The organism is Corynebacterium variabile (assembly GCF_006539825.1).
Lineage (GTDB): Bacteria > Actinomycetota > Actinomycetes > Mycobacteriales > Mycobacteriaceae > Corynebacterium > Corynebacterium variabile.
This window is the reverse complement of sequence record NZ_BJNT01000004.1, coordinates 1-115,343: the sequence shown is the minus strand read 5'-3', so window position 1 is coordinate 115,343 and position 115,343 is coordinate 1. Positions and strand designations below refer to the sequence as shown.

98 protein-coding genes (1 of these 98 running past the window's edge) are annotated in these 115,343 nt (G+C 67.6%); 47 read left to right on the top strand and 51 right to left on the bottom strand.

Going from position 1 to position 115,343, the window contains the following annotated elements:
* A protein-coding gene (locus tag CVA01_RS02240; RefSeq protein ID WP_141328294.1) for an amino acid synthesis family protein crosses the window boundary here: on the bottom strand, positions 1 to 474 show its 5' portion. Its footprint begins 168 nt before the window's first position; the window shows 474 of its 642 coding nt (coding positions 1-474); its start codon is at positions 472 to 474; the stop codon falls past the left edge of the window.
* Positions 471 to 1,181, bottom strand: a complete 711-nt coding sequence (locus tag CVA01_RS02235; RefSeq protein ID WP_141328292.1) for a GntR family transcriptional regulator — start codon at positions 1,179 to 1,181, stop codon at positions 471 to 473. Before CVA01_RS02235 ends, CVA01_RS02240 begins: the two co-directional genes overlap by 4 nt.
* 328 nt (positions 1,182 to 1,509) lie before the next feature.
* On the opposite strand from CVA01_RS02235, the gene CVA01_RS02230 reads away from it, so the two are divergent.
* Positions 1,510 to 2,472 (top strand): flavin reductase, encoded by a 963-nt coding sequence (locus CVA01_RS02230; RefSeq protein WP_141328290.1) that lies wholly within the window; start codon positions 1,510 to 1,512, stop codon positions 2,470 to 2,472.
* Between the two features lie 40 nt (positions 2,473 to 2,512).
* On the top strand, positions 2,513 to 4,408 hold the full coding sequence (locus CVA01_RS02225; protein ID WP_141328288.1) for a BCCT family transporter: 1,896 nt from the start codon (positions 2,513 to 2,515) through the stop codon (positions 4,406 to 4,408).
* A gap of 45 nt (positions 4,409 to 4,453) precedes the next feature.
* Here CVA01_RS02225 and CVA01_RS02220 read toward each other — a convergent pair whose 3' ends face one another.
* Entirely contained in the window at positions 4,454 to 5,866 is a 1,413-nt protein-coding gene (locus tag CVA01_RS02220) for an MFS transporter (RefSeq protein ID WP_141328286.1), read from the bottom strand.
* Positions 5,867 to 6,200: 334 nt separating this feature from the next.
* Between CVA01_RS02220 and CVA01_RS02215 the strand changes: the two genes are divergently transcribed.
* Positions 6,201 to 6,407: a hypothetical protein gene (locus tag CVA01_RS02215; protein WP_041630211.1), complete on the top strand. Its 207-nt coding sequence runs from the start codon at positions 6,201 to 6,203 to the stop codon at positions 6,405 to 6,407.
* Between the two features lie 118 nt (positions 6,408 to 6,525).
* Here the strand turns inward: CVA01_RS02215 and CVA01_RS02210 are convergent, their stop codons facing one another.
* Genes CVA01_RS02210 through CVA01_RS02185 form a run of 6 tightly spaced genes read right to left on the bottom strand, consistent with a single transcriptional unit; the run spans position 6,526 to position 13,872 of the window.
* Positions 6,526 to 7,944 carry an NAD(P)/FAD-dependent oxidoreductase gene (locus CVA01_RS02210; RefSeq protein WP_141328284.1) on the bottom strand — a complete coding sequence of 473 codons (1,419 nt, stop codon included), beginning with the start codon at positions 7,942 to 7,944 and terminating at the stop codon, positions 6,526 to 6,528.
* Positions 7,914 to 8,819, bottom strand: a complete 906-nt coding sequence (locus CVA01_RS02205) for an ABC transporter permease (protein ID WP_141328282.1) — start codon at positions 8,817 to 8,819, stop codon at positions 7,914 to 7,916. The genes CVA01_RS02210 and CVA01_RS02205 overlap by 31 nt, the downstream gene beginning before the upstream one ends.
* A 3-nt stretch (positions 8,820 to 8,822) precedes the next feature.
* Positions 8,823 to 9,740 (bottom strand): ABC transporter permease, encoded by a 918-nt coding sequence (locus CVA01_RS02200; protein WP_141328280.1) that lies wholly within the window; start codon positions 9,738 to 9,740, stop codon positions 8,823 to 8,825.
* Positions 9,741 to 9,765: 25 nt separating this feature from the next.
* Entirely contained in the window at positions 9,766 to 10,923 is a 1,158-nt protein-coding gene (locus CVA01_RS02195) for a polyamine ABC transporter substrate-binding protein (protein ID WP_141328278.1), read from the bottom strand.
* Position 10,924: 1 nt separating this feature from the next.
* Entirely contained in the window at positions 10,925 to 12,103 is a 1,179-nt protein-coding gene (locus tag CVA01_RS02190; protein ID WP_307723352.1) for an ABC transporter ATP-binding protein, read from the bottom strand.
* Entirely contained in the window at positions 12,100 to 13,872 is a 1,773-nt protein-coding gene (locus tag CVA01_RS02185) for an amidohydrolase (RefSeq protein ID WP_244938095.1), read from the bottom strand. Before CVA01_RS02185 ends, CVA01_RS02190 begins: the two co-directional genes overlap by 4 nt.
* A gap of 209 nt (positions 13,873 to 14,081) precedes the next feature.
* Here CVA01_RS02185 and CVA01_RS02180 point away from each other — a divergent pair, with 209 nt between their 5' ends.
* Together CVA01_RS02180 and CVA01_RS02175 are read left to right on the top strand one after the other, a co-directional pair.
* Positions 14,082 to 14,528: an Lrp/AsnC family transcriptional regulator gene (locus tag CVA01_RS02180; protein WP_014011166.1), complete on the top strand. Its 447-nt coding sequence runs from the start codon at positions 14,082 to 14,084 to the stop codon at positions 14,526 to 14,528.
* Positions 14,525 to 15,910: an aspartate aminotransferase family protein gene (locus CVA01_RS02175; RefSeq protein WP_014011167.1), complete on the top strand. Its 1,386-nt coding sequence runs from the start codon at positions 14,525 to 14,527 to the stop codon at positions 15,908 to 15,910. The genes CVA01_RS02180 and CVA01_RS02175 overlap by 4 nt, the downstream gene beginning before the upstream one ends.
* A 159-nt stretch (positions 15,911 to 16,069) precedes the next feature.
* On the opposite strand, the gene CVA01_RS02170 is transcribed toward CVA01_RS02175, so the two are convergent.
* The 6 genes from CVA01_RS02170 to CVA01_RS02145 form a co-directional block, all read right to left on the bottom strand.
* Positions 16,070 to 16,939: a hypothetical protein gene (locus CVA01_RS02170; RefSeq protein WP_244938094.1), complete on the bottom strand. Its 870-nt coding sequence runs from the start codon at positions 16,937 to 16,939 to the stop codon at positions 16,070 to 16,072.
* A gap of 158 nt (positions 16,940 to 17,097) precedes the next feature.
* On the bottom strand, positions 17,098 to 18,252 hold the full coding sequence (locus CVA01_RS02165) for a putative endonuclease domain-containing protein (RefSeq protein ID WP_141328274.1): 1,155 nt from the start codon (positions 18,250 to 18,252) through the stop codon (positions 17,098 to 17,100).
* A gap of 225 nt (positions 18,253 to 18,477) precedes the next feature.
* On the bottom strand, positions 18,478 to 19,650 hold the full coding sequence (locus CVA01_RS02160) for a M20 family metallopeptidase (protein WP_218024552.1): 1,173 nt from the start codon (positions 19,648 to 19,650) through the stop codon (positions 18,478 to 18,480).
* Positions 19,643 to 20,332: a DUF1028 domain-containing protein gene (locus CVA01_RS02155; RefSeq protein WP_014011171.1), complete on the bottom strand. Its 690-nt coding sequence runs from the start codon at positions 20,330 to 20,332 to the stop codon at positions 19,643 to 19,645. The genes CVA01_RS02160 and CVA01_RS02155 overlap by 8 nt, the downstream gene beginning before the upstream one ends.
* Positions 20,333 to 20,737: a RidA family protein gene (locus CVA01_RS02150; protein ID WP_073884571.1), complete on the bottom strand. Its 405-nt coding sequence runs from the start codon at positions 20,735 to 20,737 to the stop codon at positions 20,333 to 20,335.
* 1 nt (position 20,738) lies between these two features.
* Positions 20,739 to 22,088, bottom strand: a complete 1,350-nt coding sequence (locus tag CVA01_RS02145) for a flavin-containing monooxygenase (protein ID WP_141328272.1) — start codon at positions 22,086 to 22,088, stop codon at positions 20,739 to 20,741.
* Between the two features lie 138 nt (positions 22,089 to 22,226).
* Between CVA01_RS02145 and CVA01_RS02140 the strand changes: the two genes are divergently transcribed.
* From CVA01_RS02140 to CVA01_RS02130, 3 genes are all read left to right on the top strand, one after another.
* A complete protein-coding gene (locus CVA01_RS02140; RefSeq protein WP_244938093.1) occupies positions 22,227 to 23,159 on the top strand; it encodes a LysR family transcriptional regulator in 933 nt (310 codons plus the stop codon).
* Positions 23,160 to 23,311: 152 nt separating this feature from the next.
* Positions 23,312 to 24,700 carry an MFS transporter gene (locus CVA01_RS02135; RefSeq protein ID WP_073884574.1) on the top strand — a complete coding sequence of 463 codons (1,389 nt, stop codon included), beginning with the start codon at positions 23,312 to 23,314 and terminating at the stop codon, positions 24,698 to 24,700.
* Positions 24,701 to 24,704: 4 nt separating this feature from the next.
* Positions 24,705 to 25,646 carry a LysR family transcriptional regulator gene (locus CVA01_RS02130; RefSeq protein WP_141328270.1) on the top strand — a complete coding sequence of 314 codons (942 nt, stop codon included), beginning with the start codon at positions 24,705 to 24,707 and terminating at the stop codon, positions 25,644 to 25,646.
* Positions 25,647 to 25,754: 108 nt separating this feature from the next.
* On the opposite strand, the gene CVA01_RS02125 is transcribed toward CVA01_RS02130, so the two are convergent.
* Positions 25,755 to 27,104, bottom strand: a complete 1,350-nt coding sequence (locus CVA01_RS02125) for a TIGR01777 family oxidoreductase (protein WP_244938092.1) — start codon at positions 27,102 to 27,104, stop codon at positions 25,755 to 25,757.
* Positions 27,105 to 27,176: 72 nt separating this feature from the next.
* Between CVA01_RS02125 and CVA01_RS02120 the strand changes: the two genes are divergently transcribed.
* Positions 27,177 to 27,896: a DUF1707 domain-containing protein gene (locus CVA01_RS02120; RefSeq protein WP_141328265.1), complete on the top strand. Its 720-nt coding sequence runs from the start codon at positions 27,177 to 27,179 to the stop codon at positions 27,894 to 27,896.
* Positions 27,897 to 27,905: 9 nt separating this feature from the next.
* Here CVA01_RS02120 and CVA01_RS02115 read toward each other — a convergent pair whose 3' ends face one another.
* On the bottom strand, positions 27,906 to 28,316 hold the full coding sequence (locus CVA01_RS02115) for an amidase family protein (RefSeq protein WP_280528056.1): 411 nt from the start codon (positions 28,314 to 28,316) through the stop codon (positions 27,906 to 27,908).
* A 130-nt stretch (positions 28,317 to 28,446) separates the two neighbouring features.
* Here CVA01_RS02115 and CVA01_RS02110 point away from each other — a divergent pair, with 130 nt between their 5' ends.
* Entirely contained in the window at positions 28,447 to 28,647 is a 201-nt protein-coding gene (locus CVA01_RS02110; RefSeq protein WP_141328261.1) for a hypothetical protein, read from the top strand.
* 15 nt (positions 28,648 to 28,662) lie between these two features.
* On the opposite strand, the gene CVA01_RS15530 is transcribed toward CVA01_RS02110, so the two are convergent.
* The 5 genes from CVA01_RS15530 to CVA01_RS02090 are packed head-to-tail and all read right to left on the bottom strand — an operon-like array spanning position 28,663 to position 36,087.
* Positions 28,663 to 29,580 (bottom strand): DUF3427 domain-containing protein, encoded by a 918-nt coding sequence (locus CVA01_RS15530; protein ID WP_307723351.1) that lies wholly within the window; start codon positions 29,578 to 29,580, stop codon positions 28,663 to 28,665.
* Positions 29,577 to 31,532, bottom strand: coding sequence for a DEAD/DEAH box helicase family protein (locus CVA01_RS02105; protein ID WP_307723350.1), 1,956 nt, complete (start codon positions 31,530 to 31,532; stop codon positions 29,577 to 29,579). Before CVA01_RS02105 ends, CVA01_RS15530 begins: the two co-directional genes overlap by 4 nt.
* Complete coding sequence (locus CVA01_RS02100) at positions 31,529 to 31,927, bottom strand: (deoxy)nucleoside triphosphate pyrophosphohydrolase (protein WP_141328259.1); 399 nt, start codon at positions 31,925 to 31,927, stop codon at positions 31,529 to 31,531. Before CVA01_RS02100 ends, CVA01_RS02105 begins: the two co-directional genes overlap by 4 nt.
* 10 nt (positions 31,928 to 31,937) lie before the next feature.
* Complete coding sequence (locus CVA01_RS02095; protein ID WP_141328257.1) at positions 31,938 to 33,131, bottom strand: McrC family protein; 1,194 nt, start codon at positions 33,129 to 33,131, stop codon at positions 31,938 to 31,940.
* Positions 33,115 to 36,087: an AAA family ATPase gene (locus tag CVA01_RS02090; protein ID WP_141328255.1), complete on the bottom strand. Its 2,973-nt coding sequence runs from the start codon at positions 36,085 to 36,087 to the stop codon at positions 33,115 to 33,117. Before CVA01_RS02090 ends, CVA01_RS02095 begins: the two co-directional genes overlap by 17 nt.
* Before the next feature lie 661 nt (positions 36,088 to 36,748).
* Here CVA01_RS02090 and CVA01_RS02085 point away from each other — a divergent pair.
* Positions 36,749 to 37,063: a YbjQ family protein gene (locus tag CVA01_RS02085; RefSeq protein WP_073884593.1), complete on the top strand. Its 315-nt coding sequence runs from the start codon at positions 36,749 to 36,751 to the stop codon at positions 37,061 to 37,063.
* 8 nt (positions 37,064 to 37,071) lie between these two features.
* Entirely contained in the window at positions 37,072 to 37,560 is a 489-nt protein-coding gene (locus CVA01_RS02080; protein WP_141328253.1) for a hypothetical protein, read from the top strand.
* Between the two features lie 25 nt (positions 37,561 to 37,585).
* Here CVA01_RS02080 and CVA01_RS02075 read toward each other — a convergent pair whose 3' ends face one another.
* Together CVA01_RS02075 and CVA01_RS02070 are read right to left on the bottom strand one after the other, a co-directional pair.
* The gene (locus CVA01_RS02075; protein ID WP_141328251.1) at positions 37,586 to 39,025 is read right to left on the bottom strand and encodes an MFS transporter; all 1,440 of its coding nucleotides are present in this window, start codon (positions 39,023 to 39,025) and stop codon (positions 37,586 to 37,588) included.
* Between the two features lie 61 nt (positions 39,026 to 39,086).
* Positions 39,087 to 40,085 (bottom strand): alpha/beta hydrolase-fold protein, encoded by a 999-nt coding sequence (locus tag CVA01_RS02070; RefSeq protein WP_014008738.1) that lies wholly within the window; start codon positions 40,083 to 40,085, stop codon positions 39,087 to 39,089.
* 179 nt (positions 40,086 to 40,264) lie between these two features.
* On the opposite strand from CVA01_RS02070, the gene CVA01_RS02065 reads away from it, so the two are divergent.
* Genes CVA01_RS02065 through CVA01_RS14815 form a run of 3 tightly spaced genes read left to right on the top strand, consistent with a single transcriptional unit; the run spans position 40,265 to position 42,154 of the window.
* The gene (locus CVA01_RS02065; protein WP_244938091.1) at positions 40,265 to 40,918 is read left to right on the top strand and encodes a VOC family protein; all 654 of its coding nucleotides are present in this window, start codon (positions 40,265 to 40,267) and stop codon (positions 40,916 to 40,918) included.
* Positions 40,919 to 40,976: 58 nt separating this feature from the next.
* On the top strand, positions 40,977 to 41,639 hold the full coding sequence (locus CVA01_RS14820; RefSeq protein ID WP_170209662.1) for a lipase family protein: 663 nt from the start codon (positions 40,977 to 40,979) through the stop codon (positions 41,637 to 41,639).
* Positions 41,621 to 42,154, top strand: a complete 534-nt coding sequence (locus CVA01_RS14815; RefSeq protein WP_170209661.1) for a lipase family protein — start codon at positions 41,621 to 41,623, stop codon at positions 42,152 to 42,154. Before CVA01_RS14820 ends, CVA01_RS14815 begins: the two co-directional genes overlap by 19 nt.
* A 258-nt stretch (positions 42,155 to 42,412) precedes the next feature.
* Here CVA01_RS14815 and ctaD read toward each other — a convergent pair whose 3' ends face one another.
* The 4 genes from ctaD to CVA01_RS02040 form a co-directional block, all read right to left on the bottom strand.
* Positions 42,413 to 44,119 carry an aa3-type cytochrome oxidase subunit I gene (gene ctaD, locus CVA01_RS02055; RefSeq protein WP_141328247.1) on the bottom strand — a complete coding sequence of 569 codons (1,707 nt, stop codon included), beginning with the start codon at positions 44,117 to 44,119 and terminating at the stop codon, positions 42,413 to 42,415.
* Between the two features lie 153 nt (positions 44,120 to 44,272).
* Positions 44,273 to 45,259, bottom strand: coding sequence for a LysR family transcriptional regulator (locus CVA01_RS02050; RefSeq protein ID WP_141328245.1), 987 nt, complete (start codon positions 45,257 to 45,259; stop codon positions 44,273 to 44,275).
* 80 nt (positions 45,260 to 45,339) lie between these two features.
* The gene (locus CVA01_RS02045; protein ID WP_141328243.1) at positions 45,340 to 45,768 is read right to left on the bottom strand and encodes a DUF302 domain-containing protein; all 429 of its coding nucleotides are present in this window, start codon (positions 45,766 to 45,768) and stop codon (positions 45,340 to 45,342) included.
* A gap of 41 nt (positions 45,769 to 45,809) precedes the next feature.
* A complete protein-coding gene (locus tag CVA01_RS02040; RefSeq protein ID WP_141328241.1) occupies positions 45,810 to 48,023 on the bottom strand; it encodes an MMPL family transporter in 2,214 nt (737 codons plus the stop codon).
* An 81-nt stretch (positions 48,024 to 48,104) separates the two neighbouring features.
* On the opposite strand from CVA01_RS02040, the gene CVA01_RS02035 reads away from it, so the two are divergent.
* The 5 genes from CVA01_RS02035 (at position 48,105) to cydC (ending at position 54,584) form a co-directional block, all read left to right on the top strand.
* Positions 48,105 to 48,374: a metal-sensitive transcriptional regulator gene (locus tag CVA01_RS02035; protein WP_141328239.1), complete on the top strand. Its 270-nt coding sequence runs from the start codon at positions 48,105 to 48,107 to the stop codon at positions 48,372 to 48,374.
* Positions 48,375 to 48,621: 247 nt separating this feature from the next.
* Positions 48,622 to 50,235: a cytochrome ubiquinol oxidase subunit I gene (locus tag CVA01_RS02030; RefSeq protein WP_141328237.1), complete on the top strand. Its 1,614-nt coding sequence runs from the start codon at positions 48,622 to 48,624 to the stop codon at positions 50,233 to 50,235.
* 1 nt (position 50,236) lies between these two features.
* Complete coding sequence (gene cydB / locus CVA01_RS02025) at positions 50,237 to 51,361, top strand: cytochrome d ubiquinol oxidase subunit II (protein ID WP_014008728.1); 1,125 nt, start codon at positions 50,237 to 50,239, stop codon at positions 51,359 to 51,361.
* Positions 51,358 to 52,947, top strand: a complete 1,590-nt coding sequence (locus CVA01_RS02020) for an ABC transporter ATP-binding protein/permease (RefSeq protein WP_218024551.1) — start codon at positions 51,358 to 51,360, stop codon at positions 52,945 to 52,947. Before cydB ends, CVA01_RS02020 begins: the two co-directional genes overlap by 4 nt.
* 32 nt (positions 52,948 to 52,979) lie before the next feature.
* On the top strand, positions 52,980 to 54,584 hold the full coding sequence (gene cydC, locus CVA01_RS02015) for a thiol reductant ABC exporter subunit CydC (RefSeq protein ID WP_141328561.1): 1,605 nt from the start codon (positions 52,980 to 52,982) through the stop codon (positions 54,582 to 54,584).
* A gap of 161 nt (positions 54,585 to 54,745) precedes the next feature.
* On the opposite strand, the gene CVA01_RS02010 is transcribed toward cydC, so the two are convergent.
* Positions 54,746 to 56,281, bottom strand: a complete 1,536-nt coding sequence (locus CVA01_RS02010) for a GntR family transcriptional regulator (RefSeq protein WP_141328235.1) — start codon at positions 56,279 to 56,281, stop codon at positions 54,746 to 54,748.
* Positions 56,282 to 56,374: 93 nt separating this feature from the next.
* Here CVA01_RS02010 and CVA01_RS02005 point away from each other — a divergent pair, with 93 nt between their 5' ends.
* The gene (locus CVA01_RS02005) at positions 56,375 to 59,992 is read left to right on the top strand and encodes a proline dehydrogenase family protein (protein WP_141328233.1); all 3,618 of its coding nucleotides are present in this window, start codon (positions 56,375 to 56,377) and stop codon (positions 59,990 to 59,992) included.
* Between the two features lie 181 nt (positions 59,993 to 60,173).
* Here the strand turns inward: CVA01_RS02005 and CVA01_RS02000 are convergent, their stop codons facing one another.
* Complete coding sequence (locus CVA01_RS02000; protein ID WP_014008723.1) at positions 60,174 to 60,950, bottom strand: SDR family oxidoreductase; 777 nt, start codon at positions 60,948 to 60,950, stop codon at positions 60,174 to 60,176.
* A 49-nt stretch (positions 60,951 to 60,999) separates the two neighbouring features.
* Between CVA01_RS02000 and CVA01_RS01995 the strand changes: the two genes are divergently transcribed.
* Positions 61,000 to 61,305: a hypothetical protein gene (locus CVA01_RS01995; protein WP_141328231.1), complete on the top strand. Its 306-nt coding sequence runs from the start codon at positions 61,000 to 61,002 to the stop codon at positions 61,303 to 61,305.
* A 173-nt stretch (positions 61,306 to 61,478) separates the two neighbouring features.
* Here CVA01_RS01995 and CVA01_RS01990 read toward each other — a convergent pair whose 3' ends face one another.
* Entirely contained in the window at positions 61,479 to 62,456 is a 978-nt protein-coding gene (locus CVA01_RS01990; RefSeq protein WP_141328229.1) for a diacylglycerol kinase, read from the bottom strand.
* Positions 62,453 to 64,111, bottom strand: a complete 1,659-nt coding sequence (locus tag CVA01_RS01985) for an FAD-binding oxidoreductase (RefSeq protein ID WP_141328559.1) — start codon at positions 64,109 to 64,111, stop codon at positions 62,453 to 62,455. Before CVA01_RS01985 ends, CVA01_RS01990 begins: the two co-directional genes overlap by 4 nt.
* 138 nt (positions 64,112 to 64,249) lie before the next feature.
* On the opposite strand from CVA01_RS01985, the gene CVA01_RS01980 reads away from it, so the two are divergent.
* From CVA01_RS01980 to CVA01_RS01965, 4 genes are all read left to right on the top strand, one after another.
* The gene (locus tag CVA01_RS01980) at positions 64,250 to 65,929 is read left to right on the top strand and encodes a glycerol-3-phosphate dehydrogenase/oxidase (RefSeq protein WP_141328227.1); all 1,680 of its coding nucleotides are present in this window, start codon (positions 64,250 to 64,252) and stop codon (positions 65,927 to 65,929) included.
* A 33-nt stretch (positions 65,930 to 65,962) separates the two neighbouring features.
* Positions 65,963 to 66,601, top strand: a complete 639-nt coding sequence (locus CVA01_RS01975; protein WP_141328225.1) for a class I SAM-dependent methyltransferase — start codon at positions 65,963 to 65,965, stop codon at positions 66,599 to 66,601.
* Positions 66,594 to 67,271, top strand: a complete 678-nt coding sequence (locus tag CVA01_RS01970) for a hypothetical protein (RefSeq protein WP_244938090.1) — start codon at positions 66,594 to 66,596, stop codon at positions 67,269 to 67,271. The genes CVA01_RS01975 and CVA01_RS01970 overlap by 8 nt, the downstream gene beginning before the upstream one ends.
* A 91-nt stretch (positions 67,272 to 67,362) precedes the next feature.
* Entirely contained in the window at positions 67,363 to 67,839 is a 477-nt protein-coding gene (locus CVA01_RS01965; protein ID WP_141328223.1) for a hypothetical protein, read from the top strand.
* Positions 67,840 to 67,948: 109 nt separating this feature from the next.
* Here the strand turns inward: CVA01_RS01965 and CVA01_RS01960 are convergent, their stop codons facing one another.
* Both CVA01_RS01960 and CVA01_RS01955 read right to left on the bottom strand, forming a co-directional pair.
* Positions 67,949 to 70,528, bottom strand: a complete 2,580-nt coding sequence (locus CVA01_RS01960) for an acyltransferase family protein (protein WP_141328221.1) — start codon at positions 70,526 to 70,528, stop codon at positions 67,949 to 67,951.
* 107 nt (positions 70,529 to 70,635) lie between these two features.
* The gene (locus tag CVA01_RS01955; protein WP_141328219.1) at positions 70,636 to 73,218 is read right to left on the bottom strand and encodes an acyltransferase family protein; all 2,583 of its coding nucleotides are present in this window, start codon (positions 73,216 to 73,218) and stop codon (positions 70,636 to 70,638) included.
* Positions 73,219 to 73,619: 401 nt separating this feature from the next.
* On the opposite strand from CVA01_RS01955, the gene CVA01_RS01950 reads away from it, so the two are divergent.
* Positions 73,620 to 74,795 (top strand): putative endonuclease domain-containing protein, encoded by a 1,176-nt coding sequence (locus tag CVA01_RS01950; protein ID WP_244938089.1) that lies wholly within the window; start codon positions 73,620 to 73,622, stop codon positions 74,793 to 74,795.
* A gap of 171 nt (positions 74,796 to 74,966) precedes the next feature.
* On the opposite strand, the gene CVA01_RS01945 is transcribed toward CVA01_RS01950, so the two are convergent.
* A complete protein-coding gene (locus tag CVA01_RS01945; RefSeq protein ID WP_170209660.1) occupies positions 74,967 to 75,908 on the bottom strand; it encodes an aldo/keto reductase in 942 nt (313 codons plus the stop codon).
* 752 nt (positions 75,909 to 76,660) lie between these two features.
* Positions 76,661 to 78,094 (bottom strand): alkylhydroperoxidase domain protein, encoded by a 1,434-nt coding sequence (locus tag CVA01_RS01940; RefSeq protein ID WP_141328215.1) that lies wholly within the window; start codon positions 78,092 to 78,094, stop codon positions 76,661 to 76,663.
* A 123-nt stretch (positions 78,095 to 78,217) separates the two neighbouring features.
* Between CVA01_RS01940 and CVA01_RS01935 the strand changes: the two genes are divergently transcribed.
* The 3 genes from CVA01_RS01935 to CVA01_RS01925 all read left to right on the top strand — a co-directional run bounded on the left by CVA01_RS01935 (position 78,218) and on the right by CVA01_RS01925 (position 80,528).
* Entirely contained in the window at positions 78,218 to 78,631 is a 414-nt protein-coding gene (locus CVA01_RS01935; RefSeq protein ID WP_141328213.1) for a hypothetical protein, read from the top strand.
* An 86-nt stretch (positions 78,632 to 78,717) separates the two neighbouring features.
* Complete coding sequence (locus CVA01_RS01930; RefSeq protein ID WP_141328211.1) at positions 78,718 to 79,839, top strand: sensor histidine kinase; 1,122 nt, start codon at positions 78,718 to 78,720, stop codon at positions 79,837 to 79,839.
* Positions 79,836 to 80,528: a response regulator gene (locus CVA01_RS01925; protein ID WP_141328209.1), complete on the top strand. Its 693-nt coding sequence runs from the start codon at positions 79,836 to 79,838 to the stop codon at positions 80,526 to 80,528. The genes CVA01_RS01930 and CVA01_RS01925 overlap by 4 nt, the downstream gene beginning before the upstream one ends.
* On the opposite strand, the gene CVA01_RS01920 is transcribed toward CVA01_RS01925, so the two are convergent.
* Genes CVA01_RS01920 through CVA01_RS01905 form a run of 4 tightly spaced genes read right to left on the bottom strand, consistent with a single transcriptional unit; the run spans position 80,495 to position 85,793 of the window.
* A complete protein-coding gene (locus tag CVA01_RS01920) occupies positions 80,495 to 82,285 on the bottom strand; it encodes a dipeptide ABC transporter ATP-binding protein (protein WP_141328553.1) in 1,791 nt (596 codons plus the stop codon). The genes CVA01_RS01925 and CVA01_RS01920 overlap by 34 nt on opposite strands.
* Positions 82,286 to 82,299: 14 nt before the next feature.
* Complete coding sequence (locus CVA01_RS01915; RefSeq protein WP_141328207.1) at positions 82,300 to 83,130, bottom strand: ABC transporter permease; 831 nt, start codon at positions 83,128 to 83,130, stop codon at positions 82,300 to 82,302.
* Positions 83,127 to 84,119 (bottom strand): ABC transporter permease, encoded by a 993-nt coding sequence (locus CVA01_RS01910; protein ID WP_141328205.1) that lies wholly within the window; start codon positions 84,117 to 84,119, stop codon positions 83,127 to 83,129. The genes CVA01_RS01915 and CVA01_RS01910 overlap by 4 nt, the downstream gene beginning before the upstream one ends.
* On the bottom strand, positions 84,120 to 85,793 hold the full coding sequence (locus CVA01_RS01905) for a TIGR04028 family ABC transporter substrate-binding protein (RefSeq protein ID WP_141328203.1): 1,674 nt from the start codon (positions 85,791 to 85,793) through the stop codon (positions 84,120 to 84,122).
* Between the two features lie 71 nt (positions 85,794 to 85,864).
* Here CVA01_RS01905 and CVA01_RS01900 point away from each other — a divergent pair, with 71 nt between their 5' ends.
* From CVA01_RS01900 to adhP, 4 genes are all read left to right on the top strand, one after another.
* Positions 85,865 to 87,898: an FAD/NAD(P)-binding protein gene (locus tag CVA01_RS01900; protein ID WP_141328201.1), complete on the top strand. Its 2,034-nt coding sequence runs from the start codon at positions 85,865 to 85,867 to the stop codon at positions 87,896 to 87,898.
* A 2-nt stretch (positions 87,899 to 87,900) separates the two neighbouring features.
* Positions 87,901 to 88,578, top strand: coding sequence for a DNA-3-methyladenine glycosylase (locus tag CVA01_RS01895; protein WP_141328199.1), 678 nt, complete (start codon positions 87,901 to 87,903; stop codon positions 88,576 to 88,578).
* Between the two features lie 58 nt (positions 88,579 to 88,636).
* The gene (locus tag CVA01_RS01890) at positions 88,637 to 89,110 is read left to right on the top strand and encodes a cupin domain-containing protein (protein WP_141328197.1); all 474 of its coding nucleotides are present in this window, start codon (positions 88,637 to 88,639) and stop codon (positions 89,108 to 89,110) included.
* Positions 89,111 to 89,374: 264 nt separating this feature from the next.
* Positions 89,375 to 90,400, top strand: a complete 1,026-nt coding sequence (adhP, locus tag CVA01_RS01885) for an alcohol dehydrogenase AdhP (RefSeq protein WP_141328195.1) — start codon at positions 89,375 to 89,377, stop codon at positions 90,398 to 90,400.
* 666 nt (positions 90,401 to 91,066) lie between these two features.
* On the opposite strand, the gene CVA01_RS01880 is transcribed toward adhP, so the two are convergent.
* Both CVA01_RS01880 and CVA01_RS01875 read right to left on the bottom strand, forming a co-directional pair.
* Positions 91,067 to 91,900, bottom strand: coding sequence for a hypothetical protein (locus CVA01_RS01880; RefSeq protein WP_141328193.1), 834 nt, complete (start codon positions 91,898 to 91,900; stop codon positions 91,067 to 91,069).
* Positions 91,897 to 93,165, bottom strand: coding sequence for a cystathionine gamma-synthase (locus CVA01_RS01875; protein WP_141328191.1), 1,269 nt, complete (start codon positions 93,163 to 93,165; stop codon positions 91,897 to 91,899). Before CVA01_RS01875 ends, CVA01_RS01880 begins: the two co-directional genes overlap by 4 nt.
* Before the next feature lie 118 nt (positions 93,166 to 93,283).
* On the opposite strand from CVA01_RS01875, the gene CVA01_RS01870 reads away from it, so the two are divergent.
* Both CVA01_RS01870 and CVA01_RS01865 read left to right on the top strand, forming a co-directional pair.
* On the top strand, positions 93,284 to 93,904 hold the full coding sequence (locus CVA01_RS01870; RefSeq protein ID WP_014008692.1) for a sugar O-acetyltransferase: 621 nt from the start codon (positions 93,284 to 93,286) through the stop codon (positions 93,902 to 93,904).
* A 139-nt stretch (positions 93,905 to 94,043) separates the two neighbouring features.
* Positions 94,044 to 96,377, top strand: a complete 2,334-nt coding sequence (locus CVA01_RS01865) for a hypothetical protein (protein WP_141328189.1) — start codon at positions 94,044 to 94,046, stop codon at positions 96,375 to 96,377.
* Between the two features lie 104 nt (positions 96,378 to 96,481).
* Here the strand turns inward: CVA01_RS01865 and CVA01_RS01860 are convergent, their stop codons facing one another.
* Entirely contained in the window at positions 96,482 to 96,793 is a 312-nt protein-coding gene (locus tag CVA01_RS01860) for a hypothetical protein (protein WP_014008690.1), read from the bottom strand.
* 97 nt (positions 96,794 to 96,890) lie between these two features.
* Here CVA01_RS01860 and phoA point away from each other — a divergent pair, with 97 nt between their 5' ends.
* Together phoA and CVA01_RS01850 are read left to right on the top strand one after the other, a co-directional pair.
* The gene (gene phoA, locus CVA01_RS01855) at positions 96,891 to 98,429 is read left to right on the top strand and encodes an alkaline phosphatase (RefSeq protein ID WP_141328187.1); all 1,539 of its coding nucleotides are present in this window, start codon (positions 96,891 to 96,893) and stop codon (positions 98,427 to 98,429) included.
* 109 nt (positions 98,430 to 98,538) lie between these two features.
* Positions 98,539 to 99,777: a dicarboxylate/amino acid:cation symporter gene (locus tag CVA01_RS01850; RefSeq protein ID WP_073884054.1), complete on the top strand. Its 1,239-nt coding sequence runs from the start codon at positions 98,539 to 98,541 to the stop codon at positions 99,775 to 99,777.
* A gap of 22 nt (positions 99,778 to 99,799) precedes the next feature.
* Here CVA01_RS01850 and CVA01_RS01845 read toward each other — a convergent pair whose 3' ends face one another.
* Both CVA01_RS01845 and CVA01_RS01840 read right to left on the bottom strand, forming a co-directional pair.
* The gene (locus tag CVA01_RS01845) at positions 99,800 to 100,426 is read right to left on the bottom strand and encodes an ABC transporter ATP-binding protein (protein WP_141328185.1); all 627 of its coding nucleotides are present in this window, start codon (positions 100,424 to 100,426) and stop codon (positions 99,800 to 99,802) included.
* Positions 100,426 to 101,490 carry an ABC transporter permease gene (locus CVA01_RS01840; RefSeq protein ID WP_170209659.1) on the bottom strand — a complete coding sequence of 355 codons (1,065 nt, stop codon included), beginning with the start codon at positions 101,488 to 101,490 and terminating at the stop codon, positions 100,426 to 100,428. The genes CVA01_RS01845 and CVA01_RS01840 overlap by 1 nt, the downstream gene beginning before the upstream one ends.
* Before the next feature lie 132 nt (positions 101,491 to 101,622).
* On the opposite strand from CVA01_RS01840, the gene CVA01_RS01835 reads away from it, so the two are divergent.
* A complete protein-coding gene (locus CVA01_RS01835) occupies positions 101,623 to 102,891 on the top strand; it encodes a sensor histidine kinase (protein WP_141328181.1) in 1,269 nt (422 codons plus the stop codon).
* A gap of 17 nt (positions 102,892 to 102,908) precedes the next feature.
* Positions 102,909 to 103,505, top strand: a complete 597-nt coding sequence (locus CVA01_RS01830; protein ID WP_141328551.1) for a response regulator — start codon at positions 102,909 to 102,911, stop codon at positions 103,503 to 103,505.
* On the opposite strand, the gene lepB is transcribed toward CVA01_RS01830, so the two are convergent.
* From lepB to CVA01_RS01805, 5 genes are all read right to left on the bottom strand, one after another.
* Positions 103,502 to 104,260 (bottom strand): signal peptidase I, encoded by a 759-nt coding sequence (gene lepB / locus CVA01_RS01825; RefSeq protein WP_141328179.1) that lies wholly within the window; start codon positions 104,258 to 104,260, stop codon positions 103,502 to 103,504. The two genes, CVA01_RS01830 and lepB, sit on opposite strands and share 4 nt — an antisense overlap.
* 10 nt (positions 104,261 to 104,270) lie before the next feature.
* Positions 104,271 to 105,104, bottom strand: a complete 834-nt coding sequence (locus CVA01_RS01820) for an ABC transporter ATP-binding protein (RefSeq protein WP_073884049.1) — start codon at positions 105,102 to 105,104, stop codon at positions 104,271 to 104,273.
* Between the two features lie 240 nt (positions 105,105 to 105,344).
* Entirely contained in the window at positions 105,345 to 107,483 is a 2,139-nt protein-coding gene (locus tag CVA01_RS01815; protein ID WP_141328177.1) for a hypothetical protein, read from the bottom strand.
* Between the two features lie 170 nt (positions 107,484 to 107,653).
* Positions 107,654 to 108,016 (bottom strand): hypothetical protein, encoded by a 363-nt coding sequence (locus tag CVA01_RS01810; protein WP_073884047.1) that lies wholly within the window; start codon positions 108,014 to 108,016, stop codon positions 107,654 to 107,656.
* 5 nt (positions 108,017 to 108,021) lie between these two features.
* Entirely contained in the window at positions 108,022 to 108,495 is a 474-nt protein-coding gene (locus CVA01_RS01805; RefSeq protein ID WP_141328175.1) for a hypothetical protein, read from the bottom strand.
* A 440-nt stretch (positions 108,496 to 108,935) separates the two neighbouring features.
* On the opposite strand from CVA01_RS01805, the gene CVA01_RS01800 reads away from it, so the two are divergent.
* Genes CVA01_RS01800 through CVA01_RS01780 form a run of 5 tightly spaced genes read left to right on the top strand, consistent with a single transcriptional unit; the run spans position 108,936 to position 112,265 of the window.
* Positions 108,936 to 110,216: an alkane 1-monooxygenase gene (locus CVA01_RS01800; protein WP_141328173.1), complete on the top strand. Its 1,281-nt coding sequence runs from the start codon at positions 108,936 to 108,938 to the stop codon at positions 110,214 to 110,216.
* 4 nt (positions 110,217 to 110,220) lie between these two features.
* Complete coding sequence (locus tag CVA01_RS01795; protein WP_141328171.1) at positions 110,221 to 110,610, top strand: hypothetical protein; 390 nt, start codon at positions 110,221 to 110,223, stop codon at positions 110,608 to 110,610.
* A 51-nt stretch (positions 110,611 to 110,661) separates the two neighbouring features.
* A complete protein-coding gene (locus CVA01_RS01790) occupies positions 110,662 to 110,829 on the top strand; it encodes a rubredoxin (RefSeq protein ID WP_141328169.1) in 168 nt (55 codons plus the stop codon).
* Positions 110,830 to 110,877: 48 nt separating this feature from the next.
* Complete coding sequence (locus CVA01_RS01785) at positions 110,878 to 111,069, top strand: rubredoxin (protein WP_141328167.1); 192 nt, start codon at positions 110,878 to 110,880, stop codon at positions 111,067 to 111,069.
* A 14-nt stretch (positions 111,070 to 111,083) separates the two neighbouring features.
* A complete protein-coding gene (locus CVA01_RS01780) occupies positions 111,084 to 112,265 on the top strand; it encodes an FAD-dependent oxidoreductase (protein ID WP_141328165.1) in 1,182 nt (393 codons plus the stop codon).
* 102 nt (positions 112,266 to 112,367) lie between these two features.
* Here CVA01_RS01780 and CVA01_RS01775 read toward each other — a convergent pair whose 3' ends face one another.
* Positions 112,368 to 113,207 (bottom strand): MTB12 C-terminal domain-containing protein, encoded by an 840-nt coding sequence (locus tag CVA01_RS01775; RefSeq protein WP_141328163.1) that lies wholly within the window; start codon positions 113,205 to 113,207, stop codon positions 112,368 to 112,370.
* A gap of 144 nt (positions 113,208 to 113,351) precedes the next feature.
* Between CVA01_RS01775 and CVA01_RS01770 the strand changes: the two genes are divergently transcribed.
* Positions 113,352 to 114,917 carry a carboxylesterase/lipase family protein gene (locus CVA01_RS01770; protein ID WP_141328161.1) on the top strand — a complete coding sequence of 522 codons (1,566 nt, stop codon included), beginning with the start codon at positions 113,352 to 113,354 and terminating at the stop codon, positions 114,915 to 114,917.
* A 73-nt stretch (positions 114,918 to 114,990) separates the two neighbouring features.
* Positions 114,991 to 115,343: Fic/DOC family N-terminal domain-containing protein (locus CVA01_RS01765; RefSeq protein WP_280528049.1), on the top strand; the 353-nt coding region annotated here is incomplete at its 3' end.

Sequence of the window (115,343 nt, the reverse complement as noted above, 5' to 3'; positions counted from 1 at the left end):
GGCAGCGTGGGTCTTGTGCCACATCGGGACGTGGACGTCCGTGCCGGGTTCGGTACGGCCGTCGGTGAAGCAGATGATCGAGGTGCCCTCGAGCATCTCGCGGAGGAGGTTGCCGAAGTACGGGGTGTGGATCAGCGCGCCGGCGTGCTCCAGCTCGCCGTCCGTGCCGACCAGCGCCGCCTTGCCGAAGGCCTCGATGTTGCCGGCGCCGCCGAGAGTCTCGACGAGTCGGTCGGCGAGCAGCTTGGCGATCACCGGGGCGATCTCCTGGGTCGCGTCATTGAGGTCGGCGTCGGTGCCGGTGGAGACCCCGTCGACGATCCACGGGTTCTTCACCACGGCGATCGCCGCGGCCTTGTGGACCGGGGTCTCCAGGGTCGCGCCGGCCTCGGCGATGACCTCCTCGGTCACGAGGGTGACCCGGCGGACGCCGAGGGCGGCACCGAGTTCCTCGAAGGTGGTGGGTGTGCTCACTGCTGCTCCTCTGTGTCTGCTGTGTGTGCTGTGTCTGTTGTGTCGGTATTCCCGAAGGTCCGGTGCAGTGCCGCCCGGCTGGACGCGTGGACGTGGTCCCGCATCGCCATCTCTGCCCCGAAGGGGTCCTTCTGCCGGATCGCCTCCAGCACCTTGTGGTGCTCCCGGTCCGACTCGGTGAGCCGCTTCGGATCGGCGACGGTGCTGCTCACGAGACGTTCATAGGCCAGCTGGTTCATCAACCAGCTGTAGGTCTCGGTGAGTTTCGAGTTGTCCGCACCACGCACGAGCGTCCAGTGGAACTCGCCGACCAGTTCGGCGTACCGGGCCGAATCCCCGGCGGACGCGGCGGCGTCTGAATCCTCGACGTTGCGCTGCAGCGCCTCCAGCTCCGGGATATCCCCGCGGCGGGCCATGAGGGATGCCGCGAGCCCCTCCAGGCTCTCCTTGATCTGGAACATCTCGACGATCTCCCGGCGTGAGGGCTCGTGGACGAAAGTGCCGACGCGGGGGCGGATGTGGACCAGGCCCTCCATCTGCAGGACCTTGAAGGCCTCGCGGACCGGGGTGCGGCTGACGTTGAACTCCTCGGCCAGCGCGGTCTCGGGGATGAGCTCCCCGGGGGCGAGCTCACCGGAGATGATGCGGGACCTGATCTGTTCGATCAGAGGAGTGCCCGGAGTGTTCTCAGTGGCTGTCTGTTGCATGCAAGCGACTGTGCCACGGAATACCGACGCACGCAAGGGGTCGGACGCATGTTTTTCACCGGGGGTAACCATCTCTCGACCCCCTCCCTGTTTCCGGGAGATGACATGAATTGTTACATCTACATGCAGAATTACCGTATTCAGGAGACTTTCACCGGTACGCGGAAGTGCTCCGTCCATGGTCCGCGACCGGGAGGTGGCGTCCTTCGGAAAAAGTTTTGTCCTCCCCATTGACGTGACCATGCTCACTGTCTACCGTGTCTTGAATACAAGAGCCGACGGCCTGTTGCATGCAACGTCAACAGGCAGCCAACCGAAAGAGGTGCATATGACCAACAACCTGAAGACGTCCATCACGAACGCCTGGGACGCCGCCTGGAACAAGGGCGACGTCACCGTCTTCGACCAGCTCACCGCGCAGAACTACCAGCGTCGCAGCACCCGCTCCACGACCACCACCGGACTCGACGCCATCAAGCGCGACATCCTCGCCATCCGCGACGCCTTCCCGGACCTCACCACCACCGTCGACCACATCGTCATCGACGGCGACGAGCGCGACTGCAAGGCCGCGGTCTACTGGCACTCCACCGGCACTTTCACCGAACCCTTCGGCGACGTGCCGCCGACCGGGACGAAGGTCGTCACCCACGGTTCCAACCTGCTCACCTTCGACGCCGGTCGGATCGCCCTCGAGGAAGCCACCTGGGACACCTCCGCACTGCTCGCCGACCTCGGCCTGAAGTCGCTCAGTTCCGCCTTCGACCAGGACACCGAAGCCGTCTGGGACAACCTCGACGGCGCGCCGACCAAGGAAGCGCTCAAGGCCTTCAACCGGCAGTTCATCACCGGCGTCACCGTCGTCACCACCATGGACGACGAGGGCAAGCCCCGTGGCCTGGCCGTGAACTCCTACAACTCGGTCTCCCTGGAGCCGCCGCTGGTGATGGTCTGCGTCCAGAAGACGTCCTCGACCTACGCCTCCCTGTTCGGTGCCTCCCACATGGGCATCAACATTCTCGGCTGTAACCAGCGGGACACCCTGCGTACCTTTGCGTCCAAGGGCGCCGACAAGTTCGCCGACCTCGAGTGGCACCAGGGCCCGAACGGCTCGCCGCTGCTCGACGGCTCCTCCGCCTCTGTCGAGGTCGAGATCAAGGAGCGGTTCCAGGCACTGACCCACACCATCTTCGTGGGTCGCGTCCGCGCTTCGGAGTCCACCGACAATGACCCGATCATCTACAAGGCCGGCCAGTTCTTCGAGAGCCATGAGCTGACCCCGCTCGACTGACCCGCTTCCCCCTCTCCCCGCACAGAAACCGGAGAACCCCGTGAGCACACCCACGGATCCCACCACGCACAATGCGTCCCACCCCCGGAAAGAGGGCCTGCCGGGCCGCGGTCTCGACCCGGTCCAGGGCAGTTCCCCCGCCCTGGAGGACGCCTACGCCCGACGCCACCGCCCCGGAGCCGTCTTCTGGGTGTCCCTGGCCATCGTCGCCGCACTCGTCATCTGGGCGGCGATCACCCCGGACGGGCTGAACAGCGCCCTGACGAACTCGATGAACTGGATCGCCGAGAGCTTCGGCTGGACCTACCTCGCCGTCGCCCTCGGCTGTATCTGCCTGATGGTCTGGCTCGCCTTCAGCCGCTTCGGCACGGTCGTCCTTGGCCGGCCCGACGAGAAGCCCGAGTTCAGCACGCTGTCCTGGCTCGCCATGATCATCTCGGCGGTCATGGGCATCGGCCTGATCAGTTACGGCGTGGCCGAGCCGATCAGCCACTTCGCCTCCCCGCCGCACGGCCTCGCCGAAGCAGGTACGGAGGACGCCGCAGTCCGCGCCCTGCAGTACTCCTTCCTCGACTGGGGTCCCCACGCCTGGGCGATCTTCGGGGTCTTCGGGCTTGGAGTGGCCTATTCGACCCACGTCCGGGGCAACACCGGCCTGGTCTCCCCCATCCTCAAGCCATTGTTCGGTGAGGCGATGAACCGCTGGCAGGGCAAGGTCATCGACATCTTCGCCGTCATCGCGACCCTGTTCGGCACCTGCACCTCCCTGGGCCTCGGCGCGTCCACCATCGCCGAAGGCGCGGGACGCCTGTTCCATGTCTCCGACTCCACCTTCGTCGAGGTCGTCATCATCGCCGGTGTGACCGTGATGTTCACCCTCTCGGCGCTGACCGGCGTGAACAAGGGCATCAAGTTCCTCAGCCAGACCACCTCGATCCTGTCGATCTTCCTGGTGATCTTCGTCTTCGTCTTCGGTCCGACCGGCTTCCTGGGCAATGTCTTCTTCCGTTCGGTCGGCCAGTACGCCTCCGATTTCTTCGCCATGTCACTGCGCACCCCGCTCAACGCCGAGGACGGCCAGTGGTACCAGTGGTGGACCTACTTCATGATGGCCTGGTGGCTGAGCTGGGGAGCCTTCGTCGGTGTGTTCCTGGCGAAGATCTCCCGGGGCCGCACCATCCGGCAGTTCGTCGCCGGTGTCATGGGCGTTCCGTCACTGATCTTCTTCGGCTGGTTCACCATCTTCGGCGGCACCGCCATCAAGTTCGACATGGACAACGGCGATGGCGCGATCGGCAAGGCCGCGTTGGAGAACGTGAACAACGCCTTCTTCGACACCCTCGAGAACATGCCGATCGCCACCATCACCTCGTTCATCACGATCGTGCTCGTGGTGCTGTTCTTCGTCTCCGGTGCGGACGCCAACACCTACGTCCTGTCCATGCTGACCTCCCGGGGGACGCTGGAACCGACCCGACCGGTGCTCGTGATCTGGGGTGCGGTCACCGGCCTGAGTGCGGCGGTGCTGCTGCTGGTCGGTGGTCTCGATGCCCTGCAGCAGGCGTCGATGCTGTCCGCCTTCCCCTTCGCGTTCATCATCGCGTTGCTGGCGGTCAGTCTGGTGAAGTCGTTGCGTGAGGACCACGACCTCGACTACGCCCGGGTGGTGCGGCAGAAGGACCTGCTGGCCCGCGGGTGGACGGTCCCGGCCCTGGCCGGTCAACCCGGCTATGCCACCGCACCGACCGCGGCGGCCGAACTCGATGAGGCAGGACTGTCGGACGCTGAGTCCGAGGACGAGTCCATCGGCTCCTCCGGTCGGAAGTGGACCGAGTACGAGGCCGATCCACGGAAGCCCTCGTCGGAGTGGCCGCACGTTCCTGAAGGTGATGACGGTGCTGACGCATCTGCGGATGACGCAGGACCCACGCAGTAACAGGCACCCGACCCACCACAACCCGGCACGGATCGGCTGAACCCGTCAGTTCAGTGGATCTGTGCCGGGTTTGTGTGTGGCGTCCGCGTGATCCCCGCCCGTGACCCCGCCCGTGACCTCGGTGCGCAGCAACCGGTACTGCGGGGTGCACAGTGCCGCCAGTGACAGCAGCACACACAGCACGCCACCGGCGACGAAGACCAGGGCGATACCGCGCGATTCACCGGTGCCGACCAGCCAGGACCAGGCGTCCCGCCCGGCGTCGGTCTCCATGTACGGGATCACCCACAGTTCCGCGAGCGGCGCGGCGAGCAGACCGGTCACCGGTGCCGTCGCCGCCTCGAAGGTGTTCGCGAAGCCGAAGACGCGCCCCTGCTTCCGGTACGGGACGACCTGCTGGATGACAGTCTGTTCGGCCGCCTCGACCGCGGGGATCAGTCCCATCATCAGCCACGAGCCGAGCAGGAAGAGCCAGCCGGCGTCTCGGATCGTGAACAGTGCACCGACCACACCGACCGCCGCGGCGCACAACAGCATGGTGCGCACCGGATTGCGTCCCAGCCCCTTCGCGGCGACCAGGCCGCCACCGACGAAGAGCCCGGTGGCGGCCAGGGCGAAGCCGATGCCCCAGCCCTGCACCCCGAACAGCTCGATGCCGTAAGGGTCCATCAGCGTCATCGTCAGCCCACCGAAAAGGTTGTTCAGGGTGGTGAAGAGGATGAGGGCCAGCAGCCCGGGCACGGCGAGAACGGCGGCCCAGCCGCCGCGCAGGTCGACGAGTCCGGTGGGGGACGCGGCGCTCTCGGCGTCTGCGGAATCAGCGGCGTCCCTGGTGGCGTCCTCAGCGGCGTCCCCGGTGGCGTCCTCAGTGGCGTCCTCCCGGATCGTGAGGGACGCCAGGTGGAGCAGCACCGGGACGAGGATCCCGGTACCGATGACCATGGTCCAGCCCATGCCGAGATAGCCGACGGACAGGCCACTGAAGATACTGGTGACCAGCATCGACAGTCCCTGGACGGTGCCGACCATGCCGTTGGCGTTGGCGCGTCGTTCCTCCGGGACAAGAAGGGTGACCGTGGTGGACAGCGCGATGCCGCGGAGCTGCTCGACGACCGCGCCGGCGAGCATGATCGCCGTGAACAACCAGAACCACAGCTGGGTGATGTCGGACAGGCGGTCGGCCCCGGCGACGGCGAAGAACGCCAGGTCAATGAGGAACATGCCGAGAGCGAAGACCGTCGCCCAGACCATCACGGCCTTCTTGTCGAACCGGTCGACGAGCGTACCGAAGAGCATGCTGCACACCGAGACGAACAGCATGTAGGCGGCACCGACGGCACCTGAGGCGATGACATTGCGGGTCTCGGCGTAGATCCAGAAGGTCAGGCCGAACCAGAGGAAGCTCGTGGCGAGGTTGGCCACGGCGGTGTTGACGAGGATGTGGACGAAGGTACGCATATCGTGACCAGGGGTTGTGCGCGCTGGGTTGTACGGGGCATTCTGCTCTCCGGTGGAGTGCGGGGGCAGGCCAGCGCTGAGGGCAGGGTCAAGAGCTACCCGACGACCCGCAGATGTGCGGTGGGCCGTCGGACAGCGGAGGGAACGGGAGTGGACTCGACCGTTCTCCGCTGTCAGCGGAGGGTGCGGAGCTTCAGGAAAGCGGTGCCGGTGTACATGGGTGGAGACACTAGCAGGACGCGGACCCCCGGCACACCCCCTGTCCGGAGGTAGTGATTACGCCACACATACCGTTTCTGCACTGGAGAGCCTTGCCTTTGCTAGGCTGCCCTTCATGCACAACCTCTCCGAATCCGAACGCGCCCAGCACATCACCGCTGCCGTCGAGGCACTGAAGGCACGGATGACCCGTCGGTTCATCGACGTCGACGAGGCATTCGCCCAGCTCGCCTCCGAACTCCACTGGCAGACCGAGCAGGCGTCCTGGGGGCTGCGCCGCGCCCGTCGCCAGTTGCACAGCCAGCTCCGCGCAGCACGCTAGAGGACGCTAGAAGCAGGTGTCCGCAACACGCAGCCTGAGGCTGTTCTGACCCCTTGCAGAACAACCTCAGACTGCGTGATGCGGACATAGCCCGGCAGGATGCGGGGTAGGACGCCGCCTAGCTGTCGAAGCCCATCTTCAGGGCATCCATCACCTTGAGGAAGGGCCCCCGGCGTCCCTCATTCTCGTCGGCCTTGATCAGGGCCTTCGTCATCATCTGGACACCCAGCCACGTGGCCGGCTCCGGCGGGAAGGGCTTCGGCATCTTCCGCACCATCTCCAGCTCCGTGAGCTCGGTCTTCCCACCACTGAGCAGGTCCAGCATCACCCGCCCGGCGAAGCGTGAGGCGCCCACACCCAGCCCGGTGAACCCGGCGGTGTACGCCACCTTCCCGCCGTAGCCGGTGGTGAAGAAGGGGAAGAAACGCGAGCAGGTGTCGATCACACCGCCCCACTTGTGGCTGAAGACCACTCCCCCGTCGACGCCTTCCGGCGCATCGCCGTCGAGCTGCGGGAACATGGCGTAGAACTGCCCCGCCAGGGTCTCGAACGTGGCCGGACGCTGGTCGTACTTCGGGAGCACCTTCTTGCCGAAGTGGTAGACGGCGTCCCACCCGCCCCAGAGGATGCGGTTGTCGTCGGTGAGCCGGAAGTAGTGGAACCGGTTGGTCACGTCATCCAGGCCTTCACGGTGACGCCAGCCCACCGCGTCCGGCTGCGCCTCCGTCAGCGGCTCGGTCATCAGGGCGTAGTCGTACACCGGCACGGTGTGCAGCACGGTCTTCTTCAGCAGCGTCGGGAAGACGTTCGTCGCCAGCGCCACCTTCGGTGTGGTGACCGAGCCCTGGTCGGTGTCCACGACCATGCCGGCGAGTTCTTCGCGCAGGTCACTCACCATGGAGTGTTCGTGGATGACCACGCCTTTCTCCAGCAGAACCCGCTTGAGCTCCCAGCACAGCTTTGCGGGGTGGATCATCGCGTTGTTCCGCTCATCGAGCAGTCCACCGAGGACGCCCGCAGCGTGCACGTGATCCCGGATCTCCCCGGCGTCCAGCCAGCGGAAACCGTTCTCCGGGTCGTGGGCGGCCTTGAGGTGCTCGACCTGCCAGGGCTCGAAGGCCAGCGAGAGTTCACCGGTGCGCTCGAACTCGCAGTGCAGGCCGAGCCGCTCCACGGTCGCCTCGATGGCGTCAAGGTTCTCCAGGCCGAGCTCGGTGAGTCGTCCATTCTCGGCGGGCAGGTGGTGGTCGCCGTTCTCCTCACCGTGGGTGAGGCTGGCGGAGCAGAATCCGCCGTTGCGTCCGGACGCCGCCCAGCCGATCTCGGTGCCCTCGAGGAGCACGATGCGGCTGGTAGGGGCGTCTTCAATGGTCTGCAGCGCGGTCCACAGTCCGGTGAACCCGCCGCCGACGATGACGAGGTCGGCGTCCTCATGGCCGCGCAGCGCGGGCTCTGGAGCAGGCCGGTCGGTGGTGTCCAGCCAGAACGGGGTGGTCGAGGCGTCCTTCAGGGCGCCGGTGATGTTGAGGGATCCCATGGGTCCGTGTACCTCTGGCTTCCTGCCATTGTCTTGACGATGCCGGATGCGGATTCGCCGGTCTTCTTGAGTACCAGTCCGACCAGCCCCAGGGCGACGAGCGTCAGGACCAGCATAATCGTCGACATTGCGGCGACCTCCGGACGCAGCGCCACGCGCACCGCGGCGAAGATGTACACCGGCCACGGCGTGTAGCCGGGCTGCTGGACGAAACTGGAGAGGATGGTGTTGTCGAGGCTGAGGGTGAAGGCCATCAGCGCGCCCGCCATCACGCCGGGGGCGGCGATCGGCAGGGTGATGTCCTTGAACCGGTGCCAGGCGTTCGCCCCGAGGTCCGCAGCGGCCTCCTCCAGCGACTTGTCGACGGTGCCCATCCGGGCGCGGATGATGAAGGTCACCACGGCCAGCGAGAACATCGCGTGGCTGATGACCAGGCGGACCATACCGTTGTTCACCGGGGAGAAGCCCCAGTCCACACCGAGGGTGACGAACCACGGGAGGAAGGAGATACCGTCGACGAGTTCCGGGGTGGTCAGCGTCAGCGCCAGCAGGCCGGTCAGCCCTATCGCCCACCAGGCACCCTTGCGGGCACGTGCCAGGGCGATACCGCCGAGCGTGCCGAGGACCGTGGCGAGCAGCGCGGAGAGGAACGCGGCCTTGAGGCTGGTGATCACCGAGTTCACGATGATCTCGTTGTTGATCGCGCTGGTGTAGGCCTCGAAGCCGAAGCCCTTCCAGTTCGAGAGGATGCGGCCGGTGTTGAAGGAGTAGACGACGATCACGAGGATCGGCGTGAAGAGGAAGAGGAAGACGAGCACTCCCCAGAGGTGGAACAGGGCATTGCTCAGGCGGGATCGTTTGCGTCCGGTGGCCATGGCTCAGGCCTCCTTCACGGTGGCGGGAACGGGGAGCTCGATGCGGGCGTAGTGCGCGGTGATCTTCCGGACGCCCCACAGCACCAGGGCGGTGACCGCCACGACGAGCAGCGTGGCGAGGATCAGCACGACCGCCATCGCAGAGCCGAGCGCCCAGTTCTGGGCGGTGTTGAACTGGCTGGCGATGAGCTGGCCGATCATCGAGCCGGACGCCCCGCCCAGGACGGACGCCGTGACGTAGTCGCCGGTCAGCGGCACGAAGACGAGCAGGCAGCCGGAGACGATACCCGGCATGGCCAGTGGCAGCGTCACCGTGAAAAAGGTGGTGAAGCGGCCGGCGCCGAGGTCGCGGGACGCCTCACGGAGCTTCTCACCGGCGGTGTCGATCGCCACGAACAGCGGCATGATCATCAGCGGCAGGTAGTTGTAGACCACACCGATCTGGACGGCGGTGCGGGTGTAGAGGATGTCCAGCGGCGAACCCGTCAGCCCGAGGTCCATGAGCAGGTCGGACATGAACCCGTCCGGGGAGAGGATGATCTGCCAGCCCAGGGTGCGGACCAGGAAGTTGGTCCAGAACGGCACCATCACCAGGGCCAGCAGGATGCCCCGCCACTTCGCGGAGACCTTCACCGCCAACCAGTAGGCGAAGGGCACGGAGATGAGCAGGCAGAGGATCGTACCGAGGACCGAGATGCGCAGCGTGGCGCCGAAGGTGGTGAGGAAGGTCCCGGAGAGGGCCTCACCGAAGCGGTCGAAGGACGGGTCGCCCATGGTGACGGTGGTGAACTCATCCGGCTTCGAGCCGAAACTGTAGGCCAGCACCATGACGACGGGGATGACGAAGAAGAAGACGGCGTAGGCCCAGGTCGGGAACGACAGGGCGCCGGGGCCGAGGATCTTGGCGGCGAGTTTTTTCATGGGATGTGTCTCCTGGGAACTCGCTCTAGACGCCACTGCGGGCCTGGGCGTCGGTGAGGATGTTCGTGCGGGCCTCCATGCCCTTGAACTCGGAGGCGGTGAGGCGGTCGAGGACCTCCTGGGTCGGGAAGATCAGTTCCGGCAGGTCGAACTCCTCCTCCACCGAGGTGTCGAGGAAGACCTTCGAGCCGGTGGGGTAGCCGATGTAGTCGCACTCGACGAGCGCCTGGTCCTCAGCGATGATCCAGTCGATGAACTTGTGGGCGGCGTCCGGGTGCTGGGCGCCGGTGGCGATGCACCAGTTGTCCATCCACAGGTTCGCCGAAGGGGTCGGGAAGACGAACTCCCAGCGGTCGGGGTCGTCGGCGTCGAGGATGCCCTGCCGGGCGTCCCCGTGGAAGGCCTGCATCAGGCTGAACGAGCCCTGGCTCATGGCGGTGGCCGCATTGCCGACATAGGCCCGGATGTGCGGGGCCAGGTCGTTGACGATGAGGTTCCGGGCGTCGCGGAGGACCGCAGCGTCCTCGGTGTTCATGTTCTCGCCGAGGTGACCGAGGGCGATGGAGGTGACCTCCCAGGCGTCCTCCAGCACGGCGGTGCGGCCGGACGCCTCGGTCGCGGCAAGGTCGAGGAAGTCCGACCAGCTGGTGTAGCTGCCGGTGTGCCTGACCTTGTCGTAGACGAAGCCGGTGGTGCCCCATGCCTTGCACACGGAGTACCGGTTACCCGGGTCGAAGTACTGGTCGGTGAAGTTGCCGTCGAGGGTGTCGAGGTTGGGGATGAGCGAGTGGTCGAGCTCCTGGATGAGCCGGTGCTCGACCATCTGCGGGATCATCAGGCCGGTGGGGACGATGAGGTCGTATCCCGAGGTGCCGCGGGAGGCGGCGAGTTTGGCGATCATCTCCTCGTTGGAGCCGTAGGCGTCGGCCTGGACGATGGTGCCGAACTTCTTCTTGAAGTCGCTGAGCAGCTCGGGGTCGTCGTAGTCTCCCCAGGAGTAGATGTTCACCCGGTCCTCGAGCTTGCCGTCGGGGGCGATGTTCGCGGCGACCTTGCCGGACCCCTGACCGCAGGACGCGAGCAGGGCGACGCCGGAGACCGCCATGCCGATGAGCATGCTGCGGCGCGAGAGGTTGTTGAGGGACTGTGGCGTCCCGAGCATCTTGACGGACTGGCCGGGCATGTCAGACCCTCCCGTTGATACCGTCGGCCGGGAAGAGCTGGACGGCCTCGGTCGGCCAGCTGATCTCCGCGAGGTCGCCTTCGTGCACGTCCGGGGCGTTGACACTGGGGACGCGGGCGATGAGCTCACGACCGATGTAGGAGTGGAGCAGGTACTGGACGACATCGCCGAGGAAGGACTCGCCGACGACCCGGGCCACGGAGCGGTTCGGCGGCTCGGCGCTGCCGATCTCGGTGCCCGGCGGCACGGGGGCGATGCTCATCGACTCCGGACGGATGGCGGCGAGGAGCGTGTCGTCGCTGGTGTAGCCCTCGGCCTCCGCGGCGGGGGCCTCGACGACGAAACTCTCGTTGGACAGCCACGGGTCACCGTTCTCGCCGGTCCGGCCGTCGAGGGACACCTCGTAGAAGTTCTGCTTGCCGATGAACCCGGCGACGAAGGTGTTGGCGGGGCTGCCGTAGATCTCCTCGGCCTCGCCGAGCTGCTGGACGACGCCGTCGTTGAGGACGACGATCCGGTCACTCATCGCCAGCGCCTCCTCCTGGTCGTGGGTGACGAAGATGAAGGTCAGGCCGAGTTCGGTGTGCAGCCGGATGAGCTCCAGCTGCATTTCCTCGCGCAGCTTGCGGTCCAGGGCACTCATCGGTTCGTCGAGCAGGAGGACGCGGGGGCGGTTGACCAGGGCGCGGGCCAGGGCGACGCGCTGCTGCTGACCGCCGGAGAGCATGTCGGGGCGGCGGTCGGCGAAGCCGTCCATCCGCACCATCTGCAGGGCCTCGAGGACGCGCGCCCCGATCTCCTTCTTGGGCACCTTCGCCCGCTTGAGTCCGTAGGCGACGTTCTCGGCGACGGTCATGTGAGGGAACAGGGCGTAGGACTGGAAGACGGTGTTCACCGGGCGCTTGTACGGCGGCAGGACGGTGAGGTCCGCCCCGTCGAGGAGGATCTCCCCGTCGGTGGGCTCCTCGAAGCCGGCGATCATGCGCAGCAGGGTGGTCTTACCGCAGCCGGAGGGGCCGAGCAGGGAGAGGAACTCCCCGGGACGGACGTCCAGGTCGAGGCGTTTGATGGCCTCGTGGGCACCGTAGGACTTCCTGAGTCCACGCAGGGTGATGCCGCCGCCGGCGTCGGTGCCGGTCCGGTGGCTGGTCACGGCGGTCGGAGTGGTCGGAGTGGTCACAGTGCCTCCTGGGCGGATTCGGGTCGGGCGGATTCGGTCCGGTCATGGACGATGCGGCCGGCGGCCACGGTGAATGTGGTGGTGACGGTGTGCAGCGCACCGGGATCGGTGCGCTCCAGCTCGAAGGGGTCCGAGGACGCCAGGGCCAGGTCGGCGGGTGCGCCGACGACCATGCGTCCTGCGGTGCGGGTCCGGGCGAGGTGCGCCGACCCGCTGGTGTACGCCCGCAGGCAGGTGAGGACGTCGAGGTTCTGGCCCGTGCCGAGTGGCACGTCGCGGGCCCCGTCGGGGTGGGTGCGGTTCACGGCGACGTGGATCGCCTCCCACGGGTCCGGGCTGCTCACCGGCCAGTCCGACCCCATCGCGAAAGATGCCCCGGCGCGGGCCAGATCCCCGAAGGGGTAGAGCCACCCCTCGCGTCCGGCGCCGAGGACCGGGAGGTTGAGGTCGACGAGCTGCTCGTCGTAGTGCGCCCAGAGGGCCTGCAGGTTCGCGGTGACGCCGAGGTCGGCGAAGCGGGGGATGTCGGTGGGGTCGACGAGCTGCAGGTGGGCGATGTGGCGGCGGGTGTCTGTGTTCGCTGCGTCATCCTGTGCCGCGGCAAGAGCGCCGAGGGCACCGTGGACCGCGGCGTCCCCGATGGCGTGGAAGTGTGCGTCGAAACCGGCGTCCTGCACCGCAGCGACGGACGCCGCGAGGTGGTCGGCGGTGAAGTAGCTGGTGCCGTGGTTGTGGCCGTGGTTGTGGCCGTGGTTGTGGCCGGGACCGTCGACGTAGGCCTCGCAGGTGCAGTGGTGTGCGGGCTCTGCGCCGGGCTCGAGGTAGGGCTCGGTGACGGCGGCGGTGAGGGACTCGACGATGCCGTCGAGCATGAACTTCACGTTCGTCGCCCGGAAGCGGGGTCCGTCCCCGGCCTGCGCCTTCAGATCCTTGAGGCGCGCTGCTTCGGCGACGGGGTCGGCGATGTCGCGTCCCCACCACAGTGACCCGGTGACCTCGGCGGTGAGCACGCCCTCGGCCTCGGCGTCGAGATAGGCGTGGAAGTTGTCGCCGTGGCCGAGGTACTCGCCGACGATGGCGTCGATCCAGCCGGTGACGCCGACCTCGTGCATCCGGCGCTGACCCTCCAGGATCCCGGCGCGCAGCTGCTCCGGGGTCTCGGTGGGGACATGGACGCCGACGAGGTCGACGGCGGACTCGTGGAGGGTGCCGGTGGGGTGGCCGTCGGCGTCCCGGTCGATGACGCCGCCGGCGGGGGACTCCGTGGCCGCCCCGTCCGCACCGGCGATCCCGGCGATCTTCAGGGCGCGGGTGTTGACCCAGGTGGAGTGGTGGTCGGCGCTGGCGAGCTGGATCGGACGGTCGACGCCGACCTCGGCGCACAGGGCGTCGAGCTGGGCGGCGGTGGGGGCGCCGCCCGGGAAGTCGGACATGGACCAGCCGCCGCCGGTGAGCCAGGTGTCGGTCTGTCCACCGTCCTCCAGTGCAGCACTGATGAGCGCGAGGGTCTCGTCCGCGTCCGCGGCGCCGGTGAGGTCGAGGGCGAGCGCCTCGACCCCGGCGAAGACCGGATGGGCGTGGGCGTCGACGAAGCCGGGGGTGACGAGACCGCCGGCCGCGTCGATGATGCGGTGGGGCTCGGTGCCTACACCGGCACCCACAGCGGTGAGGACGCCGTCGGTGACGGTGAGGGTGTCGGCGTCCAGCACCTCATGTCCGTCGAAGATGGTGGCGTTGACGATGGTGAAGCTGTCGCCGGGGACGTTCACGGGATCTCCTCGTCGGTCGGGGGCGGTGGGCCATGGATAGTGGCGCACGTCACGAATGACGTTCGTTTTAAGACACCGTACGTTGTTCCGCCATGGAACGGAATACCTGAAACCGTCAATTAACGGGCAGTTAACAACTGAAACCACACCCAGACACACCCCCGACGACGGAATCAGTAGAGTCGGCAAGTGAGCCGAGGAGGACACCCATGACCGAACTGGACCCCACATCCAAGCAGATCATCGAGCTGCTGCAGCACGACGGACGCCGCTCGTACGCCGACATCGCCCGCTCCGTCGGCCTGTCCGAGGGCGCCGCACGGCAACGCGTCTCCCGGCTCATCGACTCCGGGGCGATGCAGATCGTCGCCGTCACCGACCCCGGACAGCTCGGGTTCCTGCGGCAGGCGATGATCGGCGTCCGCACCACCGGACCCGTCAGCCCGGTCGCAGACGCCCTCGCCGAGCTGTCCGCGGCGTCCTACGTCGTGGTGACCGCCGGCGTCTACGACCTCCTCGTGGAGGTCGTCTGCGCCGACGACCACGAACTGCTCAACCTGGTCGACACGATCCGCGCCACGCCCGGCGTCCGCGAGACCGAGACCATGACCTACCTCGACATCAGGAACGAAACCTACAACTGGGGAACACGATGACATCACCGACCACCACGCCCGCCACCACACAGGACGGCATCCGCGACCATCTGTGGATGCACATGGCCAACCACAAGCACCTCTTCGAAGGCGGGACCACACCCGTCATCACCCGCGGCGAGGGACACCACATCTACGACGACGCCGGCCGCGGGTACATCGACGGCCTCGCAGGACTGTTCGTCGTCCAGGTCGGTCACGGACGCGAGGAGATCGCGCAGACCGCCTACGAGCAGTCGAAGAAACTCGGCTTCATGCCGCTGTGGTCCTACGCCCACGAGCCCGCCGTGCAGCTCGCGGAACGCCTGGCCGGCTACGCTCCCGGCGACCTCAACCGCGTCTTCTTCACCTCAGGTGGCGGCGACTCGGTGGAGTCCGCCTTCAAGCTGGCGAAGAACTTCTTCAAGCTGCAGGGAAAGCCCGGCAAGCACAAGGTCATCTCCCGTGCCGTCGCCTACCACGGCACCCCGCACGGCGCGCTGACCATCACCAGCCTGCCCGGCCTGCGCAACCAGTTCGAACCGCTGGTGCCCGGCGCGCTGAAGGTACCGAACACCAACTTCTACCGGGCGGACGCGCGCTTCGACGGCGACGAGAAGGCCTTCGGACGCTGGGCCGCCGACCGTATCGAGGAACAGATCCTCTTCGAGGGCGCGGACTCCGTCGCCGCCGTCTTCCTCGAGCCGGTGCAGAACGCCGGTGGCTGTTTCCCGCCGCCGCCCGGCTACTTCGAGCGGGTCCGGGAGATCTGTGATGAGTACGACGTGCTGCTCGTCTCCGATGAGACCATCTGCGCCTTCGGACGCGTCGGCTCGATGTTCGCCTGCAACGACTTCGGCTACGTGCCGGACATCATCACCTGCGCCAAGGGCCTGACCAGTGGTTACGCGCCGCTGGGCGCGATGATCGCGTCCGACCGCCTCTTCGAGCCTTTCGGACGCGGCGGCGAGACCTTCGGCCACGGCTACACCTTCGGCGGGCATCCTGTGGCCTGTGCGGTGGCGATGACCAACCTCGACATCTTCGAGCGTGAAGGACTCAATGACCGGGTGCAGGAGAATGCGCCGGCGTTCCGTTCCACCCTGGAGAAGCTTCTCGCCCTGGACATCGTCGGCGATGTGCGCGGCGAGGGCTACTTCTACGGCATCGAGCTGGTGAAGGACAAGGCCACGAAGGAGTCGTTCACTGATGAGGAATCGGAGCGGATCCTCAAGGGCTTCGTCACCAACAAGCTGTGGGAGGAGGGCCTGTACTGCCGCGCCGACGACCGCGGTGATCCAGTGATCCAGCTCTCCCCTCCCCTGACCTGTGGCCCGGCGGAGTTCGAGGAGATGGAGGCGATCCTGCGCTCGGTGCTGACCCAGGCGCAGGAGCTGCTGTAGGGGTTCAGTGGGGCGGCGTCCTGCGTTCGTCGCCGCTGCGTCCCCCGCTGCGTCCCCACTGCGGGAAGGATGTCCGCAACGCGCAGCCTGAGGTCGCTGACGAGGGGTCAGAACGGCCTCACGCTGCGTGATGCCGACATGGGGGTCAGCGCGTCACCGTCAGGGGAACGGCAGCGCCGGCAGCGCCGGCATCGGCGGCATCTCCGGCAGGGCCGGGAGTGCGGGCAGGTCCGGGAGCTGCAGATCAGGCAGCCCCGGGATGCCGGGGATGCTCGGCGTGGGCGCCGGTGCCGGTGAGGGCGCGGACGGCCTGAAAGCGTCCACCACATCGCCGGTCAGCTGAGCGGCAGGCCCGTTCGTCTGGGCGGCCACCGAGAAGTCCACACCGTAGGACGCCGAGGCGGTGAACGAGGTCCGGTCGTCCGACCAGCCCCACTTCGTGCCGATGACGCCCGGCAGCACGGCGGTGCCGTAGTCCTGGCGCATCCCGTCGGCTGCGACCGGGGAGGCACTGGCCAGGGCGGCGAGCACCGGGGAGCCCGGATCCTGACGCTTCTTCGCCTCCAGGTAGGTCACCGAATCGGCGGTGGAGGTGGTGGAGTTTCCCCAGAAGCCGGGATCGTGGGTGTCATTGAGGCCGTAGGCGTTCGCGGTCGTGGAGATCGACTGCGGGTACTTCGCATAGAGCCGGGACGCGATGTTGTCGTCGGAGACCTGGAGCATGCGGGTGGCGTCCGCCTTGTCGGCCGCGGAGCCGTGGGCGAAGACGTAGTCCGCGATGTAGAGCTTGACGATCGACAGTGCCGGACGGGACTCATGCTGGTTGGCCGTGCCGGCACGGAAACCGGTCGCCGAGTGTGCGACGGTGACCTGGGTCCGCGCGGGGGCGACGACGTGCCCACTGCCGTCCTGACGCGGAACAGGTGCGGCGGCTGCGGTCGGCGCGAGAGCGACAACGGTGGACGCGCCGAGGGCACCGAGGATGCCGAAGGTGAGGGCCGAACGTCGGGCGTTGCGTGGCGAGGTCATGGATTCAGCGTATCGCGAAGGACGTGGGTTCGCGGGCCGGAGGGACAGATCCTTCTCTGTGGCCTACCTCAGCAGTCCCGCCTTGCGATGTCGGCATCACGCAGGCTGAGGTCGTCGGCGAGGGGGTCAGAGCAGCCTCACACTGCGCGATGCGGACATCACTTCGAAGCCTGCGCCGCAGTCTGCGCAGCCGCCGCAGCCTGCCGCGCGGCGACGGCCCGGGCGATCGCATTGTGCAGCTGCCGCATCAGCTTCGGACGGTTCTTCATCAGCGTCCGGTTCACCCGCACCACGATCCACTCCCCGTCAGTGAGATCCTGCAGCTGCTCGAAATCCTTCTCCACCTGCCCCTCCTCATCATGGTGCTTCCCGTCGTAGTAGAGCCCGATCCGCAGACTGCGGCAGCCGATGTCGAAGAAGGTCGTCCGGTCACGCGTCCCGCCCCACGACGTCTCCTCCCGGTAGCCCACCTCCACCTGTGTCTCCCACCGGTGCCCGGCCGGGAGCAGATCCCGGACCATCAGTCGGAGCTCGGTCTCCCTCGGCGACTCCGCTCCCGCCGCCACGAGGCGACTGAGCCGCCGTAGTTCCCTGCGGGAGATCAGACCGGTCGCGGCGTCCTCCAACTGGTTCCAGGTCACGGTCGAACACTGGGCGAAGGCGTCGATCAGCTGCACGGCGCGAACCTGCCGGTCGGTGAGACCGTCAACCTCCACCACCGGCCACCCGTGCTTACCGGACAGGACCGACCGCAGGCACTGGGCGAGCGCCACCGGCGCCGTGACCACGCGCATCTGCGGGCAGAGCGGATCAGGGGCAATGGTGTCCCGCTCCAGGTCGAAGCCCGGCGGCAGCGGTCTGATCGCCGGACTCAGCGGACTCCCCTTCGCAGTCTCCGTGCGGTCGGAGCCGTTGGACCGACCTTCCGCCAGGAGAAGCACGGCCGCCGAATCCGCCCAGTAGAGGAGACCGTGGAACGGGGCTGCCGCCCAGCCGGAGACGATGAAGGTCGGGTGCAGCTGATGCAGCGCGCGGACCCGGGTGACCATGCACGCGGGGAATGCTCCGAGGTCGCGGGCGTCGGCAAGACCGGGCAGACACGTATTCTCCACCATCATCCCGTCCGCGACCTGGGTCCAGTCACGGTCGACAACCCACCTTGTCGTGCCCGAAGCGAGCAGGTCCTGCCTGCGGACCGGTAGGTGATCGGGCAGGATTCTGGTGCAGTACCAGGGACCTCTTCCTGCTGTGTGCAGGCCGTTCTCCTGTGCCTCGATGATGTGCGCCGGCAATTGCCGGACAACATGCGCCATAGTGTTGTCCCTCCCTGTGATCCCCCGCGGCCTCCCCGCGGCGCCCGCCCCGCCCCCCGGGGCAGTGCGTTTCCCGACAATACCTTCAGGACGCTGCCCTGGGGAGGACCCCGGCCACCATGTCCGCATCACGCAGGCTGAGGTCGTTGGCGAGGGGGTCGGAGCAGCCTCACGCTGCGCGATGCGGACATCGCAGCGAAGGCGCGGTGCCGGTCAGGACGCCGGTCAGGACGCAGAAGCCAGCGACCGCGCCATGTCCACCGCGGTCCAGGCCATCGCCGTCGCACCGTCCAGCAGTGACTTCTCCGCCACGGGACCGACGCAGGCGTCCGCAAACTCCGCCTGATGGTTGAGCACCGGGAACGAGTCCACCCCGATGTACGGGTGGATCGCCGGCACCGCCCAGGAGACATTCGCGAAATCGGTCGAGGCGCGGCACATGTCCGCGGCAGGGTCACCCTCACCGTGCTCACCACCCTCGACATGCAACTCGCGGCCCAGTGCGAGCGCATTGGCGCGGTAGAACGCCAGGGCGTCCTCGTTGGTGCGCATGTCGGAGTAGGGCTTCGACTCGTCGATGATCCCCACGGAGCATCCGGTCGCCAGGGCCCCGGCCTCGAAACACCGCTTGACCTTGGCTGCGGTCTCCTCGAGTTCCGCCATCGTCCCGGCGCGGACGTACCAGCGTCCCCGGGTGTGACCGGGGATCGCATTCGGGGCGTCGCCGGCGTGGGTGACGATGCCGTGCACCCGCACGGTCGACGGCAACTGCTGACGCAGCAGACCGATCGCCACCTCGGAGACCGTGAAGGCATCCGCAGCATTCACACCCTGCGTCGGGTACGACCCTGCGTGGGAGGCACGGCCGGTGAAGGTGATCTCCCAGTGCTCCACCGCGAACGGCCGGGCACGGACGACGTCCACCGGCGCGGGGTGCACCATCATCGCGAAGTCCAGGCCGTCGAAGGCCCCACGGTCAAGCATCTCGATCTTGCCGCCGCCACCTTCCTCGGCGGGAGTCCCGAAGACCTCGACGGTGATGCCGAGCTCGTCAGCGACCGACGCCAGTGCGACCGCGGCACCCAGCGACATCGTGGCGATGAGGTTGTGCCCGCAGGCGTGGCCGATGTTCGGCAGGGCGTCGTACTCGGCCATCAGCCCAATGCGCAGCGGACCGTTCCCCGCCACGGCGTGGAAGGCGGTGTCCAGACCGACGAAGTTCTCCTCCACGGCGAAACCATGCTCACGCAGGGAGGACGCACACTTCGCAGCGGATTCGTGTTCCTTCCACGCGGTTTCCGGATGGGCGTGCAGCCACTCCGACAGTTCCACCAGCGACGGGTGCAGCTCGCTGATGCGCGCCTGCAGCACAGGCTTGAGATCGACGGCGTCACTCATCGCCGGGCACCCCGTAGGACGGGGAGGACGCCGGGTCGATGCCGCGGGTGACGTAGTCGTCACGCTGTGGCAACCAGACCTCCAGCAGGTCCGCAAGGTCCTCCAGCGGAGTCTCCGACCAGTCGACGCGCAGGTCGGTCTCGACCCATCCGGCGGAGCGGACGACGGCCAGCCCCGCGGAGTGCACCGGCCCTGCCTCACCGCCGGCTGCGAGACCGGCCTGCATCGCGGCGAGCAGGCGGTTCTCCAGGTCGACGCCGGAGGACGCAGCCGCGTCGAAGGCTGCGAGCATCACGGACGGCACCTCGGTGGAGGCGAGCATGTTGCCGGCGCACACGGCGTCCTCCCCCACCGCCGAAGCGTAGGTGCCGAGGGTGTGCGGGCCGGAGCGGGCCACGCCCGGCCCCGTGGCCCCGAGGAGGCTGAGCTGGCGGTAGTCGAGGGTGGCGTCCCGGTCGGCGAGGGTGGCCAGAGCCTCGTCGGCGGACGCGCCGGAGGCCAGCGCGTCCAGCAGGAACGGCCCGAAGCGCGGGTCGGTGATGTTCTGGGACGCGACCACACCGACCCCGCAGCGCAGGTGCAGGCAGCGGGCGGCGACGGCCGGCGAGGAGGAGCTCACGGCCATGCCGAAGGCCACCGTGCCGTCTGCAGCCGTCTCGCGGGCGATGATGGAGAAGGTCATCTACAGCACCGCCGTCGCGTCGATCTCGACGAGCCATTCCGGGCGGGCCAGGGCGGAGATGACGATGCCGGTGGAGACCGGGTGGACGCCCTTGAGCCAGCGCCCCATGACGCGGTAGACGGGCTCGCGGAAGCGGATGTCGGTGAGGTAGACGGTGACCTTGACGATGTCTTCGAGAGTGCCGCCTGCCTCGTCCATGAGCATGGCGATGTTCGCCATCGCCTTCTCCGCCTGTGCCTCGACGTCACCGACGCCGACGTTCTCACGGGTGTCGAGGTCCTGGCCGATCTGCCCGCGCAGGTAGACGACGCCGTTGGCGACGACGGCCTGGCAGAGGTCGTTGTCGAGGTTCTGCTCGGGGTAGGTGTCGGCGGTGTTGAAGGGGCGGATACGGGTGTGCTTCATGTCAGTTCTCCTGGATAGCGGTAGCGGGCGTGTAGGCGGCGTAGCCGCGCTGGATCTGGATCTCGTCGACGACGTACTTCGCGTCATGCCAGCAACCCCAGATGAAACTGGAGCCGCGGCGCGACAGCCACGGCAGGCCGACGTAGTAGAAGCCCGGGGCAGCGGTGACGCCACGCTGGTGGGCGGGGCGTCCGGCCGTATCGAGGGCACCGTCGATGTGCAGCCACGAGTAGTCGACTCCGTAACCGGTCGCCCAGATGACGGTCGTGATGCCGGCCGCAGCGAGGTCCATCTCCAGGGTCGGGTCGGTGGCGTCGGCCGGATCGGGGCCGAGCACCCACGCCTCCGGCTCCTCGGGCAGGTCCAGGCCGTTGGCCTCGATGTAGGCGTCCGCCTCGGCGAAGAGTTCCAGCAGGTTGCGGTCACCGGCGTGGATGTTGTCGGCGAGGTCACCGCGGAAGTGCAGGACGCCGTCTGCGTCGCAGGTCTCCGCACGACCGGTGAGGTGGATACCATCGGCGGCGAGGTCACGGAAGTCGACGGTGAAGCCGCCGTCGGCGCCGGTCACGGCGATGGTGACGTGCTCGGCACCGACCGGTGGTGCGGCCATGTCCCACTTGCCGAGGACGCCGAGCCACCACACGTTGTCGCGTCCGCGGTAGCGCCGCGGTGGGCGGTCGTGGGCACCGACGGCAAGGGTCACGTCGCGTCCGGCCCTGTTGAGTTCGACGGCGATCTGCAGACCGGAGGATCCGGCACCGATGACGAGGACACCACCCTCTGCCAGCTGTTCCGGGTTGTCGTAGTCCGCGGAGTGGATCTGGGTGATGCCCTTCTCCTCCGCCACGGCCGCGGGGATGACCGGCGGAATGACCGGGGTCTGGAACGGGCCGGTCGCGGAGACCACGTAGGTCGCGGCGATGGTCTGCTGCTCTGCCGGGTCGGTGGAGCCGGTGGGACGCACGGTGGCGAGGTAGCCCGGCGCGCCCGGGTTCTTCACCAGCTCGACGACCTCCACACCGGTCTGCACCGGGGCGTTGTGGAGGGCGGCGTAGTCCTCGAAGTACTGCGCGACGCGGTCATGGTGGACGAAGGACTCGCCGTCTTCTGCGGTGGCGCCGGAGGCGGTAGGGGCGTCGAAGGTGAGGCCCGGGAAGCGATCATGCCATGCAGGGCCGTTGGCGCAGAGGGAGTCCCAGCGACCGGTGCGCCATTTCTCGGCGATACGGTCACGTTCCAGGACCAGGTGGTCGATACCTGCCGCGGTGAGGTGTTCGCTGGTCGCGACGCCGGACTGGCCGGCACCGATGACGAGGACCTCGGTGGAGGTGGGGATGTTGGTGGGAGTCATGGTGCAAGTCTCAGACCACTGGTGCGCCGGTTCAAACATCTTCTCCCGAAGATCTGGATCTGAAAAAACGATGTAAGATCCACCTACACATCACCGAAACATTTGATGCGTCGGTCCGACCGACGCCGGAGGTCCACCGTGCCGTCAGCAGCACCCCCCTTCACCCTCACCCAGCTCCGGTACTTCGTCCGGGTCGCCGAACTCGGGTCGATGACCGCGGCCTCGGAGGATCTCTACGTCGCACAGTCCGCCGTCTCCAGCGCGGTCCACCAGCTGGAGAATTCCCTGGGTGCCACGTTGTTCATCCGGCAGCGTTCCAGGGGCGTGCACCTCACCGAGCAGGGCGGTGCATTCCTCACCGCCGCACTGCAGGTCCTCGCCAGTGCCGACGACGCGGTGAGTTGTCTGCGACCGGACCATCTCAGCGGCCCTCTGGATGTCGGGTGCTTCACCACCCTCGCCCCGTTCTGGCTGCCGGGCATCCTCGAGGAGATTCAGCGCACCTGTCCGGACGTGGAGTGCACGATCCACGAGGTCACGGCCACGGAGATCGAGACCCGCCTCAACCAGCGGGAACTGGACGCCGTGTTCACCTACGCCTTCGATTACGGCCGCGGCATCGACGTGGACGTCCTGGCCGAGGCGCCGGTCTACGCCGCCGTCGCCGAGAACTCCCCCCTGGCCGCCCGGTCCGCGGTGACCCTCGCCGAGCTGGCGGACCAACCGCTGATCCTGCTGGACATGGACAAGTCGACGAACTACTTCCTCTCCCTGTTCCGGGACGCCGGGCTGCGTCCGCGGATCCACCAGCGGTTCGGGAGCGTCGAGGTGGTGCGGTCCATGGTCGCCCGTGGTCACGGGTACACGATCCTCAACCAGAGCCCCGCCCACGATCTCACCAACGACGGTCTGAGCCTGGTGGCGTTGCCCGTCACCGGCGTCCGCTCGCACCTGCTCATGGGCGTCGCCCACCGGTCCGGCGAGAAACTCAACCGCAAGGCGCAGGCCTTCGCGGACGCCTGCCGGGCGGTCCTGTTACCGGAGGACGGCCCCTCCGTTTCGGACATGTGACGTCAATTTCTCCGAAGGGGCCGTCTGTTATTTGCGATGGTTCACCTGCGGTGCAGCAACTTAGCATTGCTCCCACTGCCCCGTCATTGTGGCGGCAGTCACGGTAGATGCCGACCCCTGGCAGACCCCCGGCAGACCCCAAGGAGAACCTCATGGCAAGCCCCGGCCCCACCCTCAGAAAACCCACCACCGATCCCGACGCGGTGGATTCCACGACCCTGCGGCGCAGCATCGTCGCCGGCTCGGTCGGCGTCCTCGTCCACTGGTTCGACTGGGCGGTGTACGCCTACCTGGCGACCACCATCTCCGACGTCTTCTTCCCGAACCAGGAGGGTGCCACCGGCCTGCTGGCGGTGTTCGGTGTCTTCGCCATCGCCTTCTTCTTCCGCCCGGTCGGTTCGCTGATCTTCGGTCACCTCGGAGACACCCTCGGCCGCAAGAAGACCCTGTCTCTCGTCATCATCATGATGGCGGTCGGCACCCTGATGCTCGGCATTACCCCGTCCTACGAGTCCATCGGCATCTGGGCACCGGTCCTCCTCATCATCGGCCGGATCATCCAGGGCATCGCCGCCGGAGGCGAGTTCGGTTCCGCCACCGCGTACCTCGCCGAATACTCCCGGCCGTCCCGCCGCGGGTTCAACTGCTCGTGGATCGAGTTCGGTTCCGTGCTCGGGTTCCTGCTGGCGTCCGGCGTAGTGGCGGTCCTCTTCGGGATCTTCGACGACGACACCGTCACCTCCTGGGCCTGGCGCATCCCGTTCCTGCTGACCCTCCCGCTCGCCGCCGTCGGCTTCATCATCCGGACGAAGATCGAGGACACCCCCGAGTACCAGAAGCTCGAGGCCGCCGACGACCTGCCGACCGCACCGATCAAGGAGGTCTTCAAGAACAACCCGAAGCAGTTCCTCCAGACCATCGGCATCGAGATCTTCATGAACTGCACCTTCTACGTGGTACTCACCTACCTGCTGACCTACCAGGAGGACACGGTCGGGCTGTCCGGCGGCACCGCCGCTACCCTGTCGGTGGTCGCCTCGCTCACCGCCGCCGTGATCATCCCACTGTCCGGACTCGCCGCCGACCGTTGGGGACGCAAGCCGGTCCTGCTCACCGCCGGCGTCCTGCTGCTCGTCCTGTCCTGGCCGATGTTCAAGTACATGAACCAGGGCACCATGACGGCCGGCTTCGTCTCCACCTTCATCCTCTCGGCGGTCCTGGCGTTGATCCTCGGCACGCACACTTCGACCGTCTCCGAGCTGTTCCCGACGCGCACCCGTCAGTCCGGTCTGTCGATGGCGTACAGCGTCGCCGGCGCGTTCTTCGCCGGCACCCTGCCCTATGTGAATACCTGGCTCATCGACGTCACCGACAACATCATGGTCCCCGCCTTCACCCTCATGGTGGTGGCCCTGGTCGGCCTGGTCACCGTCTCCACCATCCCGGAGACGAAGGGCCTCGACTTCAGCGACGGTCACGCACCGGGTGACAAAGAAGCCGCCTCCATCACAACCTCCACGACGTCGTCCGCAGTAGCGTAGGTCCGTGAACATCACCCTGCGCCAGTTGGAGTACTTCGCCGCCGTCGCCGATGCCGGGAGCATCACCGCGGCAGCGCAGCTCCTCTACCTCTCCCCTTCAGCCGTCTCGACCTCGGTCGGTGAGCTGGAGGGGGTGCTCGGCGTGAAGCTCTTCACCCGTCATGCGCGCGGACTGTCACTCACCGGGGAAGGACGCACCGTCCTGGGCCGCGCCCGGACGCTCCTGCGTGACGCCGGCGACCTGGAGTCCAGTGCCGGGTCCCTCGCCGGTGACCTCAGCGGGACCCTGTCGGTCGGCTGCTACTCCACGATCGCCCCGTTGCTGCTGCCGCAGGTCATCGCCGACTTCGCCGAACGGTACCCCGACCTCACCGTGGATTTCGCGGAGGGGTCCCGGGGTGAGCTGCTGGAGGGATTCGCCACCGGGAAGTTCGACCTGCTGGTCGTGTACGACTACCCGTTCAAGGACGACCTCCCTGCACGGGGGACGCCGCTGCCACTCGGCACCTTCCCGCCGTACGTGCTCCTGCCACCCGACCATCAGTTGGTGGGAACCGGGGATGTGGCACTGTCCGACCTCGCCGAGGAACCACTCGTCCTCTTCGACCTCGAGCCTGCCGACCAGTACTTCCTGTCGATCCTCCGGGAAGAGGGCGTCACCCCGGACGTGCGGTACCGGACCGGCGACTTCGAGGTCATCCGTGGGCTCGTGTCCCGCGGGCTGGGGTATTCCCTGCTGACCCAGCGGACCCGGCACTCGGTGAGTTACGAAGGCACCGGGTATGTCGCAGCCGAGCTGGCTGACCGGCACGTCCCGTTGGATGTCGTGGCGCTTGTCCCGACGGCGTCCCGCCTCACGCGGCGGGCACAGTCCTTCATCAATGCCGCACGGGACGTGTTGGCCGACGTCGTCAGATACGACAACACCGGAGACCGCGCGCTGTGAACACGATGTCGGCATCACGCAGGCTGAGGTCGTTGGCGAGGGTGTCTGAGCAGCCTCACGCTGCGCGATGCGGACATGGGGTGCGGCGCGGCGTGAGAAGTGAGCCCCTTACCCCAGCTCGTGGGCCAGCAGGTCCCGCGCGGTGGTGAAGCGGAACCGGTGCCCAAGGTTCGACAGCACCACCGGCCGCGCATGCTGGTCGGCCAGGGCCAGCTCCGCGGCACCGTCCCTGCCCAGCAGCACCGCAGGGCCCACCGCCGGCACGGGCACACGCAGCGGTACCCGCACCTTCTGTGCCTCGGCCAGCGTGGCGGCGAACTCGCCCTCGGTGATGTCCTCCGGGGCGACCGCATTCACCGGCCCGACCAGGGAAGAATCCACCACGGCACGGTGGTAGATGTCGGCCAGGTCATCCACGCCGATCCAGGGAAAATGCTGCTCGCCCGACCCGAGGCGTCCTCCCCCGACCCGGGACGACGCGCCCAACAGCGACAGCAGCGGCGCTCCCCCACCGAGCACCAGCCCGGTCCGGATGTTCACCACCCGCACCCCGGACTCAGCGGCGACGGCACAGTCGTGCTCCCAGTCCGCCACGACGTCGGCGAGGAATCCCTCGCCCCGCGAGGCGTCCTCCCCCACCGGTTCCGGACGCGACGCCCCGTAGAACCCGACGGCGGAAGCGCTCACGAGGACCTTCACCCCGCAGGACGCCGCGACCTCGGCCAAGCGTCGGGTCGGCCCCACCCGCGAGTCGCGGATCGCGGCCTTGTGGGAGTCGGTGAAGCGTCCGAAGATCGGGGCACCGGCGAGGTGGATCACGGCGTCCACGCCGTTGAGAAGGTCGGGGGCAGGTGAGGCGGGATCCCAGTGGCGTCCTTCTCCGGAATGGTTACGGACCAGCGGAATCACCGTGTGCCCGGCGGTCCGGAGCAGCGCAACGAGTTGCGTGCCGACGAGTCCGGATGCCCCGGAGACCGCGATGGTCAGCGGCGGAGTGTCGAGCTCCCGGAACTCCGCGAGGTGGGCGAGGTCGTCGGTGAGCTGGCGGCGGCGGTAGGCGGCGATGCGGCTGAGCAGGATGGTCGGGACACGGGAGGTGATCCGGTCGGTGACGGTGGAGGTGCCGTCGCCACTGTCGGTGATGAGATGCTCGTGGTGCCACCCCGTGAAGCGGAAAGGCCGGTTCACGCAGTCGTCGACGAAGCTTCGCCCTTCGGCGAAACCCTCCGGATCATGGCGCGCTTCCCAGGTCAGCCGACCGGGGAGGGAGAAGGTGGTGGTGCCGTCGCGAAGGTCGGAGGCCTCGGAGCGGACCCGCATGCGCGCAAATCCCGGGGTCAGGCGGACGACGGCGCCGGGGCGGGTGTGCCAGTCCCAGACGTCGACTGCGGGGTGCGGCAGCTGGGTCTCGAACTCGTGGGTGGTGGTGCGGGCGGTGAGAGCGGTGGTGGGACGCATACAGGTCAAGGGTACGCGGTTAGACTGGACATCCACCCCCGCGAAACCACCGCGCCGCCCCGGGAGGACGCCATGGACAACCCGTACGCCGCCCATCTGCGCGCCACGGATCTGGACCGCACCAAGGTCGCGTCCGTGATCGACCGGGCCTATGCGGAGGGCCAGCTCAACTCCCTGGAGCATGACGAGCGCGTGTCTGCGGCGATGACGGCCGCCACCCGTGGTGACCTGCTGGAGCTGATCAAGGACCTGCAGGTGGAGCGTCCGGAGTTCTCGGCACCGGAGAAGAAGGCCAACCCGCTGATCCCGTCGCAGAATCCGGCGACCGGGCTGATCGTCGTGATTGTCGCTGTGGTGACCCTGGTCGTCGTCGCGGCCGTGGTCATGCTGGTGGGCCGGTCCGGATCCGATTCCCCGGACCCGGCACCGGCCACACCGGCGGTCTCGGAAACTCCTGCCGAGGTGTCTGAGGATCAGCCGGCGGAGTCCGAGTCCGCGGTCAGCACTGCCGTACCTGCCGAGGACGCCGGCGGAACCGGTGAGGAACCCGGGGACACCACCCCGAAGATCTCGGTCTACGAGATGGAGACGACGATCCGCGGCGACTACCTCAACGACCGGGGCCACATCCCCGAGTACGTGACCTGCCCGGATGCCCTGGATGTGGAGCTCGGAGCGGCGGTGGAATGCTCGGTGGGCGATCACGGCGCCCTCTTCCCCGCGACGGTCACGGTCATCGGCGTGGACCTGCCGAACGTGACCTACAACGTGTCCATCACCGGGGTGTGGTGAGGTTCAGACCTACACCCCGACGCCGGCGTCCTCCAGGGCGAAGCCGACGCGGAAGACGGATGCCTGGTCGTAGGCGTTGCCGACGATTTGCAGTCCGGTGAGGACGCCGCGGGGTCCCACACCTGTCGGCACCGCCAGCGCGGGATGACGGTTGCAGATATTGAAGGGCACCGCCATGAGGTCCACCCAGTAGTGTCGGCCATGACCATCCACCGAGGCCTGCGGTGCTTCAGCGGGGAAGGCGTCCTTCGTGGTCACGGGTGTGATCAGTGGAGTGGCACCGGCCAGCAACCGACCGAGCTCCTCCCTGATCCGGGTCTTACGGGCGAAGGTCTCGTGCAGCGGCATGCGCGTGGCAGCAAGGTTGACGCGGACTATCTCATCCACCACGTACTTGCCGAGCGTCGCCGAGACGACGATGCGGCAGCCGATGCTGGAGTGGTTGATCGCAAATGCAGAGAAATGGGTGCAGTGTTCGACTGCGGACTCAGGCGTCCGTTGTGGTGGCTAATATCCAGCGCACCCCATCAATCCCTATCGAGAGGATGCCATGACCCAGCTGACCGACGAAGAACGGGAAGAATGGATCAAGGACGCCAAGGAAGCGATCCTCGGCCGTAAGCTCCTACGCATCTGCAGTCTGCCTGAGGCATACGCTGCGCTTTCCAAAGAACGAGTGTGGCGAGACGAACCATCGAGCGAGATCCTCCGAGAGGCCTACGGACGAATGCTTGTCGACTCCGACAAGTAGTAGCCCAGACGCAGACTACTCCGCCGTATCGGCCAAGTACCCGAACAGTCCCGGCTCCACGGCATGCTCCAGGTCCAGCTTCATGTTCACGACCGACGCCCCACTAGACATCGTTGTGTCGTGAGCATCGCGGGCCTTCGCCTCACCGAGGTAGAAGAAGTCACCACCGTCCACGTCACTCTTCTTCACGAAAACGTGCAGGGCATAGAGGTTGTTGGCGATGTCAATCTCGCCTTTGCTTCGATCAAGGCTCCGGTTGCTCTTCGTGAACCAGTTGATGGTGGCCTCACTGTCGAAACCATCCTCGTACTGCGTCGTCGCCGAGATGTCCTCAGCCTTGTCATGAGTGATGAAGATCGGGCACGTCCCGGAGTAAGCGTCCGTCTTATAGCCGTACAAGGTGCTGTACTGGTTCGACTCGAAATTGAGCAGGCGACACACGTCCTTGCGAGTGTACTGATGCCCAACCACGAGCTTTCCACTCCACGATTCATCATGGCGAGCAAGATACAGAGCAGTCTCAATAGCATCGTCCACATGCGCAGCGAACTGGCCGCCGGAGCTGTACAGCCGTGAGAACACAGGATCCACCAGATAATTCTCCCCCACGACTCGCATCACAGCGTTCGGTCCGTACTTCTTCAGCTCAGACTCCACGAAGAACTCAAGGGTAAGGATTCGCTCGACCGACGTGACAGTCGCGTCATCCGACGCGCATCGGTACGCATCCAACAGTGAGACAAACTCCGTCTTGGTCAGAGAGCCACGCTCAAGCAGCGATCGGATGAGCAGCATCTCCTGTGGCCGCTTACCATTAAGCAACTCACTATCCAACAGAGAAACATACGCCGCTTCCTCCGCGGTAGGAGCCGCCGTCTCCATCTTTGTGTGCACTAGGAAGTTCCAGTAGCTCTTCTTGTTCGATGCGATCACGACCGGATCCACGGTGTGGAACCGGGCGAGTCGATGAGCATCGGTAGGCGGCCAAGCCGATACTCCAGGTCGCGAACGGCCTTCTTGAGGTTGTGCATCGAGTCAAGCTTCGCAGTCTGCAATGACTCGAGGACGCGCCGGCGAGAGACCTCGTCGAAGCTCACACTCGATACACCAGCGATCACACCAGTGGTCTGCGCCTTGATCATCTTTTCTTTGATTATGTCCGGGTTGAGACTACTGTCCCCAAACAGGGCGATAGGGATAAGGAAGTTGTTCTGGTAGTTACCGATGAAGTCGATCACCCGCAGGTGATCCTTCCCCCGAGCCTTTCGCAGCCCGCGGCCGAGCTGTTGGGTGAAGATGATGCTGGACTGCGTGTTGCGCAGCATGACCACCTGATTGACCGCTGGGATGTCGATACCTTCGTTGAAGATGTCCCGAGTCAGGATGTAGTCCAGGTTTCCCAGTTCGAGCTCCCGCATCGCGGTCTCCCGTTCCTCAACCGACGACTCTCCTGTCAGCGCGACCGTCCGCAGCAATTGACCATTGAACTCCTGCTCGTTGAGCAGTCGGGATAGCTCATGAGCCTCCTCCTTGCCCGAGCAGAGCATCAGCCCCTTTACATCCCGTGGGAACCCGTACTTCCGCAGCATCTCAAGGATGTAGTGCACTCGCTCGGGAGCAACCAACTTCGACAGGTCAGCCGGGTCGTCCTTCTTTTCTCCGGTCTCCGTGACGTACTCAGTGACACCGTAGTAGTTAAACGGGGCGAGCATGTCCGCTTCTAACGCAGCCTGGAGACGGATCTCGTAGGGCACGTTGTAGTCGAAGAGCTCGAAGATGTTGAAGTCATCGGTACGCTCAGGAGTCGCCGTTAGCCCCAACAAGAACGACGGTCCAAAGTGATCGATGATGCGGTTGTACCCAGCCGCACCTGCCCGATGGACCTCGTCAATGATGATGAGGTCAAAGGAATCCGAGGGAATCGAAGCCAACGTCTCCGGCCGAGACAGCGTCCGTTCCATGGCGAACACATACTTCCGGTCTGGCTGCTGGACCGCCCCCACCATGCGCCCGAAATCCTCATCGTCACCATCAAGCACCATCTTGAACTCGGACATTGCCTTGTTCAGGATCTGCTCACGGTGGACGATGAACAGCAATCGTCCCGGATCAATCTCGCGGGCCGCCAGCGCGGCAAGAATCGTTTTACCTGTTCCCGTCGCGGAGACCACCAGAGCACGCTTCTCACCGGAGGTCCGTACCTTCCAGATCTCTTCCAGCGCCTCTTGCTGCATTGAGTTTGGCTCAATGCGCCCTACCGGAGCTTCCTCCTCCTCAAGCGCAATGATCGTAGCTGGCGAGACTCGCGGCTGACGCGTCCGCTCGTACTCATCAATCCACTCCTCGGTGAGAGGGAAGCTCTCAGAGCGCTGCTGGTTGATAGCGTCCTGCAGCTGGTAGGTGATGTCGCCTTCAGGCAGCGCCGAGAACCGGAGGTTCCACTCCTTGTTCGTCGTCAGCGCCTGGAGAGTGAAGTTCGAACTGCCAACAATCGCCGACAGGCTGTCGCCCTGGGTAAAGACGTACCCCTTGGCATGGAAACCGCCGTGCGTCCCCGGGTGAATGCGCACCTCCACGTTGTCCATGGTGAGCAGCTCACGGAACATATTGGGCTCGTTGAAGTCGAGATAGGTCGACGTGATGATCGTCGCCTGGCCCGTGAAATCGACCAGGGCCTGCTTCAACAAGCCAAGCGCACTCGCGCTGATGAAAGCGACGGAGAAGTCGAAGCGATCGGAGCGTCCCAGCTCTTCCTTGATCGCTCTGACCATGGTGTTGTCTTCGTCATTGATGATCAGCTTCGGGTGATACAGCTGGTCGGACGTCACCGAATGGTCAAGGAACCCGTGCGCGGCGCCCTGCCCCACAGGGCTGTCGAAGATCATGCGGCAAAATGAGCGGTCACGAGTTCCACAGCGGGAACATCAGCCGGTGCCCACGGAAGTCCACCGAGATCAGCCGCCTCCACCCAGCGGACCTCAGCATGCTCGGTGAGAGTGGGCGCCTGGTCAACGATGGTTCCGAAGAACGTTGTGAGGATCACGGTGCCGAAGTCGTAATCGTGCTCAGTGGTGGTGACCTTGTCGCCGATCTCTGCCGTGCAGAGCAGCTCCTCCTGGAGCTCACGGCGCAGTGCCTCTTGTGGCGTCTCCCCCTGCTCGATCTTGCCGCCGGGGAACTCCCACATGCCTGCGAGCGACATACCCTCACCCCGCTGCGCTGCGAGAACTTTCGTGCCCTGTGTGAGGACAGCTCCGACGACGTTGATCCGCTTTGCCATGAGGTTCAGCCTAACAACTGGGCGGACGCTGCCGCCCCGCCAGCACCGCTGACATCACCTGGCGGTCACAGTCCTCAGCTCCCAGATTGACCGAGATCACACGCAACCGCTCCCCGGTGCCTCGCACGGTGTGCGCCACCTCACCGGCACGATCGCTGGCATAGATCAACGTGCCTTCGTCCAGCCCCGTCTCTGTCACATAGGCGAGTAGTTGGTAGAGGTCTTCGCGGCGTCCAGCACCTGCCTGATCGTCTGGCCCGGCATTCACCTTGTACTTCACGTCCCCGACGAAGCACCATCGACCGGCACGGCGCATCCCCAGATCTGGGATCAGCTGCACGCGGCGTCCCTCATCAAGCCATAGCGCGCCCGTCCACGAATCCCGCATGTCGTGCTCGGAGGCTCCCAGTGCGTCCCGTACCAGCACCCGCACGTACTGCTCCACGATTCGAGGCATGTCCAGGATGAACCCCGGGACTTGCACCTTCCCGGCCGTGACTTTCAGCGACGAGGAGTCCAGGATCAGTTCCGCCAGGCGTACCGGCGCCTGATAGTGCGAGTTGTGTCTACTCCACACGATGCGTCGACACTCGTCTAACGCCACGTCTCCGGCCAGCGGTGTCACCTCACCGACGACCTGCCACACTCGCGCGAGCTCCGCGCGAGTGCCGTCGGGAAGTCCCGGTAACAGGCGAATCTTCTGCACAGCCGCAGCAAGCACCTGGTTCTCCGCAACATCCTCGTCATGCACTGTTGCCGTCACTGGAACCGGGAGGGGCCGCGGATCCCGGAGATACTCGCCAATCCTGATTCGTCCCCGGACGAAAGCCAACCGCTGTTCCTCAGTGCGGTAGGAGCGGTACACACCGCCAGCAAAAGCCTGCTGGCAAGACCGAGTGAAAAGCTGCACCACAGCATCCTCGATAGAGACAGCCTGCAGTCCCTTCACCTCGGCGGTCCGCCAGTCCAGGGGACAGACAGCAACAGTGAGCATGTGGACGATGCGCGGCAGCGGAACCTTCGGCTCCACCACGACGTGATCACCGTCGAGCACCACGGCACCGGCCCGGGATCCCGGTGTCACCCGGACCAGGCCGTTCTCCGCTGGCGTGATCTCCGCGTGAAACAGCTCCTTGAGCTTCGCCTGCTGCTCAAGGGTGAATCGCAACGGCTCGCTTTTCCGGTGCTCAGTCAGCGTCGACATCGGTCTCTGTCTTCGTCACCACAGCCTTCAGCTCGCCGAACTTCAGATCCTCTAGACGCTCCGGCTGTCCGTAGAACAGCTCGCCCAAGGTCGGCAGTACCGAGAACCTCCAGGCTCGCTCCGCTTTCTCCTCCGTCATGTCGCGCTGCATGAAGTGGCTGGGGCCGATCGCCCGGTCCGGGTCACCGATCAGGTCGTTCGCCCGGATCAGCAGATCTGTCAGCCACCCGAGGTCCGGAGCATTCACCGCCAGCCACGCCGGCAGAATCTCATCCAGCGGGGACTGTTCTGGCCGCACGTCAACGACATAGAACCGCCGACGCAGCGCTGCGTCCACGGCGGTAATTGACCGGTCCGCAGTGTTCATCGTGCCGATAATCAGCACATTCTCCGGCAAAGAGAACCGACTGCCGTATGTCATGGTGACCTCCTGGCCGCGGTACTCCAGGAGGAAGTACAGCTCCCCGAAAACGGCCGGGAGATTCGCCCGGTTGATCTCATCGATGATGAGAACGTAGAGCATGTCCGGGTCATCTTCACGAGCCCGGTTCGCCAGCCGCACAAGTGGCCCGTCGCTGAGGTGGAAGGCCTGCGGATTCTCCGGGTCAGGACGCAACCCCTGAACGAAGTCCTCATACGCCGTCCCCGGGTGGAACTGCACCAGCTCCACCCGATCCGGCGTGGCGAGGTGTTCCGCCAGTGCCTGGGCAATGAAGGTCTTCCCGGTACCGGGCGGCCCCTGGAGGATCATCTGCTTCTTGTCTTGCAGCATCTCCAGCAGTTCATCGAGCCATTCTTTGCCCTGGTCACTATCGATGGTGAGACGTTTAGCGAGCGTCTCGAAACTCACGGTCGCTGACTCGTCCGGAAGCATGGCAACCGGCTCGACTACATCGTCGGCAGGCTCCTCAACCGGCTCTTCCAGCGCGTCCTTCTCCGTCGGTGGGTCAACCTTCCGATTCGACCGCCAGGCGAGGAAGCCTTTCTGCGTCTCCTCGTTCCAGCCGAGAGCGGTCATCGCCGCGTCATCCATGGCCAGCAACTGGTCAGCGGCATCGGCCACCTCACCACGCGACGGCAATGCTCCCGAGACCATCTCCGTCGCAGCCCGAAGCGTGTCGATCCGGTCGAGGTAGGCGAGATAATGCTCACCCGGGGTCGCCGATTCCGACGGACTGTCCCAAGTCGTCAGCCTCTCCAGCGCACCCACCGTGGCCGCAGTCCGGAACGGCAGATCCTGCCCCGCTCCCGGCAGCAGAGTCGAGACCTCTTCCAGGAAGGAATCCCGGTCTGTCGCAGGCATCCGCGACAGATCAAGGACGCCACTCAACTCCGCCAGCTGGTCGATGAACAATGCGACGCCCAACTCATCAACCCGGTGCAACACGTTGCTCAGCCCGGCAGCATTGTCTCGGGCGCACCGGGTCAGCGTGGTGTCCTCACCAAGGAGATCCGCGAGCTGACGAGGAAGATTCTCCGGTGTGGTAGCTAGTACGTCATGGACCGCATCGGCAGTGCCATCCCGACCATCCGGGACACCCGAAGCCAAGTCATCGAAGGCGAGCGTGGCCCACCGAGCCCACCGTACGGCCCTCTCTGTCGGTTCCTTCCACGCATTCCGGTACGGCGACCGGTACGGCGACAGCGAGCGGTGGTCGCCGTACCGCAAGTTCGGTTCCAGCCAGAACCGCAGGTCGTTGGCATCGGCGACATCTACAGTTCCAGCGCCGAGGCCAGTCGTCATCTCAGGTTTGTCGTCCCTGCTCGAAGTGTCCGTAGCGATGCCGGGGAACAACAGGTGCTCCAACAGCAGCCGCATCGCCCAGACGCCCTGGTCATCAACCTCGGCGAGAGTCTTCTGGAAGGCGTCCCAGTCGGTCAGCGCGGTACGTCGATCAGCACTACCCAGGGTGAAGAATCTTGCGACGACCCGCACCAGGTAGGCAATCACCCGGTCCCGGTGTGTCATATACGCGGTACCGGGACGGGCGATCCCGGCGCGAAGAGCCTCACTGCACTCCGCCGGCACCGGGCGAACACCTTCCCGCCAGTTCACGACCGTCGCGACCCGAGATGCCTTCACCGGTCCCGAGGTCGCCGATGTACTCATGGGGAGGAAGTAGACGAAGAACAGCTCTGCGGCGAGCTGCACGGCATCATCCGACGAGTTCTCGAGCTGTCGCTGCCACTTCGTGAGGAAGTCGTCCTTGCCGGTGTCCGGGCTGTCGATGAAGTCCCTTGTCAAGGCCGCTGCTGCTTCCACGTAGTCTAGTGGCTCACCGCTGAACAGGGAGGTTCCATCAATCAGCGCCTGCCGCCAGGCGTCCGCAGCCGCATACACAGGCTGGGTTGAAGGAAGCGGGTTCCGGAATGTCGCCGGTACCTCCCGATGCTGGATGTGGCCGGTCACCCAGGCGCGCTTCCGATCAGCCCACTGCTGACTGTCGCCAGCGGGAACCGTGTCTTCGGGTTCTACACCGACATGCGGCATATAACGCGGATCTGTCGCCATCTTCCGGAACTCTTCGGCACCATGGTTTACCAGTGACAATGTCCGGACGTTCTTCAGCCCGCGCCGCATCTCCCAGGGCAGGTCGTATCGAGACTCCCCCGTCCGGTTCCAGTTCACGGCGCGCCGATGCGGATGCGTTGCCGCGTTCTCGTCGAACTCGTATTCCCCGGTGACGGTGCCGATACGCAGGTGCTTCCCGTCCTGACGCGGTGCCACGACGATGTCGCCAATCGCGATCTCCTCACAAAAACGCAGGAGGACGCCAGCATCCGCCGCATAGCTAGCTGGCGCCTTTCCTGGTTCCAGCTTCCGGAGAATTGCTTTCAGTTCATCCTTAGTGACTCCCGTGAGATCCGGCGTTCCGTCCCATCCAATGGTGACAACCCCCAGGTTTTCGAGGTCATCATCGAGTGTGTCATTGCGCAGAAGCCAAACGGTGGACATGACGTCGAGTGTGCCAGGATCTGAACTTTCCGGCCTCCGCCCCGGCGCGGCCTGAAGCTACTCGACTCGCTCTACGGGGACAGGCGGACAGGTCGGCCGGCGCAGAGCGGGGTCGGCCGGCTCTGCACCGCAGGAGGACTGAGTCCCGCCCCTCAGACGCACCATCCGCCGAACAACACACCGAGGCCGCCACCGCCTGCAGTGACGCAGACAGTGACGGCCCCGGCGGGTACTGCTACTAACCGACGCTGAGGTCAACCAGACCGCCGGTGATGATCTGGGTGCCGACCTGCACGAGAGTGAGCAGAAGATTGAGGAATTCGATCACGGGGGTACTCCTTGGGGATGTGGGACGGGTCCCGGTGGGTAGTGACGGCCACGAATTGTGACCTGCGCTACTGATAGTACTCCCTTGCAGCTCCCGGAGCATTGTGGGAAGAAATAATTTTCGTGGCACAGCATTTGCTCCACCCCCTTCCGAAAAACACCTACTGAACAGGACGCTTCTACCGTTCTGCATTCAGAACAGACTGACCACCCCCGCCGCGCCGTCTCCCCCAATCCTCCGCTCGCCACCACCCCGCCGCCGTAGACTCGACGGCAGCCAGACACAGACAGACACAGGCAGCCACACGCTGCCAGAAACCCCGAGGAGCGCGCCATGATCGTCACCACCACCGGCACCGTCGAAGGTAAGCCGGTCACCGAGTACATCCGCGTCGTCGCGGGCGAGACCGTCGTCGGCATCAACATGTTCAAGGACATCGGCGCGGGCTTCCGCAATCTCGTCGGCGGACGCTCCGCCGGCTACGAGGGTGAGATCAACGGTGCCCGTGAGCAGGCCCTCGGTGAGATGGTGCAGCGCGCCATCGACCTCGGCGCAGAGGGGGTCGTCGGTGTGAAGATCGACTACGAATCCCTCGGCCAGGGTGGGATGGTCATGGTCACCGCCGCCGGCACCGCCGTGCGCTTCTGAGGGACGCTGTGCGCCGCCTGAACTCCAGCACTCTCGCCCTCTCCGCCGTGACCTGTGGCGTCCTCGCTCTCACCGCCTGCGGCGGAGATGATGGGGATGCCGCCCCCACCACCGTGGAATCCTCTGACGCCGTCACCGGGGATCTGCCCCGCTTCGAGTCCACCGCGGAGATCCGCGACAAGCTCGCCGGCACGGACTGGGAGTGCCAGGTCTGGAACGACAGCGCGGACACCGGCGAGGTCGACGGCACGGCGTCCTCCTGCCTCACCGCGATCGGCGGTGGCGAGAACCGTGACCAGCCGAGCATCCACGCCATCTACCTCAACGACCACCCCGCGGAGACGGCGTCCGTCATCTTCCAGGGCGAGTCCCCCGCCGTGATCGTCGGCAACAACTGGCTCTTCGACTGCGGTCCGAACACCGCCATCAGCATCGACCAGTGCAAGGACATCGCCAGGATCCTCGGCGGCACCGTCGTCCTCCCCAGCCCAGTGTAGACCGCCTCCGTGGACCGGGCGGAACCTACACCCGCACCTTCACCGGCATCTTCCGCGCGAACACGATCCCCAGTGTCATCACCGCACCCAGTGCGGCGATCGCCCAGCCGGTGAAGTGCAGCCCGGCGTCTGTCGCACCCGCTGAACCGTCGCCGGCGCCCACGCTCATGCACAGCGCCACGATCACCGCGGACAGGTTCGCCGCCACATACTGGCTGGTCTTGTAGATGCCCGTCGCCGTGCCGACCTTCTCCACCGAGGTCACGGTGTTGATCAGCCCCTGGTTGCCGATGTTGTTGAACCCGTTGGGCACCCCGGCGATGAGCGCGACGATGACCATCATCCACACCGGCGTGGAGCTGTCCTCGACCAGCGCGAGCGCCAGGCCGGTGAGCAGCAGGAAGATTCCTCCGATGCCCAGCACCACCCGTGGCCCCCGCACGGCGATCACCCGCGCGGCGACGAAGGTCGAGCCCACGGACACCACCGCCATGGGGAACATCATCGCGCCGGCCTGCGAGACCGACATGCCGGCACCCTGCTCGAACCACTGCGGCAGCCCGTAGTACAGGCAGTAGAACGCCGCATAGGTCACCATGGTCCGCCCCAGGGTGTTCGCCAGCTGCCGGTTCGCCGCCACGGCCCGCAGGTCGATGAACGGCACGGACGCTCGCTGCAGCTCCCACCACACCCACACGCCACCGAAGAGGACGAGCAGCGGGAGTGTCCACCAGGAGATCTCGTCGGTCAGGGAGATGAGGAAGAGCATGAGCATGGTCACGGTCACGCCGAACAGCAGTGCACCGACAATGTCGAGGCGGCGTCCGAGGCCCGTCCCGGGGCGTCCTTCCCCGGGTATCCGCGGCACCTTGAGCATGACCCACGCCCCGGACACGGCCACGAGCAGCACATTGATCCACAGTGTGGACTGCCACCCGGCCACACCGACGAGCAGTCCGCCGAGGGAGGGACCCACCGCACTCATCGCCTGGCCGCACACGGTGAACACGCTGATCGCCGACCCGGTCTTCCACCGGTGCCGTTGCGCCAGCACGCGGACGACCGTCATGGCGTTCGGCATCTGCGTCGCCACGCCGACACCGATGATGAGGCGTCCCGCCACGAGGACGCCGAGGCTCGGCGCCAGCGCCCCGAGCACAGAGCCGATGAGCACGAGGACCAGACCGGCGAGGTACACCCGGCGCGCACCGAAGACCACGCCGAGCACCCCGGCCATCGGTGAGACGATGGCGGTGGCGATGTAGAACGCGGAGAGGACCCAGGAGACCTCCGCCCCGGCTCCGAAATGGCTGCCGATGGAGACCATCGCCACGGCGATCATTGAGGAGTTCAGCGCCTGGAGCATGATGCCGGTGCCGAGGGCCAGCGTGATCGGGGAGGGGATGTTCTCCCGGGGCGGTTGCAGTGGCTGGTCGGGGACGGGCGACGGCGTTACGGGACTCACGTGCTCCTACGCTAGGCCCCTGACCGGCGCATTCACCAACCGGTCACTGCGGTCACCGCGGTCAGATGTTCGCGATGAACTGGTGCATGTTGCCCTGGTCGAAGGACGCCCGGCGCCAGGTGTCCCAGGCGTGCGCACCGATGAGGTCGTACTTGAACTCGATGTTCGTCCGTCCGGCGAGTGCGGCGCGTGCCTGGAACTCGGCGGTGAAGATCATCGACCCTGTCTCGTAGGGTCCGCCCTTGACGACGGTGGCGATCGGGTCCGGCCCCATGTCCCCCAGGAGGTTCGGCACACCGGAGGACGCCGAGACGATGACCGGCATCGTCAGCCGGTCGATGTTCAGTGTGGGGTTGTTGGCCACGCGTCCGCCTTCGTTGGCCCAGGGGATGCCCTCGAAGTTGTTGTTGAACATGGCGGTGCCGTCGACGACGGCACGCTGCAGCGGCATGCCCGGATCGTAGATACCGGACAGGGCGTAGACGGAACTGTAGATGTCCGGGTGGTTCGCGGCGAGGTTCATCGCCCCGTATCCGCCGGAGCTCAGGCCGGTGACACCGGTGGTGCCGCGTCCGCCGTTGGGCACACCCCAGTTGTCCTGCAGGTACTGGGGCAGCTCCTGGGACATGAAGGTGTCGAACTGTTTACCCTGGTCGCCGTCCCAGTCCTGGACCCAGGTGAAGGGGTCCATCGCGGGGAAGACGAGGGTGGCGTCCTCGTTCGCGAGAGCCTGCAGGGCGCCGCCGGCGGACACCCAGCCGTTGACGTTGCCGGAGTCTGCACCGTCGATGAACTGGGCGACCCTGTTGTTGTCGGGGGTGAGCGCCGGGCGGACGATGACCGGGAAGTCCCGGTTCATCGACGCCGAATGCACGGTGCACTGGAAGGCACCGTTGTCGATTGCCGAGCAGCCGGCCGGGTCCGCGGCAGCGGCCGGGATGACCGTCGGCACGACGGTGAGGGACGCCGCGACGGCGGTGGCGGCGGCGAGTCCGGCAGCGCGGGTGCGGCGCGGATCAGGACGGCGGTGCCGTCCGACATAGGAACGTGAGTGTGTCATGTGTCAGTAACCTCCGGGGGCGAGCGTAGTTGGTGACACTTCGTAAAACAGAGTCGCGGGACAGTATTCACAGCCCGCGTTCGACTCAGGAACCTCATTTATTGACAGCGCGCCTCATGAACCACAGAACCGAACAGCGCCCCGGCACCGCCCGGTCCCTTCAACTACCCTCGGCCGCCATGAGGTTCCGACAGATCGATCTTCCGGTGCACGACCCGTCCGGGTGGTCCGCGTGGATGACCCGGAAACTGGACGTGCCTCCCCACCCTGTCATGCCCGACGCCGTCACCGTCGGCTGGAGCACGCTGTCCTTCCGCTACCTTCCCCAGGCGGACGTCACGGTCCGGACCGGTCCGGACGCGGACAACGGCACCCCGCAGAAACGGGCCCACCACCTGGCCTTCGCCGTGCCCACCGGCACCATCGACGACTACGCCACGCAGTTCGACACCGACACCGTCGACCGGCCCAACGGGCCCTTCGCCATGCGCTCGGTCTACCTCACCGGCCCGGAGGACGCCGTGATCGAGCTCGTCGAGCATGAGCACCGTCCCGCCGGCGACACCCCTGACACCACCGGCGACCCGGCGCCGCTGCTCGGCGTCGTCGAGGTCGGGCTGGGCGTCCCGGACGTCCGGGCGTCCGGCGAGGCGCTGGCCGAGCACTACGGCGACCGGCTCCCCCACGGGTTCGGCGACCCGGACCGGCGGATCATCGCCGCCTACGGGGACATCGACGGCTCCGTGGTCCTCAGTGCCGCCGACCGTCCGTGGTTCCCCACCGAGGACACTTTCCCGGTCACGGACCGGCCGGGCATCAAGCTGGAACAGTGAAACTACAAAACTAATTACAACGCTGCGGACATAATTACTGCCGTAATACTATCCGCCCATGACGTTCTCCCGGCGCCCTCGACGCGCATACCGTACCGCCGCCACCGTCGCGGCGTCCGTCCTCACCGTCTCGCTCGCCGCCGCCGACGCCGCACCGGCCTCAGCCGCCCCGGCAGACCGTTCCGACCTGCCGCTGCAGACACAGATCATCGGCGGCTTCTGGGACGGAGTCCGCCCCCTGCTCGACGTGCAGAACCCCGCCGACGACAAGACCTTCTACGACTCGGCGAACCCTCTCGACAACCCCTCTCGCATGATCGCCGGAAACCTCAGCCTCGGTGGCCTGATACCGGCCTTCGAAACCAGCTTCCTGGTCCCGGCACCGGCGCTGGGCCACCCGGTGGTCGTCGCAGACACCCAGGGCAAAGACGCCAACTTCGCCGCCGGGCCCGCCTACGGTACCGCCACGCTGGACTCCCTTCGCGCCGCCACGGCAGCGGAGACCTCCCCGATCACCCCCACCGACCAGATCGGCCTGTTCGGCTACTCGGGCGGCGCAATCGCCAGCAACTGGGCCGCGATCCGGGCCGAGGAATACGCCCCGGAGATCGAGCAGCGGATCGTCGGTGTCGCACAAGGTGGTGTGCTCGTGGACCCCAGAAGAACCTCTCCTACGCCGGCGACGGTCTCCTCTGGTCCGGTGTGGTCGGACTGGCGCTGACAGCCCTCGGTGACGCCTACGACATCGACTTCTCCCAGTACTTCAACGACGATGGCATGGCTGTCGCCAACGATGTCCGTGACCTGTCGATCGTCGACTCCGTGGCCCGGTACCCCGGCCTGCACTGGTCCGACCTGGCGAAGCCGGAGTACCCCACCCCGCAGGACGCCCCGGAGGTCAAGGCGGTCATCGACGACATCAACATGGGCAACTGGGGCTCGCCGCGGATCCCCATGTTCGTCTTCCAGGGTGCGGCAGGCTGGATCGAGGGAACCCCCGCCTCCCCGTCCGTGGGCCCGGGCGACGGAATCATGGTGGCGAAAGACGTGCGCACGTTGGTGCGGCAGTACTGCGAGGCGGGAACACAGGTCGAGTACCGCGAGTATCCGTTCGCCGGCCACGTCATCGCGGCTGTTCCGTGGGCGGTAGAAGGCTACCTCTGGCTGGAGGGCAGGATCCGCGGAACTCCGACCACCAACAACTGCGCCACCGTGCCGCAGGGCAACGAACTGTAGTCAGTTCTTCCCCAGTCGCGCATAGGCCGGGTTCGGCAGCGCCATGACCACGGGCCCGAGAAACACGGAGACAGCCGGGGCCCGTCACCGCCGGGGCGCCGACGGGGTGATCCGCTGCCGGTGAGACGTGCCCGGAGGTGGCGTCCGGGGTTCTGTCCCGTACCCGGAGGTTTTGCGTCGGGGCGGGGGCAAGTCGGGAAACCCGGCACGAGGTCCGGACGTGGACCGAATGTCAGATCGGTTACCGACACCTGGAACCTAGAAGTGTCGTCCCACGTGTGCCTCCTCGCGCAGCGTCTTCACCATGTGCGGGTAGTGCAGCTCGAAGGCAGGCCGCTCGGAACGGATCTTCGGCAGCGAGTCGAAGTTGTGGCGCGGCGGCGGGCAGCTGGTCGCCCACTCCAGCGAGTTGCCGTAACCCCACGGGTCGTCGACCGTGACGATCTCGCCGTAACGCCAGGAGCTGAAGACGTTCCAGATGAACGGGATCACCGAGATACCGAGGATCAGCGTGCCGATCGTCGAGACCTGGTTCAGTGTGGTGAAACCGTCGGACTCCAGGTAGTCGGCGTAGCGACGCGGCATACCCATGTTGCCCAGCCAGTGCTGCACCAGGAAGGTGGTGTGGAAGCCGATGAAGGTCAGCCAGAAGTGAATCTTGCCCAGCTTCTCGTTGAGCATCCGGCCGGTCATCTTCGGGAACCAGTAGTACACGCCGGCGTAGGAGGAGAACACCACCGTGCCGAAGAGCGTGTAGTGGAAGTGTGCGACGACGAAGTAGGTGTCCGAGATGTGGAAGTCCAGGGCGGGGGAGGCCAGCATGATGCCGGTGAGACCACCGAACAGGAAGGTGGCGAAGAAACCGATCGCGAAGATCATCGGCGTCTCGAAGGTGATCCGCCCCTTCCACATCGTGCCCAGCCAGTTGAAGAACTTCAGGCCGGTCGGCACGGCGATGAGGAAGGTCATGAAGGAGAAGAACGGCAGCAGGACCGCGCCGGTGACGAACATGTGGTGCGCCCACACCGAGAGCGACAGGGCGGCGATGGACAGTGTGGCGAAGACCAGGCCGACGTAGCCGAACATCGGCTTACGGCTGAACACCGGGAAGATCTCGGAGACGATGCCGAAGAACGGCAGTGCCAGCACATAGACCTCGGGGTGACCGAAGAACCAGAACAGGTGCTGCCAGAGGATGCCGCCGCCGTTGGCGGGGTCGTAGATGTGGCCGCCGAAGAGACGGTCGTAGAGGACGCCGAGAGCGGCCGCGGTGAGCATCGGGAAGATGAGCAGGGCCAGCAGTGAGGTGACCAGGACGTTCCAGGTGAAGATGGACATCCGGAACATGGTCATGCCCGGCGCGCGCAGGCAGAGGATGGTGGTGATCATGTTGACCGCCGAGGCGATGGTACCGACACCGGTCAGGCCCACGCCGACGATCCAGAGGTTGGTGCCGACACCGGGGCTGTGGATGGCGTCCGCCAGCGGCATGTACATCGTCCAGCCGAAGTCACCGGCGCCGCCGGGGGTGAGGAACCCGGAGAGCATGACGATGCCGCCGAAGGTGGTGATCCAGAAGCCGAAGGCGTTGAGGCGTGGGAAGGCGACATCGGGGGCGCCGATCTGCAGCGGCATGATGAAGTTCGCGAAGCCCCAGACGACCGGGGTGCCGTAGAGCAGCAGCATGACGGTGCCGTGCATGGTGAACAGCTGGTTGAACTGCTCGTTGGAGAGGTACTGCATGCCCGGGTGGAACAGTTCCAGCCGGATGAGCAGTGCCATGAGTCCGCCGGCGAAGAAGAAGCAGAAGGACATCACGATGTACATGATCCCGAGCTTCTTGTGGTCGGTGGTGGTCAGCATGTCCCACGCGTGGAAGCCCTTGAGGGACTTCCCGCCCTGGGGTGCGGGCCGTGCGGTGGCGACCGGCGAACCGGCGTCCTCCCGCGGAGCTACCGCTGTCATTGGTCTACCTCCTGGTGCGCGCGGTGGACCTGGCGTCCCCGAGAAGTGGAACGGGGACAGTTCACCGCAAGTGTCTTCCGACAACGCTATGGTTGTCCGATCACCGCAGGTAGAGCGCTGATATTAATGGGGTTAGCAGCGGTACTTATGGGGTCACGATGCCGGGGACGCTGACGATTCGGCAAGGGCCCGCGCGAGGCCGTCGAGGTAGACGGCGTCCTGCGACCCCGGGTCCCAGATCATCTCGTTGAACATCTCGGCGAAGGTGCCGTCGTCGCGGACGATGCGACGGACCGGGGTGCCCGGGGCGACATTGCGCTCCGGCAGCACTACCGCTCCCATGCCGCGACCGACCCAGCTGAACAGGGTGGAACAGTTCGCGACCTCGATCTCCGCCTGGTTCAGCGGCAGCCCGGCCTCGTCCATCAGCGCCTGCATGGTGCGGGTGATGCCGCAGCCGTTGCGGGAGAGGATGAGCTCTCGGTCGGCGAGGTCGCGGACGGTGACCGGCGGCTGGTCGGCGGGCGGGAGTGCCGGGTCGGCGTCCTCGTCGACGAGGACGAGGTAGTCGGAGTTGATCAGCCGGTGACTGTAGGAGGGCAGCATGCCGAGCGCCGGGACGATGATCATGTCGAGCATGCCGACCTGCAGGTACTCCTCCAGCTGGTCGTTCTCGGACTCGAGGAGGGAGGCGTCGCGGCCGTGCTGGTTGGGGTGGCCGGGGTGGCGGGGATGACCGGGGTGGTCGAGAGTGTCGCCCTGGCCGGCGTCGTAGGCGTCGGGGCCGTAGATGATGCCGCGCAGTCTGGCCACCAGTGCCTTCTCGATCTGGGGTGCCGTGCCGACGCGGATGGTGCCGTGTCCGGCGCTGGCGAAGGCCTCCGCCTCGGACTCGACGCGCTCCAGGTCGACGATGACCTGGTGGATCCGCGGCAGGACGGCGTTGCCGAAGGCGGTGGGCGAGGTGCCGCGCGGGTTGCGCAGGAAGAGGCGTCCACCGAGGTACTCCTCGAGCTTGGCGATCGAGGAGGACAGGGCGGGCTGGGTGACGTTGAAGCGGCGGGCGGCGGAACTGAAGGAGCCGGCGTCGGCGACGGCATCGGCGTAGCGCAGCGATTCAAGGGACAGGCGGCCATTCATGATGCTTCTATCCTATGACTGTGGCCTGGGTGTTGGCGAGGTCTGATATAAACCCCGGTGATATGACATAAGCGCCGGACTCAGGCCCCGGCCAGCGCGGCGACGGCGGCGGCGACCCGGGATGCGGCGTCCGCTGCGACCTCCGCGAGACCGGCGTCATCGCCGTCCCCGGCAAAGTCGACCATCATCGCAGGATTCAGCGCCTCCACGAGGACGTGCCCCTCATCCTCAGGATCACGTCGGACCACGACATTGCAGGGCATCATCAGTGCGACAGCCCGGGTGGACTGCAGTGCCCGGTGGGCGAACGTCGGATTACAGGCGCCGAGGATGAGGATGTCCTCGATCTCCGCGCCGATCTTCGTGCGCAGCGTGGCCGTGACATCGATCTCGGTGAGGACGCCGAAGCCCTGTGCGGCGAAGGCCTCCCGGGTGCGGGCGACGGCCTCGTCGAAGGAGACGGTGAGGGCGGCGGAGAAGGAGAGCGGGGAAACGGAGGATTCAGACATGACGGGGTCCTTTCGGAGGGGGGAGGGTTCAGGGGTTGTGGTCAGTGCGAGAAGGACAAGTCCGGCAGGATCCGCCGCAGCCACGCCGGGCACCACCAGGCGGCGCGTCCTGCGAGCAGCATCACCGCAGGCAGCAGGACCAGACGGACCAGCAGGGCGTCCAGCAGCACGGCGGTGCCGAGGATGATGCCCATCTCCTTCGGCGGCAGCGGCTCAGCCAGGGCGAAGGTGAAGAACACGGCCACCATCACCGCCGCCGCAGCGAAGATGATGCGCCCGGAGTGGGCCATCCCCTCGGTCACGGAGAGGCGGGCGTCCCCGGTCTTCTCGTGGTGCTCCTTCACCGTGGCCAGCAGGAACACGGTGTAGTCCATCGCCACGGCGAAGATCATCGCGAAGAAGAACACCGGGCCCCAGCCGTCGAGGAAGCCCTGCGGCTCGAAGCTGAACAGGCCGGACAGGTGCCCTTCCTGGAAGATCAGCCGGGCCACACCGAAGGCCGCGCCGGTGGACAGCAGGCTGACCAGGGTGCCGACCAGTGCGGTCAGCGGGGCGCGCAGGGCGACGAGCAGCAGCAGGAATCCGAGCACGAGGATGACGCCGATGATCACCGGAAGCCAGGTGTCCAGTGCGTCCTGCAGGTCGATGTTCTCCGCCGGGGCGCCGCCGACCAGGGCGGACTCCGGCAGATCGGCCCGCAGGTCCGCGAGGATCCCGGTCATCGCCTCGTCAGAGGGGTCGACCTCGGGTACGGCCTGGAACATGACGAGGCCGGAGTCGTCACCGGCGGGCATGGCCGGGGTGACCGCGGCGATGCCGTCGGTGGACGCGGCGCGTCCGGTGGCTGCCTCGGCGTCCTCCGCATCGGTGATGATCTGCAGCATGCCCGGGGCACCGTCGCCCATGGCGTCCTGCACGAGGTGGTAACCCTGGCGGACCGGGGCGTCCTCCGGGACGACCGCGATCGACGGCATGGCAACCTTCAGCCCGAGGACCGGCAGCGCGAGCAGCACGAGCAGGGCCGCAGATCCGAGGACGGCGACCAGCGGCCGGCGCTGCAGCACACCGGCCCAGCGGGCGAACAGCGGTGAGCGGTGCTCCTGCTTCTTCGCGAAGGGCAGCGAGACGGCGTTGACCTTCTCCCCCAGCGCGCCGAGGACGGCCGGCAGGAGGGTGAAGGACGCGGCGAGCACGAACACCACGGCGAGCATGATGCCGACGGCCATGGTGCGCACCGCCGGGGCGGGCACGAGCAGCACGGCGGACAGGCTGATCAGCACCGTGATGCCGGACAGCAGCACGGCCTTGCCGGCGGTGCCGTAGGTGGCGGCGACGGCGACGCTGGCGGAGGGTGTTGTTCCGCCATGGGAGCCACCGTGGGGACGCAGCGCGTCGCGGAACCGGGCAACGAGGAAGAGGGCGTAGTCGATGCCGAGGGCGAGGGCGAACATCAGCGCGAAGTTCATCGCCCACACGGAGATCGGGGTGACCATGTTGAGCAGCACCAGGGCGCCGGCGGACGCGACGAGGCCGGCGAGAGTCAGCATCAGCGGCAGGCCGGCGGCGACGAGACTGCCGAAGGCCAGTACGAGGATGAGCAGCGTGACCGGCCAGGACATCATCTCGGCCTTCATCATCGCGTCGTGGTTCGCGTGGTTGAAGTCGCTCCACAGCATGGACTGGCCGGTGGGGAGGACGTCGATGGTGTCCGTCCCCAGGGCGGTGATGCGGTCGGAGAGGTCGTCGGCGAGACGGACCATGTCGTCGGTGTCGGCGGCGGCACCGGCGATGAGGATGCCGGTCCGCCCGTCCTCACTGACGGTGACGCCGGGGGTCGGCGGCATGATGTCGGCGATCCGGTCGTCGGCGGACAGCAGGTCGGTGGCCCTGTCGATGACGGTGGTGGTTGCGGCGTCTCCGATGGTGCCGTCGTCGGTATGGATGACGACCTGGATCGCCGAGGACGCATTGCCGCCGAAGTGCTCGGTCGCCAGGTCACGCACGGCGACGGACTCGGAGCCGTTCGCCTGCCAGCCGGCGCCCGCCAGCGAGCTGAACACCGAAGGGGCTGCGGCGCCGAGTCCGACAAGGACGAGCAGCCAGACGCCGAGGACGGCCTTCATGTGCATGGCGGACCAGGCGGCCCACCGGGCCAGGACGCCGTGCGGTGGTGTCTGTGCTGCCGGTGGTACTGCCGGTGGTGCTGCAACTGCTGTCGTGGGCACGTGTTCGTCCCGGCCAGCGCGTGTAGTCATCGAGGTTCCCTTCATCGTCAATATACCCCGGGGGGTATCGGTGAGAGTTAAAGATACCTACGGGGGTATAGGATCGCAACCATGAGGCTCAACGATGACACCACCACCACCGCACTCGCCCGACTGAAGAGGGCCCGTGGTCAGCTCAACGGCGTCATCGACATGCTCGAGGCCGGCCGCGACTGCCAGGACGTGGTCACCCAGCTCGCCGCCGTCTCCCGGGCGCTCGACCGTGCAGGCGTCAAGATCATCTCCGGCGGCATGCGCGAGTGCATCCGCTCCGCCGAACGTGGCGAGAGTCCGGAACTGTCCGAGGAACAACTGGAGAAGATGTTCCTGTCACTGTCGTGACAGGCCACCGCCGCCGCCCCGGCCGCCCCGGCAACCCCGGCCGCCCGGACCGCGACCGGACGCGGAAAGGTGAACGGGGCTATAAACGGGGGTATAAGTGGAACTCGGGTTCCCATAATCCCCACCCCACCCCCGACAGGAACTTTGCCGGCGAACGATCCGACTATTGTTGTGCAGGCATTTCCGCCTGAGTTCGCCGGGCGCCCCACCAAACGCCCCCTCGACTCACTCCCCCCGGAGGCACACAATGGATGTCGTCGACATCTCACGGTGGCAGTTCGGTATCACCACCGTCTATCATTTCATCTTCGTCCCACTCACCATCGGCCTGGCCCCCATGGTCGCCGCCATGCAGACCTTCTGGCACGTCACGAAGAAACCGGCGTGGTACCGCGCGACCCGGTTCTTCGGCACTGTCCTGCTCATCAACTTCGCCATGGGTGTGGCGACCGGCATCGTCCAGGAATTCCAGTTCGGCATGAACTGGTCGGACTACTCCCGCATGGTCGGCGACGTCTTCGGCGGACCTCTGGCACTCGAGGGGCTTGTCGCGTTCTTCCTGGAGTCCACTTTCCTCGGCCTGTGGATCTTCGGGGCAGGGAAGATCCCCGCCTGGCTGCACACCGCGTCCATCTGGATCGTCGCGGTAGCGGTGAACCTGTCCGCCTACTTCATCATCGTGGCGAACTCCTTCATGCAGCACCCGGTCGGCGCGGAGTACAACCCGGACACCGGCCGCGCCGAGCTCACCGACATCGTCGCACTGCTGACCAACCCGACCGCCCTGGCAGCCTTCCCGCACGCCGTCGCCGGCTCCCTGCTCACCGCGGGCACTTTCGTCCTCGGCATCACCGGCTGGTGGATGGTCCGTGACCACCGCGCCCGCCTCGCCCTGCAGAAGACCGGTGAACTGCCCGCCAGGACGGCCACCGCCGGCACTGACGCCGGCACTGACGCCGGCTCCGACACAGACAACCGGCATGACGCACATCGGCCCGCCCACCGTCTCGCCTGGTGGACCACCCTGCTCTCGGCGATCGGACTGTTCATCACCGGCGACACCCAGGCGAAGCTCATGTTCATCCAGCAGCCGATGAAGATGGCGTCCGCCGAGTCCCTGTGCAGCACCGCGACCGACCCGATGTTCTCCGTCCTCACCATCGGCACGCACAACAACTGCGAGAACGTCACCCACCTCATCGAACTGCCGTGGGTACTGCCTTTCCTCGCCGAGGGGAAATTCAACGGCGTGACCCTGCAGGGTGTCGAGGACCTGCAGCAGCAGTCCGAGATGCTGTACGGCGCGGGCAACTACTCCCCCAACCTCTTCGTCACCTACTGGGCATTCCGCGCGATGATCGGCCTGCTCGCCGGTTCCGGCATCCTCCTCGCCGCCAGCTGGTGGTTCACCCGCAAGGGCCGGGTCCCCGCCGGTAAGGCCGGCACGGTCTTCAGCTGGATCTGCCTCATCGCGATCCCCACGCCGTTCCTGGCGAACTCTGCGGGCTGGATCTTCACCGAGATGGGCCGCCAGCCGTGGGTCGTCCACCCCAACCCGGACTCCGTCGGTGACTCCCGCACCGAGATGATCCGGATGACCGTGGACATGGGCGTCTCCGACCACGCACCGTGGACCGTCATCGTCACCCTCGTCGGTTTCACCCTTCTCTACGCCGTCCTGGCGGTGATCTGGTTCTGGCTGATCAGGCGCGTGATCCTCGCCGGACCGCCACAGGAGACCGGACCGAACCCCGCCGCCACCGTCGGCGCCTCCTTCGGTCTCACCGGGAAGGACGCCGACCCCGACTCCCCCGACCCCGTGCACTTCAGCACCGCCACAGCATCCGGAAAGGAGTTCTGACATGTCCGCCCTCGACCTCCCCGTCGTCTGGTTCATCCTCCTCACCGTGCTCTTCGCCGGATACTTCCTGCTGGAGGGCTTCGACTTCGGCGTCGGCATGCTGCTGCCCTCCGCCGGGCGCAGAGATGACGCCGACGACCCCGCCGCAGCATCCGACGCCGCCCGCACCGGCCTGGTCCGCACCATCGGCCCGGTGTGGGACGGCAACGAGGTGTGGCTCATCACCGCCGGAGGTGCCCTCTTCGCCGCCTTCCCCGGCTGGTACGCCGCCCTGTTCTCCGGCTTCTACCTGCCCCTGTTCCTCATCCTCGTCGCACTCATCCTCCGCGCCGTCGCGTTGGAATGGCGCGGCAAGGTGGACACGCTGACCTGGCGACGCCGCTGCGACCTCACCGTCACCGTGACCTCCTGGATGCCACCGGTGCTGTGGGGCGTGGCCTTCGCCAACCTCGTCCGCGGTGTTCCGCTCGATGCCGACCAGAACATGGACAGCGGCCTGTCCACCCTCATCGGCCTGCTCAACCCCTACGCCCTGCTCGGCGCGGCGACATTCGCCTGTGTCTTCCTGCTGCACGGACTGAGCTTCCTACGGCTGCGCACCGCCGGTCACCTGCGGGACGCCACCGACCGCCTCGTCATCCCGGTCGCGGTCGCCGCCGCGGTGACCGGTGCGACCTTCGTCATCTGGACACAGCTCGCCCACGGTAAAGGCTGGACCTGGATCGTCACCGCCACTGCGGTGGGCGGCGTCCTCGTGGCGGTGGCGGCGATGCTGCGACACCGCGACGCCACCGCGTTCCTCGCCACCGCAGTCACCGTGATCAGCGCTGTGGTGCTGCTCTTCGGTTCGCTGTACCCGTGGCTGATGCCCACCACCCTGGCAGACGGGGTGGGACTGGACATCCGGAACGCCTCCTCCGCCGACTACACCCTCACCGTCATGACCTGGGCGGCACTGTTCCTCGTACCGTTCGTCCTGGCGTACCAGGCGTGGACCTACTGGGTGTTCCGGAAGCGGATCACCGCAGCACCGGTGGTGGAACCGCAGCGCACGGGGCCCGGCACCGCAGCCCCCGGCACCGCAGCACCGGTGGTGGAACCGGAGCGCACGGAGCCACCGAGGTGAGCACCGGGCCTGTCGACCCGCGGCTGCTGCGGCTGTCCACCCCGACGCGACGGTGGACCGCAGTCCTCGCGGCCGTGACGGCCCTGCGCACCGTCGCACTCGTCGCATCCGGCGTCCTGCTCGGGCACGTCGGTGCCGCCGTCGTCACCGACCACACCGGTGTCCCCGACCACCGCACCGCCCTGATATGGCTCGGCATCCTGGTGCCCGTGCAGGCCGGGCTGGCCTGGGCGGAGAAGCGGTACAGCCACCGGGCGGCGGCGAGGGCGACCGAGGACCTGCGGGTCCGTGCCCTCGACGCCCTGGCCCACCGGGACCCGCGCAGTGTCGACCGGGCCGCCTGGCGCACCCTGCTCACCGAGGGTGTCGACGGCCTCGGCCCCTACCTCACCGGCTACCTGCCGGCTCTGCTCTCCACCGCACTGGCCACCCCGGCGATCCTCGTCGTGGTGTGGTTCCTCGACGTCGGCTCCGCGGTCATCGCGATAGTCACCCTGCCCCTGATCCCGGTGTTCATGTGGCTCGTCGGCACGCTCACCGCCGGACGCACCGAGAGGAAGCTCGCCACCCTCGGTGTCCTGTCCGACCAGCTGCTCGACCTCGTCACCGGACTACCGACCCTGCGCGCCCTCGGGCGGCTGCACGCACCGGTCACCGAGGTGCGGCGCCTGTCCGACCGGCACCGCCGGTCCACCATGGAGGTGCTGCGCATCGCCTTCCTGTCCTCGATGGTGCTGGAGTTCCTCGCCACACTGTCGATCGCCCTGGTCGCCGTCGGCATCGGGTTCCGCCTGCTCGACGGGTCGATGACGCTGGCGGCCGGGCTGACGGTGCTCATCATCATCCCGGAGGTCTACAACCCGGTCCGCCAGGTCGGCGCCCGGTTCCACGACGCCCGGGACGGGATCGTCGCCGTCGACCGGATCCTCACACTGCTCGGCGGCACTCAGGAGGACGCCGGGGCGGCCGGGCACACCGGGGCATCCGGGGCATCCGGACCGGCGGTGGCTCCGGTTCCCGCCGCAAACGGCCTCACCGTCACCTTCGACCACCTGTCGGCCACCGGACGCGACGGCCCACGCCCCCGCGACGTCACCGGAACCGCCGCACCGGGACAGCTCACCGTGCTCACCGGCCCGAACGGGGCTGGCAAGTCCACCGCCCTGCTCGCCCTGCTCGGCATCGCCACCGACGGCGTGTCCGGCACCGCGGTCGTCACCGACAGCACCGTGGACGGCGACCCCGCTACGGTGCTCACCGGACCCGCACTATGGGAACGGACCTCCTACCTGCCCCAACGCCCCGTGCTGGACGCCGTCGACGCCACCGCTGTCGGCGACACCTCCGGGCTCTCCCTCGGACAACGTCAGCGTGTCGCCGTGTCCGCCGAACTTGACCGGGGACGTGCCACCGGACGCGACCTGGTCCTCCTCGACGAACCGACCGCACACCTGGACACCGACAGTGCAAGGGCCATGCTCGACACCCTGGCCCGGCGCGCCGCCGACGGGGCGACGGTCCTCGTCGCCACCCACGACCCGGTGGTCACTGCCGCCGCCGACCACCGGATCGAGGTGCGGTCATGACCACACTGCGCACACTGCGGACCGCCCGGCCGATGACCGGGCTGCGCCTCCGGGACCTCGTCGGACCGGTCGCCACCGGGACGATGACGCTGCTGGCGTCCCTCACCCTGACGGTCGTCTCCGCCTGGCTGATCACCCGGGCATGGGAGATGCCACCGGTGATGGACCTCACCGTCGCGGTGACCGCGGTGCGCGCCCTCGGCATCTCCCGGGCGGCGTTCCGCTACACCGACCGGTTGGCGTCCCACCGGCTGGCACTGCGGTGCGCCGGGACCGCACGGGTCACCGCCTACCGTCGGCTGGCCGCAGCACCGACGTCGCGGACCGCCGCACTGGGCCGCGGTGAACTCGTCACCCGCTTCACCGACGACATCGACGCCGTCGCCGACGTCATCGTCCGTGCCGTGGTCCCCGCCCTGGTCGCCCTGGTCACCGGGGTGCTCGCCGTGGGCTTCACCGCGGCACTGTCGGCACCCGCGGCGATCGTGCTGGCCGTCGGGCTGCTCATCGCCGGTACCGGTGCCCCCTGGGCGGTGGCGCGGTCGGTACGCATCGCCGAGTCGCGACGGGCCACCGCCGCCGGACGCTACGCCACCGCCGTCGACCGGGTGCTCACCGACTCCGCCGCACTGCGGGTGCGGGGCACGCTGACCGATGCGCTCGCCGGTGCCGGTGACGCCGCCCGCGGGCTCACCGCAGCCGCCGAGGCCGGCGCCCCCGCCCGTGCCGCCGGGACCGCGCTGTCCGTGTTCGCCTCCGCCGCGACGGTGGTCGGCGTCCTCCTCGTGGCGACGGTCGGCTACCTCGATGCCGGTGCCGCGGTCCGTTCACCGCAGTGGTTCGGGGTGCTGGTGCTGCTGGCCACCGCCGCGTTCGAGGCGACCTCCGCACTGCCCGAGGCCGCCGAGGCCGCCACGCGTGCCTCCGGTGCTGCCAGCCGCCTCGCAGCCCTTACCGGTGAGGACGCCGTGCCGGCCGGCGGGACCGCTGCCGCACCCGCCGCCGCCGTACGGTCTGTACCGTTCAGCGGTGTTCCCCGACTGCGCGCGACCCGCCTGTCCTACGGTCGGGACCGGGTGCTGGGCACCGTGGACCTGGACCTGCCCGCCGGGGCACGGTACACGGTGACCGCGGCGTCCGGCACGGGGAAGACCACTCTGCTGCTCACCCTCGCCGGACTCCTGCCGCCACTGGCAGGACGGATCACACTGGACGGGGTGCCGCTGGCCAGCATCGACCCGGAACTGCTGCACCGTACGGTCGCCTACCTGCCCGAGGACGCCCATGTCTTCGCCACGACCGTGCGCGACAACCTGGCGGTCGGTGCACCGGACGCCACGGACGGACTGATGCTGACGGTGCTGGACGCCGTCGGTCTCGACGAGTGGGTGGAGGAGCTTCCCGAGGGTCTTTCCACGGTCCTCACCGACGGGGCGGAGAGTCTGTCGGGTGGGCAGCGTCGGCGACTGCTGCTGGCGCGGATGCTGCTCACCGATGCACCGGTACTGCTGCTCGACGAGCCTTTCGAACACCTTGACGCGGCGGGGACCGCTGATCTGGAGGCCCTGTTGGCGTCCGACCGGCTGCCGGGGACTCGGCCGGTGCGGACGCTCGTCGTGGTGCGGCACCCGCGGTAGAGACAGGCGTCCGAAGCAGGCGCGGCAACATTGTGCACTCTCAACACTGCCAACCAACATGAAACGTACCGGCCAAAGAGTTTTCCGAGTTCCATAGCCCCCGTCACGGCATGCATAATGTTTGAGCGGACGGGCGTTTGGCCGGGCGGGGCGCCGCCGGCTCACCCTTCAGTCAGCCGCTCCCACAGGGACACGTCGAAGCGCATCCCGGTGCGACCGGCACGGCTTGAACCCCCACCTGAACCGCTCCGGGCACCACCGCCTCCCACCTGGGATGCCGCACTCATGTGCCGCACCGCATTGTCCAACTTCGAGCGCCAGGTCCACACCGCGACCTCGGCGTCCCCGGTGACCAGGGCAGACATGATCCGCCGGTCGTCGGCGAGGATGCGGGGCACCGCCTGGCCGTAGTTGAGCTGCAGCACCGAGATGAACATCTGCAGCCGCAGCGTGAGCGAATGAAAGGTCCGGGCGGACTGCGTCAGACCGGACGCCTCGGCGAGTTCCTGCTGGAAGTACAGGTCAGCCTGGTCGACCCGTTCGGCGTCCCCCCGGGCGACCGCGGCCTCCAGGGTCCGCAGGGCGGTCTGCGGGGCCAGCAGCCGGTACCGTGGCCGGCTCGCGCAGGCCCGCAGCAGCACGATGCCGACCTGCAGCCGGGCAGCATAGAGGTCGATGATGTCCGCGCCGGTGACCAGTGGCAGGGAGAACACGCCGTTGCGGGAGACCAGCAGGCCGTCGTCGACAAGCCGTCGCATCGCCGCGAGCACCGCCGACTGACGCAGGCCCATATGGGAGGCCAGGACCACGCTGGTGACCCGGTCGCCGGCGGAGTAGCCGGCGTCGGTGATCTCCTTACGTAGGGCGATGGCGACCTGCTCGGCCATCGAGAGTTCGCCCAGGACCGGTGTCGGGTAGGGCGGAGAGGCCGATCTTTCTGAGTCAGAATGAGGGTCATTTCCTACGGTCGGCGAAACATCACCGTAACCTTTGACGACGCCCCGCCGGCTCCACCGGACCCCGTGGAGACCCTGTCCCACGCGGACCGACAGGGCGGTCAACAGGGCGCCGGGCACCGCGTCCACCGAGCGTCCGCAGGCACCGAACAATCCGGCGATCCGCGCGAGGAACACCTCCCACGACTGGCGGCCCGGCTCCCAGTACACCCGGACCGACCCCGGGCCCAGCTCCGGATCCGGGTCCGCCGAGGGCTGTTCGGCCGGGCGGTCAGCGTCCCAGGCCCGCTCCAGTTCCTCGGCCCCCGGCGCACGCCAGGTGGTCGGCCAGGTGTCCGCCCCGGAGATCCGGAGTGCAGCCATGACCGCGGTGGCCCGGCGCTCGAAGGCCCTGACCTCACCGACGACGTCCTCGCCACCGTCAGTGAAGTCGATACGGATCCGGGGGAAGTCGACGACGAAGGCCGCCAGCCGCAACGTCCGGCGCCCGGAAAGACCGGACAGATCGGGCACAGTGGGGGCGCCGGGACCACCCTCCCCGTCGCGGACCCCACGGATCCGACGCATCGACCGGCTCACCAGAGGCTGACTGATACCGGTCATCATCGAGATCCGGCGGGTGGAGTACTCCCGACTGCCGACGCGCGGCCCCGCACCGGCGAGCACACCGGCGACGATGGCGTCCGCCTGCTCCTGGATCCGGGGGCGCCCCCGATGCGGATCCTGCCGACCTTTATCCATGCAGAACAGTCTTCCACAGATTTCTGACTCATAAACCACGGTTCATTGCCCGCCCCACTTTCACCCCACCGGATCCAGCTGCAGACTGCCCCCATGAACACCAATAACTCCCCGAACGCCCAGAACGCCCGGAACGCCGCCCACACCGCCACCGCCGTCAACACCGCGGTCGACCCGACGGAGATCGCCGGTCTCGCGGACCTCGCCGACAAGGCCACCGCGAAGGTCGTCACCTGGCTCACCGCCGCCCGGTCCGATACGACCCGCGGGAAGAACACCGGCGCCGCCAAGCGCCTCGCCGCCGTCCTCTCCGACCCGAACGGCCTCGACTTCACCGTCGGCTTCGTCGACCGCGTCATCCGCACCGAGGACCGGGACGCCGCCGCCAAGGCCCTCGCCGACCTCGGGGATCTCACCCCGAAGACCCTCTCCTGGCTTGACCAGGCCCAGATCAGGGCAGGTTCAGCACTCGCGACGACCATTCCACAGATCGTCATCCCCACGGCGAAGTCCCGCATCCGCCAGATGGTCGGCCACATGATCGTGGACGCCAATGACAGGCCGCTCGGCAAGGCCGTCGCCGAGCTCACCGCCGGCGGACAGCGCCTGAACATCAACCTCCTCGGCGAGGCGGTGCTCGGTGAGGAGGAGGCCGACCACCACCTCGCCGAGACCCGACGTCTCGTCTCCCGCCCCGACGTGGACTACGTCTCCATCAAGGCGTCCTCCGTGGCGTCCCAGATCAACCTCTGGGGCTACGAGGAGTCCGTCGACTACGTCGTCGAGCGCCTCACCCCGCTGTACATCGAGGCGGCGAAGGCGCCGAAGGGCTCGAAGTTCATCAACCTCGACATGGAGGAGTACCACGACCTCCGCCTGACCATCGACGTCTTCAAGCGCCTGCTCAGCCTCCCGGAGACAAAGGACCTCGAGGCCGGCATCGTGCTGCAGGCCTACCTGCCGGACGCCCTCGGCGCGCTCCAGGAGCTCTCCGCTTTCGGCGCGGAGCGCGTCGCCGACGGTGGCGCCGGGATCAAGGTCCGCCTGGTCAAGGGTGCGAACCTCGCCATGGAGACCGTCCACGCCGAGATGCAGGGCTGGCCGAACGTCACCTGCGCCTCGAAGCAGGCCACGGACGCCAACTACAAGCGCGTCCTGCACTGGGCGCTGCGTCGCGAGAACCTCAGCGGCCTGCGCCTCGGCGTCGCCGGCCACAACCTCTTCGACATCGCCTTCGCCCACACCCTCTCCGTCGAGCGCGGCGTGGCCGACCGGGTCGAGTTCGAGATGCTGCAGGGCATGGCCAACGACCAGGCCGAGGCCGTGAGCAAGGATGTCGGCCAGCTGCTGCTCTACGTCCCGGCGGTGCGTCCCCAGGAGTTCGACGTTGCGGTGTCCTACCTGGTCAGGCGCCTGGAGGAGAACTCCGCGAACGTGAACTTCATGTCCGGCGTCTTCGACATCGCCCCGGGCAACGCGACCTTCCGCCGCGAGGAGAAGCGGTTCCGCGCCTCGCTGGCAGACCTGGAGGTCCTGCTCACCCACTACGGCCGAACCGCCCCGGACCCGAACCACCTGCAGGACCGTGGCGCCGAGGTGCTGGAGGACGCCACCGCCGCGTCCTACGCCGACGCCCCGCTGCCCGCTTTCGCCAATGAGCCGGACACGAACCCGTCGCTGCCCGCCAACCAGGCGTGGGCGGCGTCCGCCATCGCGGACGCCACCTCCGACGGTTTCCTCGACGCCCTCACCACCCCGGAATCCGTGCAGGACGCCGACATCGACCCGCTGGTGACCTCGGTCGCCGCCGCGGCCGAGGAGTGGGCCGGGCGTCCGGTGCGTGAGCGCGCCGCGATCCTGTACCGCACCGCTGACATCCTCGCGGACCGCCGTGGCCACCTGATCTCGGTCGCCGCTGCCGAGGTCGGCAAGTCGGTCCAGCAGGCCGATGTGGAGATCTCCGAGGCGATCGACTTCGCCCGCTACTACGCGCACTGCGCCGAGGCCCTGTCCGAGGTCCGCAACGCGACCTTCACCCCGGACCGCGTCGTGCTGGTGACCCCGCCGTGGAACTTCCCGCTGGCGATCCCGGCCGGCGGTACCTTCGCCGCGCTCGCCGCCGGTGCCGGTGTGATCCACAAGCCGTCGAAGCCGACCCCGCACTGCTCCATGGAGATCCTCGAGGCACTGTGGGACGCCGGTGTGCCCCGTGAGCTGCTGCGCGGTGTGTACCCCGCCGAGCGGTCCGTCGGCCGGACCCTCGTCTCCCACGAGGGCATCGACCGGGTGATCCTCACCGGTTCCTCGGAAACCGCCGCGATGTTCAGCTCCTGGCGTCCCGGCCTGCAGATCAACGGCGAGACCTCGGGCAAGAACGCCATCATCGTCACCCCCTCGGCCGACCGTGACCTGGCCGTCGCCGACCTGATCCAGTCCGCGTTCGGGCATGCGGGGCAGAAGTGCTCCGCGGCGTCCCTCGGCATTCTCGTCGGCACGGTCTACGAGTCGGAGCGGTTCCTGCGCCAGCTGGTGGACGCCGCGAAGTCGATGATCGTCGACTGGCCGACGAACCTGCGGGCGACGATGGGGCCGCTGACCGAGCTGCCCTCGGACAAGCTGGAGCGCGCCCTGACCACCCTGGAGAAGGGCGAGAAGTGGCTGGTCGAGCCGCGTCAGCTCGACGACACCGGTCGGCTGTGGTCCCCGGGCATCCGGGCGGACGTGAAGCCGGAGTCCTTCTTCCACCTCACCGAGGTCTTCGGCCCGGTGCTCGGCCTCATGCGCGCCGACACTCTGGAGGAGGCCATCGAGCTGCAGAACGCCACCGACTTCGGCCTGACCGGTGGCATCCACTCCCTCGATGTCGCGGAGGTGCGTCAGTGGGCTGACCAGGTGCGCGTCGGCAACGCCTACGTCAACCGCGGGATCACCGGCGCGATCGTGCAGCGGCAGTCCTTCGGCGGCTGGAAGAAGTCCTCGGTGGGTCTGGGGTCGAAGGCCGGCGGCCCGAACTACGTCATGCTCATGGGCAAGTGGTCGGACGCGGTCACCAGGCCCGTCGAGGTCGGCGTGGCCACCGGTTCCGGCGCGGTGGACGCCTTCCTCGGTGCCGTGTCCCACGGCGAGCACGCACTGTCCGCCGATGACCTGGCCTGGCTGACCACTGCTGCTGTGGATGACGCGGCGGCCTGGTCGGAGGAGTTCGGCACCCCGCGTGACCTCTCGGGCCTGCAGTCTGAGGCGAATATCTTCCGCTACCGTCCGGCGGAGGTCGTGCTGCGGGTCAGCGCGGACGCCAGGGCGGTCGAGGTGGCGCGTGCCCTGGTCGCGGCGTCCCGCGCAGGTGCGACGGTGCAGATCATCGCCGATCCGGCGGTGTCCGCGGACGTGACGTCGGTGCTGACCGCCGCGGGCCAGCTGGGATTCAGCTTCAGTGTGCTGGACGATGACACCTTCACCGCCCAGCTGCACCTCGGTGCCCTGGACGATGACGCCTCCGCGCGCGTCCGCTTCGTCGGTGCGGTGCCTTCCGCAACGCGGGAGACCCTGGCCGGACGCCCCGAGGTTGCTCTCCTGAATGACGAGGTGACCGCCTCCGGTCGGGTGGAGCTGCGTCTGTGGCTCAAGGAGCAGGCCTTCGCCATGACCCTGCACCGTTTCGGCAACCCGGCCCCGGCCTTCCACGCCCTGGCCACCGAGTTGAAGGGGTAGTCGGGGCGTCATCCCCCTCCTGCCTCAGGGCTTGCCGGGACCAACCGTCCCGGTCCGCCCCGGTCCGCCGAGAGTGTGCGCCGACATTCTGCCCGTTCCGTGGCACGGAATCCCCGATTTGTCGGCGCAACCTCTCCGGCGAGCGCCTGCGGACAGGAATGCCCCTGCCCGACCGGCGCCCCTACGCCTTGAGGTTCTGATCCACCGGCCGGATCATCACGGTGTCGACGTCCATGTGCGCCGGCCGGTCCGCGACCCACCGCACGGTCTCGGCAATGTCCGCGGCCTGCAGGTTGATGACGTCCTCGTACACCGCGTCCGCCTTCGCGGCGTCCCCCTTGAAGCGGTTCAGGCTGAACTCGGTCTCCACCCGGCCCGGGTCGATCTGACAGACGCGCACGCCCTTCTCGGCGAACTCGATGCGCATGACGTCGCTCAGCGCGGTCTCGCCGAACTTCGCGGCGTTGTAACCGGCGCCGCCGCGGTAGCCCCAGCGTCCCGCGATGGAGACGATGTTGATGACCTGCGGGGCAGGCGTCCTCGTCAGTTCGCCGAACAGCGCCTGCGTGACCTGCAGCGTGCCGATGACATTCGCCTCGTACATCCAGCGCCAGTCCTCGACATCCCCGTCGACGACGCTGTCCAGCCCACGGGCACCGCCGGCATTGTTGACCAGCAGATCCACCCCGCCGAGCTCCGAGACGCGCGCCGCCAGCTCAGCGACCGACTCCTTGTCGGTGACGTCCACCTTCACGACGTGCGTGGTGGCGTCCGGCGCCTCCTCGTTGATGCGGGACGCCACGGCCTCGAGCTTCTCCGGACGCCGCGCGGCGAGGACCACGTCCCAGCCGTCGACGGCGAGGGAGACGGCGGTGGCCTCCCCGATACCGGCGGAGGCTCCGGTGACGACGGCGAGACGACGGTGGGCGGAAGAAGTGTTGTTGTCAGCAGCAGTCATGTAGGCGATCGTACCGCCCGCCCCACCGCCACCCGCTAGGCTCAGTGCCATGAGCGCCCTGAGCAGCCTGAAGACCCGCACCGCGCACGCGAAGAACGTCGCCCTGACCCGCGCACAGATTGACCGTCCGGTGCTGGCGGGCACCGTGATCCGCAAGCTGACCAGCTCCGGCGGGAAGAAGAACTCCGGGAAGGACGCCACCTCCGCAGCGCCGGAGCACGCGACGAACATCAGCGGAGTCGCCGCGGCGAAGGCCGCCGCCGGTGTGCCGGAGACACCTCACACGGATGCCCCCATCAGGACCAACGGCATCGAGGCCGCGAAGCGCGCCGCAGGGGTCCCGGCCACTCACTGACCTCACAGGGACACGGATACGCCCGGCGACCCACGACCCCGCACTCCCACACCCCACACCCCGCACCCCGCACCCCGCACCCCACACCCCACGATGTCGACTTTGCACCCTCACCGGCAGCGAAACCGTCGGAAAAGCTGCCGGTGAGGGTGCGAACTCGACAAGGACAGGACCTAGGGCCGGGGCACGAGGTAGCGTCCGGCGCCCGGGACCAGCTCGACCTCCATCGGCAGCGGCGCGAAGCAGTCACCGTCGGCGTAGCCGTTGATGCGCTTGCCGCCGCGGTCCGTCATCTCGATGCGGACCTTCTTCGCCCGGTAGGTGTTCACGCCCTCCTCCTCGACGAAGCTGCCGTCGAAGATCTTGATGAACTTGAACGCCGCCCGAGTCCGACCCATCCGCTCCAGCACGGTGATGTCGAGGATGCCGTCGTGGTGATCGGCGTCCGGGCAGATGAGCATGCCGCCGCCGTAGCTCTTCGTGTTACCCATCGCGACCAGCGTCATGTTCTCCTCGATGACGCGCTCCTCCGGGGTGTCCGGGTCGAGCACGAGGCGGGTCGGGATGGAGTGGAAGTTGAGGAACTCCACGACGATGGAGATGTTGTAGCGCATCTGGCCCTTCGGCCAGGAGATCCGGTTCGTCCGGTCGGAGACCAGTGAATCGAACCCGGCGCAGGCGATGGTGCCGAACCAGTGCTCGCGGCCGGCGTCCTCCCCCTCGAGCGCGCGCATCCGTCCCAGGTCAGTGGTGGTGTAGAAGCCGCGGGCGATGATGTCCGCCACCCGGCGCGGGTGCGTAGGGATCCCGTACTCGCGGGCGTGGTCGTTGCCGGTGCCCGCCGGGATGATGCCCAGCGGCACCCTGGATCCGGCCTGCTCCTGCAGCGCGAGGTTGATCAGCCCGTCGCCGCCGCAGACGACGAGCGCGTCGATCTCCGGGTCCTCGATCATCTGCCGTGCCAGGTCACGGGCGCCTTCGGGGTCCGCGCCCTGGATGGTGACCACGTCGATGCCGTGGTGCAGGAACCGTGACCGGGCGATCTCGGCGGACAGCCCGGCGCGTCCTTTCCCGGCGTGGGGGTTGGTCAGCAGCGCCACGCGCTGCAGGTCGACGTGGCCGACCTCGTAGGCGGCGTTCCGCCCGCTCATGAGGAGACTCCAGCCGCACCAGAAGCTCCACCAGCTCCAGCCGCCTCGACCAGGGTGCCGGGATTCATGATCCCCGCCGGGTCCAGCTTCGCCTTCACTGCCTGCAGGACGGCCACGCCCAGCTCGCCGATCTCGGCGTCCATGAACGGACGGTGGTCGTTGCCGACGGCGTGGTGGTGCGTGACCGTGCCGCCGTTCTCTGTCAGCGCGCGGGTGACCGCGGTCTTCGCGGCCCGCCACTGCGCCACCGGATCACCCTGCTGAGCGGCGACGATGGTGAAGTACAGTGAGCAGCCCTCGGCGTAGACGTGGGAGATGTGGCACATGATCAGCGCCATCGTCCCCGACTTGTTCAGGGAGGACGCGAGCGCGTCCCCCACCGCCTTCTTCAGCCGCGGCACATTCGCCCAGTCGGTGGCGGTCTCGAGGGTCTCGCACAGCGCACCGGCGTCCAGCAGGGAGTCGCGGAGCACGGGCGCGTTGAACCGGCCCTGCTCCCAGTGGCGTGCAGGATCCTCGCCGACGCTCGTCGCACCGTGCGCGAGCAGCAGGTTCCGGGTCTCCTCGTGGCGGGAGGACGCATGCTCCGGCGTCCCCTCGAACAGGGTGATGCACATGCAGCCGGGCGGTGACTGGGTCTCGCCGACCTTGTCGCCGGAGGAGAGGTTCACCGAGGACTCGATCTCGTCGGACAGCCGGATGACGGTCGGCCCGGTGCCGGTCTGCTTCACGGCGCGCAGGGCGTCCGCGCCGGTGGCGAAGTCCGGGAAGGTGAAGGCCTCGAAGCGCTTGACCTGCGGGACCGGATGGACGCGCAGCCTCACCGAGGTGACGACACCGAAGGCCCCCTCCGAACCCATGACGAGTTCGCGCAGGTCAGGACCGGCGGCGGACGCCGGGGACGCCTGGCCGACCGTCATGATCCCCGACGGAGTGACCAGGGTGAGCTCGCGGACCATGTCGTCGAAGCGGCCGTACCCTGCGGAGTTCTGCCCCGAGGAGCGGGTGACCGCGTAGCCGCCGATCGTGGCGTAGGGGAAGGACTGCGGGTAGTGGCCGATCTGCAGGCCGTGGTCGGCCAGGGCCAGCTCCGCGGCGGGACCCGAGAGTCCGGCGCCGAGGGTGGCGAGACCCGAGACGGCATCCACGTCACTGACGGTGTCGAAGCGAGCGAGGTCGAGGCTGACCACACCCGCGTAGTCGCGGCCGCCGTCCTCGCGGAACGGGGTCAGGCCACCGACGACCGAGGTGCCGCCGCCGAAGGGCACCACGGCGATGCTGTGCTCCGTGCAGTACTGCAGGACCTTGAGGACCTCGTCCTCGGTGCCGGGAGCGAGGACGGCGTCCGGTGCGGAGATCTCCTGGCCTGCCGCCCCGGCCCGCCACTCCAGCAGGTCGAGGGAGGATTTACCGCGCGACCGCGGGGCACGCTGGGCGTCCTCTGTCGTGAGATGGGACGCGCCGACGATGCCGGCGAGGGCGGTGAGGTGCCCCTCTGCCAGACCGACCGGGCTCAGGCTGATCTGTCCGACCGGGACGTCCCGGGCGGCGGTGCCGTCATCCCCGGTGACCCCCATGAGTTTCGCCAGGAGCTTCCGGGTGGAGTCGCCCAGCGGTTTCGCCTCCTCCACGGTCCCCCAGAGATTGAACGCCATCGGTGGCAGTGCGACGCCGGTGTCTGTGTCCATGGTTGTGGAGGGTACCGGCGGCGGACAGGTTGCAGAGGCGAAACAGGCGGAACTGGTGAACACAACCTCTCCCCCACGTCCGCCTGGCCGCATATGCTCAGTGACATGCCGCATTTCGACGCCACCGCCGCCCGTCTGCACGCCGCCCGCCGGGCCCATGAACTCGCTGAGCTGCAGGCCCGTTCCGCCAATGCCGCCCAGGGTCCGGAGCGGGTGGACGTCCTCGTCATCGGAGGCGGCGTCACCGGTGCCGGTATCGCGTTGGACGCCGCGACCCGCGGTCTCGACGTCCTCCTCGTCGACGCCCATGACCTGGCCTTCGGCACCTCACGCTGGTCCTCGAAGCTCGCCCACGGCGGACTGCGCTACCTCGCCAGCGGGCACGTCGGCATCGCGAAGCGCTCGGCGCGGGAGCGGGGCATCCTCATGGAGTCCACCGCTCCGCACCTCACCCGCACGCTTTCGCAGGTCACCCCGGTCCAGGACCGCTACCCGCTGCCGGTGAACGTGCTGTCCCGCCTGGGCTTCCTCGGCGGGGATTTCCTGCGCGTCCTCGCCGGCACCTCCGGCAAGACCCTCCCCCGCTCCCGCACGATCTCGAAGAAGCGGGTCCGGGAGCTCTGCCCGGCGGTGGAGACCTCCGATCTGCGCTTCGGCTACGTCAACAATGACGGCCAACTCGTCGACGACGCCCGCCTGGTCACTGCCCTGGCCCGCACCGCCGCCGGCTACGGCGCCCGCGTCCTCACCTACACCCGCGCCGAGGAGATCGCCACGGACGGTGCCGGCGGACGCGTCACCCTCACCGACACGCTCGCCGACTCCACCGGCGGTGATCCGACCTCGTTCCAGGTCGAGGCAGGCGTCATCGTCAACGCGACGGGTGTCTGGGCCGGCGGGATGGAACCCCAGGTGAAGATCCGCCCCTCGCGCGGCACCCACCTGGTCATCGACGCCGACGAGGTCGGCAACCCGACCGGCGCGCTGACCGTCCCAGTCCCCGGCCACGGCACCCGGTTCTGCTTCATCCTCCCCGAGCAGCTCGGCCGCTGCTACGTCGGCATCACCGACGAGGACTACGGCACCGACGAGATCCCCGACGTGCCCGAGGTGCCGGACTCCGATGTCCGTTTCATCCTCGATGTCGTCAACCAGGCCCTCGCCGTCGACCTGACCCCCGATGACGTCCTCGGCGCCTTCGCCGGGCTGCGTCCGCTGGTGCAGTTCACCGAGGACGCGGACTCCTCGACCGCCGACCTCTCCCGCGAGCACATCATCCTGCGCGGGAAGGACGCCACCGGCGCGGACACCGACGTCGTCACCGTCACCGGCGGCAAGCTCACCGAGTACCGCCTGATGGCGGAGCAGACCGTCGACGTCGTGGCGTCCATCCTCGGGGACTCGGGCATCCACGCCGGGCCGTGCGTCACCGAGAACACCCCGCTGATCGGTGCCCCCGGGTCCGATGCGGCCGTGGGCGTCTCCACGGCGGACTTCGCCGGACTGCCCACCTCACTGGTCGACCGGTTCGGGTTCGAGGCTCCCGCCGTGGTCCGCGGCGCCACCGTCGGACGTCCCCTGGCGACCGTGGGAACCACCGGCAGCACCCGCGACATCGACGTGACCCGCGCCGAGTTCGAGTTCCACGTCACCCATGAGGGGGCACTGACCGTCGACGACCTGCTGGACCGGCGCACCCGGATCGGCCTGGTGGACGGCGACCGGGCCGCGGCGGAGCAGACCGCGCGGGAGATCCTCGACGAGGTCCTGCCGACGCTGGTCTGAACGACCCGGCCATCCTGCGGCATACTGGACCCCATGATCACCAGCTGGACCGAGGTCACTGACCGGAATCCGGACCATTCGCATAACTACATCGAGCGGTGGGAGTCCTTCGAGGCACAGGGCCGGGACATCGACGGGGAAGCGCGTCTCATCGACGCCCTGGCGTCCGACGGGGACCGTATCCTCGACGCCGGCGCAGGGACGGGGCGCCTCGCCGGCTATCTCGCCGCCAGGAACGCCGCCACCGGGGATACGGGGTGGAACCTGCAGCTCACCGGGGTGGACATCGACCCCGTCCTCGTCGACTACGCCCGCGGCCGCTACCCCGGCGTCGACTGGCGCACCGGGGATCTCTCGGTCGACGCCGAGGTCCCGGCCGGTCCCTTCGACCTCATCGTCTCTGCCGGCAACGTGCTGGCCTTCATCCCGGATCCGGCACACCGCGCCGCCCTCAGCGTCCTGGCGGAACGCCTTGCCCCGGGCGGACGCCTCGTCATCGGTTTCGGCCTCGACCGCGGTCGCGGCCTCACCGCCTTCAGTGAGGACGCCGCGGCGGCCGGGCTGCAGATCACCCAGGAGTACAGTTCCTGGGATCTGCGTCCCCGCACCGACTCGGCGCCGGACGCCGGATTCCTCGTCGCGATCCTTGAACCGGAGGTGCCCCATGAATGAGCCCGACAGCGGCATCAACGCCGACAGCGCGAGCAGCTCTGTCGCCCAGGTCGTGTTCCGCCACGACCCGACCAGCAGTCCCCAGTGGTCCTACTACGGGATCAACGCCCCGCTGGCCGGGACCGCCGCGAAACTCTCGGAGGCGAAGTTCGCCGCCACCCAGGACCTGCAGTTCCTCTCGGGCGAGACGAAACCCGAGATGCGCAGCTACGCAGAATGGGCGGTCGAGCAGGAGACCGAACCCGAGGCGATGCTGACCCCCGGCGCCCCGATGTTCGTGCGCACCCTGCAGGACGACGACACGAATCAGCGGCTCCACCGGCAGAATCTCGCCCAGGCCTACCTCGAGGGCATCCGTGCCACCCCGGAGATCCGCACCTCCCTGCCGGAGCTCGTCGGTGAGGACACCGCCGACGGGGCGGAGGGCCCGGCGGACGTCATCCTCGTGACCCTGTACCCCGATGATCTGCTGGGGGACGCCCTGCTCAACCTCACCGTGCAGGACACGGTCGTGTTCTGCCTGCCGGACGGGGAGTCCCTCAGCTTCCTGCCGGTCCACGGTGATGAAGTGTGGCCCACCGAGGGCCCGGGGATGCTCGAGCTCATGGGGCTCGACGAGTTCGCGACGGTGCAGGATCTCATGTCCGTCAGCGACGACGGGGACAACTGAGACGCTGACGGAGCGTGAATGTCGAGGGCACCGGCGCCGTGTGACTGATGGTGCGCTTGATCACGGGGGTGCGGACGGCAATACTGTGTTCATGACTTCCTCCTCGCGCACCACTGTCGCCCCTGTCTCCGGTCGTCACCGTGCACGCCCGGCCCACTCCCCGATGCGTCGTCGTCTCGCCGCTGTCGCCGCCGCCTCCGGGCTGGCCGCCGCCGGTCTGACCGGTGTCGCCTCCGCTGCTGATCTGCCCAATGTCTTCGCGTCCTCCGGTTCCGGGTCCGATGCCGCAGGTGCCGCGTCCGCGGACGCCGCCACGGCCGCCAGTGTGTCGGCCGGTTCCCTTACGGAGGGCGAAGGCGGCGCCGTGACCTCCGCAAACTCCACCGGCAACGCCATGGTCGACGGACTGCTGAACATGGTCGTCGGCTCCATCCCCAAGACCGACGTCATCGGCTCCCTCGTCGCCACCGTCGGTTCGGTGGGCACCGGGAGCCTCGCCGCGGGCTCCTGGGAAGGCCTGCCGCTCTCCTCGACCCTCGGCGAGCAGCTCCCGCAACCCGGCGAGTAGGACGCTGCACGAAGAGCACTGAGAAGAGCACTGAACCGGCGGGTACCTCCAGGTACCCGCCGGTTCACGTGTATGCCGGTCAGTGCCGGTTAATGCCGGTCAACAACCGTCAGTACCCGTAACCCCCGCCGTAACCGTAGGGGTTGTAGTTGAAGCCGTAGCCGAGGCCGAAGATGTTGTCGTCGTAGCCGTCGCCGTCCATGTCGACGAACGGCGGCGTCACCGGCTCAGGTGCGGGCGCCGGTTCCGGTGCGGGGGCCTCGGGGGCAGGCTCCTCCGTCGGTGCTTCCGAGGAGGTGGCGTCCCGCTCCTCCAACAGGGAAGGATCGGACTCGACGTAGCCGTTCTCCAGCGGCTTCGCCATCCGGGTCACGTCCTTCGGCGCCGGAGGAGCCGGCTCAGCACCGGGCGCACCCTCGGTACCCTCGGCCGGCGGCACGGCGGAGCCGCTGATGGACCCGCCGTCGTACATCTGCCGGTAGATCTCCGGGGCGAGCATCGCCGCGTAGAGGTTCGTGAAGTGCTGCGCATCGCGGTAGAGCAGGACATTGCCGACCACACCCGGGCAGCGGGTGTCGGTGCACACTGCGTCGGTGATGTCGATCTCGGTGACGTCCAGACCCGCGTAGGCCTCGAGCGCCGGGTTCACCGGGCTCATCGCCTCCGCGCGGTCGACACCGCAGTCCTTCTCCGGGTTGTCCCGCTCGTAGTTCCCGTCGGCGACACAGACGCGGGCGTTGCCCTGGGCGCCCGGGCGGTCGAGGATCCAGGGGGTGTCACGGACACCCCAGGTGTGGATCCCGGCGTCCGACAGGCGTTTGACCATGTCGTGGTACTCCGCGGGCACCTGGTCCGGACCGTCGCCCTGGATCGTCGTCGGCCGGGTGACGGTCATGAAGACACCGTCGGTCGGCAGGTTGTCGAAGATGTAGTCCTGGGCCTTCTGGTCCCATTCCGCACACTCCGGGTAGTCACTGCCGTCCCACTTCGGCAGATCGCCCATGCCGAGGACGCAGCCCAGCTTGATGATCGGAATGATCTTGATGTGACGCTGCTTGGCGATGAGGTCGAGGGCTGGCAGGTAGTGCTCGGAGTGGGAACCACCGACGAGGTACATGGTGCGGTCGGACTCGACATCGCCGTACTCGCAGGGCTCGTCGTCCTCGTTGAACCACTTCGTGAAGATCAGGTCGGAGTGCTCGAAGTGGGCGACGCAGCCGTCCTTGAGCGTGTCCGCCATCATCGGCCCGTCGTCGATCGGGTCGGGCAGGATCTGGTCGACCTCCGGCACCGGTGCACCGTCGAGCAGCGCGGCCGGGCCGGGATACTGCTCCGGGTCGACATCGTCGACCGACAGTGCCTGGGCACGTTCGTCATTGCGTGCCTCGATCCACGGCTGGAACGCGAGGACCGCCGCGGTCAGCACGGTGAGGAGTACCGCGGCGCCGGCCTTGACCTTGCCTGAGCCCGTACCGAGCGACGGGTAGAGGTAACCGCGGTCGCCGATGATCCAGGAGCGGACGGGCTTGCGGCCCTGCTGCAGCGGCTTCTCGATGTAGCGGTTCGTCAGCCAGGCCAGCACCAGGGAGACCAGGATGACGCCGAGGCCGACGGCCAGTCCACGACGGTTGCCGAGGGTGGCGGTGATACCGCTGAGGCCACCGGCGTTGGTGACCGTGCCGGTGGCGAAGTAGAAGGTCCCCAGCGTCAGCAGCGGCCAGTGCCACAGGTACAGGCTGTAGGACATCCGGCCCAGGCTCTGGAACGGACGGGTCGACAGCAGTGCCGTGACACCCACCAGGCCGACCTCCCCGTCCGTGTCGCCCTTGACGGGGTTGCCCGCGAGGATCACCAACGCGGCACCGGCGAGCGGGATGAGCGTCAGCGGGCCGGGGAACTGCGCCGCGCCGTCGAGGAAAAGACCGGTGCCGATGATCAGCGCCAGGCCGATCAAGCCGGCCGGCCAGCGCACCCACCGGGGCACCGGACGACGCAGCAGGTAGAACCCGAAAATGCCACCGAGGCCGATCTCCCAGAAGCGGCTCAGCGGCGAGTAGTAGTTCAGGCCCTGGTCGGTGCCGTGCAGGTGGACCGCGTAGACGAAGGACGCCACGGTGGCGACCATGACCAGCGTCCGCGTGACACGACTGCCGGTGGGCTTGCGGAAGACCAGGCTGATGGCACCGACAACGAGAGTGATGACCAGCAGTGAGCCGAGGTAGACCTGCAGCTGCGCCGACATCGACCAGATGTGCTGGTAGAGGCTGACATCCGTGCCGATCGCCGAATAGTCCTGCCCCTCGGACGCCAGGTTGAGGTTCTGGAAGTACAGGAGGGACGCCACGGCGTCCTGCCCGGCATGCGCCCAGCGGACCTGCGCGTACACCGCGACCGCAGCCGCAAGGGTGACGGCGACAACCACCACCAGGGCCGGATAGAGGCGCCGGAAGATCCGGAGGAACGACTGCACGACCGTCAGACCGCGCGGGTTCAGCGCATTGCGGATCTGCGGGCCGAAGAAGAAGATACCGCCGATGAGCAGGAACACGTCCACACCGGAGGACACCCGGCCGACGAACACATGGAAGATCACCACGAGGGCGATAGCGAGCCCCCGGAGACCGTCGATGTCGTGGCGGTGCGTCAGCGTGCGGCGTGGAGGCACCGGCAGATCAGAGGGTTCTTTCATGGCGGATAGACAGCCTACCGGGTCCGGTGCCTATCGCCGCAATGCGGCGCGCCGTTACACGGGAACCGAGGGACCTCCCGACAGAGGCCTGGCCGCTGATCCGACCGCTAGTACGGGAGGAGGCCGGGCGGTACCTCCTGGGACTCCCCGGTATCCGGGGCCTCCCCGGGATACCCGTCCGGGTACTCCCCGGAGTCGTCCCCCGGATAGTCCCCCGGGTCGTCCCCCGGATAGTCCCCCGGGTCGTCCCCCGGGTCGTCCCCCGGGTCGTCCTCAGAAGATTCCCCGTGCTCTCCGTCGTCCTCCGGGAGGTCCTCCGCTTCCCAGGACTTGGGGAAGCGGAAGACGTCCTTGGCGGTCGGCCCGGCCGCAGCGGCACCGGTCGTCCCGGCCTCCTCGACCGCCGCGACCTGTGCCGCCTCCATCTCGGCGACCGCCGCCGGGTCGAACATCTGCCGCTCCAGTTCCGGGGCGAGCATCCGGGAGAAGACATCGCTGAAGTGCTGACCGTCGCGGTAGACCAGCACATTGCCGATGACCGCCGGGCAGCGTCCGTCCCGGCACAGGGCGGCGGTGACGTCGAGCTCGGAGACGTCGAGGCCCGACAGCGCCACCAGGGCGGGGTTCACTTCAGCCATCGAAGAGTGCTCATCGGTGCCGCAGTCCGCCGTCTGGCCACTGCCGAGATCCTCCGCGACACAGAGACGGCCGTTGCCCTGCACGCCCGGGGCCTGCATCGCCCACGGGGTGTCGCGGACACCCCAGGTGTGGATCCCGGCGTCCGAGAACTTCTTCACCTGGTCGACGTACTCCGTCGGGGTCTGGTCCGGGCCGTCACCCTCGATCGTCGTCGGTCGGGTGACGGTCATGAACACGCCGTCGGTGGGTGGGTTGTCGAAGATGAACTGCTGGGCCTTACCGTCCCACTCGTCGCACTCCGGGTAGTCCTCACCGTCGAGCTTCGGCAGACTCATCCCCAGCACACAGCCCATCTTCAGCACCGGGACGATCTTGATGCCCTGCTGACGTCCGACGACGTCCAGGGCAGGCAGGAAGTGCTCGGAATGCGACCCGCCGGCGAGGTACATGGTGCGCGCGGAATTCACGTCGCCGTAGGCACAGAGCTCGTCAGAGCCGTTGAAGTCGTGGGTCCGGATGAGGTCCGTGTCCTCGAAACGGGCGTAGCAGCCGTCGGGCTGGGTACGCGGGAGCATATGTTCCTCATTCGTCGGATCCGGGCGCACCTCCACGTCCCCGGGCACCGGCGCGTCCTCCAGGAACGCCCGCGGACCCGGGTACTGCGCCGGGTCAAGATTCTCGTCGTCCTGGGCCGCCAGCCGCGCGTCGTCACGGTTCTGGATCACCGGACCCGCGGCGAGGACGCCCACCGTCGCCACCACAGTCACCGCGGCGACAGCGACCGCGGCACGGTGACCCACGGCGTCCTTCACGGCGGTACGCGACGGCAGCCACGCACGGGCGGGCTTACGGGTCTGACGCAGCGGCGTCTCGATGTACTTCTCCGTCGCCCACGCGAGCACCAGCGAGATGAGGATGACCGCGGCGCCGATGACCAGGCCCTTCTTCGTCCCCAGGGTCGCGGTGATGCCCTGGACACCGGTCGAGCGGTTGCCGAGGACGTCCGAGAACTGGAACGTCGCCAATGCCAGTAGCGGCCAGTGCCACAGGTAGAGGCTGTAGGAGATCCGGCCGAGCGTCTGGAACGGGGCGGTGTCCAGCAGGGCGGAGACACCCTCTGCGCCGCGACCGTCGGCGACCGGGTTACCCGCCAGGACGACCAGCGTCGCACCGGCGAGCGGGACGAGCGTCCAGGGACCGGGGAACTGGTCGGCACCGTCGAGGAAGAAGCCGGTGCCGATGATCAGCGCGACACCGACCACGCCCGCAGGCCAGCGCGCCCAGGCCAGGCGGGTCGGGGTTTCCTTGTGGACCAGCCAGATACCCAGCAGGCCACCGAGGCCGATCTCCCAGAAGCGGCTCAGCGGGGAGTAGTAGTTCCAGCCCTGGTCAGTGCCGTGCAGGTGGACCGCGTAGGCGAAGCTCGCGGCTGTCGCGAGGACGAGCAGCCAGTGCAGTGACAGGGCCGGGAACCGCACCGGCAGCTTCTTCAGCAACCACGCCAGCATCACGATGACGAGCAGGCTGCCCAGGTAGATCTGCAGCTGCGCCGACATCGACCAGATGTGCTGGTAGAGGCTGACGTCGCGTCCCACCGCGGCATAGTCCTGCCCCTGGTCGGCGAGGTGGAGGTTCTGCCGGTAGGTCAGGGACGCCGCGGCGTCCTCCGCGGTCTGCGCCCAACGGGCCCGCGCATAGACGACGAAGCCGGCGGCCAGGGTCACCGTGACGACGACGAGCAGTGCGGGATACAGACGCCGGAGTAGGCGGATGACCGACTGGACCAGCGTCTGACCGGTGGGGTTCAGGGCGTTGCGGATCTGCGGGCCGAAGAAGAAGACACCACCGACCAGCAGGAACACGTCGACGCCGGAGGACACCCGCCCGACGAACACGTGGAAGACCACCACGAGTGCGATGGCGAGACCGCGCAGCCCGTCGATGTCCCGACGGTAGGGACGACGCGTGGCGCCGGCAGTGGTTGAAGCACCCGCAGTGGCACGGGCAGTGGCGCTGGCGCTGGCGCGGCCACCGGAACTGGACGTAGTCATATCGGGAACCACCGTACCGACCCACCCCTGTCCCGATACACTCCGGACATGCTGTAATCACTGAAATGACGATGTCCACGGCGCAACGACGGTCAACACGTGCTCGTCACGGGAGCGGCCTCCGGGCCGGGCCTGGGACTGGCGACCCCTTCCCCCGACGCCGGGCCTCTGTCCTCCTCACCGGTCTCGACGATGCGCCCGCCGTGCCGGCATCACCGTCGGTGGACAGCTGGTGTTTACCGTCTCCGCCGCAGGGCTGGTGAGCATGCCGGGCATGGCGACCTGCACCGCGACCAAGGCGGCGACCGTGGCGCCGGATGGCGCTGGACACAGCCGGATGGCGTCACACGCGCGGAGCGCCTCAAGTCTGACGTTCTGAAGACGAACGCGTCACGGTGTCGTTGACTGTCACCATGACTATCGGGGGAGAGTCGGGGGCAGGGGCCCGCGATCACACACCATCAAGGCATGCACCATCAACCCGCACAGGATCGTCCATCGGAGGATCATTCCTGCCACTGGAGTACGAATGTCGGCCGAGCGACTGGTACATCGGCCGGATTCCATGGCGTCACCGCAACAGATCCGCGACGCTACCGAACTACCGGCCACGGACAAGTGCGGAACTGAAGAAGGCAGGTGTTACCAGGGTCGGTCTCCGCGACAACTGGGTGAAGGTGGACTACGGCATGTACGTCCACGTGAACCACCTTCTCCCGGCGACAACCGACTCAGATTTCCCACGGGCACGACGCGTGCACCCCGCCACCCTCGCTCTTGCCCTCATCCGTCATCCAGGGCGGATCGCCACAGGGTTCGCCGCAGCATCCTTCTACGGGATGCGTTATTTCGTCGACGAGGAGTTGCTCGCCTTTCTCACGTCGACGGGGACCCGACGTACCGGCGCGCCGGATCATGTGCTGCTGCACCCGACCCGGCTTCTTGACCTGCACCGGTCGACAGCAGTACCCGTGCACGAGGATCACCGGAAGCTGAAGTGCGCCGATGCACACACGACCCTCCCGCACATGCTGGAGTCCGTCAGCGTCCCGGACGCCTTGCGGGAGCAACGGTGGAATGTTCCCGACCTCAGCAGGATACGATCGCATCTCACCCCGGACTTCATACGGTGTGTCCAGGTCAGTGATGCTTGTCATCAGAGCATCGGAAATGTGTCACCTGCAGACCCCCGAAAGCTCAGAGTCCCTGGCGGGGTGGATGTCATGTTCGCGGCGTCTGTTCTCGGGAGTACCGACGTCGGGGCGGAGTCCCCACAGGAGACGCTGCTGCGGTTGGCCGTCAATGATCTGGCGCCGGGGCTGCGGAGTCAGATTCCGGTGTTCAAGGAGGACGGGAAGCTTCTCACGGTCAGTGACCTGGGGTGGGGGGAGCGGGGGCTGCACCTGATGTACGACGGGGTCCATCACCGGCAGAGGGAGCAGCGCGACCATGATTCGGAGGTGCTGGCCGCCCTACAGCACGGTGGTGGACGCGTCATCCGGGTCACCGCGGGGAACCTGGCGTCCATGGCGGAGATTGAGAAGCTCCGGGAACGCGTGGTTGGCGCACTGGAATGAGCCCCTGCCCTGGTCCGGGCTCGGACTACGCCATCCGGCAGATCCTGGCGCCATCCGGCTGTGTCGATTCCCACGAGAAACCGTCACAGCCGGATGGCACACACGGCTCCGAGCCGCGATGGAGGACGCGTAGGCTCTGGCGCACCGGAAAAACTCGCGGATCAACGCAGGTCAGAAGGCGGCGGACACCTCGTCGAGCGCCTCGACCTCGTCCTCGTCGAGGTCCACGGTTGCGCTGGTGAGCAGCGGTGCGACCTGCTCCACGGTGCGCGCCGAGGCGATCGGCGCGGTCACACCCTTGGCCCGCAGCCAGGCCAGGGCGACAGAGGAGGGCTCCACGCTGCGACCTTCGGCGACGGTGGTGAGGGTCTCCACCACCGCGAAGGGGTCGGCGTGCTCGGAGAGGTAGCCGGAGACCATGGATTCGCGGGCGGTGCCGGCGATGTCGTGGGCCGAACGGTACTTGCCGGTGAGCAGGCCCGAGGCCAGGGAGAAGTAGGAGAACACCGCAGCGCCGGCGACCTCGGCGAGCCGCCGGTAGTCGTTCTCGTAGCCGGCACGGGCCAGCAGGCTGTACTGCGGCTGGATCGCGGCCGGGACAGCAGCGGAACCGGCGGCGAGAGTGAGAAACTCACGCATTCGCTCCGGCGGGTAGTTCGACAGCCCGATGCGCTTCACCCGGCCGGACTCGATGAGCGCGGCAGCGGTGGCGACCTGGTCCTCGATGCCCACGGACTTGTCGTCGTAGTGGTAGTAGTACAGGTCCACGACGTCGGTCCGGAGCCGCTCCAGGGAGTCGTCGAGGTTCCGGTCAACCACGCCGCGCTCCAGGCCGGGCGCCGACTGAATCGCACCGACCTTGGTGGCGAGCACTACGTCAGAGCGCTTTCCGGACGCCGCGAACCACTCACCGAGCACGCTCTCCGATTCCCCGCCGGACAGCCCGTCCGCCCACTGGGAGTACATGTCGGCGGTGTCGATGAGCGACCCGCCGCCGGACACGAAGGCATCCAGCACGGCATGTGACTCCTCGGTGTCCGAGGTCCAGCCGAAAGTGTTGCCACCGAGAACGACAGGCAGGGCGTCAGTGAATAGATCGGGTGTGTCAGTCATGCGGACCACGGTACGCCCACCCAATCCACAGCCGCTGGCGTTACCGCTGCACTGTCGCGCAGACCAGGACACGTGCCGCGATTCCGACGTCCAAGATTCCCGTGAAATCCTCACGCATCAATGAGCAGCCACTCTCCGATGGACGACAGAAGTACGCCGGGGAACAACGCCACAAGAATACCGGGGAAAACCAGTGGTCCCGGTGAATCCACGAATTCTCCGGGACCACCCCTGTCGTAGTCCGTATTCATCTATACCATCCACTGGTCAGCAACTGCACTCGATAACACGAAGAGTTCGCCGGTATTGCCGTAATAATGATCCCACAAGCCGGCAGTATTGTATTCATGCAGTCCGCGCTCCAAGAGCTGAATGCCAGCTGCCGCCGCCAGGAAATCCGCCTCCTTGACGTTGTTTCCTCCTCCGGAGTGATCCTGCCCATCAGTTGCCCGCAGCCCCTCACCAGGCCACCGTCACCAGAGGACAATTGCCCGTCGGTGACCAGTTCGACCTTTCCACGCAACAGGACCGGTACATTCCAGCCGTCCAACGGTTCCCACTTATCACGCGCAGCCGTCCAGTCACTCCTGTCACCATCGAAAAGGCATGTTTTCCAAAACTTACATACCCGTCATGTGAAGAGCCCCGTCATGTGAAGAGCAACGACGTGGAACTACGAGCGGGGAGAAGTCATTCCCCACCCAGGTACATGACTTCTCCCCGTAGTCGTTCCGGCCGGACCGCACCGACTATCAGCGGAACCGTTTCGGCAGTTCCGGCTCGCCCAGCGACAGCATCAGCCGGTTCGCCCAGTTGAAGAAGGCCGCCGCATTGATGACGTCGATGATCTCCCCGCCCGACAGGCCGGCATCCCGCAGCGCGGTGACGTGCGGAGCACCGAAGCGCACCGGCACCGTCGCCAGCGCAACCGAGGCGTCGCGGATGGCGTTCCACAGGGCGGAGCCCAGGTCAGCGGAGACGCCTTCATCGCAGAGCCGCTGGATGGCGTCGGCCTTGGCGGCTGCATCCTCATCGTCGGCGGACTCCGCGATCGCGCGGCCGGTGTGCACCGAGGCACAGTACACGCAGCCGTTGAACCTGCTGGTCACGGCGGCGGAGAGCTCGCGTTCGGCGCGTCCTGCCCCGTCGGTGACGTTGTAGAAGATGTCCTTGTCCGTCAGCGTACGGGCCTCCAGTGCCTCGGGATCCCGGGCGAGCAGGCGGAAGTACTCCGACTTCGCCCGCAGCGGATCGACGAGCGCCACCTTCTGCCGCTCGGTGAGATCAGACTCCTCGACCGGCGGCACCCACGGCACCCAGCCGAGCGAGTGGCTCACGAAACCCCTGGGACGCACCAGGTCAGGGTAGGTGATGACGTCGAACCCGGCGTTCACCCCGGTGCCGGGCGCCGCATCGGCATGGACCGGGCGCTGCGGGGCGTCCGCCTGCCGGGCTCCGGCATGCTTACCGGGCCGGCGGACATCCCCCTGCGGCACGAACTTCGTCGCGAGGACGCCAAGACCGTGGGCGGTGCGGATCTGGAAGGTGAGGAAGGAGACGAGCTGGCCGAGGCGGACGACCTCGGTCGGCGACCACCCGGCGTCGGCCAGTGGCTGGAGTCGTTCGGCGCGCGAGTCGCGCGGGTGAAGTACCAACAGATGGGTGAACTCGAGGGCTGCGGCGAGGCGGGACCCGAGGACCTTCTTCTGCGCCTCGAGCAGGTGGAACTCCGGGCCGGGCACGGACTCGTCGGCGAGGTCCGGCTCCCGGTAGACGCCGTAGGGGGTCGGCACCCCAGCGGCGTTGACGTGGGCGCGGGCGTCCGAGACGACGGCGGCGAGGGTGGTGATCAGCGCATTCGTCTCAGTCTCGGTGGCATTGCCGTCGAGTTCGTCGACGAGCAGGTCGGTGTAGAGGCTTGTCGCCCGGGCCGCGGCGGTCGCCCCACCGTGCAGGCCTGCGACGAAGGCGGCGACGGCGTAGCGCTCGGCGAGGGTGAAGTCGCCCGGGGTCTCCGGCTCGAACAGGGCGTGGAAGGACCGCTGGGCGTTGTCGCGGGCCTGGGTGCGGTTGTGCCGCAGGCGGGCGACCGGGCCGGAGATCTCGGAGACGGGGTCGAGGTCCGCGAGGAAGTCGATGATGTCGGCGGAGGAGGTGTCTGTGGCGTTGGCGGGGCTGTCGGTCATGGCCCCCAGAGTAGGCCTGTCACCACTCCCCCCGTCCCCGCCGGATCTGACTCATACTTCGGTAGGACAGTCCGGGACCTGTGGATGATGGTGCCGCCACCGACACGGGCAGAAACTGGAACCATGTCCGCATCAGGAACACCCGAATACATCCACGCCTCCTCCTATGTCGCTGCACTGCGATCCGAGCTCGGTGACGCTGGCACCGGTCGCCGCATGACCGCACTGCTCAACCAGAAGGTCCTCTTCCCGCATCGCGGCCAGGCGACACTCGACCCCACGGTCCTCACCCTCGGCACCTGGAACGACGGAGCGGACCTCAGGATCACGAAGGACGCCGTCTCCCGGATCACCCGACAGTTCGACGACTACTACGGGGCCTTCGTCGGTGGTGCGTCCAGCGCCTGGGGAGCCCCGGTCATCATCGAGTTCACGGACGGGACCGCCGTCTACGTCCTTTTCGACCACCGCACTTTCCTGGAGAAGACGGACAACCGGAACTGGGAGGCTGACCTGCTACGGTGGATGTCCGCCTGACGAGAACCGGGGAACCCGCTGTGTCTGTAGCGTCTGCAGTATCTTGGCCGTCTGTACCGCCTGGGCCCACCGGCCTCCACAGCCCGGTGGGCCGCGACATCGCTGCTGTCGTCCTCGCTGTGCTCATGGTCACCGTGTGGTTCCTGGACCCGGATCCGCTGCCGCGGTACGCCGGCACCTGGTTCACCGTTGTCAGCGTCATCCTCGGCGCCGCGTCCGTCATCGCCCTCCGGTGGCGCAGATCCCGCGCCACGGCCGTCGCCGTCACACTGATCCTCCTCTCGACCGTCTTCGGTGTCACCGCCGGTCCGAGCCTGATCGCCCTCTTCACGGTCGCCGGGTACCGGCCACTGCGGACCACTGTCACAGTCACCGGTCTCGCCCTGGCCACAGTGCCTGTTCAGCTGGTACTCGGCTCACCCCTCCGCGGGGATGCTGTCCTGCCCGGCATGGTCCTGTTGTGCTGCCTTGTCCTCCTGTCCGTGACCTGGGCTCTCGTCCTCCGGTCCAGGCGGGAACTCGTCGCCTCACTGCAGGAACGGGCACGCCACCTGCTCCGTGAACGTGACCACGCGGCGGAACAGGCCCGCCGTGATGAACGGGAGATGATCGCCGACCAGCTCCATGACTCCCTGGCCCATCACCTCACCCTGATCAGCATGAGTGCCGGTTCCCTCAGCTACTGTGCGGACGACATCCCCGATGACCTGGCTTCCGTGGCCGGAACGGTCCAACGGCAGTCCACGGAAGCGCTCAGCGAACTGCGCGACGCGCTCCGGGATCTCCGGCAGCTCCGCGGCGCCCAGGAAACGACGGACGCCGGATTCACCGGTGATCTGGGGCGCTCCCTGGAGCTGCTGGTCCGGGAGGTCCGGGACGCCGGGCAGGACGTCGCGCTGTGTTCCCGCATATTCCCCGGTCTCAACACCCGCCTGTCCGAGGTGGTGTTCCGCGCTGTCCGGGAACTGCTCACCAACGCCCGTCGACATGCCCCGGGCGTTCCGGTCACCCTGGACGTCACGGCCAGCACGGAGGGCGGTGTCGTTGTGACCTGTACGAACCAGTCAACCGGCACCTCGTCCGGAGACCCCACCGGCACCGGCCTGATCGGTATCTCGGAGCGCGTACGGCTGTACGGCGGAAGACTCCGGACCATCACGACGGACGGTATCTTCACCGCCCGCATTGAGGCACCGTGGACACCATGACCTCCCCCGGAACAGCACCTGTCACCGTCACCATCGTCGACGACGACCCTTATGTCCGTGCGGCACTGGAAGCGCTCTTCGCCGCCGTCGATGACGTGACCGTCACCGCCGGGTACTCCAGCGGGGAGGACGCCGTCGCCGCGTCCTCCCTCGGGGACGTCGTTCTCATGGACGTCCGGATGCCCGGTATCGGCGGTATCGCCGCAACAGAGGTCCTCACGTCCCGCGACAATCCTCCCCGCGTCCTCATGCTGACCACCTTTGACCTTGACTCGGAGGTCGCGCAGTCACTCCGAGCAGGTGCGGTCGGCTACCTCCTCAAGGGGGATCCCCCTCAGTCCGTGGTGGGTGCCGTCCGTCGGGCAGCAGCAGGCCAGACCGTCCTGGCCCCTGCCGTTACCCGGCAACTGGTCGAGATGGTCGCCGACAGTGCCCGCCGGTCCGGGGAGGCGCAGCAACGGCTATCCCCGCTCACCGACCGTGAGCTGGCGATCGCCCGGTGCATCGGTGAGGGCCTGTCCAACGCGGAGATCGCCGGCCGGTTGTTCATCTCGGTGCCGACGGTGAAGACGCACGTCAGCACGATCTTCCGCAAGCTCTCCACCGACAGCAGGTTGCAGATCGCCCTGCTCGTCCGGGACGCCGGGTTGCCCGGTCACAACCCCAGGTTCAGCCCGCCGGAGCGGTAGCGGCGGCCGGGGATGGCGTCCAGCAGCTTCTTCGTGAAGTCCGTCTCCGGGTGTTCGAAGATCTCCGAGGTCGGCCCGTACTCCATCTGCCGCCCGTGGCTCATCACCGAGACCGTGACACTGATCTCGCGGACCACCGACAGGTCGTGGGAGATGAACAGGTACGTCAGCCCCAGTTCACGCTGTAGTTCGTCGAGCAGGTCGAGGATCTGCGCCTGCACCGTGACGTCGAGGGCGGAGACCGCCTCGTCGAACACGACGAGTTCCGGGTCGAGGATCAGGGCACGGGCGATGGCGACACGTTGGCGCTGCCCGCCGGACAGTTCCGCGGGACGCCGGGCCGCGATGTCCCCGCTCACCGACCCGGACCCGGCACCGAGGGCCACCCGGTCGAGGATCTCCCGGACCTTCGCGGTGATCTGTGCCTTCGGCAGGTCGGTGAGGTTGCGCAGCGGTTCGGCGAGGATCTTCCCGATGCTCTGCCGGGGATCCAGGGAGCTGTAGGGGTTCTGGTAGACCATCTGGACGCGTCGGCGCAGGTCACGGCGTCCGGACCGGTCGAGGGTGTCGATTCGCGCGGGGGCCGACGCGGCCGATGCTGCGGCGGATGCCGCGGACGCGGCACCGGGGACGGCACCGGCGAGCGTCACCGCCCCGGCGGTCGGCGCCTGGAAGGCGGTGATCATCCGGCCGAGCGTGGACTTGCCCGACCCGGACTCCCCCACGATCGCGTGGGTCGTGCCCCGGGCCACGGTGAAGGAGACGTCGTCGACGGCGACGAACGGCTCGCCGCGTCCGGGAAACTCGCAGCGCAGCGCGTCGACGGTGAGCAGCGGGGCATCCGTCCCGGTGGGCACCGGCCGGTAGGTCGACTGCTCCACCGCACTGACCAGCGAGGGGGCGTCCGCCAGGAGGCGTTTCGTGTAGGCGTCCCTCGGGTCGGTGAGGATCCGGTCGGTCGGGCCGGTCTCCCTGACCTCACCACCCTGCATGACGACGAGCTGGTCGGCGCGGTCACCGGCGACGGCGAGGTCATGGGTGATGAAGAGGATGCCGAGGTCGAGTTCGGTCCGCATCCGGTCCAGCAGATCCAGGATCGTGCGCTGCACGGTGACGTCCAGGGCACTCGTCGGTTCATCGGCGATGATGAGCTCCGGCTCGGTCGCGACGGCCGCGGCGATGAGTGCGCGCTGCTTCATACCGCCCGAGAGCTGGTGCGGATACTGGTCGTAGCGCACCTCCGGGTTGTCGATCCCGACCTGTTCGAGCAGGTCAAGGACCTTCTTCTTGCGCGCGGACGCGGACAGACGCACCGCCTTCGGCGCGATGCGCAGCCCCTCCCCCACGGACGCGCCGATGGTCTTCACCGGGTTCAGTGAGTTGTTCGGGTCCTGCGGGATCAGGCCGACACGGGTGCCGCGGATGCTGCGCCACTCGCGCTCGGAGAGGTTGGTGATCAACCGGCCGTCGAGCTTGATCGTGCCGCTGACCTCGGCGTTGCCGGGCAGCAGGCCGAGGGTGGCCATGGCGGAGGTCGACTTGCCGGAGCCGGACTCGCCGACAATGGCGGTGACCTTGCCACGCTCGACGGTGACGCTGACGTTCTTCACCGCGGGGACGCCACCACGGCGGGTGCGGTAGGTCACCGCGAGATCGCGGATCTCGAGCAGCGAGGCAGCATGGTCGGCCCCAGACGCCGCAGCAGTGCCGGAGGCCTCGTGGGTGTCCGGACGCCAGGAGCCGTCGTCCCAGTTCATGTCGGGCTTCTCAGTCATCGGATCTCCTTCCCGCCGGAGCGCTGGAGCGCCTGGCTGAGATAGTTGGTGGCCAGGACGACGAGCACGATCGCCAGGCCTGGCAGGACGGACAGCCACCAGGAGGTGGCGATGAAGTCGCGTCCCTCGGAGATGATCAGGCCCCACTCCGGGGTGGGCGGCGGGGCACCGTAGCCGAGGAAGCCGAGGGTCGACAGCTGCAGGATCGCGCTGCCGAACTGCAGGGCGGCCAGGGCCAGCACCGGGGTCAGCGAGTTCGGCAGGATGTGGCGCCACAGCACCGACCAGGCCGTACCGCCGGAACCGTAGGCGGCCTCGACGAAGTCGGCGGCGGCCACACCGAGCACCTCGGAGCGGGCCAGCCGGGCGAACATGGCGACATTGGTGACACCGACGGCGATCGCGGCATTCATCGTGCCGTAGCCCAGCAGGATGATCACCGACAGGCTCAGCAGCAGGGCCGGGATGGAGAGCAGGACGTCGACGATGCGCATGATCAGCGTGTCGAGCCAGCCGTTGCGTCCTCCCCGGACCGAGCCGGCGACCAGGCCGAGCAGGGTGCCGACGACCATGCCGACGAGCACGGCGACCAGGGCGCCGGACAGGGAGTGCCGGGCACCCCAGACCACGCGCGTGTAGAGGTCACGGCCGACGGCGTCGGTGCCGAACCAGTGGTCACCCGACGGGGCGAGCAGCGGCTCGGTGGTGCCGGACTCGGTGGGGTCACCGGAGGCGAACAGGCCGGGCACCAGGGCCCAGGCCACGGCGAGCAGGACGATGAGGCCGGCGATCCAGACGCCGGGTCGGATACGTGTCAGGGTCGTCATGCCTGCACCTTCTTCCCGCTCTTGCCGGTCTTCTGGCCGGTCTTCTCACCGGTGCGCAGCCGGGCGTCCAGCACCGGGTAGAGCAGGTCGACGAGGAGGTTGATGATGACGTAGACCGCCGCGGCGAGCACCACCACGGCCATGAGGACGGGTGTGTCGCGGTTGGCGACAGCGTCCACCGTCATCGCGCCGACCCCGGCACGGGAGAACACGGCCTCGGTGATGACCGCACCGCCGACGAGTTCGCCGAAGGTGAGCCCGGCGATGGTGATCGCCGGCAGCACCGCATTACGCAGCACATTGCGCCACAGCACCCACTGGGCGCCGGCGCCACGGGCCTTGACCACGGTGATGAAGGGCATGTCGGTGACATCGTCGATGCTGCGGATCAGCACCTGGGCCAGCGGCGCGGACAGCGGCACCGCCAGTGCGACCGACGGCAGGATGAGGTCCTGGACACTGGACGCGTGGATCACCGGGATCCACTCCAGGGTGAAGCTGAACAGCTGGATGAGGATGATGCCGAGCCAGAACGCCGGCAGGGAGACGAACAGCGGCGGAAGCGCGCGCAGCGTCGTCGAGATCCAGCGGCAGACCCGGTTGTCCGGTAGCGAGGTGGCGGTCACCGCGACGAGAACCGCGATGACCAGGGCGACCAGGAAACCGGTGAGCGCCAGGGCGAGGGTGCCGGGCAGGGCGTCGGTCAGGGAGTCCATGACATCGGCACCGGTCTGCAGGGAGTTGCCGAAGTCGAGGTGCAGGACGCCGGTCAGTGAGTTCCAGTAGCGGGTCAGGACGGGTTCATCGGAACCGTAGGCCTGCTGCATGTCGGCGATCTCGGAGGCTGAAAGACCGAGTTCGGGGTCGGCGTAGCGGGTGGAGACGGCGTCCCCGGGAAGGGCGGTGAGCAGGATGAAGGCGAGGGTGAAGCTGGCCCAGAGGACCAGGACCGCCGCGCCGATGCGGCGGAGGACTGTCATGGTGGTCATCTACTCCTCCCCTTCCACACTGGTGAGGTAGAACCAGGGTCGGCCGATCGACTCGGCGCGGAACCCGTGGACATAGGACTGCACGCCGTAGACCTGCGGTTCCTCGAACATGGGCAGGACGTAGGCCTGCTCGGACAGGTAGTCCTGGACATCGCCGGAGGCGTCCGCACGGTCCTCGGATGTGGCCGAGGAGGACACCTTCCGCAGCAACTCCTCGAGGTGTTCGTCGCCGATCGATTCGTCACCGGTCATGTTGAGCAGCTGGTTGCGGTTGCCGGAGTAGTACTGCGACTTGATGACGTCGTAGTCGGCGCGTCCGACCATGGTGACGTTGAGCTGGATCTTATCGATGTCGATCTGCGCGGCTTTCTGCGCGGCGACATCGCCGGGGTAGAGCTGCACGTCGATGCCGATCTTCTTCAGCTGCTCCTGGACCATGGTGACGACCTCACGGGTGCGGGGCTGCTGTTCGGCGTCATTGGCGGTGAGGCTGAGCCGCTTCCCGTCCTTGACGCGGATGCCGTCGGAGCCGGGCACCCAGCCCGCCTCGTCGAGAAGCTCCTTCGCATGCTCCGGGTCGAAGGTGTAGGCGTCCTTCTGCTCGCGGTAGCCCATGGCCGTGGACGCCAGGGCCGAGGTCGCCAGCGGGTAGGACCCGGAGAACAGCGAGCTCAGGATGCGTTCCCTGTCGACACCGGCGATGATCGCACGGCGGACGCGGATGTCGGAGAGCAGCGGGTGGCGGAAGCGCAGCGCGATCTGGTTGTTGACGCCGGAGGTCGGGGCGGAGAGGATGTTCACCCCGGCGTCGGTGAGGTGCTTCTCTTCGGGGGCCTCGATCTGGCGGGCGACATCACCCTGGCCGGACTTGATGCCGCCGACGCGGACGCTGTCCTCCTTGGCGACGACGACGTGGATCGTGTCCAGGTCAGGACGCCCCGTGTTCTCGCCTCGCTTACCGAGCTCCGGCGGGGCCCAGTCGTAGTCCTCCCGGGCAGACAGTGTGAGCTCGGTGTTGCGCTCCTCGTCGGTGATGACGAAGGGGCCGGAGCCGATGACGCGGCGGGCGTTGCCGGGGGCGAAGCCTTCGTCGGTCATGTCGAGGGAGGCGTCCGCCAGAAGTCCGGCGTTGAAGGAGCTGGTGGCCTGCGGGAAGCCGGGCTCGGGGTCGGTGAAGTGGAAGCGGACGGTGTGGTCGTCGAGGACCTCGCCGTGGTCGTAGGTGCTGATCTGCTCCGAGGAGGTCAGCTTCCGCTCCTTGTCACCCTTGCCGAAGAGGTCGAAATTACGGACGACGTTCTCGGCGGTGAGCGGGGTGCCGTCGGAGTAGGTGACACCGTCGCGCAGGTGGAAGGTGAATTCGGTGGCGTCCCTGTTGATCTCGGGCAGGTCGGTGGCGATCCACGGGTAGAGCTCGAGGGTGTCCGGGTCCTGCCAGAGGAGGCGGTCGGTGATGTTGTTCACCACGCCGCCGTTCGGGTAGTAGCCCGCGGTCGGCGGGTAGAGGGTCTGGAAGGGCAGGGACTCGAGGTAGGTGAGCTCATGCGGGGTGGGGCCGTCGCCGTTGCTGCAGGACGCCAGGCCGGTGACGGTGGCGAGGGCGGTGACGGCCGCGAGGGTCGTCACTGCGAAACGTCGGCGCCCCCGGCCGTTACGGTGGGGAAATAGTGACATATACAGACCTGTCTGTTTTTGGTTCAGGGCATTATCGTAGCACCGGCCCTGACCTACTACGATGTGTGGCTATGAGCTCATCGGGCACTATCGCGATCATCGGGGGAGGCCCCCGCGGCATCTCCGTCCTGGAACGTCTCGCCGCACAGCTGGCAGCGGAGACCGGAGACACCGGCGGGGGCAGCGCCGACACTGTCACCGTCCACCTCGTCGACGACACCGAACCCGGTGCCGGCCGCGTCTGGCGCACCAACCAGACCCGCACGCTGTGCATGAACACCCTGGCGGACGCGGTGACCCTGTTCACCGAGCCCGGCTCCACGGTCACCGCGCCGGTCGTCGAAGGTCCGACGATGTTCGAGTGGATCGAGCTGATCCGCGGCGATGACCTGTCGGAGACCGCCGATCCGCACGGTGCGAAGACCGCCCTGTTCCGCGGCCACCCGGCGATGGTCCGCGGCGAGTTCCACAGTGAGATCGCCGCGACGCAGCCGGAGTCCCACCCCTCCCGCGCCCTCTACGGCGAGTACCTTCGCTGGGTGCTGTCGGTGGTACTGGCACGGATCCCCGGGAACCTGAAGGTCGAGGTCCACCAGGCACGCGCCACGGAGATCACCCAGGTCACCGGGGATGACGGGATCGTCCGCGACGAGATCACCCTGGAGCACCACACCAGCGGGGACGCCGCACACCTGGCGTCCTCCCCTGTCACGGTGGTGGCGGACGCGACCGTTCTGGCCCTCGGCTGGACCGGCAATGAGCCGGACGCGCTGGAGGGGTTCACCGCCACCAGCGTGCAGATGCACCCCACGCTGCACTGGGTCCGCCCCGGCAACCCTGCCGACCAGGCGGTGGACGCCGTCGGCGCCGGTGAGGAGATCGTGGTCCGCGGTCTGGGCATGGGCTTCTTCGACCTCATGGCGATGGTGACCATCGACCGTGGCGGCAGGTTCGTCACGGACACCACGTCCCGCTCCGGCCTGGCCTACCGCCCGTCCGGACGTGAGCCGAAACTGGTCGTCGCCTCCCACCACGGCTACCCCTACCAGCCGAAGCCGGTGCTCCACGCGCTGCCGTCGCCGGCCCCGATGCCGCGGTTCCGGGCTGCGCTGGCCGGACTTCCGGAGGACGCCCCGGCGGGCTCCGTCGACTTCGGCGAGACCCTGTGGCCGGCGATCCTGCGGGACGCCCAGGCCGCCTATTACACGGTCCTGCTCAGCGGCCGGTGCCCGGGACATGCCGCGGAGGCCGACCGGCTGGCCGCGGTACTGACCGTGATCGACGACCCTGCACTGAACCCGTGGCGACTGCACACCTACCCGGAGCTGCAGGACCTGGTCCCCGAGGATGACCGCTTCGACCTGGGCTTCTACGCCGATCCGGTGGCGACCTTCGAGGGGAAGACCATCGCGGAGCTGACGGAGTTCCTCGGTGACCGGCTCGCCGCCGACCTCCACGAGGCGAACCTCGGCCAGGATTCCGCGGTGAAGGCGGGACTGCAGGTCATCGGCTCGGCACGTAAGCCCGCCCAGGTCGCCGACGAGCCTGGCCGGTTCACCACCCGGTCGCGGCGTGCGGAGTACGCCGAGCTGCGGCGCGTCGGCCAGATGGTCGGTTCCGGCCCGCCGGCGTTCCGCACCGCCGAACTGCTCTGCCTGGTGGACGCCGGCTACGTGCGCTTCCTGGGCGCGCACCCGACCCTGGTCGTCGACCCGGAGCAGCCGGCCTTCGCCATGAGTTCGCCGACCACCGGTGACGAGGCGGTGTTCTCCACCACGCTGGTGGACGCCTGGCTGCACAAGCCGGACGCCCGGACCTCGGCCGATCCGCTGACCCGACAGCTGCGGCTGGCCGGGCGACTGCGTCCCTTCACCCTGGCCGACGGCTCGGTGACGACCGCGCCGGAGGTGGATCTGGCCACGGGCCGGCTGGTGCACCCGGACGGGGCAGTTGACCCGCGGGTCCACATGCTGGGCATTCCGCTGCTGGACTACCGGGCGGACATGACGATCTCGCCGATGCCGCGGACCGATCCGCTGATGCTGCAGGAGACCGACGGGGCGGCAGTCTCCGCACTGCGGATCGCGCAGGGTTCACGGGACTGAGAATGCTCGACCTCACCGCGTCCCCCGAGGTCGTGGCGCCGCAGCTGCTCGGCGCGGTGCTGCGTCGGGTGACTCCTGACGGCACTGACGGCACTGACGGCACTGAGACGGTGGCCGTGCAGCTCACTGAAGTGGAGGCGTATCCGGGTGTCGGCGATCCGGCGTCGCACACGGCCAAGGGGTGGACGTCGCGGTGCGCGACGATGTTCGGCCCGCCCGGGCACATCTACGTCTACGCGAGTTACGGGATCCACCGGGCCGGCAATATCGTGTGTCGGCCGGCGGGGACCGGGGCCGGGGTGCTCATGCGGGCCGGACGCGTGGTCGAAGGCCTGGATGTCGCACGACGCCGGCGGACGCGCCTGCGCGACGGGGTGGCCGTGGTGCCCGCCGATGAGGCACTGGGACGCGGGCCCGGGAATCTCGGCGCGGTGCTGGGACTCGACCTGGACCTCGACGGGTCGACGCTGCACGTGGTCGGCGGTGATGGAGGTCGTGCCGGTGGTCGTGCCGCCGAAGACACGGACGCCGCCTTCACCCTCACTCCCCCGGCATCCCCGGTGGAGCATGTCCATGGTCCGCGGATCGGCATCTCGAAGAACGTCGAGGCACCGCTACGGTTCTGGATCCCCGGCGACCGGACCGTGACCACGCCGCGGGGGCGTCCGAAAGGTGTGTGAGGGGTGACGCGGGACCGGGGGCAGTCGCAACGCCGCCGACAGGCGTAGGAATGGAGGTATGAGCAGCGACAACGGAACCCGCCCGTCCATCCCGCACCAGCCCGCACCGACCGACGCCCTGCGCAGGACCAGCTCCGGCGACGGCTGGATGCTCGTCGACGGACTTCAGGACGCCTACCCGGGCACGGTGCCCCTGGCCGGCGACGCCCCCCATCACCGCACCGAGCGGGCGATCCCCTCGGCGAAAAGACTCGCCCGGCTCGACGGGGCGACAGTGGTCCGCCTGTCTTTCCGGGCAGGTGACGTGATGGCCGACCATTCGGCCGCTGCCCCGATCCTCATCATGGGCCAGGTCGGCGAGGTGGAGGTCACCGTCGCCGACGGCGGAAACACCGCGTCCGACGGTGACAGTGCCACGACGGTACGCCTCAGTCCGGGGCAGGCACTGAGCATCGCCGCGGACCGCGTCCACAGTCTCTCCGCGTCCGGACCTGCGACGGTCACCCTGCTCGTCCTCAACGGGAAGGATTGAAAAACAACTGTCCCGTCATAACTACTGACCGTTCGGCAGAACCGGACGGCCATATTGTCAGCAAAATCACCCCTGTACCCCCCCCCGGAGTCCACAATTGTGGATTGGGTCACATCCGACGACAAAGGTGCCTCCGACATGCAGCTTCACAGGAAAAATCCGGTGTCCGGCGCGGAATTCCGGCCGAGAGAAGGCTGGTGGTCACAACGGGGGTCTTGTTAGCGTCTCGGTCACACCTTTTCCCCAACCGGAAGGATCTGCCCCATGACCGATACGTTCACCGGAGCTGTCGTCGAGGAGTTCGGCGCCCCTGTCGTCATCAAGGACGTCGACCTGCCCACTCCCGGACACAACCAGGCCCTCGTCAAGCTCATCGCCTCGGGCATCTGCCACACCGACCTCCACGCCGCCCACGGCGACTGGCCGGTCAAGCCTGAGCCCCCGTTCGTTCCCGGCCACGAAGGTGTCGGTGAGGTGGTCGAGCTCGGCCCAGGCGACCACACCGTGAAGGTCGGCGACCTGGTCGGCAACGCCTGGCTCTGGTCCGCCTGCGGAAACTGTGACCAGTGCCTGAAGGGCTGGGAGACGCTCTGCCCCAACGCGGAGTACGGCGGATACACCGTCAACGGCTCCTTCGGCACCTACATGCTCGTCGACACCCGCTTCGCCCCGCGCATCCCGGAGGGCTCCGACCCGCTGGAGGTCGCCCCGATCCTCTGCGCCGGCGTCACCGTCTACAAGGGCCTCAAGGTCTCCGAGACGAAGCCCGGCCAGTTCATGGTCATCTCCGGTGTCGGTGGTCTCGGCCACCTCGCCGTCCAGTACGCCAAGGCGATGGGTATGCGCGTCATCGCCGTCGACATCGCCGACGAGAAGCTGGAACTGGCGAAGAAGCACGGTGCGGAATTCACCGTCAACGCCGCCGAGGTCGACCCGGCCGAAGCCGTCGAGGAGTACACCGACGGCGGTGCGCACGGCGTCCTCGTCACCGCAGTGCACCCGCAGGCGTTCGGCCAGGCGATCAACATGGCCCGCCGCGCCGGCACCATCGTCTTCAACGGTCTGCCCCCGGGAGAGTTCCCCGCCCCGATCTTCGACATCGTGCTCAAGGGTCTGACGATCCGCGGCTCGCTCGTCGGCGACCGCCAGGACCAGGTCGAGGCGCTGGACTTCTACGCCCGCGGCCTCATCCACCCGACGGTGACCGAGTGCCGCCTCGACGACGTCAACGAGGTCTTCACCAACATGGAGAAGGGCAAGATCGACGGACGCATGGCGATCCGGTACTGATCTTCCCCTTCGCCGACATCCTCAGGGATGTCCGCAGTGCGCAGCGTGAGGCTGTTCTGACCCGGGTCAGAGCAGCCTCACGCTGCGCGTTGCCGACACAGCGGAACGGATACGCCGGGCCGCCGTCGTCACCCTCGCCGACCATCGCCCCGTCAGCAGAGCTCGGCGTCCTCGAAGAAGTCCTCGGGCACGCCGCGTTCCCGCAGGTCATCCTCCGCATAGCAGTACGCGCTGTGCGCCTCGCTGTACTGCGGGACCTGCTCCCACTGCGTCCCGTTCCACCCGTAGAGGAACTTCGTGTCGCCACCGCTGAGAATGACCGTCGCCGTCCCCGCGGCAGTCGGGGATCTCCCACCCCTCCGGGACCATCACCGCCCCGCCGGGGAAGAGTTCCGTGCCTTCAGCGAGGGTGTCATCCAGCGCCGCACAGTTCTCCGTGCCGGACGCCTCGTTATCCGGGCCCCCGCCACTCCCGTCGCTGTCATCATCCCCACAGGCGGCGAGTCCCAGGCCCAGGACAACCGCGCCGAGGGACGCACCCACCCGCCCGGCGCGCCTGACATCCGTCGCAATCTCCACCCGCATACCTGCACCCATGGCCACTGCCCTCCCGTGGAGCGTCATCTACTTTTCAGATGAACAGTATCCGGCGGTGACCGCGGGCGCCTACACCCGGTAGCGCTGCACCGCGGACCAGGTCGGGTCCACCTCGTCATCGAGGGACGCCTCGCCGATCTCCCAGGTGGAGACCGTGGCACGCAGGGAGTTGAGGAGATGGTCCAGGTCGACGACACCGTCACCAGCGCCGACACCCAGGTAGTAGTGCAGGGTCACCGCGTCCTGCCGACCCACGCCATCCAGTCCGGCGCCGGGTTGACCGGTCCCGGCGCCCTCCTGATGCACCACCGCGACGAGCAGCCCGGCGTGATTCTCCCGGACCGTGGCCGACAGGGCGTCCTCCAGTGCGAGGACGGTGGAGCGGACCTGCGCGCCGGTGAGGTCCGTCGAGCGGAAGGGGTCGATGTGCAACGTCACCGCGACATGACGGTCATGCCCCGGGGCGACCGTCGGCGCGAGCGGCACGATGGTGCGCACCGTCGCATCCGCCCCGTCGACCTCCATGCGTAGCTCGGTATGCGTCGGGTTGCCGTCCGGGTCCTTCGCGGAGGACGCCATGCGGTCCACGCGAATCCCCAGGTCAGCCATGCTCACGGCATGTTCCGGACTGTGGTCGGTGACCTCGATCGAGCCGATCCACGTCGCGACGGTCGGGACGCCCAGGGCGTCCTCCAGCAGTTGGCGGGCCACGGCGACGCCCGGGGTGGCGTCCCCGTCGGAGGACGCGGCATCTGGAGAAACAGCCGCACCGAACAGTCCCGCACGCAGCGCCGCGGTCTTCGCCGAGCCCCACTGCGGGTGCCACACCGTCACATGGATGATGCTGTGACCTGCGCGGACACCGATCCTGCAGTCGGCGGAGTCAAGAGCGGCGTCAGTCACAGAGCGTCGAGCGCCTGGGTGAGGTCGGCGATCAGGTCGTCGATGTCCTCGATGCCGATGGAGATGCGCACCAGGTCGTCGGGCACCTCGAGAGCGGAGCCGGCGGCGGACTGGTGAGTCATCTTCGCAGGGTGCTCCAGCAGCGACTCCACGCCACCGAGCGACTCCGCCAGGCAGATCAGCCGGGTCGACTCGCAGAACTTCAGGGCGGCGTCCTCGCCACCGGCGAAGCGGACCGACACCATCGCGCCGAAGCCCTTCATCTGCTCCGCGGCGATGTCGTGGCCGGGGTGGTCCGGCAGGCCCGGGTAGAGGACGGTGTGGATCTCGGGGCGGGACTGCAGGAACTCGGCGACGGCCTGGGCATTCGCGCAGTGGCGGTCCATGCGTACACCGAGGGTCTTGATACCGCGGTAGGTGAGGTAGGCGTCGAAGGGCCCGGGCACCGCGCCCACGCCACCCTGCAGGAACAGCAGCTCACCGTCGAGATCCTCGTCGTTGGTGACGACCACGCCACCGACGACGTCGGAGTGTCCGCCGAGGTACTTCGTGGTGGAGTGCATCACCACGTCCGCACCGAGAGCCAGCGGATTCTGCAGGTAGGGGCTGGCGAAGGTGTTGTCGACGACGAGCTTCGCGGCGTGGCCGGCGTCCTTGATCGCGGCGGCGGTGGCGGCGATGTCGGTGATGCCGAGCATCGGGTTGGTCGGCGTCTCCAGCCAGACCAGCTTCGTGTTCTCCTGCAGTGCGCCGGCGATCTGGGCGGTATCGGCGGTGTCGACGATGGAGCAGGTGACGCCCCATTCCCTGTAGGTGGTGTCGATGAGGCGGAAGGTTCCGCCGTAGGCGTCGGATCCGAGGATCAGGTGGTCTCCGGGACGCAGCAGGGCGCGCAGCAGGGTGTCGGTGGCGGCCATGCCGGAGCCGAAGGCGCGGCCGAAGCGGGCACCTTCCAGGGCGGCGACGGCCTGCTCGACGGCGGTGACGGTCGGGTTGCCGCAGCGGGAGTACTCGAAACCGCCGCGGAGCTGTGCCACCCCGTCCTGGGCGTAGGTGGTGGAGGTGTAGACGGGCACGTTGACCGCGCCGGTCTGGCCGTCCGGCTCGTAGCCGGAGTGGATGGCGTTGGTGTTGAAGCCGAAGGGACGGCCGGTGGCGTCGGTCAGGCGGGCAGCGGCCGTGAGTGCTGCCTCGCGTCGCGCGGCGGTACCGGCGTCCGCCCGGTTCTCGTGCTCGGCGTGCTGTGCCTGATTGGCGCTGGTCATCGGGTGTTCTCCTGGGTGCTTCTCGTCGTTGCCCCGGGTCGACGTTCCGGGACAGTGCATGCGCAGGCCATCCTATCGGACAGAGCTGTCTGGCACGGCGTCCGGCATACTGTCTGGCATGGTTGAATCTGATCCCGCCGACGCCGTTGACGCCGCCGTCCGTGCCGAGGTGGACGCCGATCCGCGCTCCATGTGGGACCGCATGGTCGCCGGGGAGCTGTACCACGCCGACGACCCGGAGATCGCCGCTGCGGGCCTGGCCGCCCGCTCGGCGTGCTGGAAGCTGGGGCAGACGGATCCAGCGGACGTGGCGTCCTACGAGGAACAGCTGCGTGACCTGCTCGGTTCCGTCGGGAAGGACGCCGTGATCTGGCCCGGGCTCCGGGTGGACTACGGGCAGAACATCCACCTGGGTGATCGCGTGTTCCTCAACGTGGACGCCACGATCCTCGACGTCTGCCCCGTCCATATAGGTAAGGACACGCGGATCGGACCCGCCGTGCAGATCCTCACCCCGCTGCACCCGTTGACCGACCATGCGCTGCGGGCGACGGGCTGGGAGTACGGTGCGCCGATCACCATCGGTGAGAACTGCTGGTTCGGTGGGAATGTCACGGTCTGCGCGGGTGTGACCATCGGCGACAACGTGGTCGTCGGCGCGGGGTCCGTGGTGACGCGCGACCTGCCGTCCGGTGTGCTGGCTATGGGAACGCCGGCGCGGGTGGTCCGGGAGTTGTAGGACGCGGGGATGCTGAGGGCGGAACGGCGGAAAACTTCAGGGGAAGTCATGAACTACCGACGCTGAGCAGGGTAACGGGATCAGTGTCCAGCCAGTTGGTGCGTGTGACGTTTCTGTTCACCACCGAAGGGCCCACCGCATGAGATCCGCCCGCCACCGCGCCTCCTCCCGTTCCGTCCGTTCCGCCAGCACCGGACTCGCCACCACCGCGACGACTGCGGCACAGCGGAAGAGGTGGCGCACCGGCATCCTCAGCCTCGGGGCGGTCGCCGCTCTCGGCGCCGGTGTGGCCGTCGGCCCGTCTGCGTCCGCGACGAACTCCTACACCGGCGACTTCAGCATGGACCAGCTCGATGAGCTGCTGAACAACGACATGATCCTCGACTACCTCGAGGTCTGCCGCAACGCCGACGGCTCCACCCCGGTGCCTGAGGAGGATTCGGAGGACGCACGCCCGGTGGCCGTCGCCGACTGTTCCCAGGCCACCGGTGACGGCATCGCCGTCGTCCTGCCGGACAGGATCGAGCTGGGGTCCGCCGCGGAGGACACCACGATCGACCTGGGCAAGGACATCAACCTCCTGGGACTGAAGTACGAGCTCGGCGAGCGGAATCTCTTCGAGATCCTCAGCGCCGCCGCTCTCGGCAGCGACACCATCAAGAGCATCGTCGGTGGGCTCGGCCTGCCGCGGATCGACCCGACGCAGCTCGGTAAGTACAGCACCTACGAGCAGGTCCAGGCGGACGCGGCGCTGCCGTTCAAGGCGGCCTACAGGGATGAGCGCGGGGAGTGCAACAAATGGTTGTGGAAGGTCTGCATCGGCTGGGAGACCGTCAAGGTCGAGTACGACGGCAACCTCGAGAAGCGCACCAACGCCCTGAAGATCGCCGAGTACCTCACCGGCAAGAAGTACGACGCGTCCAAGCCGGTCGAACTCCCCGACATGGACAACAACGGCCCCCGCGGTTCCGCGACGATCGCCGGTGACGGCATCAGTGTCGCCGCCGCCATGCGCGACGGCAATGCCCTGGCCGAGGCCAAGAAGCTCTTCGGCCTGCCGGCCGCTGCACTCGCGGGTGCCGACAACGGTCGCAGCTCCGTCGCGCACGCCACCCTCGGCGTCTCCACCGCGCTGAACATGGACACCAACGAGATCGGTCTGACCTGGTTCGGCCAGGCACTCGACCTCACCAGGCTCCGCCATCTGGGCGTCGAGAAGTACGCCGGCGAGGACGTCATGGATCTCCTTGACACCGCCGAGAACCTCGACATCCCCAAGCTCAAGGAGGTCTCCTGCTTCGGCATCTCCGCGTCCGCCACCGCTGAAGGCCTCGGCTCCTGCACAAACATCCTGGGCACCTTCGACCGCTACGAGGACCTGCGCGACCCGGTCGTCGGCGAATCCCGCCAGACCCAGTGGGGCCTGACCGACCTGTCCTCCCTCGTCCTCGGTAATGATGCCCTGGTCAAGCAGCTCACCGGGGACGCTGGATCCACCCCGTTCCTCGACGACCTGATGACCAACATCACCAGCGAGGAAGGACGCCTGAAGTTCGCCAAGGACTTTGTCCGTCTGACCAGGAACGTCACGACCGAGGAGGTCGAGGTTCCGGTGCTCGATGACGAGGGCAACCCACTCCTCGACGAGGACGGTGACGCAGTCACCGAGAAAACCACGCGGCAGACCACGGCAGCCTGGTTGACCTCGGACTACGGTCTGCGCGAGCCGGTGACCGTGGAGTGGTTCGGCCACCGCGTGGTCTTCTTCCCGGGTGTCGACGTCAACGGTTCGACCCGTCCGAACCTGCTCAGTCTGCCGCAGATCGAGAAGATCGCCGACGATGCCGACACCGGCCTGCTCCCCAAGGTCAGTCTCGTGACCTGGGACAACGCCTTCGGCCTGGGCACGGTCACCCTGGACGATCTCACCCGTCCGGACCGGATCTTCACGAACTGGGCCAAGAGCATCACCCTGCCGTCCGATCTGAAGTGGATCGGCGATCTGCTGGGTCTCGGCAAGGATGATGAATCCGCCGACGATGCAGAGGACGGCACCGGCACCTGCGACACCGCTGACGGTACAGACGAGTCCGGGGAGTCCGGGGACAATAAGGACTGCGGAGAGGAAGCAGCCGGCCGATCGGCTGACGGCTCAGGTTCCGCTTCCGACGGGTCTTCCACGTCCACCACGCCGGCGGGCCAGGGCCTGGACGAGGACGACGCCACCAGCCGGCGCTCCGGTGAACCCACCGACACGACCGTGACCCGTCCGTCCGCCGGGACTACGGCACCTGCGGAATCGGGCGGTGCCACCGACCCCTCTCCCGGGTCGACCGCCGCGTCCCCCACCCAGGATGACGAGCCGACTGACGAATCCGGTGCCACCAGCGGCGAGCCGGTCGACGATCCCGCTGCGGACGCTGCGGACACTGCGGACACTGCGGACACTGCGGACACTGAGGCCACCTCCTAGTCACTCCCCCTTGTCGGCACCAGAACCGAGCGTGCTGCAGTGTCGCTACCGGTACCGGTAGCTGCACTGGTACCGACACGTGTACCTGCACAGATGTTAGAGAACTACTTCTCGTCCTTCACCGGCTTCCCGGTGGTCTCGTCGCAGTCCTTGGAGAAGGTGTGGCACACGCCGGTGACCTCGTCACCGTCGAGCGCCGGGTAGCCCTGCCCCGCCACTTCACGACCGGAGTAGTCAAGGCCGCCGGACGTCGCATCCTCCGTCGACGCTGCCTCGGCGGAGTAACTGAGCATCTTCGTCGGCTGCCTGTCGGCGAGAGCACCTTCGACCGAGAAGCAGTCGTCGATGTCCGGCGTCCCGGCGGCGGCGACGGCGCCACGGGAGAGGACGTGTTTGATTGATGAGGTGAACGTCATGGGGAAGAGTAGATTATACGGCTGTTCATCTCATGTTAAGAACCTCGTACTTCTACGCTCATAACCGATTCACCGGTCGCCCGTAGCTTCCTGCAGCATGACCGTTTCACGAACAGTTCTCGCCGCCCTCGGCGCCTCCACCCTCCTCGTCACCGCCGCCTGCAGCAGTGGGGATGACGACAGCACCGACAGCACTGCCACTGCGGCGTCCTCCGAAGCCGGCACCCTCGCCGAGCGCTCCGCCGACGGCGACATCACCACCAACGGTGGTGCCCGACGCCTCGACGGCGACCAGACCGACTACATCCGGGACGCCATGCGCGACGCCGGCGCGAAGAACGTCATCCTCCTCATCGGCGACGGCATGGGCGATTCCGAGATCACCGCCGCACGTAACTACGCCGAAGGCGCCGCCGGCCAGTTCGCCGGCATCGACGCCCTCCCCGTCTCCGGCCAGTACACCCACTATTCACTGAACAAGGACGGCTCGCCGAACTACGTCACCGACTCCGCCGCGTCCGGCACCGCCTGGGCCACCGGGACGAAGAGCTACAACGGCGCGATCGGCGTCGACATCCACGGCGAGGCGCAGCAGAACCTCATCGAGAAGGCGAAGGACGCCGGCCTGGCCACCGGAAATGTCTCCACCGCCGAGATCCAGGACGCCACCCCCGCCGTCCAGGCCGCACATGTCGGACAGCGCAAGTGCTACGGCCCGGAGGACACCGAGAAATGCGGCGATGACCTGCTGGAGAACGGGGGCTCCGGCTCCATTTCCGAGCAGATCCTCGGCACCCGCGCCGATGTCACCCTCGGTGGTGGCGCCGAAAGCTTCGGACAGACCGCCAAAGCCGGCGACTGGGAGGGGAAGACCCTCATCGAGCAGGCCACCGAACGTGGCTATCAGCTGCCGACGACCGCCGCCGAGCTCGACGAGATCACCGCCGCCGACCAGGACGCCCCGGTCCTCGGCCTGTTCAGCGACGGCAATATGCCGGTACGTTGGGAAGGTGAGAAGGCAGTGAAGGAGGGCTACCTGCAGCCCGCGGAGACCTGCACCGACAACCCGGAGCGCACCGCCGAGGTGCCGCTGCTCGCCGACATGACCTCCAAGGCCATCGACCTGCTCTCCGAGAACGACAACGGCAAGGAGAACGGCTTCTTCCTGCAGGTCGAGGGCGCCTCGATCGACAAGGAGGACCACGCGGCGAACCCCTGCGGACAGATCGGTGAGACCGTCGACCTCGACGAGGCGGTGCAGAAGACCCTCGAGTTCGCGGAGGCCGACGGCGAGACCCTCGTCCTCGTCACCGCCGATCACGCGCACACCAGCCAGATCGTCGCCCCGGTGTCGGAGGAGGACATCGAGGGTATCGCCGAGGACGCCGGCGTCTCCGTCGAAGAGGCCCGCGCCTCCGTCTACCCGGGCCTGTCCCGCAACCTCACCACGAAGGACGGCTCGGAGATGACCGTCGCCTACGCCACCTCCGACAACCAGGACACCACCAACCAGGGTCATACCGGCTCCCAGCTGCGCCTCGCGGCCTACGGCCCGGGCGCGGCAAACGCCACCGGCCTGACCGACCAGACCGACCTGCACTTCACCATCGCGGACGCACTGGGGCTCGAGGACTAGTTGTAGTTCCCCCGGACGCGGTCACCGACCCACACCGACCGCCACACTCTACCCCTGCCATCATGTGAACATCTTGTTTCACATGGTGGCAGCGTCCTACAGTCACCCCATGACGTTCAAGAAACTCAGCGGCATGCTGCTCTTCCGCATTGTGGCCGCCATCGTGCTCGGCATCCTCTGCAGCCTGTTCTTCCCGGACTGGCTGGGCCGCGTGTTCGTGACCTTCAACGGACTGTTCAGCAACTTCCTCGGACTGTTCATCCCGGTCCTCATCTTCTCGCTGATCACCCCGGCGATCGCCAACATCGGCCGCGGCGCAGGCAAGTGGCTGGGCCTCACCGCCGGCATCGCCTACGCGTCCACCATCATCTCGGGTCTCATCGCCTTCGGTGTCGCCTCGGCGTCCTACAACTGGCTACTCGGCGACAAGTCACTCGACACCCTCGACGACATCGACGAAGGTGCCCTGACCACCTACTTCGACATCGAGATGCCCGCACCCTTCGAGGTGATGACCGCCCTCATCCTCGCCTTCTGCATCGGCCTGGCGATGACCGCGGTGCGCTCCGAGGTCCTCCGTGCCGGTGTCAACGAGCTCGAGGGCATCGTCATGAAGGTCATCAAGGTCTTCGTCATCCCGCTGCTGCCGCTGTTCGTCTTCGGCACCTTCCTCGGCATGGGCATGAACGGCACCCTGCTGGACGTCATCGGCGCCTTCATCAAGGTCCTCGTCCTCGCCGTCGTCATGACGATCCTGCTGGTCATCGCCCAATACCTGGTCACCGGCGCGATCACGAAGACCAACCCCTTCAAGGCCCTCTGGACCATGATGCCCGCCTACGCCACCGCGCTGGGCACCTCCTCCTCCGCCGCGACCATCCCGGTCACCCTGGAGGCCACGAAGAAGAACGGTGTCTCCCCGAACGTCGCCGGTTTCACCGTCCCGCTGTGTGCGACGATCCACCTCGCCGGATCGATGATGAAGATCAGCCTCTTCGCCCTGGCCGTGATCCACATGTTCGACATGGACGTCTCCGCCGGGAAGTTCATCGGCTTCCTGCTGCTGCTCGGCATCATGATGATCGCCGCCCCGGGTGTGCCCGGTGGTGCGATCATGGCCGCCGTCGGCGCTCTCGGTGACCAGCTCGGCTTCGACCAGGAGCAGATCGCCATCATGATCGCCGCCTACATCGCCATCGACTCCTTCGGCACCGCGGCCAACGTCACCGGCGACGGCGCGATCGCCCTGATCGTCAACAAGATCTCCGGCGGGCAGCTCGGCATGGATTCCCGCGAGGCGGAGATCACCGAGGCCGCCGCCGAGTCCATCACGGACAGCCGGAACTGATCGGAAACTGACTCTGAACTGATCAGGACGCCACGACCGCCCCGTCACGCAGCGTCACCACGGCATCCGCCAGATCGAGCTGGCTACGGTCGTGGGTGACGAGGACGGTCGCCAGTCCGAGTTCGTCGGTGAGTCCTCGCAGCAGCCCGACGATCGTGCGGGAGAGCGCGGCGTCCAGTGCCGAGGTCGGTTCGTCGGCGAGCAGCACCCGGGGGGATCCGGTGAGCGCGCGGGCGATGTTCACCCGCTGGCGCTGACCACCGGAGAGCTGGTGGACGCGGCGGTCGCCGTAACCGCCCAGGCCGACGCGCTCCAGCAGCGCATCGGCCTTTCTCTTCTCTGTGGCACCGGGACGCCTGCCCTGGATGTGGTCGACGATGAGCAGCTGTTCGCGGACCCGTAGCGAACTGAAGAGATTCGCGGACTGGAAGACCATGCCGGTGCGGTCGCGGTGCACCTGCCCGCCGTCCGGGACGGTGAGTCCGGCGGCGACGGAGAGCAGTGTGGACTTGCCGCAGCCGGACTCACCGACCACCGCCGTGACGGTGCCCGGCGCGGCGGTGAGCGAGACATGGTCGAGGGCGGTGACGGTGCGGTCACCGTCGGGGTAGCGGACGCTGACGTCGGTCAGGGTGAGTGTGTTCGTCATCAGGATGTCGCCTCCATGGCGATACGGGGATCAGTGGACAGGACGCGGCGGGTGGCGATGAGTGCGCCGACCACACCGAGGATGAGGACGCCGAGGCCGGGGACGACGACAGTCGAGGCGGACAGACTGAAGGGCACCATGGACCCGGCGACGGTGCCGAGCCCCAGCCCGGCGAGTGCGCCGACCGCCACCCCGGCGGCGACGACCACCACAGCCTGGCCGAGGGCGTCACGGAAGACATAGGCCTTCGTCGCCCCCAGTGCCCGCAGCACGGCGATGTCGCGGGTCCGCTGGATCGTCCAGACAGACAGGAAGGCCACGATGACCAGCGCAGAGATGCCGTAGAGCAGTCCCTGGATCGCGACCAGGGAACCACGCTCCGAGGTGTAGGCGCTCAGCCCGGAGAAGGAGTCCTTCACCGTGAGGGCGGTGGTGCCGGTGGAGGCTGCGGTGGCGTCCCAGTCGGCGGGGGAACCGTCAGCCATGAGCACGGTCGGGTCATCGGTGTGGGCGACGGCCTGCCAGGTTCCGAGGTCCACCAGCGCCACCGGAAGGTGACTGTACTGCAGGTCCGGGGCGGTGGAGGAGGCAACCGGGACGTCGACACCACCCAGGTCGACGGAGGTGGCGTCCCCGGTGATGTCACTGAGATCCGCGGGCAGCAGCACGGCGTCGGCGGGCACCGTCGCCCCGTCCACCGTGGTCCCGGCGGGCAGACCGAAGACGGCGACGGTTCCGGTGGAGCGTGTCCCGCCGTCACTGGCGGTCATCCTGGTCTGGGTGATGCCCAGCGGCGTCACGGCGTCCACCCCGGTGGTCCCTGCCCAGGTGGTCGCGGCGTCCTGTCCGACTGAGGATCCGGTGAAGGAGAAGGAGCCGTCTTCACCGGTGGTACCGATGAATCGGTCGGGGTGGAGAGCCTCGAGGGCGGAGGTGTTCTGCTTCCCCAGGCCCGCGGTGAGTCCGGTGAGCATGACGATGAGCAGGGTGACGAGTCCGACGACGGACCCGATGAGGATGAATCGGCCGGTGGCGGCGCGGATGTCCCGGAATGCCAGGTACACGGCATTCTCCTTTCTGTTGCTGAGTCCCATGCTTCGCCCCGGGACGCTGCGGCACATCGCCCCGGCGGGTGGTCTGTTTCTCAACCGATCGGTCGATCCCCCGGCCCCGTCGCCCGCCCTACGCTGGAGGTCGTGACCACCCCGCTTGCCCGACTGCTGGAGACCCTCCGGCTCGCCCTGCACCTTGTCTTCGCCGCCCTGCTCGTCGTCTCCCTGGTGCAGTTCTTCGCCTCCGACGCCGCCGACGCCTCCCCCGCCCGCCGGATCGCGGTCATCATCCTCACTGCCCTGCTGGCTGTCGTGTATCTCGCGGGGACGGTGGCCGGACAGACCACCCACGGCCTACGACGGTTCGCCCTGCCCTGGCTCACGGTGGTGCTGGGTCTGTGGCTGGTGCTCGTCGTTCTCTCGGCAGACGCCGTGTGGCTGCTCTTCCCCCTCGTCTTCGTCGTCCTGTCGCTCACCGGGTCGGTCGCCGGGGCGCTGGCCGTCGTCGGATGCTGGGTGGTGGCCGCCGGTGTTCCGCTGATCACCGGGCAGCGCAGTGGTGTGGGCGGCGTCCTCGGCCCGGCGATCGGCGTGCTCTTCGCCGGACTGGCCTACTGGACCTACCTGCGGCTCACCCGCGAGGTCGAGCACCACCGGCAGGTCGCCGAGCAGCTCGTCGCCACCCGCGACCGGCTGCTCGCCGCGGAGAACCAGGCAGGACGCCTCGCCGAGCGTGAGCGGCTCTCCCGCGAGATCCACGACACCCTCGCCCAGGGTTTCAACTCTGTCCTGCTGCTCTCCCGCGCCGCCCGGACCGCCATTGACCAGGGGCGGACCGGGGACGCCACCGACCAGCTCAGCATCATCACCGCCACCGCCCACGACAACCTCCTCCAGACCCGGGTGCTGGTCGCCGAGGGCGCCGAGGGCGCCGAGGGCACTGAGAGCACTGCCGCTGTGACTGCGACACCCCTGGCTGCGTCCTTACGCCGGCTCACCGGGGACGCGGCCCGGCGTGCCCGCGCGCTGGGGGCGTCCACCACGGTCGACCTCGACGCCGGGGAGGAGGAGGCGACGGCGCTGCCTGCCCCGGTCGCCGAGGCACTGCTGCGGGTGGCGCAGGAGGCGGTGACGAATGCAGTGGACCATGCCGGGGCGTCCCGCATCCGGGTGACGCTCGGGGTGTGGGACACTGAGGCGACCCTCGACGTCTTCGATGACGGCTGCGGCTTCGATCCGGCATCCGTGCAGCGTACCGAGCTGGGCGGCTACGGCATCGCCGGGATGCGGGACCGGGTGACCGCCCTGGGCGGCGAGTTCACCGTGGACTCCACAGTCTCCGGCACGGTGGCAGGCACAGTGGCCGGCACAGTCGTCGCCGTGCGCGTGCCGACCGGGGTGATGCAGCCGTGAGCGGTCCTGTGCGGGTGATGCTCGTCGACGACCATCCTGTGGTCCGCGCCGGTCTGCGGGCGATCCTCGACAGCTTCGGCGACATCGCCGTGGTCGCCGAGGGAGCGGACGGTGCCGCTGCGGTGGACGCCGATGCCACGACCGTGGATGTCATCGTCATGGACATCCAGATGGCGGGGATGGACGGCATCACCGCGACAAAGGCACTCGTCGCCGCCGGCGGTCCCCCTGTGCTCATCCTCACGACCTATGACAGTGAGGCGGACATCGTCGCGTCACTCGCCGCCGGGGCCCGCGGCTACCTGCTCAAGGACGCCCCGGAAACTGACCTCCACCGTGCGGTGATGTCCACGGCCCGAGGTGACCCGACCTTCTCCCCCGAAGTCGGTGCAGCCCTGGCCCGACGTGTCGGCCATCCGGACCTGGCACTGTCGCGTCGGGAGACCGAGATCCTCCGGGCGTTGGCGACAGGTGCGTCGAACCGGGAGGTGGCGTCCTCCCTGTTCATCTCCCCGGCGACGGTGAAGACCCACCTGATACACATCTACCGGAAACTCGGGGTGGACAACCGCACCGCCGCGGTGACCGAGGCGCAGGTCAGGAAGCTGATCTAGCTGACTCCGCCGATACGGCTCAGCGGCCAGACCTTGAACCGCGCCTTGCCGACGATGTCGTCGACCGGGACCGAACCGCCGTCCGCGGTATCCTGGTGGTAGCGGGAGTCCTTGGAGTTGGTGCGGTTGTCGCCCATGACCCACACGGCGTCATCCGGGACGGTGACCGGCCCGAAGTAGGGACCGCCGCAGGCCTCGGAACCGGAACGCGGATCGACGTTGTACGCGGGGGGATCGAGGATGTAGGAGTCGTCGACCTGCTGGCCGTCGACCATCACGCCCTCATCTCCCTCGAGGCACTGCACGGTCTGCCCACCCGTGGCGACGACCCGCTTGACCAGCGTGTACTCGTCGGGGGCGAGGAGACCGACGGCGGAGAGCGCGTTCTGCCCCGCCTTGATCACCGCATTGTCGGAGCGGGACGAGCTCCAGCCGTCCTCCCAGCCCTCGGGGGCGGCGAAGACGACGACATCGCCCTGCGACGGATCGCTGAAGCGGTAGGAGACCTTGTCGACGACGATGCGGTCACCCGTGCACCCCTCACAGCCGACGAGCGTGGGTTCCATCGACTCCGAGGGAATCTGGTACAGGCGTCCCACAAAGGTGTTGACCAGGCCGAGGATCGCCAGCGCCACCACGATGGTGACGGTGTACTCGACCCAGGCGGGGCGCTTCTTCTTCGCGGTCGTCGCTGACCTGTCCGTCACGGCAGCGTCGGTGTCCGTCACGGTCTTGTCGTCGTTGTCGTCACTCACCCGTGCCACCCTAGTCGGTGGCCGTGGCCGGGACGTCGCTGAACGCGAACCAGCGTCCGCGGACGCGCTCGAGCTGCACGTCCATGTCATAGAGGACGCCGAGGTTCTCCGCGGTCATGACCTGCTCCATCGGCCCGGAGGCGAGCACGCCACCGTCCTTGACCATGAGCACGTCGGTGGTGGACGCCGCGACCTCCTCCACATGGTGGGTGATCAGCACAGTGGTCAGCCCGGGCATCGCGGCGCGGAGATCGTCGACGACGCGCAGCAGGGTCTCGCGTCCCGGCAGGTCGAGGCCGGTGGAAGGCTCGTCGAGCAGCAGCATCTCCGGCTCGGTGACCAGGGCGCGGGCGATGAGGGTGCGGGCTTTCTCGCCCTGGCTCATCTGACGCCAGGTGCGGTCGGCGCGGTGGTCCATGCCGACGAGGGTGAGCAGTTCGGCGGTGCGTGCGCGGTGGGCGTCGGTGTACTCGAAGCGCTGAATGTACCCGTTGGAGCCCGAGACACCGGAGAGCACCAGCTCCTCGGCGGTGAGGTCGTCGAGCCGCTGCTTCGGGTCGACGTAACCGATGCGCTTCTGCAGCTCCTGGACAGCGGTGCGGCCGAGTTCCTCGCCGAGGATCTGCACCGTGCCGGTCGTCGGGTAGAGGCGTCCGCCGGCCATCTTGAGCATGGTGGACTTGCCGGCGCCGTTGGGGCCGAGCACCGCCCAGTGCGTCCCGGTGGGGATGGTGACGCTGAAGTTCTCGACGAGGGTGTTCGGTCCGCGGCGGATCGTGACGTCGTCGATGACGATGGCGTTGGTGTTCGGCGTGGTGCTTGCGCTGGTGGTGCTCTCGGTCATGGCAGGGCACGTTACTCCGCACGCTATTTCCCACCTAACGGGCATCATTGTCCCACTGTTCGATATCTTCCCGCATCCCTCGCCAGCATTCCTCGCCGGGTCGGGCACCCCAGGGCGGAATGGCGCCGCCAGACCAACCCGCGGCACCCGACCCGGGCACGACCGGACCCGGGTGCGACCCGAGGGGGTGGTTTCAGACAGTTCAGGACCATCCGGTCGAGTCGCATCCGGCGCCCCACCTCAGACCTCCACCTCGCGGCCCGACCACTCCCCCGCAGCGTCCTGCGTGAAGACGCGCAGTCGCCCGTCAGCGATCCACAGTTCCTCACCGCACCACGAGACATGAACCTCGTAACCCGCCACCGGGACACTCAACTGCACCTCGCCGGTGAACGGGTCGATGAACTGCCAGGTCCGCCGCGGCGATCCGTCCGCGTTCCTGGCGGCCGGGCCCCTGATCTCCCCGCCCAACCACGGTCCGACCTGCACCGTATTTCGAGCGTGCCAGGGCATCCGGATTCGCCGGATGACCTCCAGGTCGGCGTCCCGCAGGGTCAGCACATCCCCCCACCCGGTGACGACGCGCCCGTCGAAGATCCACAGCTCATAGACCGAATCCGCCGGATCGACGAGCCACCTCAGCGTGCCGTCCCCATCGACCCTCCCCAGCCGGGGACGCACCGGCCAGGCCTCCCCGTCGACCCAGTTCTGACCGAAGACGATCCACCCGCCGTACGGGTCCGCGCAGGTCTGCCACTGGTCGACCTCCGCCGGAGCCGCCGGTGGCCGGGCGACCTTCCCCGGCGACCTGACCACGACGTCCCCGTGGTCGGCGTCCTCGATGCGGAACTCCTCGTCGCCGGCGCGGACCAGCAGCGCGCCCCCACCAGTCAGCGAGAATCTCTGGCGCACCACCAAAGGCAGCAGCACCCGGCGCGACTCACCGGTCGCCAGGTCCGTCCGCCACACCGCGGGCAGACCGTCGGGATCCGGACGCCACAGCACCCGCGCACCCCCGTCACCGGTGATCACGAACTCACGGACGGCCTGCGGGGCGCACCCGCTCGGCACCGGTCCGACCTGCGGCGGTTCCGCCGCATCCAGATCAAGGGTGACCTGCAGGAACTGCTCGTTAGCGACCCACGGCCCGTCGTTCCACCAGAAGCGGTCACGGCCACCGGCGGACTCGAAGCGTCCTCGCGTAGCGTCGGTGCCTTCCGCCGGCGGGTGATGTTCGACCGTGTACCCCAGTTCGATCCGGTGGACGCGTCCCCGCGTCGGCGGCACCCTCACCCGGTCGTAGGGGTCCGTGTAGAGCACCCCTGTGACCTGGACGTATCCTTTCACCGGCCGGTTCGCGTCCCACTGGGCGGACCAACCGTCGCCGCGCAGGACCGTCTGCCAACGGTAGCCCCGCCCCTGGTCGGACTGGTCGACGGGCGCGGCGTCCACCAACGGTTCCGCCCAGGCGGTCACCGTATGCGGCTCCACACCGGCCCACCGCGGACGCTCGTGCGTCATGAGCCGGTCGCTGTCCCCGTCCTCGGAGAAGTGCAGGCGGAGATCACAGGTTCCGCCCCGCTCAATGCCGCCGTCCTCGTCGAGGACCACGACGACCTCCAGGCCCCGGTGGCTCTCCGGGAGCGGATCCGGGGCCGCCGCCTCCCACTGCACGACCTCCGTAGCCAGGCTGTCGCGGTTCAGTGGGGTGGCCTCTTGAACTTCGTCACTCTCCGTGAGCGTCCGGTGCTGCCGCCCCACCGGTTCCGGACGCCGTGGCGTCCCGTACCTGCCCTCGTCCCAGGTGAAGGTGCCGGCGGGCAGGGCGGACGGAAACTGCAGTTCAGAGAGATGTCCGCCGCCGTCGCCGATCTCCACCGACAGAAGGACGCCGGTGTCGGCGTCCACCGTGAGCGCACGCGGCACCTCCGAACCATCGGGGAAGCGGGTGGCGAGCGCGGGGACGCGGTGGGCGGGACGTCCTTCATGGGTGACATCCGTGACCGGCCCTGCGGGCAGGGTGGACGCGAGGGACCTCGCCAGCAGTTCGCGGTCGACCATCCAGGTCGCGGAACTGACCACGTTCGGGGAGGACGCCGCGTCCAGCGGATCCCCGTCGGTCATGACGACGGTGCGTTTCCCGTCGATGAGCAGGCGGGGCACGTCGTGCTGCGAGTCCGCTTCGGTGACCAGGAGTTTCCGCCCGTCACGGAAAACCCGGTACTCCCCGGTGGCCAGGACCACGGTGGCCACGCGTTCGCCACCCATGACCCAACCGAACTGTGAACCGTCGAAGTCACCGTGGAGGGTGAGAGTGGCGGTGACGGGGACGTCCATCCCGCGCTGGATGAGGGTCCGGAGCTGTGACCAGTGCATCATGAGCGCCACCCTACCGGCGGCATACCGACGGGACGGGCTCCGGCCACTCGTTCAGACCACCGCAGGACTACCGCGGTGCACGTGTGCATGGGGCACGTGGCCCGGGGATATGCCACCGGAAAACATCACCGTCACGCCGACCACACTTCCGCGAGTTTCCCAGGGTGGTCCTACTTCGTCTCATTGGGGTGATGCGTATGCACCTCGCGGATCAGCACCTGACCTCGCCGCCCCTTCGCCGGTTCCACCACGATGTACCAGATCCGTGCGCCCCCCTGGACCGTCGGTTTGTACTGCCAGAGGGCATGTTCCTTCCCCTGGTACGTCACTGTTCCCAGGTCGTCCCGGAGCGGATAGCACCGCCGCCCGTCCGCAGCCGTAGGCGTGGCCGTCAGAAACTCCCAGGCATCAACCAGCGGCCCCGGGATCGATGCCCCTAAATCCTGCCAACCGGACCTGGCCTGGGTGGTGAGAAGGATGATCTCATAGTCCGACCTGCGCAGCGGGCGTTCAACCCGCGTTTTCTTCCCCACTAGAGTTACTCCGGCCGATCGACCGGTTCCGGCTCGGCGATCCACTCGAGCGCCTCATCATCAGCCGGCACGATTCCGGCCGCACGGTTCTCGGCGGTGCCCCGCCAGGAGCCGACTGCGACCTGGAATGCCGCGTAGTTGGAGACACTCGCCGCAGCTTCCAGCTTGGCGAACAGCTCCCGGACGAACTCCGCCTGGCCGGCATCCGAGAGGAAGTCCATCCACGGGAACACCCGGCGGGCGGCCTTCTCACGACTGCCGAGTTCAGCATAGGCGTCCAGCAGGCGCAGTGCCGTGAAGAGTCCCTCGTCAGGGCGCCGGTACTGGTCTGCGCTGATGAGGATCAGATCGGTGTCCGCTCCCCGGCGGACGAGGCGCACCGGCCCGTGGGATGCCTTGTCCGCGACATTTCTCGAATCACGGGATACATCGGACCAGGGAACGGCCTGTTCATGTGCCCGGTACTCTGCGGTGGTCATGGTGTCAGCGTAGCACCAATTCTGAACTAGTTGTGAAGTGTTCGTAGGTTCTTCCGTACCTGGGCGGGCGCCAGGTCGAGTGCCGGGTCGGGCGCCTCAGGGTGGAATGACGCCACCAGACCAACCCACGGCGCCCGACCCAGGTGAAACGGCTCCGTCCCGGCCCCGCCGGCACCCCACCGACCTGCCTCCAGCTGAAGTACACGGACGCGTTTCAGCAGATCATCGCGTCGGCGAAAGTTTTCTGGAGGGAGTTTTACGGAACCGGTTGTTGTCTACAAACTTATATCGTATCGTCGACTGCATAATCTGGAACGGGTGCTACAGATCACAGTCAGTGGCACCACGGGAGCGGAATCACAGCCGTACCCCGACCACCACGAGACGACCGACGACGACCGACACTGCCCCGCTACGCAGTAGCCCCGGAGGGAAACCCCATGACCACGACCAAACCCCGGCCGACCGGAAGTTCCGGTTCCGCCGACGACGCCGACGCCACCTACGAGCACCACCTCACCGCCGACGAGCAGAAGTGGATCGACAAGAAGAAGTACGCCTGGATCTTCTCCATCGTCCCCGCCGCGATCCCCCTGGTCATCTGGGGTGTCGCCGAGTGGATGAAGGCCATCGACGCCCCGGTGTTCTTCGCCCACGCCTCCTGGTTCCTCGGCCCCATCGCCGTGTTCATCCTCATCCCCATCGGTGACTTCGTCCTCGGCCGTGACGGTGAGAACGCCCCCGAGGAGTTCGTCCCTCAGCTCGAGGAGACGAAGTACTACCGCATCGTCTCCTACCTCTACTTCCCGGTGATGCTCGCCAGCCTCATCCTCTGCTGCTGGCAGTGGAAGTACGGCGGCATGGAGTGGTACGACAAGCTCGGACTGGCCTGGTCCATGGGCATGACCTCCGGCATCGGCATCGTCGCCGCCCACGAGCTCGGCCACAAGAAGACCGGTTTCGAGCGCTGGCTCGCCAAGATCGTCCTCGCCGTCCCGGCCTACGGCCACTTCTACGTCGAGCACAACAAGGGCCACCACGTGAAGGTCGCCACCCCGGAGGATCCGGTGAGCTCCCGGATGGGCGAGAACGCCTACACCTACCTGCTCCGCTCCATCCCGCGTCAGATCCCGCGCGCCTGGAACGTCGAGAAGACCCGCCTGGCACGGTCCAAGAAGGGCCAGTTCAACCTCGACAACGACGTCTGGAACGCCTGGCTGATCACCATCGTCCTCTGGGTCGCCCTGGTCATCGGCTTCGGCATCGGCATCCTGCCCTACATGGTCATCCAGGCCGTCATCGGCATCGCCCTGCTGGAGTTCGTGAACTACCTGGAGCACTACGGCCTGCTGCGTCAGAAGCTCGAGGACGGACGCTACGAGCGCTGCTCCCCCGAGCACTCCTGGAACTCCGACAACCTCACCACCAACATCTTCCTGTACCAGTTGCAGCGTCACTCCGACCACCACGCGAACCCGACCCGCCGGTACCAGTCCCTGCGCTCGGACGTCTTCGCCCCGGAGCTGCCCGCCGGCTACGCGACGATGATCGCCGCCGCCGCCATGCCCCCCGTGTGGTTCGCGATCATGGACCGTCGGCTCATGCAGTACTACAACTACGACATCGAGCGGGCGAACCTGCACCCCTCGAAGGCCGCGAAGCTCCGCAAGAAGTGGAACCGCGTCGCCGCCAAGCAGCAGCAGACCGTGAAGGCGGGATAGCACCATGACCACCACCGCGAAATCCAGCCAGAAATCCACCCCGGACCTCGACGCCCTGCGCGCCGCCGGTGGCGGCAACATCCCCGTCACCGCCGCACCGCCGCAGAAGAAGACCGACCCGAAGGTGCACTACTCGATGTGCATCGGGCTGAGCGTGCTCGGCGTGGCCGTCATCGTGCTCGGCGTCCTCGGCATCATGGGAGTGGCGTACCTAGAGGAGTTCTACCCCTGGTCGCTCCAGATCTCCCTGTTCCTCCTGCTCCCGGGGATCGTGGGCCTGTACCGCGGCCCGGGCGAGCCCTCCACCCACGTCATCCCGCGGCCGAAGAACCGCAAGCCGATCGACCCGACCGCCGGTGCCGGTGGCGCGGCCGGACCGGCGCCGAAGCCCTGACCGGCATCCACGACCAAGATCCGCACCCCCGACTACAGAGAAGAGAACACCATGGCCGTCTACCAGTGCCCCGGCTGCGACTACCGCATCGACACCGCCGTCGGCGACAGCTCCGAAGGCTTCGCCCCCGGCTTCGACTGGGACTCCGAGGTCCCCGAAGACTGGTTCTGCCCCGACTGCGGCGTCCGCGACAAGGTCGACTTCGACCAGATCAGCTAGACCGGCCGGACCAGCGAGACCGGCACCTCCACGAGAAAGGAACCCATCATGAACACCTCCACCATCACCGACTACAAGATCTGGGAATGCGCCCAGTGCGGCTACATCTACGACGAGTCCAAGGGTGACCCCGAGGAGGGCTTCCCGCCCGGCACCCGCTGGGAGGACATCCCCGACGACTGGGAGTGCCCTGACTGCGGCGCCGCCAAGGCCGACTTCGACATGGTCCAGATCGGCTGACCGGGAAGGACCCCATGACACGCATCGCGATCATCGGCGGCGGCGTCGCCGCCCACACCCTCGTCAAGTCCCTGCTCACCGCACATCCGAAGGACGCCGCGGGCTCACCGGACGCCCTCACCATCGACGTCTTCACCACCGAGGAACACCCGCCGTACCGGCGTCCGGAAGTGAACAAGGGAATCCTCCTCGACGGGAAGTCCGCCGCCGATATCGCACTGCCCGGCGGAAGCTTCGAGACCCCCGGAGTCACCCTCCACCTCAACACCCGGGTCACCGCGGTGGACGCCGCGGCGCACACCCTCACCGCCGGAAACACCACCCACCTCTTCGACCAGCTGGTCTTCGCCACCGGCGCCGGCCCCCGCCTGCTGGAGGTCGAGTGGCTCGACGGGCGCGACGTGCACTACGTGCGCACCCCGGAGCACTCCACGGCCCTGCGGGACCGGCTGCTCGGGCTCACCGCCGAGGAGACCGTCGTGGTCATCGGCGGTGGCGTCCTCGGGCTGGAGGCCGCATCCGCGGCGTCCACCCTCAGTGAGGCACACGTCCACGTCCTCGAACTGGCCGACGAGGTCTGCTCCCGCATCCTCCCGCCGACCGCCTCACGGTGGCTGCGTGACCGGCACAGCGAGCACAACGTGACCTTGACCTGCGGCGTCTCCCCCGATGACCTGGCCGGCACCGTCGACGACCTCGCCCCGTCGGTGGTCATCGTCTCGATCGGCGCGGTCCGCGACACCATGCTCGCCGAGGACGCAGGGCTGGCCGTCGGCGAGGGTGTCGGCGGCGGCATCATCGTCGACGAGCAGGGCCGGACCGGCGTGCCCGGTATCTTCGCCGCCGGCGACTGCTCGGAGATCCACACCGGCGACGGACGCGTCCTGCGCCCGGAGGATGACGGCTCCGCCCGTACCCTGGCCGGCATCGTCGCCGCCCAGCTTGCAGGTCAGGACGCCGCGTCCTTCTTCGACACCCCGCAGAAGGGTTGGACGAAGCAGTACGGTCACATGCTCAACATCCTCGGAGCCACCGGTGCCCGTGACGGGCTCACCGAGCAGGTCGTGCTCGATTCGCCCGAAGAGCTGGTGGTCTTCACCGTGGATGCCGGAACGGTCGTCGGCGTCACCACGGTGGGACGCAGCCCCGAGGTCCGCTCGGCGAAGAGTGCGCTGGGTACGGTGCTGACCGCGTAAGTCCCCTACAGAAATGGAAATACTCACCTGATCAGGTACAGGATCCGACGTGATCGTGTACCTGAGCAGGTGAGTATTTCTCGTCAGGCGGCGCTACGCAGACTAGACCGTGCAGGACACGCGGGCCTGGGAGGCGATGAGGCAGACCGACTCGTCGGTGAGGACCCACTTGCCGTCCTTGGCCACGTAGTAAAGGTCGGCCGGCGGCTTGCTGCCCAGGCCCACCATCGACATCTGGATGGTGGCGGTCATCTGGTCACCTTCGACAGCCACCGGGTCGACCATCTCGTAGCGGAAGATCGGGACCGCACGCATCGCGGCACCGGCGTCCTTGATCGTCTGCACACCGTTCGGGTTGGCCAGGTTGGAGGCGATCGTGTCGTCCGAGGCACCCTGCGCGAGGATGGTCTGCATCTGGTTCTTCAGCTCGGCATTGGAAGGCTGGGCCGGGATGTCCGCGTCGACGGACTGGGCGGAGATGCCGCCCCCGTTGCCACCGTTGCCCTGCGAGTCCCCGGACCCGTCAGAGTTGTCGGAACCCGCGTCCTCGGACGGATCGTCGATCAGGGCACCGCCACCGCCGTTGAGCCGGACCGAACCGTTACCGGATCCGGTGGAGCCCGAGCCCGCAGCGCTGGTGGAGGTCGGCTTCGCACTGGTGGTGGCCCGCTGGGCGACGGTGGTGTTGTCGTCCTTCTTGGAGGTCACGCCGGTGTTCGTGGTGCCGTCGCCCTGGACCAGGGTGACCTGCGGGTCGTTGTTGTTGGCGACCATCACGGCCGCCCCCACGCCGATGACCACGGCCGAGGCCAGTGCCGACAGGCCGACGGACAGCGCGACGGTCGGCCATGCCACCGACCTGCCGGACTTCTCCTGCTGCTCGTCGTTGGCGTCGTCGTCGTCGGCACTGTCGACGCTGTCGTACCCGGTGTTCTCGGCCATTCAGTTCTCCTTGATGTGCGGGCTCGATGCGCCGCAGACTCCTCTGTCGCAGAGCATTGTAGTATAGCCTTGCCGAAGGACAACACAGGTTCACCCATTTACGGTCCGTGTTGATGATCACATATCCAGAGTTACTCTTGAGTGATGCGTGACGTGCCCCCGAACCACATCTCCACCAGTGTCTCCGGCCATGACCCCTGGACCGTCGAGACCTCCACCGGCGCCGTCCGTGGCCACCAGGTCAACGGCGCCGTCGCCTTCCGCGGCGTCCCCTACGCCGAACAACCCACCGGTGACCTGCGGTTCCGTCGGGCGGCCCCGCGCACCCCGTGGCGCGGCGTCCTCATCGCGACCCGTCCCGGCGACTACTGCGCACAGTGGCGCAACAAGTCCATCGGCTGGATCGGCAGCGAGAACTGCCTCTGGCTCAATGTGGTGGTGCCGCGGCCGGACTCCCGTGGGCCGGTGATCGACACCGGCGCCAGGCGCCCGGTGGTGGTGTACCTGCACGGCGGGTCGAACATCCACGGCTCCGCGGCCGAACCACTGCTCTCCGGCGAGTACTTCGCCGCCGCGACGGACGCCGTCTACGTCGCCGTGAACTACCGGGTCGGCATCTTCGGCCAGCTCGCGCTCGGCCTCGCCGACGATCTCGACGAGCACCGCTTCGACTCGAACACCGGCCTCTCCGACATCATCACCGCAATCGAATGGGTCCACGAGAATGCCGGACAGTTCGGCGGCGACCCGTCACGGATCACCGTGATGGGTGAGTCCAGTGGCGGCGCGATGGTCACCGCCCTGTCCGCGGTCCCGGCAGTGAAGGACCTGGTCCACGGGTTCATCGCCCAGTCCCCGGCCGCGGCGATGGTGCACACTCCGGCGGACGCCGCCCGCATCTCGGACACGGCACTGGAGGTCCTGCGCGGCCCGGACGATGAGAAGAATCCGCGTCCTGAAGGCGCCGGCCGGGACCTGCTCACGGCGTCCGCCGACGGGCTGGCGTGGCTCACCGAGCGGGTCAACGAAGCCTCCTGGGGTCAGTCCGGCATCGCCGGCGGGTTCGCCCCTGTCATCGACGACCTGCTGCCCGCCCACCCGCTGACCCCCGGCGCGCAGTCCGATATCCCGATGCTCATCGGCACGAACCTCGACGAGTACGTGCTGATGCGGTGGGCGTACCCGCGGGCGCGCATCTTCACCGCGGAGGCGCAGAAGTTCGCCGAGGATGTCGACCCGGCACACGGGCCCGGCGTCCTCTCAGGGTTGTACGGCAGCGGGAAGCGACGGGCGGACGCCGGACGCTTCATCGGCGACGCCCTGTTCACCGCCCCCTCGATGCGGATGGCTGCACAGCACCCGTCGGGCCGGGCGTGGATGTACCGGCTGGACATGTCCACTCCGTCGCTCAATGTCTCCGGCATCGGCGCGACGCATGCCCTGGACCTGCCGGTTCTCTTCGGACGCTACGATTCCGGACGCGGGCCCGGGGCTCTGCTGCTCGGTGGGCGTGACCGGATGGCGGCGACGACGGCCGTGATGCAGCCGCGGTGGAAGCGGTTCATCCACGACGGCGATCCGGGGTGGGAGCCCTACCCGGGTGACTACGCCACGCAGCTCTTCGACGGCGGCGAGAAGACCGTCGCCGACCCCTCCCCTGAGCTGCGCGAGGCCTGGGCTCCGGTGTCGCTGACCGGGATGCCGGTGTAGTTTCCTCTCTATAACATGTCGATTAAAAGATGATTCATCGACATATCCGGCCGAACATGCCTAAGCTGTCGACATGTCCGGATCCTTCGACCCGAATCTCCCCTTCAATAATCTTCCCGGCCTCCCTCCCAGCGTGGATGTGGAGAACCGGCAGATCCTCAAGGCCGCGATCCGGGCCCGCGAGCAACTCGCCGTCCTCAACACCTCCTGCCGCCTGATTCCGAATCCGGAGATCGTCACGACCACGATTCCGCTGCGGGAAGCGAAGGCCTCCACCGAGATCGAGAACATCGTCACGACCAACGATGAGCTCTTCCGGGCCAGCCAAGGCATCGACAGCACTCCCACTCCGGAATCCAAGGAAGCCCTCCGGTACAACACCGCCCTTCACGAAGGCAGGAAGTCCCTGCTCGAGCGACCTCTGTC

Excerpts from the sequence above, each read along its gene's own strand:
- CVA01_RS02235 (WP_141328292.1), bottom strand. The coding sequence starts at position 1,181 with ATGCAACAGACAGCCACTGAGAACACTCCGGGCACTCCTCTGATCGAA.
- CVA01_RS02230 (WP_141328290.1), top strand. The coding sequence starts at position 1,510 with ATGACCAACAACCTGAAGACGTCCATCACGAACGCCTGGGACGCCGCC.
- CVA01_RS02220 (WP_141328286.1), bottom strand. The coding sequence starts at position 5,866 with ATGCGTACCTTCGTCCACATCCTCGTCAACACCGCCGTGGCCAACCTC.
- CVA01_RS02215 (WP_041630211.1), top strand. The coding sequence starts at position 6,201 with ATGCACAACCTCTCCGAATCCGAACGCGCCCAGCACATCACCGCTGCC.
- CVA01_RS02210 (WP_141328284.1), bottom strand. The coding sequence starts at position 7,944 with ATGGGATCCCTCAACATCACCGGCGCCCTGAAGGACGCCTCGACCACC.
- CVA01_RS02205 (WP_141328282.1), bottom strand. The coding sequence starts at position 8,819 with ATGGCCACCGGACGCAAACGATCCCGCCTGAGCAATGCCCTGTTCCAC.
- CVA01_RS02200 (WP_141328280.1), bottom strand. The coding sequence starts at position 9,740 with ATGAAAAAACTCGCCGCCAAGATCCTCGGCCCCGGCGCCCTGTCGTTC.
- CVA01_RS02195 (WP_141328278.1), bottom strand. The coding sequence starts at position 10,923 with ATGCCCGGCCAGTCCGTCAAGATGCTCGGGACGCCACAGTCCCTCAAC.
- CVA01_RS02180 (WP_014011166.1), top strand. The coding sequence starts at position 14,082 with ATGACCGAACTGGACCCCACATCCAAGCAGATCATCGAGCTGCTGCAG.
- CVA01_RS02175 (WP_014011167.1), top strand. The coding sequence starts at position 14,525 with ATGACATCACCGACCACCACGCCCGCCACCACACAGGACGGCATCCGC.
- CVA01_RS02170 (WP_244938094.1), bottom strand. The coding sequence starts at position 16,939 with ATGACCTCGCCACGCAACGCCCGACGTTCGGCCCTCACCTTCGGCATC.
- CVA01_RS02165 (WP_141328274.1), bottom strand. The coding sequence starts at position 18,252 with ATGGCGCATGTTGTCCGGCAATTGCCGGCGCACATCATCGAGGCACAG.
- CVA01_RS02160 (WP_218024552.1), bottom strand. The coding sequence starts at position 19,650 with ATGAGTGACGCCGTCGATCTCAAGCCTGTGCTGCAGGCGCGCATCAGC.
- CVA01_RS02155 (WP_014011171.1), bottom strand. The coding sequence starts at position 20,332 with ATGACCTTCTCCATCATCGCCCGCGAGACGGCTGCAGACGGCACGGTG.
- CVA01_RS02150 (WP_073884571.1), bottom strand. The coding sequence starts at position 20,737 with ATGAAGCACACCCGTATCCGCCCCTTCAACACCGCCGACACCTACCCC.
- CVA01_RS02145 (WP_141328272.1), bottom strand. The coding sequence starts at position 22,088 with ATGACTCCCACCAACATCCCCACCTCCACCGAGGTCCTCGTCATCGGT.
- CVA01_RS02135 (WP_073884574.1), top strand. The coding sequence starts at position 23,312 with ATGGCAAGCCCCGGCCCCACCCTCAGAAAACCCACCACCGATCCCGAC.
- CVA01_RS02125 (WP_244938092.1), bottom strand. The coding sequence starts at position 27,104 with ATGCGTCCCACCACCGCTCTCACCGCCCGCACCACCACCCACGAGTTC.
- CVA01_RS02120 (WP_141328265.1), top strand. The coding sequence starts at position 27,177 with ATGGACAACCCGTACGCCGCCCATCTGCGCGCCACGGATCTGGACCGC.
- CVA01_RS02110 (WP_141328261.1), top strand. The coding sequence starts at position 28,447 with ATGACCCAGCTGACCGACGAAGAACGGGAAGAATGGATCAAGGACGCC.
- CVA01_RS02105 (WP_307723350.1), bottom strand. The coding sequence starts at position 31,532 with ATGATCTTCGACAGCCCTGTGGGGCAGGGCGCCGCGCACGGGTTCCTT.
- CVA01_RS02100 (WP_141328259.1), bottom strand. The coding sequence starts at position 31,927 with ATGGCAAAGCGGATCAACGTCGTCGGAGCTGTCCTCACACAGGGCACG.
- CVA01_RS02095 (WP_141328257.1), bottom strand. The coding sequence starts at position 33,131 with ATGTCGACGCTGACTGAGCACCGGAAAAGCGAGCCGTTGCGATTCACC.
- CVA01_RS02090 (WP_141328255.1), bottom strand. The coding sequence starts at position 36,087 with ATGTCCACCGTTTGGCTTCTGCGCAATGACACACTCGATGATGACCTC.
- CVA01_RS02085 (WP_073884593.1), top strand. The coding sequence starts at position 36,749 with ATGATCGTCACCACCACCGGCACCGTCGAAGGTAAGCCGGTCACCGAG.
- CVA01_RS02070 (WP_014008738.1), bottom strand. The coding sequence starts at position 40,085 with ATGACACACTCACGTTCCTATGTCGGACGGCACCGCCGTCCTGATCCG.
- CVA01_RS02065 (WP_244938091.1), top strand. The coding sequence starts at position 40,265 with ATGAGGTTCCGACAGATCGATCTTCCGGTGCACGACCCGTCCGGGTGG.
- CVA01_RS14820 (WP_170209662.1), top strand. The coding sequence starts at position 40,977 with ATGACGTTCTCCCGGCGCCCTCGACGCGCATACCGTACCGCCGCCACC.
- ctaD (WP_141328247.1), bottom strand. The coding sequence starts at position 44,119 with ATGACAGCGGTAGCTCCGCGGGAGGACGCCGGTTCGCCGGTCGCCACC.
- CVA01_RS02050 (WP_141328245.1), bottom strand. The coding sequence starts at position 45,259 with ATGAATGGCCGCCTGTCCCTTGAATCGCTGCGCTACGCCGATGCCGTC.
- CVA01_RS02045 (WP_141328243.1), bottom strand. The coding sequence starts at position 45,768 with ATGTCTGAATCCTCCGTTTCCCCGCTCTCCTTCTCCGCCGCCCTCACC.
- CVA01_RS02040 (WP_141328241.1), bottom strand. The coding sequence starts at position 48,023 with ATGACTACACGCGCTGGCCGGGACGAACACGTGCCCACGACAGCAGTT.
- CVA01_RS02035 (WP_141328239.1), top strand. The coding sequence starts at position 48,105 with ATGAGGCTCAACGATGACACCACCACCACCGCACTCGCCCGACTGAAG.
- CVA01_RS02030 (WP_141328237.1), top strand. The coding sequence starts at position 48,622 with ATGGATGTCGTCGACATCTCACGGTGGCAGTTCGGTATCACCACCGTC.
- cydB (WP_014008728.1), top strand. The coding sequence starts at position 50,237 with ATGTCCGCCCTCGACCTCCCCGTCGTCTGGTTCATCCTCCTCACCGTG.
- cydC (WP_141328561.1), top strand. The coding sequence starts at position 52,980 with ATGACCGGGCTGCGCCTCCGGGACCTCGTCGGACCGGTCGCCACCGGG.
- CVA01_RS02010 (WP_141328235.1), bottom strand. The coding sequence starts at position 56,281 with ATGGATAAAGGTCGGCAGGATCCGCATCGGGGGCGCCCCCGGATCCAG.
- CVA01_RS02005 (WP_141328233.1), top strand. The coding sequence starts at position 56,375 with ATGAACACCAATAACTCCCCGAACGCCCAGAACGCCCGGAACGCCGCC.
- CVA01_RS02000 (WP_014008723.1), bottom strand. The coding sequence starts at position 60,950 with ATGACTGCTGCTGACAACAACACTTCTTCCGCCCACCGTCGTCTCGCC.
- CVA01_RS01995 (WP_141328231.1), top strand. The coding sequence starts at position 61,000 with ATGAGCGCCCTGAGCAGCCTGAAGACCCGCACCGCGCACGCGAAGAAC.
- CVA01_RS01990 (WP_141328229.1), bottom strand. The coding sequence starts at position 62,456 with ATGAGCGGGCGGAACGCCGCCTACGAGGTCGGCCACGTCGACCTGCAG.
- CVA01_RS01985 (WP_141328559.1), bottom strand. The coding sequence starts at position 64,111 with ATGGCGTTCAATCTCTGGGGGACCGTGGAGGAGGCGAAACCGCTGGGC.
- CVA01_RS01980 (WP_141328227.1), top strand. The coding sequence starts at position 64,250 with ATGCCGCATTTCGACGCCACCGCCGCCCGTCTGCACGCCGCCCGCCGG.
- CVA01_RS01975 (WP_141328225.1), top strand. The coding sequence starts at position 65,963 with ATGATCACCAGCTGGACCGAGGTCACTGACCGGAATCCGGACCATTCG.
- CVA01_RS01970 (WP_244938090.1), top strand. The coding sequence starts at position 66,594 with ATGAATGAGCCCGACAGCGGCATCAACGCCGACAGCGCGAGCAGCTCT.
- CVA01_RS01965 (WP_141328223.1), top strand. The coding sequence starts at position 67,363 with ATGACTTCCTCCTCGCGCACCACTGTCGCCCCTGTCTCCGGTCGTCAC.
- CVA01_RS01960 (WP_141328221.1), bottom strand. The coding sequence starts at position 70,528 with ATGAAAGAACCCTCTGATCTGCCGGTGCCTCCACGCCGCACGCTGACG.
- CVA01_RS01955 (WP_141328219.1), bottom strand. The coding sequence starts at position 73,218 with ATGACTACGTCCAGTTCCGGTGGCCGCGCCAGCGCCAGCGCCACTGCC.
- CVA01_RS01945 (WP_170209660.1), bottom strand. The coding sequence starts at position 75,908 with ATGACTGACACACCCGATCTATTCACTGACGCCCTGCCTGTCGTTCTC.
- CVA01_RS01940 (WP_141328215.1), bottom strand. The coding sequence starts at position 78,094 with ATGACCGACAGCCCCGCCAACGCCACAGACACCTCCTCCGCCGACATC.
- CVA01_RS01935 (WP_141328213.1), top strand. The coding sequence starts at position 78,218 with ATGTCCGCATCAGGAACACCCGAATACATCCACGCCTCCTCCTATGTC.
- CVA01_RS01925 (WP_141328209.1), top strand. The coding sequence starts at position 79,836 with ATGACCTCCCCCGGAACAGCACCTGTCACCGTCACCATCGTCGACGAC.
- CVA01_RS01920 (WP_141328553.1), bottom strand. The coding sequence starts at position 82,285 with ATGAACTGGGACGACGGCTCCTGGCGTCCGGACACCCACGAGGCCTCC.
- CVA01_RS01915 (WP_141328207.1), bottom strand. The coding sequence starts at position 83,130 with ATGACGACCCTGACACGTATCCGACCCGGCGTCTGGATCGCCGGCCTC.
- CVA01_RS01910 (WP_141328205.1), bottom strand. The coding sequence starts at position 84,119 with ATGACCACCATGACAGTCCTCCGCCGCATCGGCGCGGCGGTCCTGGTC.
- CVA01_RS01905 (WP_141328203.1), bottom strand. The coding sequence starts at position 85,793 with ATGTCACTATTTCCCCACCGTAACGGCCGGGGGCGCCGACGTTTCGCA.
- CVA01_RS01900 (WP_141328201.1), top strand. The coding sequence starts at position 85,865 with ATGAGCTCATCGGGCACTATCGCGATCATCGGGGGAGGCCCCCGCGGC.
- CVA01_RS01895 (WP_141328199.1), top strand. The coding sequence starts at position 87,901 with ATGCTCGACCTCACCGCGTCCCCCGAGGTCGTGGCGCCGCAGCTGCTC.
- CVA01_RS01890 (WP_141328197.1), top strand. The coding sequence starts at position 88,637 with ATGAGCAGCGACAACGGAACCCGCCCGTCCATCCCGCACCAGCCCGCA.
- adhP (WP_141328195.1), top strand. The coding sequence starts at position 89,375 with ATGACCGATACGTTCACCGGAGCTGTCGTCGAGGAGTTCGGCGCCCCT.
- CVA01_RS01875 (WP_141328191.1), bottom strand. The coding sequence starts at position 93,165 with ATGACCAGCGCCAATCAGGCACAGCACGCCGAGCACGAGAACCGGGCG.
- CVA01_RS01870 (WP_014008692.1), top strand. The coding sequence starts at position 93,284 with ATGGTTGAATCTGATCCCGCCGACGCCGTTGACGCCGCCGTCCGTGCC.
- CVA01_RS01865 (WP_141328189.1), top strand. The coding sequence starts at position 94,044 with ATGAGATCCGCCCGCCACCGCGCCTCCTCCCGTTCCGTCCGTTCCGCC.
- CVA01_RS01860 (WP_014008690.1), bottom strand. The coding sequence starts at position 96,793 with ATGACGTTCACCTCATCAATCAAACACGTCCTCTCCCGTGGCGCCGTC.
- phoA (WP_141328187.1), top strand. The coding sequence starts at position 96,891 with ATGACCGTTTCACGAACAGTTCTCGCCGCCCTCGGCGCCTCCACCCTC.
- CVA01_RS01850 (WP_073884054.1), top strand. The coding sequence starts at position 98,539 with ATGACGTTCAAGAAACTCAGCGGCATGCTGCTCTTCCGCATTGTGGCC.
- CVA01_RS01845 (WP_141328185.1), bottom strand. The coding sequence starts at position 100,426 with ATGACGAACACACTCACCCTGACCGACGTCAGCGTCCGCTACCCCGAC.
- CVA01_RS01830 (WP_141328551.1), top strand. The coding sequence starts at position 102,909 with ATGCTCGTCGACGACCATCCTGTGGTCCGCGCCGGTCTGCGGGCGATC.
- CVA01_RS01820 (WP_073884049.1), bottom strand. The coding sequence starts at position 105,104 with ATGACCGAGAGCACCACCAGCGCAAGCACCACGCCGAACACCAACGCC.
- CVA01_RS01815 (WP_141328177.1), bottom strand. The coding sequence starts at position 107,483 with ATGATGCACTGGTCACAGCTCCGGACCCTCATCCAGCGCGGGATGGAC.
- CVA01_RS01805 (WP_141328175.1), bottom strand. The coding sequence starts at position 108,495 with ATGACCACCGCAGAGTACCGGGCACATGAACAGGCCGTTCCCTGGTCC.
- CVA01_RS01800 (WP_141328173.1), top strand. The coding sequence starts at position 108,936 with ATGACCACGACCAAACCCCGGCCGACCGGAAGTTCCGGTTCCGCCGAC.
- CVA01_RS01795 (WP_141328171.1), top strand. The coding sequence starts at position 110,221 with ATGACCACCACCGCGAAATCCAGCCAGAAATCCACCCCGGACCTCGAC.
- CVA01_RS01790 (WP_141328169.1), top strand. The coding sequence starts at position 110,662 with ATGGCCGTCTACCAGTGCCCCGGCTGCGACTACCGCATCGACACCGCC.
- CVA01_RS01785 (WP_141328167.1), top strand. The coding sequence starts at position 110,878 with ATGAACACCTCCACCATCACCGACTACAAGATCTGGGAATGCGCCCAG.
- CVA01_RS01780 (WP_141328165.1), top strand. The coding sequence starts at position 111,084 with ATGACACGCATCGCGATCATCGGCGGCGGCGTCGCCGCCCACACCCTC.
- CVA01_RS01775 (WP_141328163.1), bottom strand. The coding sequence starts at position 113,207 with ATGGCCGAGAACACCGGGTACGACAGCGTCGACAGTGCCGACGACGAC.
- CVA01_RS01770 (WP_141328161.1), top strand. The coding sequence starts at position 113,352 with ATGCGTGACGTGCCCCCGAACCACATCTCCACCAGTGTCTCCGGCCAT.